This is a genomic window from Altererythrobacter chaiwopuensis (assembly GCF_054957755.1).
On sequence record NZ_JBTXJG010000001.1, the window covers coordinates 2,048,022 to 2,160,929 of the forward strand.

A 112,908-nucleotide genomic window follows, 5' to 3' on the forward strand; every position below is an offset into this window, starting at 1 on the left:
GCCTGGCACCGTCCTTGAGCTCACTGGAAAAGAAGCGATATTGCGCCCTGCCCCCACCCTTGGCGGCATAAAGCGCGAGGTCCGCTGCCTTGACCAGTTCTTCGGTATCGATCCCGTCATAAGGCGCCACCGCGATCCCCACCGAGGTGCCGATAATCGCACGCGAGCCGTTGAGCGAATAGGGCTGCGACACCATCTGGATGATGCGCTGCGCGAGTTCGCCCAGCTCGCCCCGGTCGTCCAAATCGGGCAGGATGATCTGGAATTCGTCACCGCCCAGCCGGCCGATTTCGACATCATCGTCGAACAACCGGCCAAGCCGTCCCGCGACCTGTTTCAGTAAATCGTCGCCCGCCGGATGGCCCAAGGTGTCATTAACCTGCTTGAAGCGATCAAGATCAAGCATGATCAGCGCACAGGAACGCTTGGAATTGCGATAGGCGGTCAGTATCTTGTCGAGCCGCTTATGCATCCGGTGGCGGTTGGCCAGGCCGGTCAGCGGATCATATTGCGCAAGCCGCGCTGCATCACGCTGGTTTTCGCGCACGGCAGAAATGTCCTTGGCGCTGCCGCGGTAGCCAGTGAATTCGCCATTCTTGTCAAAATGTGGCTTGCCGGCGATTTCCCACCACGGTTTACGGTCACTGGCGATCACCTTGACCGGAAGCTGGGAGATCGAATTGCGCGCGCCCAGCAAGAATGCGAATGGGCGTTCCGTACTTTCGGCTTCGCGATCCTGTTCCGACACGAACAGGTCGCTCAGTAGCGTCCCGATAAGCTCACCCGGCTCGCGGCCCAGCCGCGCCATGGCATTCGCCGAAAGATAAATCAGCCGCCCCTGCGCATCGCTGGCCCAGAACCAGCCGAGCCCCGCCTGTTCGAAACTGTCGAGCAGCTCGATCCTGCGCTTGACATCATCTTCGGCAATCGGGGCAAGATTGCCTTGCTTTTCGCGCAAATTAGGTCCGCTTTTGCGCGCGGCGTCAATCCGTGTAAGCAATCCCTTCATCGAGGTGGCCCCATAAATTCAACGTGTGCGATCCAAAGTCGCACGAAGTTGAAATACGGGAAAATACTTACCGAACAAATAACCACCACTTGCCAGCAATAGCGCTTGCTTCGCTGCCGTTGCTTTGGCCGGGCAACCAGTCCATCTGGCCGTTCGCTCAGACTGCTTGCCAAGCGGGTCCAACAGCGGCATCCTTGTATCAAATCAGTCATCTGCCGGACCAAGAGGGGCATCCATGGCCAAAGGCACCAAGCTAGAAAACGAAGCGGCGCAGCACACTTCCGCACTCGGGCCGCTGATCGGCGTTGCGCGCGAGGATTTTGTGGGCGCGGTGGCCCTGCTGCTGCGCGAAAGCGCATCTGATCCCAGGCGGCTAATGAAGCACGCCCAGTCGATGGGCGAGGACATGGTCAAGATCATGACCGGCAAGTCTGAATTGAAGCCCGATCCGAAGGATAAGCGCTTCATGGATCCGGCGTGGCAATACAATCCCTTCTTCCGCGCCGGCGCGCAATATTACCTCGCCGTCCAGAAGGGCATGCACAACTGGCTGCAGGAACTGGAGCTTGACGATCTTGAGCGCGACCGCGCCAATTTCATCTCCAACATCATCATCGACAGCCTGGCCCCCACCAACACGCTGGCAGGAAATCCAACCGCGCAGAAGCGCGTGATCGACAGTGGCGGCTTGTCGCTGATCAAGGGACTGCAGAACGCCTACAAGGACATCACCGAGAACAAGGGAATGGTCAGCCAGGTCGACAAGCGGCCGTTCAAGCTGGGCGAGAATATCGCGACGTCAAAAGGCTCCGTCGTGCTGCGCACCGAGATGATGGAACTGATCCATTACGCGCCGACAACCGATCAGGTCTACGAAGTGCCGCAGCTCACCATCCCGCCGCAGATCAACAAGATGTACATCAACGATCTCAGCCCCGAGAAATCGGTGGTGAAATACCAGCTCGACAACGGCATCCAGACCTTCGTCATCTCGTGGCGCAACCCGTCGAAGGAACAGGGCGTGTGGGGGATGGACGAATACATCGCCTCCTGCCTCGAAGCGATGGAAGCGGTCAGCAATATTACCGGCTCGAAGAAGGTCAATGTCTCGGCCGGGTGCTCGGGCGGGCAGACCGCCAGCGTGATGGCCTCGCGCCTAGCTGCCGAGAAGAGTGACCTGCTGGGCACGCTCACGCTGATGGTGTGCGTGCTCCATCCCAAGCAGCTCGATATCGAAGCCGGCTCGCTCATCTCCGAGAACGGGATGAAGCTGGCCCGCAAGCGCGCCGAAAAGGCCGGGATCATCAAGGCGGACGATCTCGCGCGCGGCTTTGCCTGGCTCAGGCCCAATGATCTGATCTGGAATTACGTGATCAACAATTACCTGCTCGGCGCCGATCCACCCGCGTTCGACGTGCTGTTCTGGAACGCAGACGCCACCAATCTTTCCGCCAGCCTGATGGGGGATTTCCTGACGCTGTTCGAAACGCTTGCATTCACCAAGCAGGGCGAGGTTGAAATGGCAGGGCACAAGATCGACCTGAGCAAGGTGACCTCCGACCTGTTCATCCTGGGCGGCGTGACCGACCATATCACCCCATGGAAGGCAACCTATCGCTCGACCCAGCTGTTCGGGTCGAAGGACATCACTTATGTCCTGTCGCAATCGGGCCATATGCAGGCGATCCTCAACCCGCCGGGAAACCCGAAGGCGAAATATTATGTCCAGAAGAAGAAGGGCAAACTGCCTGCAACGGCGGAGGAATGGCTCGAAGGCACCGAGGAAGTAGCCGGCAGCTGGTGGCCATTCTGGATGGAATGGGTGCAGAAACGCTCCGGCATGAAGAAGGCGGCACCAACGGAACTGGGGAATGATGACTACCGACCACTGGACCCGGCCCCCGGTCTCTACGTAGTGGAAGAAAGATAGTGAGACCCCGCACAAGGGGCCGCAGGACAGGACAACGCGGTTGACCGATAAACGCGAGGAGGTGCTTGACGAAGCCCTCGACGAAGCGATGCGCGATGCGCGCATCAGCATGGAAACCGTCGGCGGGCGCAAGCTGCGGGTGGCCACGTGGCGGCTTGACCAGCCCAGCGACCATCTGCCGATCCTGTTTTTCAACGGCATCGGGGCCAATATCGAAGCGGTGGCCCCGCTGGCCGAGGCATTGACCGATCGCGGGTTCATCATGTTCGACATGCCCGGCATCGGCGGGTCACCTCAACCGGTGGTGCCCTACAATGCCTGGACCATGGCGTGGACAACCACGCAATTGCTCGACAAATTGGGTGTCGGCCAGGTCGATGTGATGGGTGTCAGCTGGGGCGGCGCGATGGCGCAGCATTTCGCGATCCAGCATCCCGGTCGCACCCACCGGCTGATCCTGGCAGCCACCAGCGCGGGCATGCTAATGATCCCGGGCAATGTCTCCTCGCTCAGCAAGATGGCCGATCCGCGGCGCTATATCGATGCCGCCTTCATGGAAGAGCACTTCCAGACGCTGTATGGCGGCGCGCTGGGCAAGGCGCTCAACAAGATGGAGCATATCCACCGGCTCAAGCCGCCCTCGCCGCGTGGCTATTTCTACCAATTGCTCGCCATGCTTGGCTGGACCAGTGCGCCCGCGCTGCCCTTCATGCGCAAGAAAACGCTGATCATGATGGGCGATGAAGATCACATTGTGCCGCTGACCAATGGCTGGCTGCTGGAAAAGCTGATTCCCAATGGCGAATTGCTGGTGCTGCGAGGCGGCGGCCACTTGTTCCTGCTCAGCCACAGCGATGAGTGTATTGCGGCGATCCATCGCTTCCTGGATGAACCGGATGCGGAACCGGAGGCGGAAGCGGCCTGAGCCAAGGCTGGCCGCGCAAGGGGGAGAGGAATTCCATGCGGCACATCGCAGTAATCGGATCCGGACCGGCGGGTTATTATACCGCCGAGGCAGCGCAAAAGCGCTGGGGAGACGATGCGCGGATCGATGTGTTCGATATGCTGCCCGTGCCATATGGCCTGATCCGCACCGGGGTTGCGCCCGATCACCAGTCAATCAAGGGCGTCTCGCGCCGCTATGAAAAGGTCGCACTGAGCGAGAATGTCAGCTTTGTCGGCAATGTTAAAGTTGGCCAACACGTAACTATTCCCGAACTGCAGCAATTTTACGACGCGATCGTGATTGCTACCGGCGCACCGCATGACCGCAAACTGGGCATCGCGGGCGAGGAACTGGGCAATATCTTCGGCAGCGCCGCCTTTGTTGGTTGGTACAACGGCCATCCCGATTTCGCCGCGCTCGATCCCGATCTTTCGGGCAAGCACGCCGTAGTGATCGGCATGGGCAATGTCGCGCTTGATGTTGGGCGCATCCTGGCCAAGACCGAGGAAGAATTCGGCGGCGCGGACATAGTTGCCCATGCGCTCGACCGGCTGCGGAAAAGCAAGTTGCAGAAAATTGCCATCCTGGGCCGGCGCGGGCCGCACCAGATCATGATGACGCCCAAGGAACTGGGCGAACTTGCCGCGCTCGACCGCGCCAGCCCGCGGGTCGACAGGGTCGATCTGCCCGATGAAGCCGAAGATGCGCTGCTTGAGCCGGGCCTGCGCAAATCGGTGACGCATTTGCGCAGCTTTGCCGCAATCCCCGAGGCGATCCATGCCGAAAAACCGATCGAGATCGAGATCGATTTCTTCGCCAGCCCGGTCGCCTTCAAGGGCCATGACGGTCGCGTCACTCATATCAATGTGGAACGCACCACAGTCGAGGCCGGCCGTGCAAGCGGCACGGGCGAATTCTATGATGTGCCCGCCGATCTGGTGGTGAGCTGCATCGGTTATCACTCCGCGCACATCCCCGACGTGCCGTTTGACGAGCGCGCGGGCCGCTTTGCCAATGACGAGGGCCGCATCCTTCCCGGCATCTATTGCGTGGGCTGGGCGCGCCGAGGGCCATCGGGCACAATCGGCACCAATCGGCCCGATGGTTACGGCGTGGTCGACAAGATCGAGGAGGATATGGCCAGCGGTGCGCTGGGCCGCGCAGACAAGCGCGGGCGCGCGGGGTTTGACGAACTGGCGAGCGCGCGCGGGCTCGACATCGTGACCTTCCGTGACTGGAAGAAGATCGAGGAAGCCGAAGAGGGCGCCGCCCGCGCGGGCGCCCCGCGCGAGAAATTCGTCGACATTGCAGCGATGATCCGTGCGGCAAACTAAGCCGCCGGTAGCCACTCCCTCAATACGGCGTTGACCTCGTCGGGGATATCCTGCTGCACCCAGTGCGAGGCATCAGGAAAGCGGCGCAGGGTGAGCTCGGGCACATATTGCTCCATCCCATCGAGCACATGGATGTCGATCGCCACATCCTGCTCGCCCCAGATCACCAGCGTGGGCACATGCACCATGCCGTCACCGATTTGCAGGGCATCTCGCGTCTGGAACAGAGCGCGGTAATAATTGAGCATGGCGGTCAGAGCGCCAGGCCGGGCCGCGGCGGCGCGATAGGGTTCTGCCACTTCGCGGGTGAAGCGATCCTTGTTGACGGCGGAATCGCGAAAGATCCGCGCAATCGGGGCGGCATTGTCCCGGCCCAGCATGCGTTCGGGCAGCCCGGGTATCTGGAAGAAGAACATGTACCAGCTTTTGCGCAACTGGCGCCATTTCTTCAACTCGCGCCGCGCGCACATCGGATGCGGCACGTTCATGATCACCAGCCGCGAGAGCGGGCGCAGTTGCCTGATCGCGAAGTACCAGGCGATGATCGCTCCCCAGTCATGCGCCAGCAGCGTCACGTCTTTGGCCCCGCTGGCATCGATCAGCGCAGCAACATCGGCGGCCAGCGTCTCGAGCCGATAATCCTGCATGCGGGGCGGCCGCGTAGTGCCACCATAGCCGCGCATGTTGGGAGCCCATACGCGGTAGCCCAACTGCGCCAGCAGCGGCATCTGGTGGCGCCAGCTGTAATGCAGTTCCGGGAAGCCGTGCAGGCACAACGCCAGCCTGTCGCCCTGCCCGGCCTCCGCGACTTCGAATTTCAGCCCGTTGGCTTCGATCCAGTTGATCGAAATCCCGCTCCCGGGCGCAGGGGCCCAGCTCGCCTGTCTATCCATTCTGTGAACTTAGCATCGCACAATCGATTGTGCTATGTCGGTTGCAAATAGAAATGGGAGAGCTCCAATGGCGATGTTTGATCTTGTTATCCGCGGCGGTACTATCGTCGATGGCACCGGAGCGGAGCGCTTTACCGGCGATGTCGCGATCAAGGGTGGATTGATCGCGCAAGTCGGTCAGGTGACCGGGGATGCCGAGGAAGAAATCGATGCCAGCGGCCTGATCGTGACCCCCGGTTTTGTCGACATCCACACCCATTATGACGGCCAGGCGACCTGGGACCAGGAGATGGCCCCTTCAAGCTGGCACGGCGTTACTACCGTGGTTATGGGCAATTGCGGGGTCGGCTTCGCCCCTGCCAAGCCTGACAAGCATGATTGGCTGATCCAGTTGATGGAGGGGGTAGAGGATATTCCCGGCACTGCCCTTGCCGAAGGGATCACATGGGAATGGGAAACCTTCCCCGAATATCTCGACGCGTTGGAAAAGCTCCCGCGCGCGGTCGATGTGGGCACCCATGTGCCGCATGGCGCGGTGCGCGCCTATGTACTGGGTGAGCGCGAACAGCCTGGTGCCGTGCCCACCGAACAGGACATCGCACAGATGGCGCAGATCGTGGAGGACGGGGTGCGCGCCGGTGCACTTGGCTTTTCCACCAGCCGCACCGTGCTGCACAAGGACGTCAACGGCGTGCTGGTGCCCGGTACCACAGCCACTGCCGAAGAACTGGTGGAACTGGGCCGCGCTATGGGCCGTGCGGGCCATGGCGTGTTCGAAATGGCGAGCGATTTGCGCCGCGAATGGAACGAGTTCGATTGGATGGGCGATTTGAGCCGCGAAACCGGCCTGCCCGTCACCTTCGCCGCACTGCAATCGATCGCCAAGGAACAGCCGCTGGATGAACAGATCGCCAATATGCGCGCGCAAAATGACAACGGCGCCAATATCGTTGCCCAGATCGCCTTGCGTGGCAACGGCATCATAATGGCGTGGCAGGGCACTGTGCACCCCTTTGTGCTCCGCCCTAGCTGGCAGGCGATCAAGGAACTGCCTTGGGCGGAACAGAAGGCGAAGCTGCTCGATCCCGCCTTCAAGGCCAGGCTGCTGGCCGAACCTAACGATTATTCGGAGGTAGCAGAGGACACCAGGGAAGTGGTCTTCGCACTGACCAATGGCTGGGGCCTGATGTTCGAGATGGACGAGGATTTCGATTACGAACCGCCGCAGGATGCCACAGTGCAGGCGCGCGGCACCGCCGCCGGTATCGATCCGCAGGAATATGCCTATGACATGCTATGCCGGGATGGCGGCAAGGGCTTCATCTACTTCCCGATCCTCAACTATGCCGATGGCGATCTCGAGTTCCTCCTGCCGTTGCAGCATAGCGAAGATACGGTGAATTCGCTTTCCGATGGCGGGGCGCATTGCGGCACCATCTGCGATGCGGCCAGCCCCACCTTCATGCTCGAGCACTGGGTGCGCGATCGCAAGCGAGGCGCGCGCATCAGCCTGGAAAACGCGATCAAGCGGCAGTGCCGTGACACCGCGCGGCTTTACGGACTGGAGGATCGGGGCATCCTGGCCCCCGGCTATCTGGCAGATCTGAACATCATCGACATGGAGCGGCTCAAGCTGGGCAAGCCGTGGCTGGCGTTTGACTTGCCCGCAGGCGGCAAGCGTCTGCTGCAGAAGGCCGAAGGCTATGTCGCCACGATCAAGAACGGCACCGTTACTTTCCGGGACGGCAAATGGACCGGCGCGGCGCCCGGCGGGCTGATCCGCGGGCCGCAGCGGACGGAACTGGCCGAGGCGGCGGAATAATGAAAGCGATCCGCACGGGCAGCGCACCCTCCACCCTGGAAGCGCTCGAACTGGTCGAGCTGGAAGATGCCCTCGCCCCCGGCCCCGGCGAAATCACCGTTCGCATCCGGGCCAGCTCGCTCAACTATCATGACTATGCCGTGGTGATGGGCATGATCCCTGCCGCGCAGGGCCGTATCCCGATGTCGGACGGCGCGGGTGAAGTGACCGCAGTGGGCGAAGGTGTGAGCGAATTTGCCGTGGGCGACGCGGTGGTCAGCACCTTCTTTCCCAACTGGATAGACGGCGCGCCGCCGCAGACCGCCTTTACCCGCGTGCCGGGCGACGGGATTGATGGCTATGCGCGCCAGGCGATCACTGCCCCCACCCATTGGTTCACCCGTGTGCCGCAGGGCTACAACCATGCCGAGGCCGCTACGCTCACCTGCGCCGGGCTGACGGCATGGCGAGCGCTGTTCGTCGACAATACGATCAAGCCGGGCGATACCGTGCTGGTGCAGGGCAGCGGCGGTGTGTCGATCTTCGCGCTGCAATTCGCCAAAGCGGCCGGGGCGAATGTGATCGCGACCAGCTCATCGGGCGAGAAACTCGAACGGTTGCAGGCGCTTGGGGCGGATCACCTGATCAATTACAAGGAAGTCCAGGCCTGGGGCGCCAAGGCGCTAGAGATCACTGGCGGGCGCGGCGTGGATTGCGTGGTAGAGATCGGCGGTGCGGGCACGCTCGACCAGTCGATGGTGGCAACGCGCGTCGGTGGCCATGTCGCGCTGATCGGCGTGCTGACAGGCTTTGCAGGGCCGGTGCAGACCGCGCTGCTGATGGCGAAGAACCTGCGCGTGCAGGGGCTCACCGTGGGCAGCCGGGCGCAGCAGCTTGCCATGATCGCGGGGATCGAGGCCAACGGCATCAAGCCGGTGATCTCGGACCATTTCCCGCTCGAAAAGCTGGCCGATGCTTTCCGCCATCAGGCGGCGAATAAGCATTTCGGCAAGATCGCCGTCGATATCTGAGCGCCTGGGTCAGGGCTCGATCACGATTCCCTTGGCCGGATCGACCGTGCCGCCGACCATTGCGAGATAGGTCTGGCGCGCAGCCTCCAGTCCCTGATGGCGCTCGATCTCGACCGAGCCTTCCACGGCTTGCAGGAAGCTGTGCCAGGCGGCTGCCATGCGCTTGCCTGCTTCCTGCGGCCCCAGTTCCTTGAACAGCGCCACTGCATGATCGGGCGCGAAAAACAGCGTGGGTGTTGGCCCGGGCAGCCCCGAAGCCGAGCCCACCGGCCCGCGGCGATCGTCAATATGCGTCACGCCGACAAGGCAGGAATATTTGAGGTTTTCGCCGATATGCTGGTGGATTTGCGCCAGCAGCGCGCCATTTCCGGCAAAGTCGACCGAAACGCTTGGCACCTGCTCAAGCGAACCGACATCGCCATAGGCGACCACCTCGTCATAGAGCCCGGTGCCCTTGACGAACTCGACATTGCCTGCCGAGGTCAAGCCGACACGCCTGATCCCCGGCGAGTTCAGTTTCGCCACGCTGGCAAGGCCTAGCGCGGTCTTTGACGAAGCGCTGGTGAGGATCACCGCCTCGGCCCCGAACCAGTCATTGGCGCGCATGAAATATTCGATCAGGAAGCCGGTTTTGAACAGTGGGCCGAAGATCATCCGCTCGGCTTCGTGCGCAGGATCGTGCTCGGGGTCTGCCGCGAGCCGCGCATACTGGTTGTAGATCGGGCTCATCGGCTGGCGATAATGGGTCATGTCGGTGAAGCCGCTGGCCGAGACCTTGCCCGGGATCACATCGAGATGCGTCGCCATCGGCAGATAGCCATAGATCCGCTCGCCCACCGCGATATCGGGGCACTTGCTTTCGATCACCTTCGCATGGCCCCACATCGGCACAATGCCCCAGCCTTCGGGGGCTGGAAAGAAATTCCAGTAGCCGACCTGCTCGCCCACCACTGCATAGGTGACGTTGTTGGAAGTGACCGAGAAGCTCTCGATTGCCAGCCGCACCGCGCCATCGGCCAACTCGCCCTGCCCGATTTCGACCAGGCTGGCATTGCTCAGATCGTCGCGGCGGACATGGACTTGTTCTGCGGTCATCGGCTGGTCTCCTGTTTGGGCCTGCCTAGCCTAGTCCGGTTCGCTTTCCCAGCGGGTTGCGCGGATGCTGCCCCGCTGCTCCGTCACCGCCATCCAGGCCGACAGATAGGGGCATTGGGCAATCCCTGCCCTGCCCTGCGGGGTCAGCTGCACGCCGCGCAGCATCGGATAGAGGAACACGTCCGCCAGATCGAATGCGCCTGCGCTCCAGGCGCCGTCATGGGCGATCTCCGCGTCGCAGAATGCCAGCGCGCGCGAGATATTGGGCAAACTGCGCGCGATCTTCTGTTCGTCAAGCGGCAGCCCGGCATAGAGATGCATGATCCACGGCATCAGCAGGCCATGTTCGAACAAGGGGAAGAGGTAATTGTTGGCGATCGCAATCCAGCGGTCCATCACCGCGCGCGCGGCGGGATGGCGTGGCTGCAGCGCGCCGCCATTATGCGCATTGTCGATATATTGCGCGATGCTCACGCTCTCATAGAGCTCGAGCCCGTCCACCTCGACCACCGGCACCTTGCCGAAAGGGTGCCGGTTCGCTGGCGAATTGGCGGCTGTGGCGATGGTCTCGTGGCTCAGGCCCGCCTCTTCGGCGGTGATCTCGATAATCCGCGTATAGGTCGAAATGACCGTGCCGAAGATGCGGACTTCGGCCGCCACCCCGGACTAAACCCGCATTGGCATCAATACATAGAGCGCCGGGCTCTTCTCGTCCTTGCGGATCAGCGTCGGCGCGCCGGCATCGGCCAGGTGAAGCTCCACCGTGTCGCTGTCGATCTGGCTCAATATATCCTTGAGGTAATTGGCATTGAACCCGATCTCGAGGTCGCCCGAATTGTAATCCGCCGCCAGTTCTTCTGCCGCGGTGCCATTGTCGGGCGAAGTGACCGAAAGCGTGACCTTGTCGTTCTCAAGGCTCATTTTCACCGCGCGGGTCTTTTCCGTGGCGATGGTGGCCACGCGGTCAACACCCTCGTAGAAACTCTTGGGATCGAGCTTCAGCAGCTTGTCATTCCCGGTCGGGATGACCCGGCTGTAATCGGGGAAGGTCCCGTCGATCAGCTTGCTGGTCAGCACCACGCCGCCCTCACCGCCCAGGGTGAAGCGGATCTTGCTGGCCGAAAGGTCGATCTGGACATTGCCGTCCATCGATTCTTCCAGCAGCTTGCGCAGCTCGGCCACGGCTTTGCGCGGCACGATCACGTCAGGCATGCCCTCTGCGCCATCGGGGCGAGGCAGGGTAAAGCGCGCGAGCCGGTGGCCGTCAGTGGCGGCAGCCTTCAGCACCGGCGTGTCGTCATCCGTCACATGCAGGAAGATGCCATTGAGGTAATAGCGGGTTTCCTCGGTCGAGATCGCGAAACGGGTGCGGTCAATCAGCTCGGCAAGCTGCTTGGCGGGGATTTCGAAACTGGTTGGCAGTTCGCCCTCGACAATCACAGGGAAGTCGTCACGCGGCAAAGTGGGCAGCTTGAAGCGGCTGCGCCCGGCCTTGACATCCATCCGGTTGTCCGAGGTTTCGAAGCTGACCTGGCTGCCTTCAGGCAGCTTGCGCGCAATGTCGAACAGCAGGTGCGCGGAAACGGTGATCGCGCCCGGCGCCTCAACCGAGGCTGCGGCCATGTTCTCGACCACTTGCAGGTCAAGGTCGGTCGCCATCACCTTCAGCGTGCCGCCATCGCTCGCATCGAGCAAAACGTTGGACAGGATCGGGATGGTGTTGCGCCGCTCCACCACCGACTGAACGTGTGACAGGCAGCGCAGCAGCGTCGCGCGTTCGATTGTGGCCTTCATAGGTCCTTCTCAACCCCTTGATGCGCGCCCTAGGCCGGAATCGCCCCACAGCGCCGGAAAAATCTGGTTTGACCTTAGCGCAAGCGGCAAATGCGGCAAGTTCGCGGCTTTCGCTTGCCCGATTCCTTGGGGAAAAGACGCAAATTTCTTGCGAAAATTCCGCAAACCCTAGCTCAGCATCGCCATGCCGCCGTTCACATGCAGCGTTTGGCCCGTGATATAGCCTGCCTCGCGGCTCGCAAGGAAGGCCACTGCAGCGCCAATATCCTCGCCCTCGCCCATGCGGCCCATCGGGATACGGGCGTTAAGCGCCTCCTTCTGCGCATCGGGCAACTGAGCGGTCATGGCAGTGCGGATGAAGCCAGGCGCCACGCAATTGGCGGTGATCCCGCGGCTCGCCACTTCCTGCGCGAAGCTCTTGGTCATGCCCACGATGCCCGCCTTGGCCGCGGCATAGTTCATCTGGCCCGGATTGCCGGTCGCGCCCACCACGCTGGTGATCGAGATGATGCGGCCAAAGCGGTTCTTCATCATCGGGCGGGCAGCGGCGCGCATCAGCCGGAAGGTCGATTCAAGGTTGATGCGGATCACATCATCCCATTCCTCATCCTTCATCCGCAGCGCGAGGTTGTCACGCGTAATGCCGGCATTGTTGACCAGAATATCGATGCTGCCGAGCGTATCGACCGTGGCCGGAATCAACTCTTCGACCTGCACGGTGTCGGACAAATTGCAGGTGATCTCGACATGATCGCCATTGTCGTGCTCGTATTCATCGTTGAGCTGTTCGCGGAAGGCACGCAGCTTGCTTGCGTTCGAACCCGAAATTGCGAGGCGGGCGCCCTGGCGGGCCAGGGCACAGCAGATCGCCGAGCCGATGCCGCCACTGGCACCCGTAACCAACGCATTCTTTCCCTTGAGTGAAAACATCAGCCGAGCTCCTTCGCGAAATTCTCGATATCTTCCATCGTCACAAGGCTGGCGGTTGCCGCCTCCCTGTCGATCCGGCCAACCATCGGGCCGAGCACCTTGCCGCCCAGTTCGACAAACTGTTCGATCCCGCTCGCGCGCATCGCCAGCACGCTTTCGCGCCAGCGTACGCGGCCCGTGACTTGCTCTACCAGCAGGCGCTGCTCTTCGGCCGGATCGGTAATCTTCGCCGCCGTGACATTGGCATAGACGGGCAGGCTGAACGGCCCCGGCGGCGTCGCTTCGAGCGCTTCGGCCATCCGGTCCGCCGCAGGCTGCATCAATGAGCAATGAAACGGTGCCGAGACCGGCAGCAGGATTCCGCGCTTGATGCCGTGATCCTTGGTCAGTTCGATGGCGCGCTCGATGGCGCCCCTGTGCCCGCTGATCACCACCTGAGTCGGGTCATTGTCATTGGCAACTTCGCACACTTCACCCTGCGCGGCAGCTGCGGCCAGCGCACTCGCCTTGTCAATATCCGCACCGAGCAGTGCCGCCATCGCGCCCTGGCCCACCGGTACCGCCGCCTGCATCGCCTGGCCGCGCAGCTTGAGCAGCCGCGCAGTGTCGGCCAGCGAAAATGCCCCGACCGCGCACAGTGCCGAATGTTCACCCAGAGAGTGGCCCGCGACGCAGGCACCCTTTTCTGCCAGCGAAACGCTGAAGTCGCGCTCAAGCACCCGTAGCGTGGCGATGGCGTTGGCCATGATCGCAGGCTGGGCATTCTCGGTTAGCGTCAGCTGGTCTTCCGGCCCATCGCGCATGATCGCGGAAAGCTTCTGCGACAGCGCCTCGTCAACCTCTTCCAACACTTCGCGTGCGGCCGCGCTTGCCCCGGCCAGATCGGCTCCCATGCCGACCTTTTGGCTGCCCTGCCCCGGAAATATGAATGCCCGCATTGAATATCCTTGTTTTTAGTGGCCTGGCCACCTGCTCGAAATTTAATCCGCGCGGTTAGCCAGCCGTCGGCGGACTCGCAAGGCCGAAGGGCACGATCCGGTTAAACGCTGTGTGTCCGATCTCTGCGCGCCCGAGATAGGGGATGCCCGCCCGCGCGCACCAGAATTGCGCAATCTCCTCTGGCGACTGACCGAATTCAACATGGTTTTCCGGCACGTCAGTCACTGCGCCAAGCCGCAGTCCGGCAATCCGCGGCAAGGCGTTGACAATGTGGAAAAAAAGCCGGTCAACCGAATAGAGGTGCTCGCTCACTTCCTCCACCATGACCACATGCCCGTCGAGCCTGGGCATCAGCGGGGTGCCGATGAGCATCGCCAGAGTGATGAGGTTGAAGGCGACCGCCGGGGTCTGCCCGTCAAGGCTTGGCTCAAGCCCGCTGCCATCCCCCGAAAACCAGCGCAGCACCCGCCGCACTGCCTCTCTCCCGGTATCGCTGCGCGCGCTGACCGGCATCGAACCATGCACCTGTTGTCCGATCCCGTGGCGATAGAATGCCGCCAGCAGATAGCCCATGTCGGAAAAACCGACATAAGTCTTGGACCGCGCAGCCGCGTTCATGCGCGCCACTGCCGCCTCGGCAATGCGGTTTGAGCCATAGCCGCCCTTGGCAAACCAAACGGCATCATAGGCCGGATCATTGGCGAGTTCGACCAGCGCCTCAAGCCGCTCGAGATCGCTGCCCGCAAAATGCCCCGCGCTTGTGAAGCACTGCTCGTGGAAGTGAATCGAATGCTGCGGGAACTCATCTGCCACCAGAAGCTCGGCAGCTTCGGCGTGTTCGCGCGTGATCGGCGTGGCAGGGGCGCAGACGGCAATTCTGGTCATGGCGCCACTCTGCCCGCTTGTCTTGCCCCGCACAACTCAATACCGGTCCGGGCATGGCCGAATTCCCCACCTATGACGAGCTGCTGGCGCGCCCCTTCTTCTTCTGCGGGATCGGCGGATCGGGCATGCTGCCGCTGGCGCAGATCCTGGCCGGGCGTGGTGCGAGCGTAAGCGGATCGGACCGCAGCCGCGACCAGGGCCGCACGCCGGAAAAATTCGCTGCGCTCGAACGCCAGGGCTTCGCCCTGTTCCCGCAAGACGGCAGTGGCATCACCTCGAAAGAGCAGATCCTCGTCGCTTCCGCCGCGATCGAAGATACGGTGCCCGAAATGTTGCGCGCGAGAGAACTGGGTTGCCTGAAGCTGACCCGCGCGGAGCTCAATTCGATCCTGTTCAATACCAGCGGCGCGGGGATCGCGATTGCCGGGACCAGCGGCAAATCGACCGTCACCGGTATGCTGGGGTGGATCATGCAGGTCGCCGGGCGCGAACCCACGATCATGAACGGCGCAGTGATGAAGAATTTCGTCACGCCGGATCGCCCCATCGCCAGCGCAGTTGTTGGCGGGCGCAGCATCTATGTCAGCGAAGTCGATGAAAGCGACGGTTCGATCGCGCTCTATCGCCCGGCGGTGGGTGTGCTGACCAATGTCAGCCTCGACCACAAGACTATGGACGAGCTGCGCATTCTGTTCACTGAATATCTCGCCCGCAGCCGGATCGCTACGATCAATGCCGACGATGCCGAGGCGCTGGCGCTGCTACCGCATGCGAAGGAGGTGGTTACCTTCGGGATCGAGCAGGAGAAGGCGCAGATCGGTGTGGTGCCCGGCAGCATTGCCGATGGGCCTGTGCGGCAAGCAGCGGTAGTGGTGGACCGGCACGATGCCAGCGAGCATCCACTGGTGCTGCACATGCCGGGGCGGCACAATCTTTCCAACGCGCTAGCCGCGATTGCCGGGGCCGCCTGCGCCGGTGTACCAGTCAGCGTTGCAGTGGAGGCGCTGGCGAGCTTCGCGGGGCTGGCGCGAAGGTTCGACATTATCGGCACCAGTGCCAGCGGGATCACCGTGATCGACGATTTCGGGCACAATCCGGAGAAATGCGCCGCCACCCTGCGCACGCTCAAGGCGCATCCCGGGCGCGTGATCGCCTTCTTCCAGCCGCATGGCTATGGCCCGCTGCGCCAGATGGGCCGCGAACTGGCCGAAACCTTCGCGCGCGAGCTTGGGCCGGAAGACATCACCATCATGTGCGACCCGGTCTATTTCGGCGGCACGGTCGATCGCAGCGAAGGGACCGAACGGATCGTTGCCTTGATCGGGGAAGCGGGCGGAAATACCGAGCATATCCCTGCCCGCGAAGATTGCGGCGCGCGGATCGTGGAACTGGCGCAGCCGGGCGACCGGATCGTGGTGATGGGCGCGCGCGACGACACGCTTACCGAATTTGCGCGTTCGATCTTCGCCGCGCTAGGCTAAATCGCAGCAGGACCTGCGCTCTCGCGGGCCACGGCACGCTGATATGCTTCGCGCGCAGTCAACCGCTCGCGATAGGCCTTGAGGCTTTCAGGCACGCCTTCATCCAGCCCCACTCTTTGGGCCAGGATCAGCGCATAGCCGCAGCAGATATCGGCCACGGTAAAGCGATCGGCGCACAGATATTCGCGGCCCTTCAGCCGCTGTTCCAGCTTCACCAGCCGTTTCCAGAACCACTTGGCATAGGCTTCGCCCGCCTCGGCCCAGCCCTTCTCCTTCTCGAAGACCGCGAACCGCATATAGACCGTCTGCGGGAAAGTGATCGTGGCGTCGGCGTGGTAGGTGAAATCGCAATAGGCGGCGTAGTCCGGCTCGCCCGGCGCCACGACCAGCGGCGATGGACCGTCCTTGCTGGCAAGGTAATGCGCAATGGCGCAGCTTTCGGTCATGCGCGCATCCCCGTCGACCAGCAGCGGCACAGTGCCCAGCGGGTTGAGTTCGAGATATTCGGGCGCAAGATAGCGCGGCGGGAATGGCAGCAGCGTGAGGTCAATATCGACTCCGGCTTCCTCGGCAGCCCAAGTGGCGCGAAGCCCACGCGATCCGGCGCAAGTGTAGAGAACTGGCTTACTCATATTGCAGTCCTAATGCGCCTCACCGGCTCCTGCACTCACCATTTTGTGCAGGACCAGCGCGATGAATGCGCCCAGCACCAGCCCGAACAGCGCTGAAACCCCCGCATAGCTGGCCCAGCCCAGCACGCCCGACAGCGCACCCGTGAACCCTTCCACCGCGTGCTGCACGCCGTGCGCCCAATCGGCGGGCGCGTTGAGGCCGATTTCTTCCAACCCGTGCAGGACGATCCCGCCGCCGACCCACAGCATCGCGATCGTCCCGACTACCGAGAGCAGAGTCAACAATTTGGGCATGGCGTGGAGCAGAAACTTCCCGATCTTTTTCGCGAAGCCGTTCTCACGCTGAACCAGATGCAGGCCGACATCGTCCATCTTCACGATCAGCGCGACCGCGCCATAAACAAGCAGGGTGATGGCAATGCCAACCAGCGCCAGGGCCATGGCCCTGATCCAGAAACTGTCCGATATCGTCGCAATCTCGTTAAGTGAAATCGCCATGATCTCCGCCGACAGGATCAGATCGGTACGGATCGCCCCATTGATGCGATTCTTTTCGAACTCCGCCAGATCCTCGATCGGATCTTCCAGCGTCTCGCCGTGATGTCTGCCGCCAAGCTTCTCCATCACCTTTTCAGCGCCTTCATAACAAAGGTAGCCCCCGCCCAGCATCAGCAGGTAGATGATCGCCTGTGGCAGCAGCCAGCTCAGCAGCAGCGCGCCGGGCAGCAGGATCAGCAGCTTGTTCTTGAGGCTGCCCTTGGTGATGTTCCAGATAATCGGCAACTCGCGCGCAGGCGAAAGGCCTGTGACATAGCCCGGCGTCACCGCCGCATCGTCGATCACAACGCCCGCCGTCTTGGTGCCGGCCTTGCCTGCTGCCACGCTGACATCGTCAATCGATGCCGCCGCTGCCCGTGCGATGATCGATACGTCATCAAGCAGGGCCATCAAACCACCGGGCACCGCACACCTCCTGAAAGCTTCGCTGAAGCCGCACTGCCCGCAGCGCGCCGACTGCGCAAGGCTTGCATTCGCCGGCAAACCCGCTATGTGCGCGCATCCCCTGGGCCGGACTGCGGCTTGCGGGTGTTTGTGAAGAAAGCCGGAGGGGCGCCCGCGAACCGCGCGGAACGGCCAGCGATCGGCAGGAAGTGAAAGGAAGCGAGATGGCTCTCTATGAGCATATCTTTCTCGCGCGTCAGGACTTGAGCCAGGCTCAAGTCGATGCGCTGGCGGCTGCGGCGACCGAAATCGTCGAACAGAATGAAGGCAAGGTCACCAAAACCGAAACCTGGGGCCTCAAATCGCTCGCCTACAAGATCGAGCGCAATCGCAAGGCGCATTTCGTGATGCTCAACATTGACGCACCGGGTTCGGTCGTCGCCGAGCTTGAGCGTCAGACCCGTATCAACGAAGATGTGATCCGCTACATGACCGTCCGCGTGGACGAGCATGAAGAAGGCCCTTCGGTAATGATGCGCAAACAGGACCGCGAGCGCAAGCGCCGCACAGACCGTGAGGAGCGCGACTGATGGCCCGCCCGTTTTTCCGCCGCCGTAAATCCTGCCCCTTCGCTGCCAAGAACGCACCGAAGATCGATTTCAAGGACGTGCGCCTGCTGCAGGGCTTCATGTCCGAGCGTGGCAAGATCGTTCCGTCGCGCATCACCGCCGTTTCGGCCAAGAAGCAGCGCGAACTCGCCAAGGCGATCAAGCGCGCTCGCCACATCGGCCTGCTGCCCTACATCGTGAAGTAAGAGGAGAACGAACATGGATATCATCCTCCTCGAACGGATCGAGAAGCTGGGTTCTATCGGCGACGTTGTGACCGTGAAGGACGGTTTCGCCCGCAACTTCCTGCTTCCGCAGAAGAAGGCCCTGCGCGCCAACGAAGCCAACAAGAAGGTTTTCGAAGCGAATCGCGAGCGCCTGGAAAAGGAAAACGCCGAGAAGCGCGGCGAAGCCGAAAAGCTGGGTGCAAAGGTTGCCGGTGCAGAGATCGTGCTGATCCGCGCCTCTTCGAATGCCGGCCAGCTGTATGGTTCGGTAAACGTGCGCGACATCGTCGCCGGGCTCGAGGCACAGGGCCACAATGTTGACAAGAAGCAGGTCGTGATGGGCCACCCCATCAAGATGATCGGCATGCATGACGTCACCGTTGCGCTGCACCCGGAAGTGCATGTGACGGTGAAGGCCAATGTCGCGCGCTCGGACGACGAAGCCGAACTGCAGAGCAAGGGTATCGACGTTCTCGCCCAGATTTTCGAAGACGAACAGAAGGAAATCGAGGAACAGGCTGAAGCGAACCGCATCGCTCCGAACCTTGAGCCGGGCGAAATTCCGGCCGACATGCTCGAAGAAACGGTTGAGGAAGACGAAGCCTGATCCGGCGTTCTATTTTTCCGAACCAGCAAGGGGCGTGGCCGAGAGGCCGCGCCCTTTTTGTAACAGCCGCGCTATCGCGCTGCAGGACTGTCATTGAAAATCAGAACAAGAGGAGTAATCCCGCCGTATGAGCAATATCGAACATATCCTCCAGCAACTCAATGAACACTTTGACGCGGCGGTTGCCGCGCTGCGCGAGGATGTGATCGAATATGCGCGGTCAGGCGCTGTTCCGCCACAGCGCAAACGCGAAGACGGCAGCTATGCCTATCCCGAATTGCGGGTGCATTTTTCTGGCGATGGCGCGCCATCCGACCGCTCCCGTGCTTTTGGCCGGCTGGAGCAGCAGGGCACCTATGCGACAACGATCACGCGCCCGACACTGTTTGCCGGATATCTGCAGGAACAGCTTTCGCTGATCGAGGCGGATTACGATGTGCGTTTTGAAGTCGCCCGTTCGCGCCAGGAAATCCCCTTTCCATATGTGCTTGACGGCGAAGCAGGCGCTGCAATGGCCGGGATCGCACCACAGGAACTGGCCAAGCACTTTCCCTCAACCGATCTGGCGCTGATCGGCGACGAGCTGGCCGACGGGCACGAAGTGGCAGAGCCCGATTTTGCCATGCCGCTGTCGCTGTTTGACGGGCTGCGCACCGATTACTCGCTGGCAAGGCTCGCGCATTACACAGGAACCAACACGGAAGATTTCCAGCACTTCATCCTGTTCACCAACTATCACCGCTATGTCGATGAATTCGTTGACTGGGCCGGCCAGCAAATCGGCAGCGAAGGCTACACCACACTGACTGGAGCCGGCGGACTCAATATTCATGAGCGTACGGACAGCGCGCGCGACCAATTGTCAGACACCGCTTGGCGCAAGCACCAGATGCCGGCCTATCACCTGATCCGTGAAGATAAGCGCGGCATCACTTTGGTCAATATCGGGGTCGGTCCCTCCAACGCCAAGACGATCTGCGATCATCTCGCGGTGTTGCGCCCGCACAGCTGGCTGATGATCGGCCACTGCGGCGGCTTGCGCTCAAGCCAGAAGATCGGCGATTTCGTGCTCGCGCATGCCTATCTGCGTGACGACCATGTGCTCGACAGCGTGCTGCCGCCCGAAATCCCGATCCCGCCGATCGCCGAAGTGCAGCTTGCGCTCGCCGGCGCTGCTGAAGAAGTTTCGGGCGTTCAGGGCGCCAACCTCAAACAGCGCATGCGCACCGGAACCGTGGTCACCACCGATGACCGCAATTGGGAACTGCTCTATTCGCGCAGCGCCAAGCGCTTTTCGCAAAGCCGCGCGATCGCGATCGAGATGGAAAGCGCCACCATCGCCGCGCAGGGTTACCGTTTCCGCGTTCCTTATGGCACATTACTGTGCGTCAGCGACAAGCCGTTGCATGGCGAGATCAAGCTGCCGGGCCAGGCCAACAGCTTTTACGAAGAGGCCATCGCGGCGCATTTGCAAATGGGCATCAAGGCATGCGCGCGGCTGCGCAATGAAGGCGATCGGCTGCACAGCCGCAAGCTGCGCGCCTTCAATGAACCGCCGTTCCGGTGAGCGAGGGCCCAGGCTTTTCCCGCTCGATCGCGGGCCGGGTAGCCATCGTTACCGGCGCTGCGAGCGGCATGGGCCGCGCCACGGCAAAGCTGTTCGCCAGCGAAGGCGCAAAGGTGGCGGTTACCGATCTTGACCTGGCAGCATGCGAAGCGGTGGCGCGCGAATGCGGGCTGAACGCGCGGCCCTATGCGCTTGACGTGTCCGATGGTGAAGCGATCAAGCGCGTGGTGGCGCAGGTGGCGGAAGATTTCGGCGCGATCGACATCCTCGTCAACAACGCTGGTATCTCAAGCTTCTGTGCGCTTGATGACGAGGCTTACGAGGATGTCTGGCACCGTGCGTTGGCGGTTATGCTGACCGGGCAGCAGCGCATGGTGCGTGCCGCCCTGCCCTATCTGCGGCAGAGTGATGCCGCACGCATCGTCAACATCGCATCGACCGAGGGGCTGGGCGCAACGCCGGGCGACACGCCCTATGTCGCGGCAAAAACGGGGGTGATCGGCCTCACCCGCGGGCTTGCGGTCGACCTTGGCCCTGAAGGGATCACGGTCAATTGCATCTGCCCCGGCCCGATCCGCACCGCGATGACCGACAAGGTGCCCGATGAACACAAGGTAATCTTCGCCAAGCGCCGCACCGCGCTCAAACGCTACGGCGAACCTGAAGAGGTCGCGCATATCACGCTGTCGCTGGTACTACCCGCCGCAAGCTATATCACCGGCGCGGCGATCCCGGTCGATGGCGGGCTGATGGCCCGCAATGCGTGAGCGCACCGCGCCTATCGGCGCGCGCTAACCAAGGCGCAGCCGGGGGCGTGCCGGCCAAACCGGATTAGTGGATCAGGTTGCAGCAGCGGCAGCTATGCGCGCAACCCTGCGGCGAACCCACCATGGTTGCACCAGCTCGCCGCGCTGTACTGCCAGCCAAACGAGGTAGGCTCCCACGGTCGTGGCCATGACCATGGCGATTACCGATGCTTCGAGCCCGAAGGCCCCGCCGCTCAGCAGCTCGTTGCCGCGCAATTGCGCTTCGACCATGCCGTCAACATCGTTGCCCGAAACCGGCACGTCCCAGATGAACCCCTGAGTCACGTTCCAGCCGAAGTGGATACCGATCGCGAACCACAGCGAACGGGTTACCATGTAGGCTCCGCCCAGCAGGATGCCTGCCTCCAGCGCAATTGCCAGCGACGACAGCCACGTCGCATTGTCATTGCCAATATGGGCAAATCCGAACAGACCCGAAGTCACTGCCAGCGCAAACCAGCTGCCCCCGAAATCCTCAAGCCAGCGAAACAGGACACCGCGAAACATCAGTTCCTCAACGAAACCGGCAGCAAAACCGGCGACAAACAGGATCATTACGAAATCTTCGCCGCCGCCCCAGCCGATAATTCGATAGGACCCCAGCACCGCAGCAATCGCCACGATCGCCGAGAACAACACAAATGCAAGCAGCGTCCCTTGCGCCAGTTCGCGCGGAGCACGGTGCCACGGCAAGTCATCGTGCGGCGCTTCGCCCAGATGCCGAACGACAAGCTTGTAGATGATCAGCAGTACGGCAATGAGCGCAATGACCTTGAACGGACGGCTTGCGTCCGGGCTGGCGATGTCCGGCAATTGCTCAACCAGCCAGCCAAAACCCGAGGTTGTGCCGACAAGCACCAACAATGCGATCGCAAGTGCGACCAGCGGAAAATCGACGATTCTGCGCCAAAGCGGTCTTGTCATTCGAAAGCCTCCCGAAACGCGCAACCGATGGCGCCGATCGAATGGCTACGCAATCAAATTAGTTGTTGGTCCGCTCCCTTTTGAGCAATTCGCGCTTGATATCGGTGCCATAGGCATAGCCGCCCAACGACCCATCCGCCTGGATCACTCGGTGGCAGGGGATCAGCACCGCGATGTTGTTGGCTCCGTTGGCACCGCCCACGGCGCGGCTGGCGGCGGGCTTGCCCAGCGCCGCGGCGAGTTCGCCATAACTGCGCGTTTCGCCGGGCGGGATACGGCGCAGTTCCTGCCACACGCGCTGCTGGAATGCCGTGCCTTTGACGTCGAGCGGGATCCCGGCGCCGGAACCGGGCCGCTCGACCGCCTGCGTTACTGCAGCGAACAGCTCGCGGAATTCCTCGCTGCCATGCACCAGCCGGGCCTTGGGAAAACGGGCCTGCAGTTCCGCCTCGCCCTCGTTGAAGGCAAGGCAGCAGACGCCTTTCTCTGTTGCCGCGACCAGCATCGGCGCAATCGTGGTCTTTACCACCGCCCAGTTAATCACCCTGCCCTCGCCGCCATTCTTCCAGTCGCTTGGCGTCATGCCCATTTTGCCTTTCATCCCTTCGTAGAAGCGGCTCGATGCCTCGAACCCAGCGTCGTAAATCGCATCGGTCACGCGCTCTGCATTTCCCAGCTTGTCGCGGGCGCGCTCTTCGCGCAGCGCGCGAGCATAAGCGGCCGGAGAAAGCCCGGTTGCGCGCTTGAACACCCGCTGGAAATGGGTTGGTGAATAGCCGGTGATGGTAGCCAGCTCCTCCAGCGAAGCCGTTTCGCCTGCCTTGACCGCATCGATTGCCGCCAGAACCGCTGCTTCGTCGCGCGCCACATCATCGGGCAGGCAACGCTTGCATGCGCGCAGCCCGGCAGCGCGGGCTTCGGATCCGGTCGCAAAGAAACGCACATTGCCACGCGCCGGGTGCCGCGCCGCGCAGGACGGGCGGCAATAGATGCCCGTGCTCAGCACCCCGGTGACAAAGCGTCCGTCAAAACTGCGGTCGCGCCGCAACACCGCGGCCCAGGCTTCATCCTGATGGATTGTCTCACTGCTCATGTTGCCCTTGATAGGTTAAAGCACCGCTCACTGCATCCCGAAGCTTGCGGTCAAAGCATTTGGGCGTCAAACAGCGGTGCCATGGGCCGCTTGTTGACATTTCTTGCCTGCTTGTTCGCACTGTCCGTGCCGCATACGGCGCAGGCCGATCCGGCCGATATCGAAGCGGCGGCGCGCGGCGTGGTGCGCGTGGTGATCATCGGCACGGACGGGCGCGAAGTTTATCCGGTCAGCCACGGATCGGGTTTTGCCGTTTCGCCCACACAGATCATCACCAGCGCACATGTCATCCGCGAGGCGCTGCAGGATGATACCCTGCGCATCGGCGTGGTGCCCTCGCAGGGCGAAGAAGCAGCCTATGCCCGCCCGCTTTCGGTCAGCCCGCGCAACGATCTGGCACTGATAGAGATTACCGAGGGCAGCCTGCGCCTGCCGCCACTGACGCTTTCGGGCAACATTGCGGGAGACATGGGAGAGGTTTCTGCGGTTGGTTACCCGATGAATGTCGACCGTGCGCAGGGGCTTGATATCGGTGATATTTTCCGCGCCCAGCCGCCGGTGAAAAGCCGTGGATTCCTGTCGGGCGCACGCCCCAGCCGCCAGTTCGACACTATCCTGCATACAGCGCCGATCGGGCGCGGCAATTCGGGCGGGCCGCTGCTTGACGGATGCGGGCGCGTGCTGGGCGTCAACAGCTTCGGCGCGGATTCGGACGGTTCGGACGCCGAGTTCTACTTCGCCGTTTCGGTTCGCGAGATACTCCCTTTCCTGCGCAGCAACGAAGTTGATGTCAGCGTCAATGCGCTGCCCTGCCGCAGCATTGACGATCTTGAAGCCGCTGAGCGCACGCGGCTGGAACAGCAGCGCGCCGAAGCACGCGAACGGATTGATGCGCGCGAAATCGAACTGGCCCAGCGCCGCGACCGTGCCCAGTTCGAAGCTCAGTTGGAAGTGCAGCAAGAGCGTGAGAACGCCATGGCTTTGGCGCTGATCCTGCTGCTCGTGGCGATCGCTGCGGGCTATCTTGCTGAACAGGCCCGCAAACAGGAAGACCGCGAACGGCGCATGGCCATCGCCGGTGGAATTGCCTTCACGGCGCTGGTAGCTGCTGTGGCACTATGGGTTTCGCGCCCCGGCATCGACGAGATCGACAGGCGGGTTGAAGCGGTAATGAAGGCGAAGATAGGCGAGCAGACCGACCAACCCGTCTCGCAAGCGCGCGAAGGGACTATGCTGTGCACCTTCGTGCCCGAACGCAGCCGTGTCACCAGCGCGCGCACCGACGATGTCGAGTTCGACTGGGCGGCCGATGGCTGTGTCAACGCACGTACGCAATACGGCCTCAACAATGGCGAATGGACGCGCGTGCTGGTATCCGATGACGAGGAATTGGTGGCCATCAACCGTTACGATCCGGAAACGCGCACTTTTCTGAGCGAGCACTACCTACTGGGCCGCGATGCGATGGCCCTGGCCCGTGAAGCGCGCAGCGCCTATGATGCGCCCCAATGCGGCAGCACCAATGCTGCAACCACCCTGGGCGAACAACAGCAAAGCGTGATTGGCATGCTGCCGCCGCGCCCCAACGAGCGGCTGGTCTATAAGTGCGAGCCCAAAGCAAGGATCAGTTCATCGGGACAGGAATAGCCCAAGCGGAACCAAATGGCGGTTACAATCGTATTCGGCAACGAGGTGCAGGCTATGAACAGGCGCAATATAATGATCGCTGGTGCCGGACTGTTCGCGGGTCTGGCCACTCGCGCTCAATTCGCCAATGCCAAGCCCGCGCGCAAATTTGAGGTCGCTTACAGCGATGCCGAGTGGAAGCGCAGGCTCACTGCGCGACAATATTACATTCTTCGCGAACAGGGGACCGAGCGGCAGTTCACTAGCGCGCTGCTGAAGGAAAAGCGCCCTGGCCTTTATACCTGCGCGGGCTGCGCGCTGCCTGTCTATCGCTCCGCGGACAAGTTCGACAGCGGCACCGGCTGGCCGAGTTTCGTTCGCGCGATCAAGGGCAATGTCGGAACCAGCATCGACAGGAGCTGGTTCAGTGTGCGGACCGAAGTGCACTGCCGCCGCTGCGGGGGGCATCTGGGGCACGTGTTTGACGATGGACCTCCCCCCACCGGCAGGCGCCACTGCATCAATGGCGATGCGATGGAGTTTGTGCCCGCCAAGCGCATGCCCAAATCGTCATGAGGCTGATCCTCGCGATATTCGCCGCAGCGCTGTTGTCGGCATTCACGCAGGCGAAGGACACGCCGCTGCCAGCGCGTGCCGAAGCCTATTTCGCCATGGGCTGCTTCTGGTGCGCCGAGCATGACATGGAAGCGGTGCCGGGTGTAATCGAGGCGGTGTCAGGCTATACCGGCGGCACCACACGCAATCCAACTTATGCGCAGGTCAGCGCCGGGGGGACCGGTCACTTCGAGGCAGTGCGCGTCATCTACGATCCCCGCAAGGTCAAATATTCGCAGCTGCTCGACGAGTTCTGGAAGAATGTGGACCCATTCGATCCCGCTGGCCAATTCTGCGACAAAGGCGAATCGTATCGCGCCGCGATCTTCCCGGTGAATGCGGCGCAGCGTAAGCTCGCCGAAGCCTCGAAGGCCCGGGTGGAGCGGCGCTTGGGAAAGCCTGTAGCGGTACAGATTATCGCCAAGAGCGCTTTCTACAGGGCTGAAGGGTACCATCAGGACTACGCCAGGAAGAATCCGCTACGCTACAGATTCTACCGCCAGGGTTGCGGCCGCGACGCGAGGCTCAGGCAGGTCTGGGGCGACTAGGCCAAGCCGCACCATTGCAAAAGGCGTGAAAGCCGGGTTGCTTAATGCCGGACCCTTTGCTAGTCGCGCGCCAGCTTTGCCGGGGCGCCCCCTTACGTGCCCGGAACGGTTAAAGCGGTGCAACGTTATTTTCGCAGATCCTGAAGGACGTAAGACGCGTGGATATTTCCGCCGGTATACAGGCTAGCCTTGCTGGGCGTTACGCCTCGGCCCTGTTCGAGCTCGCGGCCGAGGGCGGCATTGTTACGTCCGTCGAATCGGACCTTGAGACGCTCGACGCAGCGCTCGCCGAATCGGCGGAACTGCGCGAAGTCGCCAGCAATCCCCAGTTGAGCCGCAAGGCACAAGGCGAAGCAATCGCCGCAGTTGCCGCTCACCTCGGCCTGTCGGATCTGACGGCAAATTTCCTCGGCGTGCTGGCCAGCAATCGCCGCCTTTCCGCGCTCGGCAACATGATCCGCGCCTTCAGGGCCATCGCTGCCGCGCAGCGCGGTGAAGTCTCCGCTGAAGTTGCCAGCGCGCATGCGCTCAGCGACGAGCAGCTTGCGCAGCTCAAGGACAGGCTCACTGCCAGCCAGGGCCGCACTGTAAAACTCAAGTCGAGCGTCGACCCGGATCTGCTGGGCGGCCTCGTTGTCACTATCGGATCGCAGCGCATCGACGGCTCGATCCGCACCCGTCTGAATACCCTCGCCAAGGCGATGAAGGGCTGAAAGCCCGTATGCCCGAAGATTCGATGAAAGGCTGAAAATGGAAATCCGCGCCGCAGAAATCTCCAAGGTCATCAAGGACCAGATCGCCAATTTCGGCACAGAGGCCGAAGTGAGCGAAGTCGGCTCCGTCCTTTCGGTGGGTGACGGCATCGCCCGCATCCACGGCCTCGACAAGGTTCAGGCCGGTGAAATGGTGGAATTTGCCAACGGCGTTCAGGGTATGGCGCTGAATCTCGAGGCCGACAATGTCGGCGTCGTGATCTTCGGCTCTGACGCCGAGATCAAGGAAGGCGATGTCGTCAAGCGTACCGGCACTATCGTTGACGTGCCGGTGGGTAAGGGCCTCTTGGGCCGCGTGGTCGATGCCTTGGGCAATCCGATTGACGGCAAGGGCCCGATCGTCGCTGAAAAGCGCAGCCGCGTCGAAGTGAAGGCGCCGGGCATCATCCCGCGCGAATCCGTTTCGGAGCCGGTGCAGACCGGCCTCAAGGCGATCGACGCACTCGTGCCCGTCGGCCGCGGCCAGCGCGAACTGATCATCGGTGACCGCCAGACCGGCAAGACCGCCGTCGCGATCGACACCTTCATCAACCAGAAGGGTGCCAACGCGTCGAACGACGAATCGAAGAAGCTCTACTGCATCTATGTCGCGGTGGGCCAGAAGCGCTCGACCGTGGCGCAGATCGTGCGCCAGCTCGAAGAAAACGGCGCGATGGAATATTCGATCGTCGTCGCTGCAACCGCTTCGGAACCGGCGCCGTTGCAGTATCTCGCGCCTTACACCGGCTGCGCGATGGGCGAATTCTTCCGCGACAACGGCATGCACGCCGTGATCGTGTATGACGACCTTTCGAAGCAGGCTGTGGCTTACCGCCAAATGTCGCTGCTGCTGCGCCGCCCGCCGGGCCGCGAAGCTTACCCCGGCGACGTGTTCTATCTCCACAGCCGCCTGCTCGAGCGTGCGGCAAAGATGAGCAAAGCCAATGGCGGCGGTTCGCTCACCGCGCTGCCGATCATTGAAACGCAGGCGGGCGACGTATCGGCCTATATTCCGACCAATGTGATCTCGATCACCGACGGCCAGATCTTCCTTGAGACGGACCTGTTCTATCAGGGCATCCGCCCGGCAATTAACGTTGGCCTGTCGGTCAGCCGTGTGGGCGGCGCCGCGCAGACCAAGGCGATGAAGAAGGTGTCCGGCTCGATCAAGCTCGAGCTGGCACAGTACCGCGAAATGGCGGCTTTCGCCCAGTTCGGTTCGGACCTCGATGCCGCCACGCAGAAGCTGCTCAACCGCGGTGCACGCCTTACCGAGCTGCTCAAGCAGCCGCAGTTTTCGCCGCTGCCCTTCGAAGAGCAGACCGTGTCGATCTATGCCGGTACCAATGGCTATCTCGATGCGATCGCGGTTGACCGGGTGACCGAGTATGAGGAGCAGATGCTGGCCTATATGCGGGCCGAGCACGCCGATATCCTCAAGGAAATCCGCGAAACCACCAAGTTCGAAGGCGAAACTGCGAACAAGACCAAAGCCGCGCTGCAAGCTTTCGCCAAGCAGTTCGCCTGAACCTGAGAGCACACTAGGAGAGCCAGCATGGCCTCGCTGAAAGAACTCAAAGGTCGGATCAACTCGGTCAAGTCGACCCAGAAGATCACCAAGGCCAAACAGATGGTCGCAGCCGCCAAGCTGCGCCGTGCGCAGGCGGCTGCCGAAGCGGCGCGCCCCTATGCCGAACGCCTGAGCGCGGTGATGGCTTCGTTGGCAGCAAAGGTCAGCGGGGACAGCGCGCCCAAGCTGCTGGCCGGCACCGGTAGCAACCAGCGCCACCTGCTGGTTGTGGTCAACACCGACAAGGGTCTGTGCGGCGGCCTCAACGCTAATATCGTGAAAGAGGCCAAGAAGCAGGCGCAGGCGTTGATCGCCGCGGGCAGGGACGTGCAGTTTTACCTCGTCGGCAAAAAGGGCCGCGCGCCAATCAAGCGCGACCATGCAGAGCGGATCGCCAAGTTTTTCGATACTTCCGGCGTGCGCACCCCCGGTTTCGAAGAGGCCGACGATATCGCCAAGGAACTGGTCGTCATGTTTGACAACGATCAGTTCGATGTTGCGCACCTGATCTACCCGACTTTCCAGTCGGCGCTGGCACAGGATCCGACGACCGTGCAATTGATCCCGGTTCCCTCGCCCGAAACCGTTGTCGCAGGTGATGCCGTGGTCGAATATGAGCCGGGCGAAGAGGAAATCCTGGAAGAGCTGCTGCCACGCTATGTGAAGACACAGCTGTTTGGGGCGCTGCTCGAACGCGAGGCTTCCGAACAGGGCGCCTCGATGACCGCAATGGATAACGCCACGCGCAACGCGGGCGACCTGATCAACAAGCTGACGATCCAGTACAACCGCAGTCGCCAGGCCGCGATTACTACCGAACTGATCGAAATCATTGCCGGCGCAGAAGCGCTTTAGAAACGGATAGTAATTGTGAAAAAGATTGCCCTTGCCCTCTTGCCCGTTCTCGCACTTGCCGCTTGCGGCGAAGAGCCAGCTCCTGCGCCGCAGCCGACCGAAACCGCCGTGGCAGAGCCGGAAGTGCCCGCCCTGCCCGCGCCCGACGAGGGCGTGTTTGCCGCAACCATCGCCAAGGCATGCCCTTCGGCCAAGCCGGTCAGCACTTCCGTGTGCAAGCGCGCGGGCTTCGGCTCCTCTGACGTTATTTGCAACTATGGCCTGGGTGAAGACGAATATCTTCGCCATTCGGCCACTCTGACCCCTGGCGACGGTGAATGGACCGTTGTCGACACTGAAACCGTTTGCGCCCAAGGCGCCTGATAAACTGCAAGGCAGGACACAGAAAATGGCAACCGCACCCGCATTGAACCAGACCACCAACGGCACGATCAGCCAGGTCATCGGCGCCGTCGTCGACGTGCAGTTCCCCGCCGAACTGCCCGCTATCTTGACCGCGCTTGAAACGAAGAACGGCGAAAATACGCTAGTTCTCGAAGTTGCGCAGCACCTTGGCGAAAACACGGTGCGCACCATCGCGATGGACGCGACCGAAGGTCTTACCCGCGGCCAGGAAGTGGTGAATACCGGCTCGCAGATCTCTGTACCTGTCGGCCCCAAGACACTGGGACGGATCATGAACGTTATCGGCCAGCCGATCGACGAGCGCGGCCCGATCGGTGCGGAAAAGACTGCCCCGATCCATGCCGAGGCTCCGCTGTTCGTCGACCAGTCAACCGAAGCGGCGATCCTGGTTACTGGCATCAAGGTGATCGACCTGCTCGCCCCCTATGCGCGCGGCGGCAAGATCGGCCTGTTCGGCGGCGCTGGCGTGGGCAAGACCGTGCTGATTCAGGAGCTGATCAACAACATCGCCAAGGGCCATGGCGGCGTCAGCGTGTTTGCGGGCGTGGGTGAACGCACCCGCGAGGGCAACGACCTCTATCACGAATTCCTTGACGCGGGCGTTATCGCCAAGGACGCGGATGGCAATGCCACCAGCGAAGGATCGAAGGTGGCGCTGGTGTTCGGCCAGATGAACGAGCCGCCGGGCGCGCGCGCACGAGTGGCGCTGTCGGGCCTGACCATGGCGGAATATTTCCGCGATGAGGAAGGCCAGGACGTGCTGTTCTTCGTGGACAACATCTTCCGCTTCACGCAGGCGGGTTCGGAAGTGTCGGCGCTGCTTGGCCGTATTCCTTCGGCGGTGGGCTATCAGCCCACACTGGCCACCGACATGGGCAATTTGCAGGAGCGCATTACCTCGACCACCAAGGGCTCCATCACCTCGGTGCAGGCGATCTACGTCCCCGCCGATGACCTTACCGACCCGGCCCCGGCAACCTCGTTCGCTCACTTGGACGCGACCACCACGCTGAGCCGTGCAATCTCCGAACTCGGCATCTATCCGGCGGTTGACCCGCTGGATTCGACCAGCCGCGTCCTCGAACCGCGGGTTGTGGGCCAGGAGCATTACGAAACCGCGCGTAAGGTTCAGGAAACGCTGCAGAAGTACAAGAGCCTGCAGGACATCATCGCCATTCTGGGCATGGACGAACTGAGCGAAGAGGACAAGCTGACCGTGGCCCGTGCCCGCAAGATCCAGCGTTTCCTTTCGCAGCCGTTCCACGTTGCCGAGGTGTTCACTAATATCCCGGGCGTGTTCGTGCAGCTGGAAGACACGATCAAGTCATTCAAGGCCGTGGTCGAAGGTGAATACGATCACCTGCCCGAAGCGGCCTTCTACATGGTTGGCGGCATCGACCAGGCGGTCGAAAAAGCCAAGAAATTGGCTGAGGACGCGTAAACGCAATGGCACTGCACTTCGAACTCGTAACGCCGGCACGGCTTGTCCGCAGCGAGGACGTCTACATGGTGGTCGTCCCCGGTGCGGAAGGCGAGTTCGGCGTATTGGAAGGCCACGCGCCCTTCATGTCGACTATCCGCGATGGCGCTGTGCAGGTCTACAGGTCCGACGGCGCGCAGCCCGAGCTGATCGAAGTGCGCGGCGGCTTTGCCGAAGTCGGCGACGCTGGCTTGACTGTACTGGCGGAGCACGTCGAAGGCTGATCGCTGCTTTGAAAACCCGAATGCAAAGGGGCGGCCACGGGTCGCCCTTTTCATTTGCGGAACCGATACAAGGTAGTAGGATTATCCGCATTGCAGCCCCAAGGCGGGCTCTGGTCGCTTTCCCGTGGAGAGGATTTTTGAAACTTGTTTCCAAACTTGCTTTGGCAGGTGCGCTTGCCATGACAACCGCAACCGCGTCAGCCGACAATCACATCGACGAGACGGGCATCCCCGGCGCCGAGCAGGATCCCTATATCTGGCTCGAGGAAGCGCGCGATCCCAAGGCGCTTGAATGGGTCGAGAACGAAAACACCCGCACACTGGAAGCTTTCACCGGTGATCCGCGCTTCGAGAAGCTGAAGGCCGAAGCGCTGGCGATCTTCGACAGCAATGACCGCATTCCTTTTGTCAGCTTTCGCCCCGATGGGCTCTATAATTTCTGGCAGGACAAGGCCAATCCCAAGGGGCTGCTGCGCCGCACCACACTGGAAAGCTACCGGACCGAAGAGCCGCAATGGGAAGTGGTGCTGGATGTGGACGCGCTGGCCAAGGCAGAAGGGCGCGAATGGGTATACCAGGGTTCGACCTGCCTGCCGCCCGATCAGCGCCACTGCATGATTGCACTATCCGATGGCGGCAAGGATGCCACCGTGCTGCGCGAATTCGACACCCACACCAAAAGCTTTGTGTCTGCCGATTCTGGGGGCGGGTTCGAATTGCCCGAAAGCCAGGGTAACATCCAGTGGGTTGACCGGGATACACTCCTCGTCACGCGTAACTTCAGCGACGAGCTGAAAACCGAAAGCGAATATCCCTATACCACTCGCGAATGGAAGCGCGGCACAAGCATCGATGAGGCACCGGAAATCTTCCGCGGCTCGCCGAAAGACGTGTGGTCGGGTGCCAGTCTGCTGCGCGATGGCAAGGCGGTGATCCATGGCATGACTGCCTTCCGCGCGGTGAGCTTCCATGAAACCGAACACTATTTCCAGAAGGACGGCGAATGGCTGCGACTCGACATTCCCCTCAAGGCATCGCCCTATGGCATTGTCGACGGGCACATCCTGTTCTCGACCGATGTCGATTGGGAAACGCAGGGTCAGGTATTCCCGGCGGACTCGCTGGTCGCGGTCAATCTGGAGGAATGGAAGGCTGATCCCAACGGCGCGAAAAAGACGCTGGTATGGGCACCGGGTGAACGCCAGACCAGGCAGGGCGGATCGATTACCCGCAACTCGCTGTTTGTCAGCATGCTCGACAATGTGGTGGGCAAGGTTGTGCGGTTCGATTTCGAGGATGGCCAATGGGTGCTCTCGCCGGTCGACCTGCCCGACAATGCGACGCTGGGAATTGCCGCTTCGTCGGATGAAACCGACCAGATCATGTTCACGGTAACCGATTTCCTCCATCCGACGACGTTATATTATGCTGATGGAGGCACCCCTGCACCCATCAAGACCTCGCCCTCCTATTTCGATCCCGCCGGCATGGAGGTAGAGCAGCACGAGGCCACATCGGCTGATGGCACGAAAATTCCCTATTTCATCGTCAAGCCCAAGGGCATGAAAATGGACGGCTCCACCGCCACGCTGCTGACCGGCTATGGCGGGTTCCAGGTGCCGCGCCTGCCCGGTTATCTCGGCTCTACCGGCAAGCTGTGGCTGGAAAATGGCGGCGCTTATGTGCTGGGCAATATGCGCGGCGGGGGCGAGTTCGGGCCGAACTGGCACCAGAGCGCGATCCGCGAGAACAAGCAGCGCACCTGGGATGACTTCATCGCCATTGCCGAGGACCTGGTGGCGAAGGGCTTCACCAGCCCTGAGCATCTTGGCATTCAGGGCGGTAGCCAGGGCGGGCTGCTGGTGGGCACGGCCTTTACCCAGCGGCCGGACCTGTTTGGCGCAGCAATCGTTCAGATCCCGCTATTCGACATGCTGCGCTATCACCTGATCGGGCGCGGCGCATCATGGATCGGCGAATATGGCGATCCGCGCATTCCCGAACAGCGCGCCTGGATCGAGGGCTATTCGCCCTATCAGAAGATCGTGGAGGACGTCGATTACCCCGCGCCGTTCCTGTGGGCCTCGACCGCGGATGACCGCACCCATCCTGCCCATGCACGCAAGGGCGCGGCCAAACTCAAGGCACTGGGCCAGCCATATTATTACTATGAGGAAACGACCGGCGGCCATTCGGGCGGAGTTGACAATGAGCAGCGCGCGCAGCTCCAGGCACTGCAATATGTCTACCTCATGCAGCGGCTGATGGATGAACCTGCGGCGAAGTAAGGCCCGCTCGTCGGCGCAGTATTAAGGGGGCGGGCCAAGGCGGCTCGCCCCTTTTGCGTCGTGCACCAACGATCCACCGCAACGCAGGCACGATTGGGATGGCTAATGCGCCCTAAACCAATGCTGATAGGCTGAAATTAACCCACGAAACCGATGATTTACGGGCAATAGGGGGGCCATAACGGAGAAGTACCATGCCCTATGCCCCGCACGAGACCGTAGCTGACGCAATCAGGCGCGCCGGCCTGCCCAAATCGCATGACATCAACTGGACTGAGGCGCGCAAGGCCGAGGTTGTTCGCGCGGTGCGTGACAAGCTGATAAGCTTTGACGAAGCGCGCTGGCGCTATCTGCTCAGTCACAGCGAATTTCGCCAGTGGGAACGGCAACTCGGCCCGCGCCATGGCGACGCCGCACAACCAAAAAAGCCTCCCGAAGCGCGCCAGCGCGACTGCCAGCCGCGTGAAAAGGCCTGAGTACCGGCGACCCTGGCCAGCCGCCCGCTTTTGCTCACCTAATCCTGGTTGGTGCGTGAAAGTCGGGCGGCTTGGTGCTTACCCATTTAACGAATTTCGCGATCTCGGGATGCGCGCGGATCGCCGCCAGATCATCCCCCATCCGGCCGAGCTGCGCATTGGTGAAGTTGGTGTGAATGGCCTGGTGGCAGATCGCGTGCACAGGCACCTTGATCCGGCCCTTCTTCGCCCTGGGCACCGGATGATGCCATTGGATCAAGGTTCCGAAGGGCCGATCGCACAGCCAACAAGCAAGCTGGTCATCACCGCACACAGGCGTCTCAATCCTTCTTCTGCTGTGCGGCTTTTTTCTTTTTCATCGTATCGTGGAATCGGTCTGCCCAGCCCGGTTTCACAATCTGCTCGCCGCGCACCATCCGCAAATCACCGTCGCCCACATCGCTGCTGACTGCGCTGCCCGCCGCAACAATCGCGTCCGCGCCGATCCGCACCGGCGCGATCAGCGCGCTGTTCGAACCGATAAAAGCGCGCGGCCCAATCTCGGTGCGGTATTTGAAATAACCGTCATAATTGCAGGTGATGGTACCCGCGCCGATATTGGCATATTCGCCCACCGTCGCATCGCCGAGATAGGTGAGGTGGTTTGCTTTCGCCCCCGCCCCCAGCGTCGCAGCCTTCATCTCGACGAAATTGCCCACCTTGCTGCCCTGCTCCATCACCGCGCCGGGCCTGAGGCGGGCAAAGGGCCCGACCGAGCAGCCTTCGCCCACACTGGCACCCTCGAGATGGCTGAAGGCGTGGATCGTCGCCCCGTCAGCAACGCTGACACCGGGGCCGAACACGACATTGGGCTCGATCGTTACATCGCGGCCAAGCTGCGTATCATGCGAGAAGAACACCGTTTCAGGCGCGCGCAGGCTTGCCCCATCGGCCATCGCAGCCTCGCGGCGCGCGGCCTGCCACTGCGCCTCGGCGGCGGCGAGTTCGGCGCGGCTGTTGATGCCGGTCACTTCGCCCGGATCATCGCAAATGACCACCGCGCAGGTTCGCCCGTCGGCAATCGCGATATTGACTACATCGGGCAGGTAATACTCGCCCTGCGCATTGTCATTGCCAACCCGCTCCAGCAGCGTGAACAGATCGGTACTGCGCGCCGCGAGCAGGCCCGAATTGCACAGGCTGCAATTGCGCTCCACCTCGCTCGCATCCTTGAATTCCACCATCTTCGAGATCGTGCTGGCCTGATCCGCGATCACGCGCCCGTAATGCCCCGCATCGGCAGGCTCGAAGCCCAGCACCACCACCGCCGGATCACCTTCGCCATGCAGCCGCGCCAGCATCATGCGCATGGTATCGGCGCGCACAAAGGGTACATCGCCATAAAGCACCAGCACATCGCCGCTGAAACCGGCCAGCGCGCCTTCGGCCTGCTGCACCGCATGCCCGGTGCCCAATTGCGGCTCCTGCTTCACCGTCAGCGCACGCCCCGCCATCGCCCCTTCGATCTGCTGCGCCTTGTCGCCCACCACCACCACAGTCTGCTTGGGGGTCAGCTCTCCCAGCGAAGCAAGCAGATGATCGAGCATGGGGCGCCCCGCGATCGGGTGCAGCACCTTGTGCAGGTCGCTCTTCATGCGGGTACCCTTGCCTGCGGCAAGAACGATTGCGGCTAAATCTCTCATCCGCGCTTCATGGCACCAAACGCTTGCGGTTTGAAGAACCATCCGCCACCGCAGCACCCATGGCTGATTTTCCCTTCCAGGGCGTGGGCTTCGATCTCGATGGCACGCTGCTCGATACCTTTCGCGATCTTGGCGCGGCAGTGAACCATGCGCTTGAGCTGGGCGGGTTGGATCCGGTGCCGGTCGGCTCGTCCAAGGACCTGATCGGCGGCGGTGCCAAGATCATGTTGGCCAGGGCTGTCGATGCGCAGGGCGGCATGCCAGAGGATGATTTCCGCGCGCTCTACAAGGCCATGCTGGCCTATTATGCCGACCACAATGCGGTCTACACTCGCCCCTATCCGCACGCGGAGCAGGTGCTGAGCGAGCTCGCCAGGCGCGGGGTGCAGATGGCAGTGGTGACCAACAAGTTTGAAGGATTTGCCACCAAGGTGCTGACCGAACTGGGCCTGGCGGATCATTTCGTGGCGATCATCGGCGGCGATTCGATGGGCCGCGGGCCAGATGGCAGCTATCTCGCCAAGCCGGCGCCCGATCCGGTCATCGAGGCACAGCGGCGCTGCGGCGCGGAAAGGTTCGTGTTTGTCGGCGATTCGACCTATGATGTGCGCGCCGCGCGCGGGGCAAATGTGCCAGTGATTGCGGCGGGATACGGCTATTGCGACCGCGCCCCGCACGAGCTGGGCGCCGATGCTGTAATCGATTCGCTCAGCGAGCTGATTCCCGCGCTGGAACGGCTCTGAATCGGGCAAATTGACCCTACGGCATAGCGCTTTGGCCATTGTGCGGTTGCAAGAATGGCACGAAACTGCCAACCCGCCGCACAGATTGACGCAAACGTAAGGCCAGGTACTGGCTGGAAGCAGGAGAAACCCCCATGAGCATCGATTTCAAGGACAAGGTTGCGATCGTCACCGGCGCTGGCGGCGGGCTGGGCCGTGAATACGCGCTGGAGCTGGCGCGCCGCGGCGCAAAGGTCGTGGTCAACGATCTCGGCGGCTCGCGCGATGGCACCGGCCATTCGGACATGGCGCTCAAAGTGGTCGAGGAAATCGAGGCCATGGGCGGCGAGGCCATGTCGAACGGCGGTTCGGTCACCGAATACGAGCAGATGGAAAAGATGGTTGCCGACGCCAAGCAGAAGTGGGGCGGCGTGCATGTGCTGATCAACAATGCCGGCGTGCTGCGCGACAAGACCTTCGCCAAGATGAGCCCCGAAGATTTCGAATTCGTGCTCAAGGTGCACCTGACCGGTTCGGCCTTCGTCACCAAGGCGTGCTGGGAAACCTTCCGCGAGCAGGCCTATGGCCGCATCCTGATGACCGCATCCTCAACCGGCCTGTTCGGCAATTTCGGCCAGGCCAATTACGGCGCGGCGAAGCTGGGCCTGGCTGGCCTGACCAAGACGCTGCAGCTTGAAGGCGCGAAATACAACATCAAGGTCAACTCGCTCTCGCCCGTCGCGGGTACGCGCATGACCGAAGACCTGTTTCCTGAAGAAGCCTTCAAACTGTTCGATCCGGTCAACGTGGTTCCGGCCGCGCTGTTCCTCGTCAGCGAAGACGCCCCGACCAATGCGATCGTGGGCGCTGGTGCGGGCGGCTATCACTCTTCGTGGGTGGTGATGAACGATGCCGTATGGCTGCCCGAAGGCCAGCGCACGGTCGAAGGTTTTGCCGAGAACTGGGAAAAGATCTCCTCCTTCACCAACCTCACCGCCCCGCAGAGCGGCAGCGAACAGAGCGCCAATATCCTGAAGGCAATGCAGAAGGTGACAGGCACCGGCCCGGCCAGCGCGCGTGGGTGATGGCTGCTGTATTGACACAGTAATACACTAGGCGTATCTCTCCCCCATCAACAGGGAGAGGTACGCCTCATGTATACAGAAGACGATCTGCGCCAGGCAGTCGCGAGCGGCGCGATCAGCGTTGCCGCGGCAGATGCATTGCGAAACTCGGTGCGCCAGATGCGCAATGCGCCCGCCACTGACGAAGAACATTTCCGCCTGATCAACAGCTTCAACGACATTTTCGTCACCATCGCCGCAGTGCTGCTGCTGGTGGCGATGGGCGGCATCGGCCAGGCGCTGATGCCGGTGGGCGACGGCCCGCCCCCGCTTGCAGGCCTGCTGATCGCGGGCGCAGCCTGGGGTATGGCCGAATATTTCACGCGGCAACGCCACATGGCGCTGCCCAGCATCGTTTTGCTGCTGGCCTTTGTCGGTGGTACTTTCGTAACCTTGCTGGGGCTGATCCTGCTGGTGTTCGGCGGCGATGATTTCGGCGCGAACAAGGTTTTGCCGGGATTGCTGATCTCTGGTGCAGCGCTGGTCACAGCTGGGGCCGCCTGGATGCACTGGCGCCGCTTCATGGTGCCGATCACCGTTGCAGCGGGCGCTGCCGCGCTGGCTGTGGCCGCCATCGGCCTGATAGTGACCGCCATCGGCCCTGCACTGGTCAACGAAACAATCCTGCTGCCGCTAGTCTTCGTTGCCGGGGTGGCAATTTTCCTCGTCGCCATGCGCTGGGACACGAGTGATCGCGAGCGCCAAACGCGGCGCAGCGACGTGGCCTTCTGGCTGCACCTGCTCGCCGCACCGATGATTGCGCACCCGCTGTTCCACTGGCTGGGTGTGACCGGCGGCGAAAATATCGGACTGGGCGCGGCAATTGGCGTGCTGGTGGTCTATGTCGCAATGGGCGTGGTTGCCCTGGCGATCGATCGCCGCGCACTGCTGGTCTCAGCGCTGGCCTATGTTCTAGCTGCGCTCACCTTCCTGTTCGACCGCTTCGGTGCGGTGGAACTCAACGTCGCGCTTACTGCGCTGGTGATCGGCTCGGCATTGCTGACGCTCTCGGCCTTCTGGACGCCGATCCGCCGCGCCGTGGTGCACCCGCTGCCGCAAGACTTGCAGGCGCGCCTGCCGGCAACTGCCGCTGCTGCCTGAGATCAGGTTTCGCAATCAACCGAAGGGGGCTCGCGCGGCGGCGCGGGCCCTTTTCATTTTTGCTAGCCCTCGACCGCTTTCATCAACCGCCGCTCTACCAGCGCCAATACGCCCGCAAGTTCGTGACCGCGCTTGAGGACATGGCCATGCTCGCCGAACAGCGTCCACATACCCTGCCGATTGCGCAATGCCGGTCGCTTCTCGAGCCGAGCCTGTGGATGTTCGGCAGTACGGCGGAAAGCGGCAAACACCGCTACATCGCGGGTAAAGTCCATCGCATAGTCGCGCCACTCACCGGCGGCGACCATGCGGCCGTAAAGGTCAAGGATACGCTGCAACTCGGCACGATCGAAGCCGATCTGGCCTGCCACACGAGGGGGAAAGGCAACGACCGAGCCGGGCTGGCCGGATCGCATACCCGAATTCATCAATCGTCAGTCCCGCTGCGTGACGATAAGGCCGGTGGAGATACAGCTTCCCTGATTGCCGCGATTTCCGCCTTTAGCATGGCGATCTCGCCTTCAAGCTTCTCCACGCAATCGCGGCCTAACTTGCCCGTTTCCGCGCACGGATCGTCACACGGCGTGCCATAGGGGATAAACTCACGCACCCATTCTTCTGCCGATACCAGGGTTGACCGCGCCTTTAGGCCGATCATCGTCGCCCCTTCAGGCACCTCGTCTGTCACCACCGCATTGGCGCCTATTCGCGCCCGTTCACCCACAGTGATCGGGCCGATAATCTGCGCACCCGAACCGATAATGACATTGTCGCAAATGGTGGGGTGGCGCTTACCGCCCTTGCCATTGGCCGGATTTGTGCCGCCCAGGGTGACGCATTGGTAAATCGTCACATTATCACCGATCTCCGCAGTTTCGCCGATCACCGTGAAGCCATGGTCGATAAAGAAATTTCGCCCGATCTGTGCGCCTGGATGGATGTCAATCGCCGTGAGGAAACGTGAGAAGTGGTTCACCAATCGTGCCAGGAAGAACAGCTTTGCCTCAAACAGCCAGTGCGCAATCCGGTGGAAGAACAGCGCCCAAACACCTGGATAAAAGAGGATTTCCCACCGCGATCGCGGTGCCGGATCGCGCGCGTGGACAGAGTCAAGATAGGCTTTGAGCCGGTCAAACATGGTCAAATACTCCCACCAAACGCGCTTCAAAGCAAGCGTGCCTGCTCCGGCCCCTGTACGGCCTCCAATGCATCACGCCACAGAGACATGGTGGCAGGTGATTTGCGTTCAAGGCTGAGGCGGTCGATTGCGGCAACAAGTCTCTCGATATCGGCAAAGCTGCGTTCGGCGCGGGGCACGAGATATTCGAGCGCGCCATCGGCCAGCGCGAGCCCGCGCTGCTGCGCAATCGCCTCGATCAGCCGGGCCACCATATCATCATCGGGAACGCCGATTTCGAGCTGCAGCGAACCGCCCAGCCGCGACCGCAGATCGGGCAGCGCAATTTCCCACGGCTGTTTGTTCGAGATAATCAGCAGCGGCTCATCGCTGGCCTGCGCGCGGTTCCAGCGGTGGAACAGCTCTGCCTCGTCCCTGCGCTCGGCATCGTCGATTACCGCTATACCCTGCCCTGCGGCCCATTGGCCCAGCAGCGATTTGCCGGAACGCGGCGGGCCGGTGAGAACGGCGCTGTTGAAGGGCCAGCCTGCGGGCTTGGCCAGCGCTTCATAGGCGGACTGGTTGGCATTTCCGATCATTACGCGGCTGGGCTTGCCGCTGCCGGGAAGCGTCAGGGGAAGTGCAATTTGGGACGGCACGGCCACATCCGCTCAACGGCTGATAGCAAGCGCGTCAGAGCCCTGCTGCACTGTGTAGCCGCGCGCGCGCAGCGCCGCAGCAAGTTGGCCAAGCGAGCCGGCATAGCTCACCGTCATTACCGAGGTTCCGCCAAAGGCAAGGCTGGTGGTGGCCGCCCCTCGCACACCGGGAACGCCGCGGACGGCTGCCAGCGTGGCATCGATCGATGCCGCATCGGGGCTTGCGAATTGCACGACATAGGCACTCACAACCGCAGTTGCCGGAGCCTCGCTTGGCCCGGCGGCGGGCCCTGTGCGCATTGCCTCCGCCTCCATCGCTGCCTCGCGAGCCTCGATAGCGCGGCCAATCTCGATCAGCCGGGCGATCGCGGGATCGACGATCATCGCTGTGTCATCGTCAAGTGTGGGATCCGGCCTCAGCACCCCGCGATCGAGCGCATCCTCGAACAGCCGGTCAAACCGCCGCACTGCCTGTCCCAGCATATCCGGCAATTCCGCGGGAGAATCGGCGCTCATGCGGAAACTGTCGAGATAGCGATTGTCGGGCCCATATCGTGCGGTGAAGGTGCCATTCACGGGCCCACCGGGATAGCTGTATTCGAGCATGGCGACCGGCATCAGTACATCGGCTGCACCGAACTGGTCCAGCACAACCCGCCACCACGCGCGGCTGCGGCGCATCGTTTGCCCATGGTTGAGCAGCAGCGAATCTCCCCCTGCCCCGGCCGGGCGGAGGTAATTGACCCGGCTTGTGCCCGGATTGAATTCGGCCCAGGCGCGCTGCCACGGGTTGCGCACTTCGTACATGGTGAATGTGCCCGCACTGGCGACCACCGGCAGCAGCAGCATGGGTGCCGAAGGCCGCCCGCCCTCTCCGCCGCCCAGATATTGCGCAGCGCGGGTGCGATCAAAGATCACCCCCAGCTTCGCCTGATAGCGACGGGGACCGATCAACTCGCGTTCGATCACCACTGCCGAAACCATCGCTTCTATATCGCGCTGCGGCAAGTCGGGGCCATTGATTTGCTTCCACGCCTTGCGCTGCGCCTCACTCCAGCCGCGCTCGCGCGCTTCCTCTGCACTGTCGGCGCTCACATCCACCTCGATCCCGCTGACTTCGATGTCGCTGCTGGCTGCAACCGGGGGAATGCCGCGGTCGCCCGCCACCTGCGCCACCAGGGCCGCAAAGCCCAGCGCCAGTGTGAGGAACAAGCCTAGTCCCAGCCCGGTACGCACAAAGTGGCGGCTGGAAAGCGTTGGCGTCAGGCGCAAAAGGGAAAGGAATGCGGTCATCGGGGAAAAGCTGACGCCTTTTGCCCAAAGGCGAGTGGAATTCCAAGCGCGAAAGGCTAAAGCGATGCACATTATGGCAATCAGCGACAAGCCGCCCGCAAATTACACCTATGAAGACGCCGGAGTCTCGATCGACGCGGGTAACCGCCTGGTCAAGGCGATCGGGCCGTTGGTCAAGGCAACCAGGCGCCCGGGCGCAGATGCCGAGATCGGCGGTTTCGGCGGGTTCTTCGATCCCAGGGCAGCCGGATACCGTGATCCATTGCTGGTCGCTGCCAATGATGGCGTGGGAACCAAGCTCAAGCTGGCGATCGATTCCGGCCGCCATGACACAGTCGGCATCGACCTTGTCGCCATGTGCGCCAATGATCTGATCGTGCAGGGCGCAGAACCGCTGTTCTTTCTCGACTATTTCGCCACCGGCAAGCTTGACAACGGCGTGGCCGAACGGGTCATCGCGGGGATCGCCGAGGGCTGCAAACAGGCGGGCTGCGCACTGATCGGCGGCGAGACGGCGGAAATGCCCGGCATGTACAGTGCGGGAGACTACGACCTGGCGGGTTTCTGCGTTGGTGCGGTCGAGCGGGGGGAGCAGCTGACGGGCGAGAAGGTGGCACCGGGCCACGTGCTGATCGGCCTTGCTTCCTCGGGCGTCCATTCGAACGGCTATTCGCTGGTTCGCCGCCTTGCCGCCGACAAGAGCTGGAAGCTTGACCGCCCCGCCCTGTTCGATGCGGACCGTTTGCTGATCGATGTGCTGATCGAGCCGACGAAAATCTATGTCTCCAGCTTGTTGCCGCTGATCCGCGAAGGGCTGGTGGACGCCCTGGCGCATATCACCGGCGGCGGATTGCTCGAGAATATCCCGCGCATCTTGCCCCAGGGCGCGCATGCCGTAGTCAATGCCGATAGCTGGGAGCAGCCGCGGCTGATGGCCTTCCTGCAGGCGCAGGGCAATATCGAGCCGGGCGAGATGGCGCGCACCTTCAATTGCGGCATGGGAATGGTGTTGGCGGTTGCACCGGACAAGGTCGAAGCAGTGCTCGAGCGGCTCGGCGCAGCGGGTGAGACCGCCTTCATGATTGGCGCGATCGAAGCAGGCGAGCGCGGCTGCACCGTGCGCGGCACTCAGGGCACGTGGAGCGCCAAGGCCGAATGGAGCGCAACGCATAATGCCTGAAACGGGGCCTGAAACGGGGCCTGTAAAGGCAAAAGTTGCGATTTTCATCTCCGGTAGCGGGACCAATATGGCCGCGCTGCTCGATGCCAGCCGCCTCGACGGCTGCCCCTACGAGATTGTGCTGGTCGCGAGCAACAATCCCCAAGCCGCCGGTCTGACCTTGGCCCGGGCCGAAGGGATCACCACTTTCGCGCTGAGCCACAAGGGCATGACGCGTGCCGAACATGACGCGGCGATGGAAGGCGCGGTGCGCGCAGCAGGCGCGCAATATATCGCACTGGCAGGCTATATGCGGATCCTGTCAGATGAGTTTGTCACTCGCTGGGAAGGGCGAATGCTCAACATCCACCCCTCCCTGCTGCCCAGATACAAGGGGCTGGACACCCATGCCCGCGCAATTGCCGCAGGTAACAGCCATGGCGGCGCGACAGTCCACCTCGTCACGCCCGAACTCGATTCGGGTGCGATCCTCGATCAGGTCAAAGTGGCGATCCTGCCCGATGACACGCCCGAAACCCTGGCCGAGCGGGTCAAGCTGGCCGAACACCAGCTCTATCCGCGCGCGCTGGCCGCCTATGTTTCGCGGGCCGGGGGTTAGGAGGCCTTGCCGATCCCCGGGATGAACGCCCCCACCCGCTTGCGATACTCGGCATATTCTTCGCCAAATACCGCCTGCAAGTCCCGTTCCTCGTAGGCAATGCCGATCATGATATAGATGGTGAAGCCCGTCGCCGCGAGCAGGTGGCCATAACTCATGTCCGGCGCTGCCCAGAAGGCGATGAAGAACCCGGTGTAGATCGGGTGACGCACCAGCTTGTAGAAAAACGGGGTACGCATTCGGGAAGGTGCGGCGGTCTTGCCGGTGAGATGGTGCCAGGCCTGCTGCAATCCGAACAGCTCGAAATGGTTGAGCAGCCAGGTCGATATGAACAGGATGGTCCAGCCCAGCCAGAACAACCCCCAGATCGCCATGCGGGCGGTGTCATTTCCAACCGACCAGATAAATCCTTCGATCGGATGCCAGAAACTGAAGATCATCGCCAGCACCAGTGCGGTCACGAGGCAATAGATGCTGCGTTCGGACGCAGCGGGTATCAGTTTTGTCAAGCCCGCCTTGAACCCCTTGCGTGCCATTACGGAATGCTGGATGCCAAACAGCGCGATCAGCCCGGTATCGATCAGCGCAGCGGTCAGGGGCGGTGCAGCCAGCCCCTTGTCGACATGCGTCGGCATGAATTCGAATCCGCCTACCCAGCCGACCAGATAAACAAAGCTTGCGAAAAACGCGGCGTAGCAGATCAGCGCCGCCGCCATGACAATCACTCGTCCCATAACTCCTCCCCGAGTGGAACCAGCGACCCTCGGATCAAGGTACCATTTGTACGCCCGCATTGCGAATCACCGGCTCGCGCAGCCGAATCAAAAAGGGCCGCCTCAAACGGAGCGGCCCCTTGAAAAGCTTGATACGGCCGGGTTTCAGCCGACGATTTCTTCGGGCTTGAAGAAGAACGCGATCTCGATCGCGGCGTTCTCGTCGCTGTCCGAACCGTGGACCGAATTGGCCTCGATCGATTCCGCATGAGTCTTGCGGATGGTGCCTTCGGCAGCATCGGCCGGATTGGTGGCGCCCATGATGTCACGGTTGCGCTTCACCGCGTCTTCGCCTTCGAGCACCTGCACCACCACCGGGCCGCTGATCATGAAATCGACCAGCTCGCCGAAGAAGGGGCGCTCCTTGTGCACCGCGTAGAAGCCTTCGGCCTGTTCGCGCGTCATGTGGATCCGCTTCGAGGCGACAACACGCAGGCCGGCTTCTTCCAGCATCCTGGTGATCGCGCCGGTCAGGTTGCGGCGCGTGGCATCGGGCTTGATGATCGAAAAGGTGCGGGTAACCGCCATTGTTCGTGTTCCTTGCGATTTGGGGGCTGTTCTGGAGTTGCGCGCGCCACTAGCGCCGTGCTGCAGCCACTGCAAGCCCTGTGCGCAACGAACGGGTCAACCGCCAGCCCGCCAGCGCCCGCCTTCATCCTGCTTGTGGATCTCGCGCGTCACGCCCTCGGCATCGTCAAGCTCGCGCCACAGCGCGCGCGCTGCCCCGGTTTCCGCTGCACCGAACAGCAGCAGCGCGCGGTCGAATTGCAGCGCTTCGGGGCGCCACTTCCCGTCGGCAAGCAGCACCATGCGGGCACCATTGGCTGCCTCAGCCCGGTCGGAAAGCAGGATCGGCTGGCGTTCGGCGTGCGCGCCATCGGCTTCGCCATTGGCGAGGAATTCTTCCGGCCCGGCGCGCCACAATTCACGCCCGATTACCGCGCGCTGGCCCGGATCCTCGCTCACCACCAACAGGCGCTGGCCCGCTTGTATCACCTTGCGTGCAAGCATCACCGCGACCCGTTCGACCGGATCGCGGCTGAGCTGGTAGAAATCGACGCGCGTTGTCACGCCCGCCTTGCCCCTGCGCACTTCAAGAGCAGGCGCACCGCGGCCTAACCCTTCAGCGCATTGCGGACAAAGCGGTCAAGCAAGCGCACGCCATATCCGGTTGCGCCCTTGTCCCAGGTGCGGCCCGGCTTGTCCGCCCACACCATGCCCGCAATATCGAGATGCGCCCAAGGGGTGCCATTCTCGATGAAACGCTTGAGAAATTGTGCCGCCGTGATCGAACCCGCTTCGCGCGGGCCGATGTTCTTCATGTCCGAAATCGGCGAATCGATCAGCTTGTCATAGGCCGCGCCCAGCGGCATCCGCCATAGCTTGTCGCCCACGCCCTTGCCCGCTTCAAGCAGGTCATCGGCCAGATCGTCATCATTGGCGAACATGCCGCCATGCTCATGGCCGAGCGAAATGATCATCGCACCTGTCAGGGTTGCAAGGTCGACGATCAGCGAGGGCGAGAATTCGCGCTGGGTCCAGGTCAGCGCATCGCACAGCACCAGCCGCCCTTCGGCATCGGTGTTGAGCACCTCAATCGTCTGACCGCTCATCGAGGTCACGATGTCGCCCGGGCGCTGCGCCTTGCCATCGGGCATGTTCTCGACCAGGCCGACCACGCCGATGATATTGGCCCTGGCCTTCCGTTTCGCGAGCGCCAGCATCGCGCCCGCGACTGCGCCTGCGCCGCCCATGTCCCACTTCATGTCCCACATGCCCGCACCGGGCTTAAGCGAAATCCCGCCGGTGTCGAAGGTTACCCCCTTGCCTACGAAGGCAACCGGCGGATCGCCCGCATTGCCGCCCAGCCACTTGATCGCCAGCAGGCGCGAAGGCTGTTCACTGCCCTGCCCCACGCCCAGCAGCGCGCCCATGCCGAGCTTTTCCATTGCCGCTTCGTCCAGCACCATCAGCTCTGCGCCGGTTCCGGCGAAGCGCTCTTCGCAGCGTTCGACGAAGCTGAGCGGATAAATCTTGTTGGCAGGCTCGGCCACCAGTTCGCGAGTGAACTCTACACCTTCGGCCACCGCCGCCGCATCGGCCCATGCCTGCTCCGCACCATCAGGCGCGGAAATCACGGTTACGGTCGCGAGCGTCCTCTTCTGTTCGTCCTTCATCCGCGTGCGGTATTCGTCATGCCGCCAGCCGCGCAGGCGCAGGCCCAGCAACACGGCCGCGGCACCTGCCGCATCGACCCCGCTGCCCGCGAAATCGAGCACCAGATCGGTCTCGCCCGAAGTAAGATACTTGGCAGCGAGCGCCGCACCGGCCTTTTCCAGCCCTTCTGCGCGCTTGTCAGCCGTGGCGTTGGCATCGCCCATCCCGGCCAGCGCCACGCGAACCACCTGCCCGTCACGTTCAACAAAGCTTTCAAAGAATTGCCCGGCATTGCCCTTGAATCGCGCTGCTGCGGCGCCATCGACAATCGGGCGTTCAAGCCGCGCAGGAAGATCGTCCTTGTTCGCCAGATAGGCTATCAGTCGGGCGTTGGCGGGCGCGGTGTCACTGAAATTAATCTGCATGAGTACTCCGAAAGGGATGATTGCTTGCACAGGCAAGGCGAGCGGAGCGCCGCACAGCGACCCGCCGGTTAATGGCGATTGCGATTAGGCGCGAGCGGTGCGATAGGCAAGACCATGTCCCCGCCGCCGCAGCAATGCCTGCACGCCTCCTTTTGCCGCTTGCCTGTGATCGGCGCCGCCTGTGCCGTTCTGGTACTTGCCGGTGCCTATCCGGCGATGGCGCAGGACGAACCGGCATCCGTCCTGGAAGGCACGCCCCCGCACGCCAGCATGGCGCCGGACCTTGCCGCCGGGGATGCGCCCGGTGATCAGGTGCCCCGCAGTGATGGGCGCACGGTAAAGTTCGAAGCCAACAATCTCGAATATGACAATGAGGCAGATGTCATAACTGCGAGCGGCGATGTGCTGCTTTCGAGCGAGGACCAGTCGGTCCGCGCCGATCAGGTGCGCTGGGACCGGCGCCAGGGCACGATCTATGCCGATGGCAATGTCCGCCTGGTCGATGCCGGCGGGAATCAGCTGTTCACTGAGTCGGTCGAGTTAACCGATCGCTTTGAGGCCGGGGCGATGGGCGAGTTGCTGGTTGCCCTGCGTGCCGGTGGCAGGTTGGCAGCGCGAGCGGGCGAGCGCGGCGAGGATGGCACCGTGGTGTTGCGTGATGCCACCTACGCAGCGTGCCCGGACATCACACCGGAAGGCTGCGGCAGATCGCCAAGCTGGCGTATCACCGCCAGACGGATCGTGTTCGATCCATCCGAAAGCCGGGTCAGTTTCAATGGTGCAGTGCTCGAATTGTTCGGCGCGCGTATCCTGCCGATGCCCGGGCTCGCATTCCGCACAGACGGGCGCGCCGTCTCCGGCTTCATTATGCCCGATCTGCGGGTCTCGCAATCAAACGGCGTTGAAGTCAGCGGCAGCTATTACTGGCGCCTGGCCGACAACATGGACCTGACATTAGGAACCTATGCCTACACCGAGGTCGCACCGATGGTTTCGGCCGAGTGGCGCCACCAGGTCGACCGCGGCGCCTATCAGATCACCGGCTTTGCCACGCACAGCCGCCGCATTTCCAGCTTTACCGGCGAGCCGGAAACCGAACGCGATCTGCGCGGCTATCTGTTCGCCAATGGCCGCTTCCAGTTCACACCCGAATGGAGCGTAACCGGATCCCTGCGGCGCGCCAGCGACCGCACTTTCCTGCGCCGGTATGACATCAGCCGCGATGACCGCCTGCGCTCGACCGTCAACATCGAACGGATTGACAGCCAATCCTATTTCTCCCTGGCTGGCTGGGCAACGCAGTCGCTTCGTCTTGAGGCGTCGCAGGGCCAGGTTCCGGTGGCGCTGCCGGTCATGGACTATCGCCGACGCCTGACCGATCCGATCGTGGGCGGCACAGTCGAATTCCAGGCCAACACGCTCAGTCTGACCCGCCGCGACGGGCAGGATACGCAGCGTGCCTTCGCATCGGCCCGCTGGGACATGCGGCAGCTGACCCCGTTGGGCCAGCTCGTGACCGTCACAGCCCTCGCCCGCGGTGACGTTTATCACAGCGACGAGAACTTCCTTACCCCAACAGAAGTCTATCGCGGCATTTCAGGCTGGCAGGGCCGTGCAGTCGCGGTTGGCGCGATCGACGTCGAATGGCCTTTTGTGGGCGAAGCATTTGGCGGCACGCAAGTGCTCAAGCCGCGGCTGCAACTGGTTGCCACGCCGCCGATCCGCAACATGGCGATCCCCAATGAAGATGCGCGCGCAATTGATCTGGAGGATTCGAACCTGTTTGCGCTTAATCGCTTCCCTGGATATGACCGGGTGGAAGATGGGGTGCGGCTGACCTACGGGCTAGACTGGGAGCTTCGGCGCCCCGGCTGGCGGATAAAGAGCACGGTCGGCCAATCCTATCGCTTCGACACAGCAGGAGCGATCCTGCCCGACGGCACCGGCTTGTCGGAGCGCAAGTCTGACTATGTCGGGCGAACCGAGGTGCGCTTCCGCGATTTCGTCAAGTTCACGCACAGGTTTCGCCTTGACAAGGACAAGCTGCAGATCCGCCGCAATGAATTCGATGCGACGGTGGGCGATGAACGCACCTATGTCGAAGTCGGCTATCTTCGCCTCGATCGCAATATCGAGGCATTCGAGGATTTGCAGGACCGCGAGGAATTGCGCGCGGCAGGTCGCCTCGCTTTTGCGAGGTATTGGTCAATTTTCGGCTCTGGCGTCATCAACCTGACTGATCGTGACGAAGACCCGCGCTTTTTAAGCGATGGCTTCGATCCAATCCGCACGCGGCTCGGCATCGCCTATCGCGACGAAACGCTTGAACTGGGCCTGACCTGGCGGCGCGACTTTGTGACCGCTGGCGACGCCCAACGCGGCGATACGTTCCAGCTGACCTTCGCCTTGCGCAACTTCGGGCTGCGCTGATGTGGCAATCGCCGCGTGCCTGCCGGGGGACCGTATTGCAATCCTGCGTTGGCACGCGGGGGCAAACCCGTTATCTGGTCCGCCACTTACCGGCACCCGATCGGCTCAGCCAGCGTTAAGCCGCGGCTTGCCAGTGGTGGAATGACAAATTTGGCGCTGACCAGCGCAGCAGATGGAATGAACGCGTGACACGCATAAAGCTCAATAATGTCCTTTTTTCGCTGGCGGCAGCCGGCATGATCGCCGCGCCTGCCGGGCTTGGCGCGCAGAATGCCCCGCCGATCGACGATCCGCTGGGGATCCCGGCGAACATCTCGATCATGGGAAAGGCCAATCCCAATGTCCGCACCGCTACCGCAATCGTCAACGGACAGGTCATCACCGGAACCGATGTTGAACAGCGCGTAGCGCTCGTGATTTCGGCGTCACGCAACGAGATCAGCGAAGGGGAAATGCAGCGGCTGCGCACGCAGGTGCTACGAAACCTGATCGACGAGACGCTGCAGATTCAGGCTGCCAGTTCGCAGGAGATAACAGTCTCTCAGGCCGAAGTTGACCAGCGATACAATGCCCTTGCCGCACAGAATTTCGGCCAGGAGCCGGGGGCGATGGATGAATATCTGCGCTCGATCGGATCGTCGCCCGCGTCGCTGAAGCGACAGATCGAAGGCGAGCTTGCGTGGCAGAACCTGCTCCGCCGCAATATCTCGCCATTCGTCAATGTCTCGGAAGAAGAGGTCAACGAACTGCTCAAGCGGATGGAGGATTCGCGCGGAACGGATGAATTCCGGCTTGGCGAGATCTTCCTTTCGGCTACCCCTGAGAACCGCGATGCTGTGCTCCAGAATGCCCAGCAGATCATGGAACAATTGCAGCAGGGCGGCAGCTTCGTTGCCTATGCGCGGCAATTTTCCGAAGCCTCTACCGCTGCTGTTGGCGGGGATCTGGGTTTCGTGCGGCTGGGCCAGCTGCCCAGCGAACTCGCCATTGCGGCACAGCAAATGCAGCCCGGCCAGCTATTTGGCCCGGTCGAGATTCCCGGCGGTTTTTCGATCCTGTACCTGATCGACAAGCGCCAGGTGCTGATGGCTGACCCGCGCGATGCCTTGCTCAGCCTGAAGCAGATCTCGATCAGTTTCGCTCCCGGCCTGACCGACGAAGAAGCCGTCGCACAGGTTGATGCCTTTGCTGCGGGAGTGCAGACGATGCGCGGCTGCGGCGATGCCGATGCAGCAGCGGCGGCCCTGGGCGCCAATGTCGTTACCAACGACCAGATTCGTGTGCGCGCGCTGCCCGAGCAGCTGCAGAATATCGTGCTCAACCTTCAGCTTGGCCAGTCCACCCCGCCGTTCGGATCAATCGAGGAAGGCGTGCGCGTGCTGATGCTGTGCGGACGCGACGATCCGCAGGTCGATAGCGGCCCCAGCTTTGACCAGTTGATGGGCCAGCTCGAAGATGAGCGCATCAACAAACGCGCACAGCGTTACCTGCGCGATCTGCGCAACGACGCCTTCATCGAATACAATTGAGCGCTCTGAAGCCCGCGCCGATCGCCGTTTCGCTGGGTGATCCGGCGGGCGTTGGGCCGGAACTGATCATTGCCGCCTGGGCGCTGCGGGCGAAATCGAAACTGGCCCCGTTTTTCGTGGTTGGCGGGGCAGATATACTCGCCGAAGCAGCGCAAAAGCGGGGCATCGATTGCCCGATAATCGAGATTTCCGAACCGACTGAAACCGCGGCAGCTTTTGCCCGCGGCCTGCCGGTAATCGGCGGCACTTCTACCGCTGGTGCGGCCGCGCGCTATACTCCAGGCCAACCTGACAGTGCGGGTGCGCGGATGGCGCTGGCATCGCTCGGCGAGGCTGCACAGCTCACTGTCAGCGGGCGAGCCAGTGCCATGGTGACCGCCCCGATTGCCAAGGCCGAACTGGCCAAAATTGGCTTCGCATTTCCCGGCCAGACAGAGTTTCTCGCCAACGCCTGCGGCGTACCGGAACGTGACGCAGTGATGATGCTGGCAGGGCCAAGCCTGCGAACGGTGCCGCTGACCGTGCATTGTGCGATTGCGGACGTGCCGGGCTTGCTGAGCATCGAGCTGATTTGCCACAAGGCGCGGATTACCGCCGCCGCATTGACGCGCAATTTCGCGATCGAGCGCCCCCGCCTGGCCATTGCCGGGCTCAATCCGCATGCCGGTGAAGGCGGGCGCATGGGGCACGAAGAGATCGACATTATCGCGCCCGCTATTGCAGTACTGCGGCAGGAAGGGATCGATGCCACCGGCCCTCATCCTGCCGATACGCTGTTCGCCCCGCACAAGCGCGCCAGCTATGATGTGGCGCTGGCGATGTATCATGACCAGGCGCTGGTCCCGCTGAAAGCGCTCGATTTCGATCAGGGCGTCAATGTCACGCTGGGCCTGCCGATCATCCGAACCTCGCCCGATCACGGCACCGCCTTCGACATCGCGGGCACAGGCTTGGCCGATCCCGGCGCCATGGTGGCGGCGATCCGCATGGCGGGCGAGATGGCAGCGCGGCGATCGGCGCATGGCTGACCTGCCTCCGCTACGCGAAGTCATAGCCAGGCACGGGCTCAGCGCATCCAGGGCGCTGGGGCAGAATTTCCTGTTCGATGCGCAATTGCTTGACCGGATCGCCGCGATTCCCGGCGATCTGCATGGCAAGGCGGTGCTGGAAGTCGGCCCCGGTCCGGGCGGCCTTACCCGCGCGTTGCTTAAGGCGGGGGCGCGAGTGACCGCGATCGAGATGGACCGGCGCTGCCTTCCCGCGCTGGCCGAACTGGGTGAAGCCTATCCCGGCCAGCTCAACGTAATCGAAGGCGATGCGTTGAAGTTCGACCATGGCGCGCTGATGCAGGGTGAACCTTTCGCAGTGGTCGCCAACCTTCCCTACAATGTTGGCACCGCACTATTCGTGAAGTGGCTGGGCGGAGAAGCATGGCCGCCGCAGTGGAGTTCACTCACGCTGATGTTCCAGCTCGAGGTTGCGCAGCGGATCGTGGCCCATCCCGGCAACGGCACCTATGGGCGTCTTGCCGTCCTGGCCCAATGGCGTAGTGACGCCAGGCTGGCGATGAAGGTGCATCGCAGCGCCTTCACACCCCCGCCCAAGGTGATGAGTGCAGTGGTGCATGTAACTCCGGGCGCGGCCCCTGCGGGCGTATCGGCGCGCACGCTCGAACGGGTTACAGAGGCCGCCTTCGGCCAGCGCCGCAAGATGCTGCGCCAAAGCCTGAAAGCTGTACCCGGCGCGCTCAATGCACTGGAAAGGCTGGGAATAGACCCGCAACGCCGCGCCGAAACACTTAGCGTTGAAGAGTTTGTCTCGCTCGCCGCCGAATTTGGTTAATTTCGACTAACCTAGCTTGCCAATCCTTCTTCATCGATGTCCTGCCATCACGCTGTTCAAATCAATGGAGAAAAGCGAGCGATGAGCCTGTACGAAGCAAGATTGCGGGCCGCTCAGACAGAGCGGCGGCGTAACGTCAGGTTCACCATCGACATTCCCGTGTGCTTTCGCACCATCGCAGGCGATCGCCCGTGCCACATGGCCAATATCTCTGACAGTGGGGCAAAGCTGGAAACCAGTGCTCCGCCGCGCGAAGGGGTGACGGGCTGGCTGGTGCTCGGCAATGAAGAGATATTCTGCAAGGTGATCTGGACGAGCGAGACGGCCTGCGGTGTCGAATTCGAACGCACGCTGGGGCAGGACCGGCTGATTGGCATAGCTGGCGAAAAAGTGAGCCAGGGAGGCCCAATCGCCAATGCCGGCAATATCCAGATGGGCCGCCGCCGCGGCGGGCGGCTGGTCGCAAGCGGCGGCTGAACCGGTATCTAACCCGCCTTCCTGACCTGTCGCCAGTGGTGCAGCAGCGGCTCGGTATAGCCCGAAGGTTGCTCCACACCCTTGAACACCAGATCGCAGGCGGCGCGGAAGGCAGGGCCGTCCTCATTGCCGACCAGCGGCGTGTAGAGCGGATCACCGGCGTTCTGGCCATCCACCTTGGCCGCCATGCGCCGCAGCGAATCCCTCACCTGGTCTTTGCTGACCACGCCGTGCAGCAGCCAGTTGGCCATATGCTGCGAGCTGATGCGCAAGGTCGCGCGGTCTTCCATCAGGCCGACATCGTTGATGTCAGGTACCTTTGAGCAACCCACGCCCTGGTCGATCCAGCGCACGACATAGCCCAGCAACCCTTGCGCATTGTTGTCCAGTTCCTCGCGCAGCTCATCTTCGGACCAGTTGGTGCCTTCGGCGAGCGGAATGGTGAGCAGATCGCCCAGCGGCGGAATTTCACCCAGCCCGGCCTGCTCGGCAAAGACATTGCACTGGTGGTAATGCAGCGCGTGGAGCGTTGCCGCAGTGGGTGAAGGCACCCAGGCGGTGTTCGCGCCCGCCTTGAGGTGGCCGATCTTCTCTACCATCATCTGCTTCATCAGATCGGGCGCGGGCCACATCCCCTTGCCGATCTGCGCGCGGCCTGAAAGCCCATGCCTGAGGCCGATCGCGACATTGCGTTTCTCATATGCGGCGAGCCATTTCGATGCCTTCATCTCCGCCTTGCGGACCATCGGCCCGGCCTGCATCGAGGTGTGGATCTCGTCCCCCGTACGGTCGAGGAAGCCGGTGTTGATGAACACCACACGGTCCTTCACCGCCGCTATACAGGCACCGAGATTGGCGCTGGTGCGCCGCTCCTCGTCCATCACGCCAACCTTGATCGTGTGACGGGGAAGCGCCAGCAGGTCCTCCACCGCGTCGAACAGATCATTGGTAAAGGCGCATTCCTCCGGCCCGTGCATCTTGGGCTTGACGATATAGATGCTGCCCGTTTTCGAGTTTCGATAGCGACCGTGGCCTTCGACATCGAGCGCGCCGATTGCGCTGGTGAAGACTGCGTCCATGATACCTTCCGGCACCTCGCCGCCATCAGCCAGCCTGATTGCCGGGTTCGTCATCAAATGGCCGACATTGCGCACGAAAAGCAGGCTGCGCCCGGGCAGGCTGTGGGAATTGCCCTCGCGATCGGTATAATGCACGTCTTCAGCGAGCTTGCGGGTGAGCGTGCGCCCACCTTTGTCGAAGCTTTCCTCCAGATCGCCGCGGATCACGCCGAGCCAGTTGGAATAGGCATTGAGCTTGTCTTCGGCATCGACCGCAGCGACCGAATCCTCGCAGTCGCAGATCGTGGTCAGCGCGGCTTCGCAGATGATGTCAGCAATGCCCGCCTTGTCGGTCTTGCCGACCGGATGATCGCGGTCGAACACCACTTCGATATGCAGGCCGTTGTTCCTGAACAGCAGCCCGCGTCCGGTCTTGCCGATATACTGGCTTTCGTCCTGCAGCTTGCCATCATGCTCGTCAGCAACATCGGTCCAGCTCTGGCCCACCAGCGGCAGCGCTTGATCCAGAAATTCACGCCCGCGCGCGATCACCGCAGCGCCGCGTTCCTCGTCATAACCACCTGGCCGCGCAGGCGGCGCATTGAGTGCGTCGGTGCCATAGAAGGCATCATACAGGCTGCCCCAGCGCGCATTGGCAGCATTGAGCAGGAAACGCGCATTGAGCATCGGCACCACCAGCTGCGGCCCGGCCATCGTCGCAATTTCGGGATCGACATTCTGCGTGCCGATAATGAAATCATCCGGTTCGGGCACAAGATAGCCAATCTCGCGCAGGAAGGCCTGGTATTCCTGGCTGTCGAGCCGCTTGCCGCGCCGTTCCCTGTGCCAGGCGTCGATCATGGCCTGCAGTTCGTCGCGCTTCGCCAGCAGCGCGCGGTTGCGCGGCGCGAAGGTGCCTAGAAGCGCAGCAAAGCCACTCCAGAAAGCCGCGACATCGCGCCCCAGCGGGCGCAAGACTTCACCTTCGATGAATTGGGCAAGCCTCGAATCGATCTCGATCCCGGCGCGGTTGACATATTCGCTCACAGATTCCTCGCACATTGGGCTCGCCGGCGCGCGGCAAGCGGGTTTTCAGCCAGTTTCCCGGGGAGGATTGGCGCGGGCTATGGCCAAAGCGCCCCGTCATTGCAACCGCTAACAGGAGTTTGCGCAGTGGCATCTTGGCCTTGGCCCGCCGCGCCGCTAGAGCGGTAACAGATGCAACAAACCTCAACCACCAGCGCCGCCGCCCTGGCCGAGCGGATCGATGGCACTGCCATGCTCGGGCAGGTGCAGGAATGGGGCGCGATCAACACCGGCACCGCCAATCTGGAAGGGCTGGCAAGGCAGGCCGAAGCGCTGGTGGATGCCTTTTCCGCATTGCCGGGCGAAATCGAGCTGGTCGATCCGGCGCCGGTTACCGCGATCGACAGCACGGGCCGCGAGTTCGCAAAGCCGCATGGGCGGCACATGGTGCTGCGGGTGCGCCCCCAGGCCAATCGCCGCCTGCTGTTCACTGGACACATGGACACCGTGTTCCCGGCAGATCACCCGTTCCAGCAGCAGCAATGGCTCGACGATGACACGCTAAACGGCCCCGGCGTGGCCGATATGAAGGGCGGGATCGCGGTAATCCTCCACGCGCTCATGGCGGTCGAGGCAACCGGCGCGATCGGCTCGCTCGGCTATGACGTGATGATCAATTCTGACGAGGAAACCGGCTCGCTGGCGAGCGCTGGTCTGATCGCCGAACTGGCGCAGGGGAAGCTAGCCGCGCTGACTTATGAACCCTCGGCCTTGCCTGACGGTACCCTGGCGCATGAGCGCGGCGGCACGGGGAATTATTCGATAAGCTTCACCGGCAAAAGTGCACATGCCGGGCGCAACCCGCATGAGGGCCGCAATGCGATCGTAGCGGCGGCGGATCTGATCTTGCGGCTGAAGGCGATGGAACATGCTGACCTGACCGTGAACCCGGCCAAGCTGGAAGGCGGCGCGGCGAACAATGTCGTGCCCGATAACGCGGTGCTGCGCTTCAATATACGCCCCAAATCGACCGCGGCGATGGAAGCGTTCGAGCGCAATCTCGCCGAAGTCCTGCACGCGATCGAGCGCAAGCACGAAGTTGGCGTCCACCGCCATGGCGGCGTGACCCGCCCGCCCAAGAGGGTTGACGCGCGCGCGCAAGCGCTGTTCGATCTGGTCAAGGCATGCGGCGCCGAGCTGGGCCAGGACATCCGCTGGCAATCTACCGGCGGCGTGTGCGACGGCAACAATATCGCCGCCTGCGGCGTGCCCGTGGTCGATACGATGGGCGTGCGCGGGGGCGCAATCCATTCGCCGCAGGAATTCCTGATCGTGCCCAGCCTGGCCGAACGTGCCGCACTTTCCGCTCTAGTCATCACCCGCATTGCCAATGGAGAACTCTATTGACCTTCCGCCTGCGCGCCGCGCGCGCTGACGATCTTGAACCGCTGTATGAAATGGCCAAGCTAACCGGCGGCGGCTTTACCAACCTGCCGCCCGATCGCTCTGCGCTGGCCGCCAAGCTGGCGCGCGCTAGCGAGGGCTTCGCCAATGACAGCGATGAATTGGCTGACGAGCAATTCGTCCTGGTGCTGGAAAATGCCGAGACGGGCACCATCCGAGGCACCTGCCAATTGATGACCAATGTGGGCCAGCGTTGGCCGTTCTATTCGTATCGTCTCAACACGCTGACCCAATATTCGCAGGAACTTGACCGCACGGTGCGCGCCGAACTGCTGAGCCTGGTGACCGATCTTGAAGGTTCGAGCGAAGTCGGCGGACTGTTCCTGCACCCAAATGAGCGCGCTGGTGGACTGGGCCTGCTGCTCGCACGCAGCCGCTATCTGTTCATCGCCACGCATCGCCGCCGCTTTGCCGACCGTGTGCTGGCCGAGCTGCGCGGGATCATCGACGAGCGCGGCGGATCGCCCTTCTGGAACGGGGTCGCGGGCCGCTTTTTCGGGATGAACTTCCAGGAAGCAGACTATTTCAATGCCATCAACGGCAACCAGTTCATTGCCGATCTGATGCCCAAGCACCCGGTCTATATCGCCATGCTTGACGACGATGCCCGCAGCGTGATCGGCGTGCCTCACCCTACCGGTCGCGCCGCAATGCGCATGCTTGAAAACGAGGGTTTCCGCTACGAGCAATATGTCGACATTTTCGATGGCGGGCCCACCATGACAGCGCGGACTGACGAAGTGAAAAGCGTCAAGGAAGCGCAAGCGCACCAGGTTTCCGACGTCAATCTGGATCAGGGCGAACGCGCGATCCTGGCCACTGGAAGGCTCAGCAGCTTTCGCGCTTGCTACGGCGCGCGCAAGATCAAGAAGGATGGCACGATTTCGATCGATTCCTCGGCTGCCGATGCACTTGATGTAAAGCGCGGCGACACGGTGTGGAGCGTGGTCCGATGATTGGAATTCGTCACTGCGAGCCGCAGGCGAAGCAATCCATGGCCAAAGTTAGCGACCTGACGCGACCTCACTTCATGGATTGCCGCGTCGCCCTCCAGGCTCCTCGCAATGACGATCAAAGGTATTTTTGAATGCGGCTCACTGAAATCAATTTTGACGGGATCGTGGGCCCTTCGCACAATTATGCGGGCCTCAGCCTGGGAAATATCGCCAGCGCCAGCCACAAGGGCGATTCCAGCTACCCGCGCGCCGCTGCCTTGCAGGGCATAGCCAAGATGCGCGGCAATCTGGCGCGATTGGGTGTGCAGGGCTTCCTGCTGCCCCTGCCCCGCCCCAATGACGGCCTGCTGCGCGCGCTGGCGGTGGACCAGAGCGCCGAACGCGCGCTGCTCGCCGCCGCCTGGTCAGCCTCCTCGATGTGGACCGCCAATGCCGCGACCGTCAGCCCCGCGCCCGACACCGCCGACGGCAAGTGCCACTTTACCCCGGCGAACCTCGTCACCATGGTCCACCGGGCACAGGAATGGCCCGACACCAAGCGGCAGCTCGATATCGCTTTCGGCAATCGCGAGTATTTCACCGTGCATGATGCGGTGCCGCCCAGTTTCGGCGACGAGGGCGCGGCCAACCACATGCGGCTTTGCGCCGGGCATGGCGAGGCAGGGGTCGAGGTGTTCGTCTATGGCGAACGCGGCGGCAGATTTCCCGCCCGCCAGCATATCGAGGCCAGCCGCGCAGTCGCCCGCCTGCATCGGCTTGATCCGGCACGCACCGTGTTTGTGGAACAGAACCCGGCAGCGATCGAGGCCGGCGCGTTCCACAATGACGTGGTCGCGGTGGCCAATGAGAATGTGATCTTCGCGCATGAACTCGCCTTTGCCGACCGGCAGGGCGCCTATGATGCGATGCGCAAAGCCTTTCCTGCGCTCCAGGTAGTCGAAGTGCCCGATAGCGCGGTGAGCCTGGCCGAAGCGATCAAGACATACCTGTTCAATGCGCAGCTCGTCACCCTGCCCGAAGGCGGGATGGCGCTGATCGTGCCTGAGGAATGCCGCGATTCGCCCATCGTCTGGCGCTGGTGCGAGGCGATGATGGCATCAAACGGCCCGATCCGGCAGGTGATACCGGTCGACGTGCGCCAGTCGATGGCCAATGGTGGTGGGCCCGCCTGCCTGCGGCTGCGTGTGGTGGCCGATCCGTCCGCGATCGATCCGCGCTTCCTGCTTGATGAGGCCAAAGCCGCCCGAATCGAGTCGGTTATCGCCGCGAACTGGCCTGAGCAGGTCGATCCGGCCGATCTCGGTAGCGAAACGCTGAAGAACAGTGTCACATCGGCACGTTTTGCCCTGCTCGAAGCGCTGGAACTCACCGAACTAGGTTAACGCACTGGACAGCGCACTGGTAATCCATAGGATAACCTTTTGTTAACCAGTCGCACCCTGTGCGGCGAAATGGCGAAAGGGCAAACATGCTGCGCAAGATCGGTCGGCTGTTCGTGATCAAGACGCGCTGGGAAGCGTATCTGATCATCTATGCCCTGGCCTTGGGCGCAATGACCCGCGGCGCGCACTACACAGTGCAATATCCCGGTGTCGGCGGCTATCTGCTGTTCGCAGCCACCGCAGGCGCGGTGTTCCTGGGCGGCGCAAAGATCCTCGACGCAATCCGCTATGAGCAGGAAAAGCGCGAGCGCGAGGCAAACTCCCAGGATTAATGGGCAGGTAGCCTGCGAAAACGCGCCCTTCGCGCCATTACCCGCATTCTCCTGACTTTGCGCCGATAACAAAGCAATCAGACTCGGCCCTATGCAACTGTGATATACGGTCCGCATTGGAGAGGAGAACGATCATGAAAATCGACTCAAACAAATTTGGCCTCGCGACATTGCTCGTCTTTGCTGTGTTCTGGGTTATCTGCAGCGCGTTTGTAGCGGCGATGCCGATGCCGATGATGCAGATGAGCGGGCACATGGTTCATGCCGATTTCGGACAAATGGCCTGGCAGTTGAACTGGGGTGGATTCTTCTATGGCCTGATAGCCTGGTCAGTCATTGCAGGCGTTGCGGCCTGGGCAATAGCAAGTGTTTACAATTGGCTGCTTGACTGAGGCGCGTATCGCGCTGCCGCCTGACGGCAAAATGGGTGGAGGGATTCTGTTGCTACGTTCCCTCCGGACGCCCGGTATCCGTTCTGTTGCCCGGTCGGTCCAACCGCGCTTTAGCTTTGTAAATTCAGGCCGTTAGGCCGTCAAATTACGCAGCAATAGCGAGTGCTTCGTTATCGTTGGCACTTGTGTGTTTTGAACAGTTTTACGGGGTACTCAGCCCGGGCAAAAACAACGTCTTTCAACACACGTCGATCCTGGTTCGGCCCCGTCATAAGCCCCGGAAATTGCCGGGTTTTGTGGTGGAGCCGCCGGGTACTGCCCCCGGGTCCGTTGTGCCTATTGCACGCCGCAATTTATCGCCATAGTCGGTTGCCCGACACGCCCTATATAGCGAGAAAATGCTGAACTTAAAGTGTATCGTCATTGCGAGGAGCCGCAGGCGACGCGGCAATCCAGAAAGTAGCCCACTGGATTGCTTCGCTCCGCTCGCAATGACGAAGGGAAATCTACTTCTTCAGCGCGTCCCTGATCTCGATCAGCAGGTCGATCTCGGATGGGCCAGCGGGTTCTTCGGCTGCGGGTTCTTCCTTCTTCTCGAAACGCTCCTTCACCTTGTTGGTATAACGCACCAGCAGGAAGATTATGAGCGCCAGGATCAGGAAGTTGATGATCGAGGTGACGAAGACGCCCCAAGCCAGCACATTGGCACCCGCTTCGCGTGCCGCCGCAAGGGTCATGCCCGCCTCCACTTCACCGCTCAGGACCAGATACTTGTCGCTGAAATCGACATTGCCGAACACCGCGCCGACAATCGGCATGATCACGTCTGACGTCATCGATGCCACGATCACCGCAAAGGCCCCGGCGATGATGACCGCCACGGCCAGTTCCAGCACATTGCCCTTGGCAATGAATTCCTTGAATTCCGACAGCATCCTGTCCTCCTCTGATCCCTTGGTGCTGGGCAATCTTGCACTGTGCCAGGTGCTTGCCAAGTCCGCAGCTCGCTCGATTTTCCACACATTGAAATTGATCGGGGGTGCTCTATATCTGCAATACAGGTATGTCAGGCCCACTCCCTTGGGCCTTTTCAGAGAGGGTTTTCGATGAATTTCACTTCATTTCGCCGCTTGGTGCTGGTTGCGGCCGCTTCGCTGGGGCTTGCGTCCTGCGGCATCAACTCGGTCCCTACCGCTGAAGAAAATGCCAAGGCCAAATGGGCCGATGTGGAGGCGCAGTTCCAGCGCCGCGCCAACCTCATCCCCAACCTTGCCGAAGTGGCGCAAGGCGCGGCTGAGAATGAGCGCGGTATCCTGACCGAAGTGACCGAAGCGCGTGCGCGCGCCACCAGCATCAATATCGATGCCAACGATCTGGGCGATGCCGAAAAAATGGCCGAGTTCCAGGCTGCTCAGGCACAGCTGGGCCAGGGTCTTGGTCGGCTTCTGGCGAGCTTTGAAGCCTATCCCACGATCCAGTCAAACCAGAATTTCCTTGCGCTGCAGAGCCAGCTCGAAGGCACGGAAAACCGCATTGCGGTGGCCATTCGCGACTATAATGAAGCGGTGCGCCAGTATAACACCACCATCCGCACCTTTCCCGACATCATCGGCGCGACGGTGATCCACGGGGCCGAGCCGCTGGTGCCATATGAGGCTGTGAGCGAAGGTGCTGAGGTCGCGCCCGAGCTTGACCTGACTTCGAACTAAGCGCCGGTGCTTCGCTCGATCATTGCTCTCGCCGCAACTCTAGCGGCGCTGATCGCGTCTCCCTTGGCAGCGCAGCCGGAATTTCCGGCGCTGTCGGGGCGCGTGGTCGACGCTGCTGATATCATTCCTGAGCAGGTCGAGGCCGAACTGGTCCAGAAGCTGGAAGCGCTCGAAGCACAATCGCAGCGCCAGCTTGTCGTCGCCACCGTGCCCGACCTGCAGGGCTATGACATTTCCGACTATGGCTATCAGCTTGGGCGCGCCTGGGGTATCGGCGATGCGGAGCGCAACGATGGCGCGCTGCTGATCGTTGCGCCCAATGAACGCAAGGTGCGGATCGAAGTGGGCTATGGCCTCGAAGGCTATCTCACCGATGCGCTGTCAGCGCTGATTATCCAGAACGCCGTCCTGCCGCGCTTTCGCGAGGGCGACATGCCCGGCGGGATCGTGGCAGGCGCTGATGCAATCATCCAGCAGCTGCAATTGCCCGAGGACGAGGCGCGCCAGATTGCCGCCGAAGCGGGCCAGGCGCGCGAGCGCGACAGCGGCTTCCCGGTTGGCGCTCTGATCTGGTTTGCGATCATTTTCTTCTTCTTCATCCTGCCGATGCTGCGCGGGCGGCGGCGCAAGCGGCGCTATCGCGGCGTGAGCGACACGGTGGGTGACATCATCCTGTGGGAAGTGGGCAGCGCGATCGTGCGCGGGGCGCTTTCCGATGGCGATGGCTGGGGCGGCGGCGGTGGCTTCGGCGGCGGCGGGGGCTTTTCCGGCGGCGGCGGCAGTTTCGGGGGCGGCGGCGCCTCGGGGGGATGGTAGATGGGGCGCTATCTGACACCAGAGCAACACAAGATCGTGTCTGACGCGGTTGGCGCGGCAGAGTTGACCACCAGCGGCGAAATCGTGACCGTCCTGGCCGACCGGTCGGACAGCTATGGTGATGTTGCCTTGCTGTGGGCCGCAGTCGCCAGCTTTACCGCTATGAGCCTGTTTGCACTCTTTCCCCTGCCCTTCATGGATCTGTGGGACAGTTTGATTGGCGGTTGGACACACGAATGGACCACAGGCGAGCTGGCCAGCATGACCATTGCACTTGGCCTCATCGCCTTTGCCGCGATGTGGGCGGTGCAATTATGGGATCCGCTCAAATTCGCGTTGATCCCCTCCCCGCTCAAAACCGCCCGCGCGCATGAGGCCGCGATCAGGCACTTCAAGGTCGGCGCAGAGCGGCGCACCCATGGCCGCACCGGCGTGCTGATCTATCTCTCCATGCGCGAACACCGCGCGGAGATCGTGGCAGATGAACCGATCGCGGCCAAAGTTCCTGCCGAGGTGTGGGGCGAGGCGATGGCCGACATGCTGAAGGATATTGGCCAGGGCTGCATCGCCGAAGGAATGGCTGCGGGCGTGCGCGATGTGGCCAGGGTTCTGGCCGAACATTTCCCGCGCAATGCCGATGACCGCAACGAGTTGCCTGACCGCCTGATCGAAGTCTAAACGCTCCACCCATGAGCGATCCTGACGCGAACAAGCCCGAAAACATCGAATGGCAGGGCAGATTCATCACCGCCAAGACCCGCGGGCGGTGGGAATATGTTGCCCGCGCGCGCGGCATCCGTGCCGCCGCGATCATCGCGATCGACGATGACGGCCATGTCATACTGGTGGAGCAATATCGCGTGCCGCTGGGCCGGATCTGCCTTGAAATTCCTGCCGGGTTGATCGGCGATGATGAAGGCAAGGCGGGCGAGGCGGCAGAAGATGCCGCAATGCGCGAGCTGGAGGAAGAAACCGGCTATCGCGCCGCCCGGATGGAAAATCTGGGTGAATTCTATTCCTCGCCCGGCATGGTGTCCGAAAGCTTCACCTTGCTGCGGGCGCATGGCCTGACCAAGGTCGGCGAAGGTGGCGGCACCGCCAGCGAGGATATCACCGTACACCGCGTAAAATTGCGCGAGCTGCCGCAATTCGTTGCGGATTGGCGCGCGAAGGGCCACGGTGTCGATGTGCGCATTGCCATGTTGATGATGGCAACTGGATTTATCGGAGAGGATTGAGACTTATGGCAGGAAGATGTGCGGGCAAGCTCGCTTTGGTAACGGGCGCAGCACAGGGGCTGGGTGCAGCGCATTCGCGGCGGCTGGCGGAAGAAGGCGCGCGCGTGCTGCTGACCGACATCAACTGGGCGGGCGCGCAGGAAACCGCCGATGCGATCAATGCCGACCTTGGCGCAGGCACCGCCTTTGCCATCCAGCATGACGTAACCGACCGCGCGCAGTGGGACGCCGCCGTCGATGCCGCACGCGAACACATTGGCGGGCTCAACGTGCTGGTCAACAACGCCGGAATCGGTGTGGGCGGCAATATCGAAACCTGCAAGTTCGAAGACTGGAAGCGCTGCTTTTCGGTCAATGTCGATTCGATCTTTCACGGCTGCCAGGCGGCCTTGCCATTGATGCGTGAGCACGCGCCAGGTTCGATCATCAACATCAGTTCGATCGCGGGTCTGATCGCCAGTGATACCATGCCGGCCTATAATTCCTCCAAGGCAGCAGTGTGGATGCTGTCGAAATCGATCGCGCTGCATTGTGCCAAGAACAACATGCAGATCCGTTGCAATTCGGTGCACCCGACCTTTGTCGACACGCCGATCCTTGATGGCACCGCGCGGCACCACAATCTCGACAAGGGTGTGCTGCTGGAAAAGCTGGCGCGGCAGATTCCGCTCAAATTCGTGGGCGAGCCCAATGATATCGCCAATGCTGTGGTTTATCTGGCCAGCGACGAAAGCCGCTTTATGACCGGGGCCGAAATCAAGCTCGATGGCGGTATTTCGGCGATGTAAGCGACTTGATGCGTCGCTGAAACGAAAGAGGGGCCAAGCTGGCCCCTCCCGGTTTTCCATAAGTCTGTCAAAGGCGCGGCTGCCCTGAAAACCGGGTCAGCTTAAAGTCGCCGCTCCTTCAATCTGCGATCAGCGCGATCGCCAGGTAGATCAGGATGAAGCTGCCGAAGCCGATCAGCGTGCCCAGGACAAAGCCGAGGCGGACGACCAGCGGGTCGATCCCGAAATAATTGCCGATCCCTGCGCAAACGCCGAAGATCTTGCCATCGGCCTTGTCGAGGTGGAAGCCGCCGTTCGGCGTGCTTACTACTGGCTTGCGGTCGAGCTTGCTCATGCGACAACTCCTGTCATCGGGGTGGCATAATCGATCAGCGTCGCCATGATGACGGTAGTGAAGGCGAACGACATGACAGCGGCGAAGATGCGATTGCCGATATCGGAACGGGTAAACATGGGGTTACTCCTTGGAATTTAAAGTGATGCCCGATTGATCAGGCAAGCAGACCGGCAGGGCTGGCGGGGATGATCGTGGCAGCCATCACGGCAGCCGAAATGACCAGTGAACAGATGGCGGCGAACAGTTTGTTCGAAGTGTCAGAATTGAAAAACATCGATTTTACTCCAGTTTGTAATGTTCCAGCGAACCATTTCGCTTGATGCCAGATACTTTGCAGGAGGCGTGCCAAATTCAAAAAATGGCGGAATTCTGCGATTTCGTGAGCTTCCCCTCATGAACCGCCCATTCATCAATCCGAAAGTTTGGTATTTTTCACCATATTTCAGGATCGGTGATTTCGGTAGAGCCAAGCGTGGCCAAACCGGCGCGAAATGCTAAGCGCCGGAATTGCCTATGACGCTTGACCGCATCGCCCTTTCCCACTTCCGCAATCACCGCCAGACCGATCTGCGCGGGACGCGCCAGCTCAACCTGCTGGTGGGCGAAAACGGCGCGGGCAAGACCAATATCCTCGAGGCGTTGTCGCTGCTGGCACCCGGGCGCGGATTGCGCCGCGCGCATCTGGCGGACCTGCCCGGCCCGGATGGCGGCGGCGCATTCCAGATTGGCGCCAGCCTGATCGAACAGGACCATGAAAGCGCGCGCATCGGCACATTCGTCGAGCATGAGCGGCCCGGCAGGCGGCTTGTCCGCGTCAATGGTGCAGAGGCAAGCGCGCAATCCTTAAGCGAATGGCTGGCGATCGGCTGGCTAACCCCGGCGATGGACGGGCTGTTCATGGACAGCGCGGGCGCAAGGCGGCGCTATCTCGACCGGCTGGCCCTGGCGGTTGATCCTGCGCACGCCCGCCATGCCTCGCGCTTCGAGGCCGCTCTGCGCGAGCGCAACAAGCTGATCGAGGAAAGCCGCGATGCCACCTGGCTCGACGCGATCGAAGCGCAGGTGGCAGAGCACGGCGCGGCGGTGGCGGCGGGGCGCATGGCGCTGGTCTCCACGCTGGCGGACGAGCTGACCGCCCTGCCCGATGCCCCCTTTGCCAAGCCGATCCTTACCTATCTTCCCGGCGGGCCGACCGGGCGCGAGGAATTGCGCACCGAGCTGGCCCGCCAGCGCAGCCGGGATCGCGCCGCCGGGCGCACGCTCACCGGCCCGCATCGCGACGAGCTGAACGTAGTCATGTCGGGTAGCGGCCAGCCTGCTGCATCCTGTTCAACCGGCGAACAAAAGGCGATGCTGATCGCGCTTACTCTTGCCCATGCCGCACTTGCGGCAGAGGGGCGCCCCGGTGTGCTGCTGTTGGATGAAGTCGCGGCGCATCTCGATCCGGTCCGCCGCGCGGCGCTGTTCCAGCGCCTCAGGCAAGGCCGTGCGCAAGTGTGGCTTACCGGCACCGAGCCTGCACCGTTTCAGGATATCCTGGAGGAAGCGGCAGTGTGGCGGGTAAGCGCGGGGACGGTAGCTCGGGTCTAGATACTCGTCATTGCGAGCGAAGCGAAGCAATCCAGTTTCTGCCGTTGCGACCTAGCGATTGTCTGGACAATGGATTGCCGCGTCGCCGCCAGCGCGGCTCCTCGCAATGACAAGTGAGCGAGCTCAATCCTCCGGCAGCGCCGCCTCGACCTGGTCCACCGTCGCTGCGACCAGTTCCTCCAGCCCCGCTTCGGTCGGGTGGATCCGGTCATCCTGGAACAGCGAGGGATCCTGATAGATCGCCTCGAGCCAGAAGGGGATCAGTGCCGCGCCATATTCGCGCGCCAGATCGGCATAAAGCGCGTCGAACTGCGCCTGATACTCAGGCCCGTAATTGGGCGGCGCGCGCATCCCCATGATCAATACCGGGATTTCCCGCGCCTTCAGCTCACCCAGCATTACGGCAAGATTGCTGCGTGTCTGATCGGGCGAAATGCCGCGCAGCAAATCGTTTCCGCCCAGTTCGAGGATGAAAAGATCGGGCTTTTCTTCCTGCGCGTCGAGCGTGAATTTGAGGCGCTGCAATCCGGCAGCGCTGGTATCGCCTGAAATTCCCGCATTGGCGACTTTCGCATTCACTCCGCGCGCGCGCAGCGCGGCTGCCAGCTTCGCGGGATAGCTGTTCTCCTTGCCCACGCCGTATCCGGCGAACAGGCTGTCACCAAAGGCGAGAATTGTCCGCTCGGGCCCCATTACGGGAACCGTCGCCACCTCTGCCGCATTGGTATCCGAACCAGCTTCCGCCACCGTATCGGCGGGCGCTTCCGATCCGCAGGCCGCAAGCATAAGTGCAAGAATGATCGACCAAACGTCTTTTGCCATCTGCAAGTCTCCTTGTGCGGCCCCCAGCCCTATGCGAATGCGAACCCGTGACAAGCCCCTCTCCTGCAATTTCCGCCCGTAACCTCACCCTCACGCTGGGCAGCAATGCTGCGCCGGTCGAGATCCTGCGCGGGATCGATCTTGATCTTGCGTCTGGCGAAGTGGTCGCGCTGCTCGGCGCGTCCGGTTCTGGCAAAAGCTCGCTGATGGCGGTGCTGTCAGGGCTAGAGCGTGCCAGCAGCGGCGCTTTGATGGTGGCTGGCGCCGATTTCACCGCCATGAACGAGGACGGGCTGGCACAGGCGCGGCGCGGCCGCATCGGCATCGTGCTGCAGGCTTTCCACCTGCTGCCCACCATGACTGCGGCAGAAAATGTCGCCACGCCGATGGAGCTGGCCGGTGTCTCTGACGCGCGCGAGCGGGCGGTTGCCGAACTCAAGGCGGTTGGCCTGGGCCACCGGCTCGATCATTACCCCACCCAGCTTTCGGGCGGCGAACAGCAGCGCGTGGCAATTGCCCGCGCAATCGCGCCGCGGCCCGAGCTGATCTTTGCCGACGAGCCGACCGGCAATCTCGATGCGTCAACCGGGCACGACATTATCGAACTGCTGCTCGCCCGCCGTGCAGAGACAGGCGCGACCTTGCTGATGATCACGCATGACCGCGCCTTGGCCGAACGCTGCGAACGGGTGGTGACCATGGCTGACGGGGTGATCGTGTCCGACTCCGCTTCCGCCTGCGCCGCCGCATGAGCACAGCTCTTTCCTGGGGCATGGCCTGGCGCATCGCCCGGCGCGATCTCAATGCGCGCTTCAAGGGGCTGCGCCTGCTGCTGGTGTGCATTTTCCTGGGCACGGCAGCCCTGGCCGCCATTGGCACGCTGACCTCCTCCATCGAGCGAGAACTGGCCAATCGCGGGCAGGAACTGCTCGGCGGCGATCTCGAGGTCGAAGTGTGGCAGCGCGACCTTTCCGATGAGGAGAAAGCGGCGCTGTCGGAATACGGCGCGATCTCCGGCGGCACGCGGATGCAGGCCATGGCGAGCACGCCCGCCGCCGCCGCACCGGTGGAACTGAAAGCCGTCGATGACAAATGGCCGCTTTTCGGCACGCTGACGCTCAAGGATGGCCGCAGCGTTGGCGCGCCTGCGGATGGCCAGGCCTGGCTTGGCCAGGGCGCGCTCGACCGGCTCGGTATCGAAGTGGGCGACAGCTTCCGCGTCGGTACGGCCGATCTGACAGCGGCAGGCGTGATCGCCAACGAGCCTGATCGCCTGTCCGAAGGCTTCCAGCTTGGCCCGACGGTGATCGTAGCCGATGATTTTCCCTACCGCGCCGGCCTGATCGCGCCCGGCACGCTCTATGAGAGCAAGTACCGGATAGCTTTCGATAGCGGTCAAGACCCCGATACCGTGCGCGGAGCGATTGAAGCGCGCTTCCCCAATTCCGGCTTCGACTTCCGTGATCGTGACCGCGCTTCGCCCGGTGCGGATCGCTTTGTCAGCAATATGAGCGATTTCCTGACTCTGGTGGGCCTGGCCGCGCTGGTGATTGCCGGGATCGGCATCGGCGGCGGGGTGGCGAGTTACCTAGACGCGCGGCGCAATTCGATTGCCACGCTCAAGGTGCTGGGCGCATCAGGCACGGATATCGTGCGAATTTACGGGATGCAGGTCGGCGCGGCGACGCTGGCGGGGAGCGCGGCGGGCATCGCCACCGGCGTCCTGGTCACTCCGCTACTGGGCCTGGCGCTGCAAGACCTGCTGCCGGTGGAAAGCGGCTTCGTGATCGAGCCTGCCCCGCTGCTGCTGGCCGGGGCTTACGGCCTGCTGGTTGCCTTCGCCTTTGCTGCCGCACCGCTGCTGCGCGCGCGCGCATTCCCGGCGATGGCGCTGATGCGGGCCCGTGTATCGCCCTTGGCGCGTGACTGGCGTGCGCTCGCCTGGACCGCGGCGGGGATTGCGGCGATCTGCGCGCTTGCCCTGCTCACAACCTCACAGCCCATGCTTTCGGGCGGGTTCCTGATCGGTGCGGGCGGCGCGCTGATTGCGCTGGCGCTGATCGGCTTGGCGATCCGCTTTGCCGCAAGGCGCGCCCCGCGCACAAACAACCCGCTGCTGCGCGCGGCGATTGCCAATTTGCACCGGCCCGGTGCGCCCACCGGCGCGCTGGTGACTGCGCTCGGCTTTGGCCTCGCCGCCTTTGTCCTGCTGGCCGCGATCCAAAGCGCGATCGACGGCAATATCGAAAGCCGCGTGCCGCGCGAGGCACCCGACTATTTCGTGCTCGACATCCCGCGTGACGGCGAAGGCGATTTCCGCGAGCTGGTGACTGAACTTGATCCCGCTGCCGAAATACGCACTGTGCCTACGCTGCGCGGATCGGTGCTCGCCTTTGGCACCAGCGGTGCCATGGTGCGCGTGGCGGATCTGGAGGAGATCCCCGATGGCGCATGGGCACTGCGCGGCGAACGTGGGCTGACCTATACCGACACACTGCCGCCGGGAAACTCGCTGGTCGAGGGGGAATGGTGGGACGAAGGCTATAGCGGCGAGCCACTGGTATCGGTGGACGCGGAATTCGCCCGTGCGATCGACCTGGAAATCGGCGATTACCTTACTATCGGCGTGCTCGGGATCGAGCGCGATGTGCGCGTGGCGAACCTGCGCGTGATCGACTGGGAAAGCATGGGGTTCAACTATGTGCTGGTGTTTTCCAGCAATGCGATTTCCGATGCGCCGCATAATCTGGCCGCGACCATCGATCTCGCTGATGACGGCCAATCAGGCGAGTTGCTGCGCCAGATGGTGGCGCGCTTCCCCTCAAGCTCGGTGATCGAGATCGGCCAGGTGCTGGTCGAGGCGCGCGCAATTCTGGAGCAGGTCGGCGCAGCAACGCTGGCGGCGGCCTCTGTGGCGGTGCTGGCGGGGTTGGCGGTGCTGATGGGCGCGATTGCGGCCGCGCGTGCCTCGCGCACCTATGACACGGTGGTGCTGCGCGTGCTGGGCGCAAGCCGGCGGCAGGTGCTGGGTATGCAGCTGGCTGAATACGGCTTGCTTGCGCTGCTGCTGGCAGTGGTGGCGCTTGCGCTTGGCTCTGCGCTCGCATGGTTCGTAATCACCCAGCTGTTCGAATTCGACTGGCTGCCGGATTGGGGGGCGGTGCTCACCGTGCTCGGCTTGGGCCTGCTGCTGGTGCTCGCCTTTGCGCTGGGCGGGTCGCTACCATTGCTGAATGCGAAACCCGCCCGCGCGCTGCGCGAACTTTAGAGGCAGCCGCCCGGCCCTATTCGAAGGTCCGTTCAAGATGCTCGGCCTGGGCGCCCGATACCCCGGCATGGATCACCGCGATCATCACCGATGCGACCACCGTAACGATCACGCCGACCAGCGCGAACAGGCCAAACATTCCGAACATCGAACCAATGGCAGAGGCGGGATCGACTGCCCCCTCGCCCAGGCTTTCGATCGTGCCATAGAACAGCGCAAAGGGTATCGCGAACAATACCAGCGAACCGGCAATCAGCACCAGTAATGCAAGCAGGATGTTCACAACGTTGGCACCCGTAAGCTGCCACGCACGGGCAATGGCAGTTACAGGATTTCGCACCCCGTCAACCGCAACCACTGGCGCCAGGATTGACAGCCGGGCGGCCAGGTACAGCAGCGCCGCAATCAGCGCGACGGCAGAGATTACCGCGCCCACCGGCCCCAGCAATGACAGCACCCCCGCGACAAGCCCCAATACGATCGCACCGATGAAATAGCCGATCGCGAGCAACACAAAGGCACCCATCAGGCTGATCCCGCTGACGAACCCGCCGGTCAAAGCCTCGCCGAAATTGGGGTTGAGCAGTGGGGAAGCGAGCCGGCTCATCGCAGCCGACTGTGCTGCGTAGAGGTAGAAATAGACGAGATATAAAAGGAACATCATGAACATCATGCCGATGCCCATCCCCATGCCCATTGCGCCCATGTCTTGCGCTCCGGCAGCCAATCCAAGCGCAGCCATCGATGTGCCGAATGCGCCGAATGCAATCATCATGAAAATGATCTGCATGGCAAAAAACGTCAGCCACATTCCGATCAGACCGCCCAGCCGCGATCCAGTGATTTCGGCTGTCTTCGAAAGTATTTGAGACACGCTGATCTGCATAATTCCCCCCTATATCAGTTATCTGGGGCAGTTCATCACAAGCTCGCCGATCTGGCAATAAAAAAGGGGCCGGTTCTCACCGGCCCCTTCGCAATTGGTTTTGAAGCGATTGACGTCAGAACTTGTAACGCACCACGCCGCCATAGGTGCGCGGCTGGCTGGGATAGCCAGACACCGTGCCGGCCTGCGCAACGCCATCAAACACCGCGATGATGTATTTGTCATTGAGCAGGTTGCGCGCCCAGGCACCGATTTCGAACCCGTTTTCAAGCGCCAGGGTCATCGAAGCGTTGACCAGGTTTACTTCGCGCTGGAAATTGTTCGGCCCGAAGGTTGGCAACCCATTGTTCATCCGCGTGTTGCTCTCATGCGAATAATCGATGCGGCTGACCAGCTTGGTGCCCGCAGCAAACTCATAGGTATGTGTTGCCGAGGTAGCGAGATTCCACGCTGGGATCCCGCCCGGACGCAGGCCCGACAGATCGCCCACCGGGCTCTCGGTAAAGCTGTCGAACAGCGGATCAAGATAGGTTGCGGCGAAGGTGAACACCAGGCTGTCTACCGGCTGGATACGGGTGTCGAGTTCGAAGCCCTTGACCGACTGTTTGCCCGCATTGTTGAGCTGGAAGCCAGTGCCGGTGAACAGGAAGCTCTGGAAACCCTTGAGCGTCTGGTCGAACAGCGCCAGGTTGATGCTCAGCCCCGTCCACTGGGCCTTTACACCCACTTCCCACACCTTGGCCTGTTCAGGCCCGGCAAAGCGCGAACCGGTGCCCAGGTTCGGCACCGCCAGCCCGGCATCGCGAATTGGCGAGGATGGCGCAAGGATGGTCGAACGTAGCGGTCCGGGGATGAAATCACCGAATACCGGGCGGCTATCGCGCGACAAATTGACCGAGCTCGCCTTGAAGCCGGTGGCATAGCTGACATAGGCGTTCACATTGCCGGATAATTCATAGGCCGCACGCAATGTGTAGCTGAAATCATCATCGCGGGTCTTGCCATCCTCAACCGCATTGGGGGTGTTGAGGAAGGGCGGCTGGAACTGGAACGGTATCAGGCCCAGCAACGGGTTCTGCGTCGGATCGGTCGCCAGTGCGGCGATCTGGGCGAAGGCCGCCGGATTGTTTTGTGCAAAGGCCGCGATCACCGCTGGATCGGTGCTACCGATCGCACCGGCGATGAAGGCATCGACCAGATTGATGTTGGCCAGTTCATCGAAGGCCTGGCCCGACAGGGCAAAATCCTTCTTGTCGTCAGTATAGTTGAAACCGGCAGTCAGCACGAGGCCATCAAGCGGCTCGAAATCCACCGTGCCGAAGATCGACCACGATGTATTGTCCATCGAATAGCTCTCTGCGGTAAGCGCCCCGGCAGAGAAAATGCTGTTCTGCGGCAGGCCCAGCGCCTGTTCCACCCCGTTGAACACCAGCGGATTACCCGCCAGCAGCGAGAAGAACGGCCGCGCCGCCGCGCCGGTGTTCAGTTCGCTTTCCTGGTTGATCTTTTCATCGAAATAGAAGCCGCCAAGCAGGAAGTTGATCGGGCCATCGAAATCCGATGCGATCCGCAGTTCCTGCGTAAAGGTATTCACTTCCTGATCGCGGATCTCGCTGACAATGTCGGCGCTGGTGAAATCGACATCCTGGTCAACGAAGTTTTGCAATTCGCGATAAGCTGTGATCGAGGTTACCGAAAGCGGGCCAGTCTGCCAGTCAACCTGGACCGAGCCGCCATAGTTGTCGACCTTGTTTTCCGGAACCTTGTTCAGGAAAACGTCATAGCTGAAGAAATCGGTGCTCAGCGCGCCGCCAACAGCGAAGATGGCTGGCGCGGTCGGGCCTGCGACCAGCGTGCTGACGGTGCAGCATGCCTCGTTGATGCGTGAATAATCGCCGATCGCGCGAATGCGCAGGTCAGCGGTCGGTTCGAACAGCAACTGGCCGCGCGCGGTCCAGCGGTCGCGATCAGAAAGTTCTTCATCGAGGTTGACGATCCGTGCGTAACCGTCGCGCTTGTTGTAGCTGCCGTCGAGCGAGAAGGCGAGTGTTTCGCTGAGCGGGCCGGTAATGTCGCCCTTCACGCGGATATCATTGCGATTGCCGTAGCCGGCCTCCAGGCTGCCGCCGAAGGTGAACTGCGGCTCGCGCGTGACGACCGAAATCACACCAGCCGAAGCGTTCTTGCCGAACAGCGTCGACTGCGGGCCGTTGAGCACTTCGATGCGCTGGACATTAGCCAGATCGTTGAGCGACGATGCCGAGCGCGAGCGGAATACACCGTCGATGAACACGCCAACCGAAGGCTCGATCCCGAAGTTGTTGTCACCATTGCCGAACCCGCGAATGATGAAGGTCGAAGATGACGAGTTCTGCAACTGGCTGACGCGCAGCGATGGCGCCACCGACTGCAGATCGAGCACGTCGCGGATCTGCGCCTGTTCGAGCGTCTCGCCCGATGTCACCGAAACCGAAATCGGGGTTTCCTGCAGCGTCTGTTCGCGCTTGGTTGCGGTAACGATGATAACATTGTCACTGGCGAATTCGCCTTGTTCGCTCCCGGCCTCGTCATCGCCCGCGTCCTGCGCATGGGCAGCCGCAGGCAAGGCAAGGCCGATTGCTGCAACGCTGCAAAGCAGCGCACGGCGGCGCAATCCGGCAGCACCGCCGGTCAATTGATAACGCATGAAATCTCCTCTCTCATATGACCGGCGAGGGGTGGGTATGAGAGAAGCTGCAACGCAGCCTTTCCCACCGGTCAATGTAATCGTTTTAGAGAGATCGCTGAAACAGCACAAGAATCATCCGTTCGCGGCGCAATCGGCAGTTGCGCGTGTTGCCATGGCGACACAGTGAGGCAATCTCACACCGCTTGTCGCGGGCGCACGCATCGGCTAGGGGCGCGCAGCATTGTGCGGCGCAACATGCCGCCACCTTCAATCCGTTCGAAAGTTCACTATGTCCCGTTCGCTTCGCAATATTGCGATCATCGCCCACGTTGACCATGGCAAGACCACGCTGGTCGACCAGTTGTTCCGCCAGTCAGGCACCTTCCGCGACAACCAGCGGGTGGAAGAACGCGCGATGGATTCGGGCGATCTCGAAAAGGAACGCGGGATCACCATCCTTGCCAAATGCACCAGCGTCGAATGGGAGCATGATGGCGAAAACAACCGCATCAACATCATCGACACGCCCGGCCACGCCGATTTCGGCGCCGAGGTTGAGCGCATCCTGTCCATGGTCGACGGCGTGATCCTGCTGGTCGATGCCGCCGAAGGCGCGATGCCGCAAACCAAGTTCGTCACCGGCAAGGCGCTGGCGCTGGGCCTCAGGCCGATCGTGGTGGTCAACAAGATCGATCGCCCCGATGGCCGCCCGCAGGAAGTGCTGGACGAAGTGTTCGACCTGTTCGTGTCGCTTGACGCCAATGACGATCAACTCGATTTCCCCGTGCTCTATGCCTCGGGCCGCGATGGCTATGCCAGCGACGATCAGGACGCGCGCAGCGGCACGCTGGCCCCGCTGTTTGAACGGATCGTCAACCATGTCTCGGCCCCGCAGCTGGACGAAAACGGCCCCTTCACCTTCCTCGCCACCCTGCTCGATCGTGACAATTTCATGGGCCGCGTGCTCACCGGCCGGGTGCAGTCCGGCAGGCTCAAGGTCAACGATCCGATCCATGCGCTCGACATAAACGGGAACGTGGTCGAAGCCGGGCGCGCAACCAAGCTGATGAGCTTTCGCGGGCTTGAGCGCGTGCCGGTGGAGAGCGCGCAGGCGGGTGACATCATCGCGCTGGCGGGGCTCGAAAAGGCCACCGTTGCCAACACCATTGCCGATCCTTCCGTGCGCGAACCAATTGCCGCGCAGCCAATCGATCCGCCCACGCTGGCGATGCGCTTTGCCGTCAATAACAGCCCGCTGGCCGGGCGCGAGGGCGACAAGGTGACCAGCCGGTTGATCCGCGACCGTTTGCTGCGCGAAGCCGAAACCAATGTGGCCATCCGCGTTACCGAGGCCGATGACAAGGACAGCTTCGAGGTGGCCGGGCGCGGCGAACTGCAATTGGGCGTGCTGATCGAAACCATGCGCCGCGAAGGCTTCGAGCTGGGTATTTCGCGCCCGCGCGTGCTGTTCCGCGAGGAAGACGGGCCCCAGGGAAAACAGCGCTTCGAGCCATACGAAACCGTGGTGATCGACGTTGATGACGAACACAGCGGCACCGTGGTCGAGAAGATGCAGCGCCGCAAGGCCGACCTTACCGAAATGCGCCCCTCGGGCGTGGGCAAGACCCGTATCACCTTCTCCGCCCCCAGCCGCGGGCTGATCGGCTATCACGGCGAATTCCTGTCTGACACGCGCGGCACCGGCATCATGAACCGGCTGTTCGAGAAATACGGCCCCTACAAAGGCCCGATCGAAGGGCGCAACAACGGCGTGCTGATCTCCAACGGCGATGGCGACACGGTCAGCTATGCGTTGAACATGCTGGAAGAACGCGGCGAGCTGTTCGTGGGTGCGCAGGTCAAGGTCTATGAAGGCATGATCATCGGCGAGAACGCCAAGCCTGACGATCTGGAAGTCAACCCGATGAAGGCCAAGCAGCTTTCCAACGTCCGCTCATCGGGCAAGGATGACGCGATCCGCCTGACCCCGCCCCGGCGGATGAGCCTGGAACAGGCGATCGCCTATATCGACGATGACGAGATGGTCGAGGTGACGCCCAAGAGCATCCGGCTGCGCAAGGCGATCCTTGATCCGCACGAACGCAAGAAGGCCCGCCGCAAGGGCTGAGGGTTAAACACCCAAGCCTGCTGGACAAATCCAGTTTCACAGGCCACCACTGTACGGGTGACGGTGGACGAATTCATTGCCAAATGGCTCGGGGTCAAGGGCGGGGCTGAACGGGCCAATTACGGCCAGTTCGTCAATGATTTCTGCCAGGCGCTCGACTTGCCGGTTCCCGGTGTCGCCGATGGTGGTGTTCTGGGTGACTATCAGTTCGATGGCCCCATCCCCGGCGGTGCGATTGGCGGCGGCGTCGGCTTTGCCGATCTTTACAAGCGCGGCCATTTCATCCTTGAGGCCAAGCAGTCGAAACTGCCCGAAGCCACCAAGAACCAGCCCGAACTGTTCGACGCAGCGGAGAACGCCCCGGCCTCCCCCTCAGGCGCCAAGTATGACAAGCTGATGCGCGGTGCGCTGGCGCAGGCAAAGCGCTATGCCGTCAACCTTCCCGGCGACCACCCATGGCCACCATTCCTGATCGTGTGCGACGTGGCGCGCGCGTTCGAGGTCTATTTCGACTATTCAGGCAATGGGCGCGGCTACGGGCATTTTCCCGATCAACACAGCTACCGATTTGAGATCCAGCGCTTTGCGGACGAAGAAACCCGCAACCTGTTCCGCGCGATCTGGACCGATCCGGCCAGCATTGATCCGCGCGCGCAGTCGGCAGAAGTTTCGCGCGGCATTGCGCGGCGGCTGGCCGACGTTTCCAAATGGCTCGAATCGACCCAGAAACAGAAAACCGCCGAGGCGACCGATAGCCAGCGCAGCCTTGCGATAGAGGAAACTGCGCTGTTCCTGATGCGGATTATCTTCTGCATGTTTGCCGAAGATGTCGGCCTGCTGCCCAAACGCAGCTTTACCGATTTCCTTGAAAAAGCTGTCGGCAACGAAGCCGCATTCGAACCGGAATTGCGCCAGCTATGGTCCGTAATGGGCCATGACGGAGGCGGTCGCTATGCTTCTGCCATCGGCGGGGATGTGCGCTATTTCAATGGCGGGCTGTTCGCCTCTTCACAAACTTACAAGCTGTCCAATTCCGATCGCGGCGAATTGTGGGAAGCGGCCAAGGCAGACTGGACCAAGGTGGAACCCGCCATCTTCGGCACACTGCTGGAACAGGCGCTGACCGCCAGCGAACGGGCCAAGCTGGGCGCGCACTACACCCCCCGCCCCTATGTCGAACGGCTGGTGCAGGCCACTATCATGGATGTGCTGGACGGTGAATGGGCCGCGCTGGATCAGAGCGATGCCCAAGCGGTTGCTGAATTTCATGACCGTATTTCCACCATCCGCGTGCTCGATCCCGCCTGCGGTACCGGCAATTTCCTTTATGTCGCGATGGAAAACCTGATGCGGCTGGAAAGCGACGTGATCGAAACGCTGCGCCAATTGGGGGAACACGCCGAACCGCGCGTGGGGCCGCAGCAATTCCTGGGGCTGGAGCTGAACCCGCGCGCGGCGGTTATTGCCGAACTGGTGCTGTGGATCGGCTGGCTGCGTTGGCGCATGAAGAACGATCCGGAAGCTGCGCCCACTCCGGTGCTCAAGCAATTCGGCAATATCAACTTCGGCGGCCATGCCGGGTATGATGCGGTGCTGCGGCATAAGCCGACGGGAGAGGCCGACACTGACAATCCGGTGATCCCCGATTGGCCGGAGGCGGATTTTATTGTCGGCAACCCGCCGTTTATTGGCGGCAAGGATATTCGCAGCCAGCTTGGCGGCGATTACGCCGAAGCTTTGTGGGCCGCCAATCCGCGCGTTCCCAAATCGGCCGATTTTGTGATGCAATGGTGGGACCGCGCGGCGCATACGCTGGTCGCCTCCGGCAGCCCGCTGATCCGCTTCGGCTTCGTCACCACCAATTCCATCACCCAGACATTTAGCCGCCGGGTGATCGAGGGGTATCTGGCCCAACCCCGCCCCGTCATTGCGAGCGAAGCGAAGCAATCCAGCGAGATAACTGGATCGCCGCGCGCCTCCGGCGCTCGCGATGACGAAGAGGCAGGCCTCTCGCTCATCCTCGCCATTCCCGATCATCCTTGGACCAAGGCAACCAAGGATGCCGCCGCCGTGCGCATCGCCATGACCGTGGCCGAGCGGGGAAGCCGCGATGGGCAATTGGTGGAGATTGTCCGCGAACAGGGGCTGACAACCGACAATCCCATGTTGGAGGAACAAGGCACGACGGGTCGGATCAATGCCGATCTGTCTGTGGGGGCGGACGTGACTTCTGTTAGCGCCCTTCTGGCGAATGAAGGACTCGCTTCCCCCGGCGTAAAGCTGCACGGCTCAGGCTTCATCGTCACCCCCAAGCAAGCCGAACATCTGGGCCTTGGTAAGCGCGAAGGGTTGGAACACTATATCCGGCCATACCGCAACGGGCGCGATTTGTTGCAGCGTTCGCGCGGGGTAATGGTGATCGACCTGTTCGGCCTTACAGAAACCGAAGTGCGCCAGCGCTACCCCGAAGTTTACCAGCATCTGATGGAAACCGTATTGGTCCAGCGGGTAGAACAGACAAAGAAATCACCAACCAAGGATGCACAAGCCTACGCTAAAACCTGGTGGCTGCATGGGAAGCCCAGACAGGAACTACGACCCGCACTTGCAGGGCTGCACCGCTACATCGCAACGGTAGAGACTGCCAAGCATCGGATATTTCAATTCCTCGATGCGGAAATCCTGCCCGACAATATGCTGATCGCGATCTGCAAGGACAATGCGTTTCATCTGGGTGTGCTTTCAAGCCTGGCCCACCTGCAATGGACCTATGCCAAATGCAGCCTTCTGGGTGTCGCCACATTTGCCCAAGGCCATCGCTACAACAAATCCCAAATCTTCGACCCCTTCCCCTTCCCCGATCCCACGCCGCAGCAGCGCTCCACAATCGCCGACCTCGCCGAAGAACTCGACGCCACCCGCAAGCAGGCGCTGGACGAAGTGACCGGCCTGACCATGACCGAAATCTACAATCTGCGCGACCGCTTGCGGCGCGGAGAAGAGATGGATCTGGTCGAAAAATCCCGCGCCCATGCCGCGCGCGCCGGGATCGTAGGCCGTATTCACGAACAATTGGATGCTGCAGTCGCCGCCGCCTATGGCTGGCCCGCCGATCTGCCGCCCGCAGAAATTGTCTCCCGCCTCGTCGCGCTCAACCATGCCCGCGCCGCAGAGGAAAAACAGGGCCACATCCGCTGGCTACGCCCCGATTACCAGATCCCCCGCTTCGCGCCTCAAAGCTCCTGACTTCCCCCGCCCCGTTTTCCTACTCCCCTGCGCCCGCGCTATATCAGCGCCCGCTCTTTCCCCGCGTCGATCCCCCTTCCCCCGCCGTGCAAGCGCTCGCCCGCAGGCCGCAGCTTTTCTTCATCAAGACCGTGTTCCATGTGTTCCATCTTGCCGGAAAGCGCCCTGACCCGTGGCCGCCACGTGGCCGCAGCCTGATCGCCGCGCCGTTTTCCCTCTGCGGGTGGTCAAGCCCGCCCCGGCCTGTTACCCGCTGCCAACATGCATAGCGGAACACTGATAACACTCGCCCTTTACTTCATCCTCATGCTCGGCATCGGCGTGTTCGCGTGGAAGCGCTCGACCGATACCAGCGAAGGCTATCTGCTGGCCGGGCGCAATCTGCCGCCCGCCGTGGCTGCGCTCAGCGCCGGGGCATCGGACATGTCGGGCTGGCTGCTGCTGGGCCTGCCCGGTGCGCTTTATGCCGGCGGGCTGGTCGAAGCCTGGATCGGCATCGGGCTGTTTGTTGGCGCGGTGGCGAACTGGATCGTGGTGGCCCCGCGGCTGCGCGCACAGACCGAAAGCCTGGGCAATGCGCTGACCATCCCCGAATTCCTCGCCAACCGCTTTCCTGACCGGGCGGTGGCGCTGCGGATCGCCTCTGCCGTGGTGGTGGTGGCCTTTTTCACGGTTTACACTGCCGCTGGGCTGGTGGGCGGCGGCAAGCTGTTCGAAACCGCCTTTGCCGGGATCCTGCCCAATGCGGGAATGAGCGATTACATGCTGGGCATCTGGATCACCGCCGGGGTGGTGCTGGCCTATACCATGGTGGGCGGCTTCCTGGCCGTGAGCCTGACCGATTTCGTGCAGGGCTGCATCATGGTGGTGGCGCTGGTGCTGATGCCGCTGGTGGTGATGTTCGGCGAAGGGGGCAGCGGCGGGGCCTCGCTGCTCGAGGTGCCGCAGGAGGGGTTCCTCAGCCTCACCCACGGGCTGACGCTGATGGGCTTCATCAGCGCGGTCACCTGGGGCCTGGGCTATTTCGGCCAGCCGCATATCATCGTGCGCTTCATGGCGGTGCGCAGCGTTGCGCAGATCGCCACCGCGCGCAATATCGGGCTCGCGTGGATGGGTGTGGCGCTGGTTGGTGCGCTGGGCGTGGGCATTGCCGGGCGCGCCTATGCCCATCGCAACGGGATCGTGCTGGATGACCCGGAGACGATCTTCATCGTCCTGTCGGACCTGCTGTTTCACCCGCTGATTACCGGCTTCCTGTTTGCCGCGCTGCTGGCCGCGATCATGAGCACGATCAGCTCGCAATTGCTGGTTTCCTCAAGCTCGCTGACCGAGGATTTCTACCGCCTTTTCCTGCGCAAGAACATCAGCGAGCGCGAAGCGGTGAATGTCGGGCGGATCTGCGTGGCACTGGTAGCGCTGGCGGCGATCGCGATTGCGTCTGACCCTGACAGCGAAGTGCTGGGCATGGTCGCCAATGCCTGGGCCGGTTTCGGCGCCGCCTTCGGCCCGCTGATCATACTTTCGCTGACCTGGGACCGGATGACGGGCACCGGCGCGCTGGCCGGGCTGGTCACCGGCGCGGCGGTGGTGGCGGGATGGATCGCGCTGGGCTGGAATTCCAGTTTCATTGGCGGCCAGGGATTGTATGAAATCGTGCCCGGCTTCATTGCTGCATGGCTGGCCATCGTGCTGGTCAGCAAGGCCGGTGAAGCACCTGCGCCGAGTGCGTGATCGAAAAGCTGTAGAGACTGGAGAGACCGCTATGACTGCCGCCCGCTTCACCATTGCCGCGCTTGCCTCGATGGCGCTCGCCACACCGCTGGCGGCTGACAACCACGCGGGCGACAAGGCCGAGGCGCGGCCAGTGCACGAACAGATCGGCCCCGGCGGGCGCCCGGTGGGCGCGCCGTGGTCACGCAGCCCGGTCCACGCGCAGCACGGCATGGCGGCAACCGCGCATCCGCTGGCAACGCAAATCGCGCTCGATATCCTCAAGAGCGGCGGCAATGCCGTGGATGCAGCGATCGCGGCCAATGCGGCGCTGGGCCTGATGGAGCCGACCGGTAATGGCATCGGCGGCGACCTGTTCGCGATCATCTACGATCCTGCAACCGAAAAGCTCTATGGCCTCAACGGTTCGGGCCGTTCTCCGCAAAACCAGACGCTTGATCAGCTCAAGGCCAAGCTGGGTGAGGCGGACAGCCTGCCGCCGCTTGGCGCTCTGCCGGTTACCATTCCGGGCACGGTCGATGGCTGGTTCGAAATGCACAACCGCTTTGGCCAGCTGCCGATGGCAGACGTACTTGCGCCCACCATCAAATACGCGCGCGAAGGGCACCCCATAGCTCCGGTGATCGGCGAGTATTTCGCACGCAATCTGCGCGCGTTCGAAGCCCGCGCCGACCAGTTCGATTTCACCAATGCCCAGGCCACATGGTTCGCCAATGGTGCACCCAAGGCGGGTGAGATCTTCAAGAATCCCGACCTTGCCAATACTTTGGAGCGGATCGCGCAAAACGGGCGCGACGAGTTCTACAGCGGCCAGAGCGCGCAGGTGATGGTCGATTACCTCCAGCGGCAGGGCAGCGCCTATACGCTGGAAGATTTCGCGGCCCACCGCAGCGAATGGGTCGAGCCCGCCTGCACCGCCTATCGCAAGGGTTACGAGCTGTGCGAACTGCCGCCCAATTCGCAAGGTTTCGCGGCGCTGCAGATGGTCAGCATTCTCAAGAACGTCGACCTCTCGCAATGGGAGCGCGGCAGCCCGGAAGTGATCCATTACATCACCGAGGCGAAGCGCCTCGCCTATGCCGATGTGGCAAAGTTTTATGCCGACCCAGGTTACGCGCCCTTCCCGATGGAGCTGCTGAGCGACGGATACGGCAAGGCGCGTCTCGCGCTGATCGATCCGGACAAGGCGACGCCCGAATTCACGCCGGGCGACCCAATGCCTGAGCCCAAGCTGGAGGGGCCCGGCGACACCACCTACCTTACTGTGGTGGACAAGGACGGGCTGATGGTCAGCCTGATCCAGTCCAACTATCGCGGCATGGGTAGCGGGCTGACCCCTGACGGCCTCGGCTTCATGTTCCAGGATCGCGGCGAGCTGTTCAGCCTCGATCCTGCGCATGCCAATGCCTATGCGCCGGGCAAGCGCCCGTTCCAGACGATCATCCCTGCCTTCGTGAAGAAGGATGGCAAGCCATACATGACGCTGGGGCTGATGGGCGGCGGGATGCAGCCACAGGGGCATGTGCAAGTACTGATCAATCTGGTGGATTACGGCATGAACCTGCAGGAGGCAGGCGATGCGGCACGGCTCAATCATGATGGCGGGCGCCAGCCGACCGAACCCGCCAGCGGCCCCGCGAAGGATCCGCTCGGCACGCTGTTTGTCGAACCGGGCATTCCGGCGTCGACCGTCACCAGACTGCGCGAGATGGGCCACAATGTCGAAGTGGTCGATAACGGGATCATGTTCGGCGGATACCAGGCGATCGCGCGCGATCCCGAAACCGGCGTGCTGACCGGGGCCACCGAAATGCGCAAGGACGGGCAGGCCAGCGGCTATTGAGGCTGTAACCTTTTGAAGCTCCACGGCGAACTGGGGGTAAAGAGCGGAGATAGACTCCGCTTAATACCGGAGTTTGTTGATGCTACGCTTTTTCGCCATCATTGCCGCCGTCGCCTCTTTCATGTTCGGTGCATTCAGTCTTGCAGCCAGCGACTCGCGTGAAGGATGGGTCGATTATTCCGCTCAGGGTTTTGCCAAGGCCCAGCAATCCGGCGATGCCATAGTGGTGGATGTCTATGCGACATGGTGCCCCACCTGCCGCGCGCAAGAACCGATCCTTGACGAATTGCGCAAGGACAAGCGCCTTTCCAATGTGACCTTCGTCAAGGTCAATTTCGACAAGGACAAGGATTTCCTGCGCGCGCACCGCATCCCGCGCCAGTCGACCATCCTGGTGTTCAAGGGTGAAAAGGAAGTGGCCCGTTCAATCGCGGAGACTGACCGCACCCGGCTGCGCAAGCTTGTGTTCGATGCGATCTGATGGCGTTCCTGGTGCATTCCGCCTGCTCGCCTGCCTGACATGATTTCAAGCGTGTTGCTCGCTTTCGTCGCCGGACTGGTGACGATCCTCAACCCCTGCGTCCTGCCGCTGGTGCCAATCCTGGTCGCTTCGGCACTGGGCAAGAGCAAGGCCGGGCCACTGGCGCTATCGGCCGGTCTGGTGACCAGCTTCACGCTGTTCGGCTTCAGCGTGATTGCGTTCGGTTACTCGATCGGCATCAACGAACAAGTGGTTCGGCTGGGCGCAGGGGCCCTGTTGGCGCTGGCTGGCGCGGTGCTGCTGATGCCAAGGATGCAGGCTGCGATCAGCGCTGCGGCTGCACCCGTTTCCAATTTCGGGCATCAGCACCTGCAGAAGATAAGCGGCGACGGCGCAGGCGGCCAATTCGTGGTCGGCTTGCTGCTGGGCGTGGTGTGGGCGCCATGTGTTGGCCCCACGCTGGGCGTCGCGATTGCGGCTGCAAGCCAGGGTGAAAACCTCGCTGCCAGCATGCTGATCTTCCTGGTGTTCGGCCTGGGCGTGGCGTCCTCGATCCTCGTCTTTGCCTATGGATCGCGCCGTGCCTTGAAAGAACGTGGCCAGGCAATGCAAACTATCGCCCGCTACGCCAAGCCGATCTTCGGTGCGGCGCTGCTGACGGTTGGATTGATGATCGTGACCGGATTGGACAAGATGATTGAAATCGCCCTGCTCGATCTGATGCCGCAATCGCTGATCGAATTCACAACCCGGTTCTAGCGCTACAAGGGACTCGCCAGCCAGCCCGCAATCGTCCATTCCCCCTTCTGACGGAAGGAGAAGTGGAGATGGCCAGAATTACCGGATTGGGCGGTGTGTTCTATGTCGTGAAAGACCCGGAAGTTACGCGCGAATGGTATCGCGACAAGCTGGGAATCGATGGGCCATACGGCCCGCAGCTCGCCTGGGCGGATGAGCCCAAGGAAAACCCCTACTCGCTGATCAGCCATTTCAAGGACGATACCTATCTCAAGCCCGGAACAGGCGGCTTCATGGTCAACCTCAGGGTCGACGATCTTGGCGGCTTCCTGAAGCTGCTCAAGAAGCGCGGTGTGAAGGTGCTTGACCACGTCGACGAGGGTTATGGCAAGTTCGCCTGGGTGCTCGATCCTGACGGGGTGAAGATCGAACTGTGGGAGCAGGTTGCGGAAGAATTGCCTGAATAACGCGCGTTTACCATTGATTAACCATGATTGCGGACAATTGCCGCCATGTGCGCACGCAAGCTTCTCCTTCTCCTGGCCACTGCGGCACTCGCCGCCTGCGGTGCGGTGCCTGAAAGCTCGCGCCGCGCACCGCAATCGGCGCCCCGCCCGCTCGCCGTCAACCCCGATACGCAAATGTGCCTGGCAGGGCTGAACGATACCGGTTCGCGTTTCTCCGCCCTGCCCGATCGCTTTGACGGCCCCGGCTGCGCCGTTACGGGCGCGGTGCAATTGTCCGCCGTGCGCGGCGATCGGTCGCAATTGGGCGTGAGCAATATCGGCGCGGTCCAGTGCCGCACGGCACAAGTGTTTGCCGAATGGGCACGGTTCGGGGTGGATCGGGCAGCCCGCCAGATTCTTGGCAGTCCGATCGCCCGGATCGAGACTATGGGCAGCTATACCTGCCGCAACGTTGCGGGGACTGAACGCCGATCGGCCCACGCCACGGCTGAGGCAATCGATGTCGCCGGCTTCGTGCTTGCAGATGGCCGCCGCATCAGCGTGCTGGGCGGATGGGCGGATGGGAGCCGCGAAGAACGCGAATTCCTGCGCGTGGTGCACGCCAGTGCGTGCAAGCGCTTCGGCACGGTCTTGGGGCCGCAGTACAATACTGCGCATCGCGATCACCTGCATCTGGAAATTGGCGGCGGCGGCTTCTGCCGCTGATCGCTGCTCAGGCGGCATCGTCCAGTCGCGCCTCAAGCATGAGCCGCACTGCTTCCGCCGCATGCGCCGCGCCCAGCTTTGACATCATGTTGGAGCGATGGATCTCGACCGTGCGCGGGCTGATATCGAGCTCGCGCGCGATGGTCTTGTTGCTGCTGCCGCGGGTCAGCCAGTCGAGCACTTCACGCTCGCGGGAAGAAAGGCCGGCGATCCGACTGCGCGCATCGATCATGCGCTGCTGCGCTTCGTTATAGATTTGCGCTTCCTTGGCGATCCGCGCCAGCGCCTTGGCAAAATACGCCGGTTCGATCGGCATGGTGAGATAATCGAGCGCACCCGCCTTGATCGCGGCGACAATCCGGCTTGCCTCAGCATATTCTGCCATCGCAACGACCGGCAGGCTCACCCCGATCTGCCCCAGCCTGGCGATCATCGCGGCAACACCTTTGCCCACCACATCGTCGCGTGCCAGGATGATGCCTCCGCGCGGCGGATGGGCGGCAAGGTCGTCGATATCACCATAGACCTCCGTATGGTGCCCGAGCGCGAAACCCAACTGCGCAAGTTCGGCCCGTGACCGGCTTGACGGATCGATGAAGTGAAGCGGTTGTGCGTTAGCCATGCAGGCCAAGCTGCCTGCTCTAAATGTCTGATTCACTGCAAGTTGTGGCCATTTCGGTGCAATTGAAATGGCTGGCGCCAATCGGCGCTCGGCAGCAGCATATCAAATTCGCTCCAGATCGGAGCCAATAGTAAGTGCTTATGCTCAAGCGATAACCCTGATCAGTGCAAATCCGGGCTTGATCGGCAGGTCGCGCCTATCGCCGGGGGTACCCGGACGAAGCGCTAGCAGTCCCCGATCCGCTCATGCCGCGCCTTCATCCGAATGGTGGATTCGCCCATGCCAGCCATGTTGCCATTCATTGTCATGTCAACTTCGGAACTGGTCGGAGTGCCCTGCCCTGTCATGGTCATTGTCATGGCGCCCTGCCCACTGTCCTTGCAGGTCATTTGCGCGTCGAACCGGCCGCCATCGACATCGAAGCGCTGGAAGTTGCAATCGCCCTCCTGCCCCTGCCTCGCCATTTCCTCGAAGCCATTATCGACGTCTTCCGGGCGCAGGCAATAGGTATGTGTCTGTCCCCCCATCATGTCACGCATCATCGAGACGGTGCCTTCAGGAGCGCCGGGAATATTCACTTCAAGGACGTCCATTGTTACCCGGTACTGGCCCGGCTTGGGCCTGACAGCATTGGCCTTAGCCCTTGCAGCAACATCTTCTATCGAGACGGATTCGTCACCGCCCGCTTTGCCTTCGTCCCCCGGACCGCCGCAAGCAGCGAGCACAGACGTTGCAGCCAAAACGAACAAGATCCGGTAGCGCATGTCATGTCTCTCCATCAACCAGGTGCCTACTCTAACAGACGCGGCATAGGGTGCCAACGCAGCGTTGCCATTCGCCCCCATGTGCTCCATATGTTCCGCATGGCAGAACTGGTGATCCGCAGAGGGTTGGACGAGCCCGACACAAGCGGCGACTTCACGCCGCACCGCCCCGCCCGCCCTGACAAGGCGGACGGCGGCCGCGCATTCAAGCTGGTGAGCGAATACGAACCGGCCGGCGATCAGCCAGCGGCGATCGCTGAACTGGTCCAGGCAGCGCAAGAGGGTGAGCAGACCCAGGTTCTGCTAGGCGTAACCGGATCGGGCAAGACCTTCACCATGGCCAAGGTGATCGAGCAGATGCAGCGCCCGGCGCTGGTGCTCGCGCCCAACAAGATCCTGGCGGCGCAGCTATATGGCGAGTTCAAGAGTTTCTTCCCCGAAAACGCGGTCGAGTATTTCGTATCCTATTACGATTACTACCAGCCCGAAGCCTATGTGCCGCGCAGTGATACCTATATCGAGAAGGAAAGCTCGGTAAACGAGGCGATCGACCGGATGCGCCATTCGGCCACGCGCGCGCTGCTGGAGCGGGACGATGTGGTGATCGTTGCCTCGGTTTCCTGCCTCTACGGCATCGGCTCGGTCGAGACCTATTCGGCGATGGTGTTCGACATCAAGCAAGGCAGCACGGTCGATCAGCGCGAGCTGATCCGCAAGCTGGTGGCGCTGCAATACAAGCGCAACGATACCGCCTTTGCGCGCGGCAGTTTTCGCGTGCGCGGCGACAGTCTGGAACTGTTTCCCAGCCACTATGAAGACATGGCGTGGCGGATCAGCTTCTTCGGTGACGAGATCGAGGAGATCAGCGAATTCGATCCGCTCACCGGCAAGAAGGGCGCCAGCCTGGAAAAGGTACGGGTCTATGCCAATTCGCACTATGTCACGCCCGGCCCGACGATGAAGCAGGCGACCGAGGCGATCCGGTTCGAGCTGGCCGAGCGGCTGAAAGAGCTGGAGGCGGAGGGCAAGCTGCTCGAACACCAGCGGCTCGAGCAGCGCACCAATTTCGACCTCGAGATGATCGCCGCCACCGGCAGCTGCGCAGGAATCGAGAATTACAGCCGCTTCCTAACCGGGCGGCTGCCGGGCGAGCCGCCGCCGACGCTGTTCGAATATCTGCCCGAAAATGCGCTGCTGTTTGTCGATGAAAGCCATCAGACTGTGCCGCAGATCGGGGCCATGTCCAAGGGCGATCATCGGCGCAAGATCACGCTGGCCGAATACGGTTTCCGCCTGCCCAGCTGCATCGACAATCGTCCTTTGAGATTCAACGAATGGGACGCGATGCGCCCGCAGACAATAGCGGTTTCAGCCACGCCCGGCGGTTGGGAAATGGAGCAGACCGGCGGGGTGTTCGCCGAACAGGTGATCCGCCCCACCGGGCTGATCGATCCGCCGGTCGAGATCCGCCCCGTCGAGGATCAGGTGCAGGATTGCATCGAACAGTGCCGCGCCACGGCGGCGCTTGGCTATCGCACGCTCGTCACCACGCTGACCAAGCGCATGGCCGAAGATCTGACCGAATTCATGCACGAGGCGGGCATCAGGGTGCGCTACATGCATTCGGACGTCGAAACGCTCGAGCGGATCGAGTTGATCCGCGACCTGCGCCTCGGCGTCTATGACGTGCTGGTGGGGATCAATCTGCTGCGCGAGGGGCTGGACATCCCCGAATGCGGGCTCGTCTGCATCCTCGACGCCGACAAGGAGGGCTTCCTGCGCAGTGAGACGTCGCTAATCCAGACCATCGGGCGCGCGGCGCGCAATGTCGACGGGCGGGTGATCCTCTATGCCGACCGGATCACCGGCAGCATGGAACGCGCCATGGCCGAAACCGACCGGCGACGCGAAAAGCAACACGCCTTCAACCAGGCACACGGGATCACGCCGGAAAGCATCAAGCGCTCCATCCACGATATCGTCGCCGATACCGCCAGCCGCGACGGGGTGCTGGTGGAGATCGATGCGGAAGACGGGCGCAACAATCTGGTGGGCCACAATTTGCGCGCCTATATCGAGGATCTGGAGAAGAAGATGCGCGAGGCCGCCGCCGATCTGGAGTTCGAGGAGGCGGGCCGCCTGCGCGATGAAATCCGGCGACTGGAGAATGAGGAACTGGGCTTGCCCGATGGCGAGAAGAAAGCGCCCATCGTCGGCAAAAGCACCGAAGGCCGCCCCGGCACACGCAAGATGCGTTACGGCAAGACTTCGCGGAAAATGCGGTGATATCAGCGTCGATTGATTTCACCGGGCAAGTCACATAGACCTTCGCGCATGATTTCACGCACCCTTGCTGCGGCGCTTGCCGCGCTATCGCTCACAGTCGTTTCTTCCGCCGCCCGGGCAGATGAAGAGACCAAGCCCAAACCTGCCGCAGCAGCGGTCGAATACCAGCCAAACTCCGCCAGCAAGAGCCTCAGCGGCGCCTTCGGCGGGCGAACCATGCGTTATACCGCCACGGTGGCCGAACAGGTGCTGAAGGATGACAAAGGCACACCCAAGGCGGCGATTGTCACCACATCCTACATCGCTGAACCCAAAGACCCGAACCGGCCCGTGACCTTCCTGTTCAACGGCGGGCCGGGCTCTGCCTCACTGTGGCTCCAGATGGGGGCATTCGGCCCGAAGCGCGTCGCGATCCCCTCTGACGCGCGCGACGATGGCGCGCCGCCCTACCCCATCCTCGATAATCCCGATTCGATCCTCGACGTCACCGATTTGGTGTTCATCGATCCCGTCGGCACGGGCTTCAGCCATACCATCGGCGAAACTGATCCGAAGGATTACTGGGGCGTCAGCCAGGATGCCGCCTCGGTCGCCAGGGTTATCCGCAAATGGCTGAGCGAAAACGATCGCTGGAACAGCCCAAAATTTCTTGGCGGAGAAAGCTACGGCACCACCCGCTCTGCCGCTGTCGTCAACGAACTGGAGGGTGGCTATAACGATGTCGCACTCAATGGCGTGATCCTGATCTCGACAATCCTCGATTTCGCCGCCGGTGCCGATACCGAAGGCAACGAGCTGGGCTATATCACCAACCTGCCCAGCTTTGCAGTGACGGCGCTCTATCACGGCAAGGCCGAAGGCACGTCGGCAGCCGCCTTTGCCGAGGAGGCGCGGCAGTTTGCCATCGGCCCCTATGCCGCCTTCCTGCTCAAGGGGCAGAAGGCGAGTGCCGAAGAACGCAGCGCGATTCGCAGCCAGCTGGCGCGATTGACCGGGCTTTCCGAACAATATCTCGAAAACACCGATTTACGCGTCACCCCCAACCGCTTCTACAAGGAACTGCTGCGCGACCGCGGCTTGACCGTCGGGCGGCTCGACAGCCGCTATACTGGCAAGGATTACGACAATGCCGGTGAAGGGCCTGACAATGATCCCAGCTTCTACGGTATTGACGGGGGCTATACCGCCGCCGCCAACAGCTTTCTGCGCGGCACTATCGGCTATCAGACTGATCGCGATTATATCACCATCGGCGGGGTGAACGACTGGGACTGGAAATTGAAGGGCGGACGCGACACCAATGCCTATCTCAATGTCGCACCTTATCTGGGCAGGGCGCTGCGCGAAAATTCACAGATGCGGGTGTTCGTGGCGCAGGGCTGGTACGATTTTGCAACGCCCTTTTTCGCCGCCGAATATTCGCTCAGCCGCACCGGCATGCCGCAGGACCGGATTACCTGGGAATATTATGATGCCGGCCACATGATGTATGTGCGCGACGAGGACCGGCAAAAGCTTTCTGATGACATTCGAACCTTTATCAAGGCGCGCTAGGCTGCGGACCACGGCCTGCCTTGTTCTGAGCGCGTCCGTGGGAATGCTGGCCGCCTGCAAGCCCCCGCCAACCGATGCCGATATCGCCGTCAGCGAACCCGCGGCACCCGGCGGTCCTTCCGAGCCGATCGATTCGCCCGATACCGAGGGCGCAATCTGGGCTGATAGCGCCGCCCCTGGCCGAATCATTTACGGGAAAGCGGGTGAGCCCTCGCTCATCTCTCTCGGCTGCATTGAAGCTCAGGGTGTCGCCACAATCAGGCTGACCCGCTATGCGCAGGCAGATGCCAACGCCAAGGCCTTTGCGGCCCTGATCGGCAACGGGCATATATCGCGCATCCCAATCGACGCGACCGAGGTGGATGGTGAATGGCTGTGGCAGGCAGAATTACCGGCCAGCGATCCAAACTGGGAAGTGCTCACCGGAAGGCGCGAAGTGGCCGTTACCATTCCCGGCGCAGGCCGCGTGGTTCTCAATCCAAGCCCGCGCCCCGGCGCTTTGATCGAGAGCTGTAGCGCCTCCGCTCCGGCAGCAACAATCAGCGAGGGCGCTGCGCCCGTTCAATAAGCATGTCAGCAGTCAACACCTGCGGCAGCTGCTCGGCCTGCGCGCCCGGCTCGTACCACAGATAGAGCGGCACGCCCGCGGCGCCCTGTGCGGTCAGGAAAGTGCTGATCGCTGCATCGCGGCGGGTCCAGTCCCCCACCATGGCGATCACGCCAGCCTTGTCGAACGCAGCTTTGGTCACCTGGCGCTCGATCGCCACGCTTTCATTGACCTTGCAGGTGACGCACCAGTCGGCTGTGAACCACACGAACACCGGCCTGCCGCTGGAGCGCGCCTCGGCCAACGCAGCCTCGCTGAACGGGCGCGGCTGGAGCAGCGATTCGGAGCTTTGGTTATTCTGCTCGGCAAAGCTGGCGGGCAGCGCAAACGCGCCAAAGATCAGGAAAGGCGCCGCGATCAGGCCGAAGGCGGGCCAGGCCATCTTGCCGCGCCGCTGCAGCCGCCCGACTGCGATCAGCGCCATGATCACCCCTGCGGTCATCACCAGCGCGAACATGGCAAAGCCCTGCCCGCCCAGCCGCGCGGTCAGCCATACCAGCGCGAGCGCCGTCAGCCCCATCGGCACCGCCATCGCCTTGCGGAAAGTGTCCATCCAGGCGCCGGGCCGCGGCAGTTTACGCCGCAGCGCCGGCACGAACCCGATCAACAGGAACGGCAACGCCAGCCCCAGCCCCAGCGCCGCGAACAGCACCAGCGCCTGCACCGGCGGCAGCAGCAGCGCCGCACCCAGCGCCACCGCCATGAACGGGCCGGTGCAAGGCGTCGCGACAAAGGCCGCGAGCAGCCCTGTGGCAAAGGCGCTGGCCGGCTCGCCCTGCCGCGTGAACGACAGCGAGGGCAGCTCGAACATACCCGCGAAATTGGCGGTGATCACGGCAGCCAGCACCAGCAGGAACACCACCACGCCCGGCTCCTGCAACTGGAACGCCCAGCCCACCTGCTCGCCCGCAGCGCGCAGCGCCAGCAACACTGCGCCCAGCGCCACTGTCGCCAGCATCACGCCCGCAGTATAGGCCGTGCCTTCGCGGCGCGCCTGCACCTCGCTTTCCCCAGCGCGCGCCAGGCTGATCGCCTTGAGGCTCAGGATCGGGAACACACAGGGCATGATGTTGAGCACCAGTCCGCCTGCCAGCGCGCCAAGCACCAGCAGCCAGATTGGCGGGGCCGCACTGCCCTGCCCCGTCGCCACCGGAGTGCCGCCTTGAGGCACCTCACCCGCCAGCGCTTCGATCTTCACGCCGTTGCCTCCGCCCAGCGACAATATGCCTTCGACACGTTGGGGCTGCGTTCCGCCCTTGAGCGGGATTTCGGCGACCAACAGGTCCCCCTTGCGGCGGAAGCTCTGCGGCGCGGCGTAATCGACCAACCGCTCGGTGCGGATAAACAGATGCGGATCGGAAAGCGCCATCGCCGCCGGGATCGGGATCGCCAGGCGCAGCTTGCCGCCGCCAAGCTCGAACTGGCCCTTGCGGTCGAGTGGCGGGGCGATCGCCGCGCGCCACTGCGCAAAACGGCGATCGACCACCGCCGCTGCGGGATCAACCGCCAGCATGGCGCTCATCCGGCCGCCCTCGGGCACGCAGATGGCATCGGTGCAGGCGAGCCATTGCCCGTTCACCGCTATCGGGATTGGTCCCGAGGCCGCGAAATCTTCCGGCACCGTCACCGGCACCAGAACTGCGTAATTGCCCTTGTAAACGTGGTTCATCAGCCCGCTGATGCGCAGCTGCTGCGGCACCGGATAGGTTGGCTCGCCCGCCTGCCATCCATCGGGCAGCTCCCATTCAAGCTGCATGCCCAGGCCGGCATCGCCCGGATTGGACCAATAGCCGTGCCATTCTTCGGACACGGGTTCGAAATGGATGGCGAGCGTCAGCGTTTGGCCCGCCATGGCTGCCCCATCGGCATGCAGGCTGGCGGCAAGGTTGTTATTCTGCGCGCGCAAGGGGCCAGCTACGGCAAGCGCGCCAAGCAGCGCCAGCAGCGCCAAGATCGCGCGGATCTTGTTCAACATCCTTGCTTCGTTCACGGCTGACCCTCTAGGGATGTCTCAAACTATTCGCAAACCTTTGGCTCAGGGTTACGGTTCCGATGAACGAAAAGCGCGATCTCCTGATAATCGGCGGCGGGCTGGTGGGCATGACCCTGGCGCTGGCGGCTGCCCGCAAGGGCTTTTCCAGCCATGTGGTCGATCGTGCGGATCCCGGGTCGCTCACCGCCGAGGGCTTCGACGGGCGCGCCTCGGCCATTTCGACCGCCAGCTGGAACCTGTTCACCAATATCGGTATCGCCGATAGGCTTGAGCCATACGGCTGCCCGATCGCCTCAATCGCGGTCAGCGACCAGATGAAACCCGGACGGATCGATTTCACCCCGGCGCCGCATGATGGCACGCTGGGGCGGATGTTCGCCAACCGGCAATTGCGCCTGGCGCTGTTCGAGGCGGCAGAGCAGGAGCCCCTGATCGCCTGGCATGCGCCGGTTGACGTGGTCACGCGCGAACGCGGCGAGTTCGGCGTTTCGGCAACGCTGGGTGACGGCACGGTGCTCGAAGCCGCGCTGATGGTGGGCGCTGAAGGCCGCGTCTCACCCAGCCGCGAGGAAGAGGGGCTCAAGATGGCGAAGTGGGATTATCACCACCGTGCGATCATCGTTGGCCTCACCCACTCCAGATCGCATGACAATGTCGCCTGGGAGATCTTCTATCCCGACGGCCCCTTCGCGCTGCTGCCCATGCTTGACGGGCCTGACGGCTCCCATCGCAGCGCGCTGGTGTGGACCGTCAGCGAAAATGACGCGGCGGGCGTGCTGAAGCTGTCGGACAGGGCGTTCCTGGCCGAAGTAATCAAGCGAATGGGCGATATCATGGGTGAGGTCACGCTCAACAGCCAGCGTTCCTCTTATCCGCTCAGCCTGCAGCACACCGCGCGGCTGACCGGCGAACGATTGGCGTTGGTCGGCGATTCGGCGCACGGAATGCACCCGATCGCCGGGCAGGGTCTCAACCTCGGCCTGCGCGATGTCGGCGCGCTGGTCGAAGTGCTGGAGGAAGCGCGACGGCTGGGGCTGGACCCGGGCGATGCGCAAGCACTGAAGCGTTATGAAAACTGGCGCGCGCTCGATTCGCTGATGGTGATGGGCGCAACCGACGGGCTGACCCGGCTGTTCGGCCTGCGCGGAAAGACTGCTTCGGCGATCCGCCGCCTCGGCATGGCCGGCGTGCAGCGCATGCCCATGCTCAAGCATTGGTTCATGGATGAAGCGCGCGGCGTGTCGGGCGATGCGCCCGCATTGCTGCGCGCCTGATCGGCCCTATTCGCCCGGCCCTTCCACCGGGCTGCGCTGTTCCACCGGATTGCCCGCGCCATCACGCAACCGGCCCGGATCGAGCACCGCGGCGGTTTCGATCGTTTCCAGCGCGTCCATTGCCGCAGCATAACGCTCGGCATCCGCAATCCAGGCCTCGGCCTTCGCTGCGCCCGGCATGTTCCGCACTTCGCCGATCGCCGAATTGATCCGTCCGCTTTCGAGGAACCGCTTGGCCCGAGTCAGCCGCCGTTCGGGCTGCGGCGATGGCGTGCTCTCGCGGCGGATCACGAACAGCTCGCCGAGCTCGCGGCGCAAATCGGTCCACGAGTTGATCCCTTCGCGTTCGCGCAATTGCGGCCCCAGCCCGTCAAGCCGCGCCTGCAACACGTCCAGCGTGATCGGATCGCGCGAAAAGGTGATGATGGTGCGCACTGCATTGGGCCAGCTATCGCCAAAGCGCAGCCGCAATTGATCCGCCAGATAGCCAAGCTCTGCCCCGCGCTCCACTGCACGGCGGGTAGCAAAAGCGATCAGCAGCCCTTCGGCCCGCGCGGCATTGCCGGCCGCCGCCTGGGCTTGCAGGTCCAGCCGCGCCAGCCGCTGTTCAGCCGCGGCCAGCCGTTGGTCCAGCCCGCCCTGCTGTTCTGCTACGCGCTCAACCGCCTCGGTTGCCTGAGCGGCCCGATTGGCAACCGCCGTCGGTGTGGGCTCGGGAGAGAGCCCCCCTTCGGCGTCTACGTCAGATTCGGTATTTCCGGCATCTTCAGCTACAGCCACCGCAGTTTGCTTGTCAGTTTCGCCAGCAGGCCAGAAGTAATAGCCAACCAGTGCAGCGCCCAGCAGAAAGGATGCCACTGCTGCACCCAGGATGGGCCGCATCGACGGGCCTTTGCGGCGACTGCCAAACCTTGATTCCATAACCGTCCGTTCTGCGACCTTGCTGCTTTTACCCAGCTCTTGACCCCTTGCCGACCATTATTGGCACATGTCCTGCGCCAAGGCCAGTAGCGCAGCTTCGTTCGGGGCCACTGCCGAGCGGGCGCTCAGCCACCCTTCACCCACCGGCTCAAGGATACGCGGCCCCAGCGCTGCCAGTGCGATCACGCCGCGATCCAGGCCCAGCCGGTCGCACTCCTCGGCAAAATGCCTGGCCGCAGCCGCAGAATGCAGCAGGACAAGCGCACCCTTATTCAATTCTCTCTCAAATTCCGGTTTAATATCGGTGTCTTGCACACGATATACGACACGAAGTGTAAGCTCCCTGCCGGCTGGCAGATTGAGTGCGACATGCTGTTCGCCCGCCAGCCGCAGCAGATGGCTAAAGCCCGGCTCAAGCGCATCAAGCAGCGATTGCAACCCGCCTGTGCCGATTGCCGCAACCTTGAAACCAGCGCCCTCTGCCGCCTTGGCGCTGGCCTTGCCCACCGCCAGAACCGGCAAATGGGCCAATGCCTGGAGCTTCTCTCCACCATGGCGGAACACATTCGCGCTCCCCACCAGCAGGGCATCGATCCCGGCCAGGTCGGGCAGCGTCCAGCCGCTCGGCGCAATCCGGGATAGCGGGTATCCGGCAATCGGCAGGCCGCAGGCAGCGCCAGCGGCAATGGTCGCGGAAAGCCCCGGCTCGGGCCGGATGGCAAATACCCGCATCAGCCGGCTTTAAGCCCGAAATACGGCACCATGCCGGGGGTCAGGCGCGCCAACAGATCGGCACCCATCCCTGATAGCCAATCATGCTCGCTCGCCGCGCCGCTGGCGCTCGCTTCGATCCGATCGGCACCGTCCGGGCTGAACAGAGCGCAGCGCAGGGTCAGTGCATCCCCTTCTGCCGTGGTCAGCACGGCGATCGGACTGTGGCAATTTCCACCCAGCGCCATGAGCAGAGCACGCTCGGCCAGCACAGCATGGTGACTGGGCGCGTGATCGATCGCCGCCAGCAGCGCCCGGGTCTGATCATCGTCCGCCCGGCATTCGATCCCGATCGCGCCCTGCGCCGGTGCGGGGAGCCAGATTTCCGGGTCAAGCCGTGCGCCAATCGCATTTTCGCCCAGCCGGTCGAGCCCGGCCGATGCCAGCAGCGTGCAATCCGCCTCGCCCCGCTCAAGCTTGGACAGCCGGGTTGCTACATTGCCGCGGAATGACACCACATTGCAGTCAGGCCGGGCATGGAGCAGCTGCGCCGCCCGGCGCGGCGCGCTGGTGCCCACCGTCGCGCCCCGGGGAATATCGGCAATGCTGGCGGCTCCGATCAGCCGGTCGGCCACATCGGCGCGCGGCAGCACCGCAGCAATGGCGAGCGTTGCGGGCCGCAGCGTCTCGACATCCTTCATCGAATGCACCGCCGCATCGATCCGGCCTTCGTGCAGCCAGTGATCAAGCTCCTTGGTCCACAATGCCTTGCCGCCGATTTCCGCCAGCGGCCGGTCGAGCACCTTGTCGCCGCTGGCCAGCACCGGAACCAGTTCGACCGCGTCCTCGGCCCAGCCATGCGCGGCGCACAGCCGCGAGCGTGCCTCGTGCGCCTGCACCATCGCCAGCGGCGAACTGCGCGTGCCAAGCCGGATTTTCGCTGTCGTTGAGCTCATAGCTGCGCTTGCTCTAGCCTCGCAAACCTCTAAGGGAAAGCGGCATGGGCCTCGTCTTGGGCATAGAATCCAGCTGCGACGAAACCGCAGTGGCGCTGGTGGATAGCGATCGCACCATCCGCGCCCAGCAGATCGCCTCGCAAGTGGCCGAGCACGCACCCTATGGCGGGGTAGTGCCGGAAATCGCAGCGCGCGCGCACGCTGAAAGGCTTGCCCCGATGCTGGAGGCTGTGATGCAGGAGGCTGGCGTGACGCTGGCCGATTGCGACGCGATCGCGGCAACCGCTGGCCCTGGCCTGATCGGCGGTGTGATGGTGGGGCTGGTCACCGCCAAGGCGCTGGCGATGGCTTCGGGCAAGCCGCTGCTGGCAATAAATCATCTCGAAGGGCATGCCCTGAGCCCGCGGCTGGCCGATCCGGCGCTGGAATTTCCCTATCTGTTGCTGCTGGTTTCGGGCGGGCACTGCCAGATATTGCTGGTCGAAGGCGTAGGGCGCTATCGCCGCCTCGCCACCACTATCGACGACGCGCTGGGCGAAGCCTTTGACAAGAGCGCCAAGATCCTGGGCCTTGGTTATCCCGGTGGCCCTGCGCTTGAAAAGCTGGCCTTGCAGGGCGATCCACAGGCGGTGCGGCTGCCGCGCCCGCTGCTTGGTTCCAAAGAACCGCATTTCTCCTTTGCCGGGCTCAAGAGCGCGGTTTTGCGCGCGCATGACAGCGGTGACCACGCCGATGCAGACATTGCTGCAAGCTTCCAGCAGGCAGCGATCGATTGCCTGGTTGACCGGCTTGAGCACGCCATTGAACGGATTGACACCGTTCCCAGCCTGGTGGTTGCCGGGGGCGTGGCCGCCAACCGATCGATCCGCACCGCTCTGGAAGAACTTGCCTCGCGCCGCGCAATGGGCTTCACCGCTCCACCTATGGCGCTGTGTACCGACAATGCTGCGATGATCGCCTGGGCCGGTTGCGAGCGGCTGCCGCTTGGCAGGTTCGATCCGCTCGATTTCGCCGCGCGGCCGCGCTGGCCGCTCGACCCTGAGGCTGCGCCTGCGCGCGGTGCGGGGGTCAAGGCATGACGCAGCATCGAACCCCGGTTGGTGTGCTGGGTGCGGGCGCGTGGGGCACCGCGTTGGCGCAGATGTTGGCCAGCGACGGGCGCGAAGTGCTGATCTGGGCGCTCGAGCCCGAGGTTGCGAGTGAGATCAATTCCGAACACCGCAACACACCCTATCTGCCATCAGCCAGCCTTCACCCAACGATTCGCGCAACCGGTAACCTCGCCGATTTCGCGGGGTTCGAGACCGTGCTGGCGGTCACCCCCGCGCAGCATCTGGGCAGCGTTCTGGCGCAGATGGCCACTGCGCCGCGCGACCTGGTGCTGTGCAGCAAGGGGATCGAGGCCGGAAGCGGCCGCTTGATGAACGATGTCGCCAGGGAAGCCCTGCCCGCGAGCGAGATCGCCGTGCTGTCAGGCCCCACCTTTGCACACGAAGTTGCCGCCGGTCTCCCGACCGCGGTCACGCTGGCCTGCAGCGGCGGCCGCGAACAATGGAATCGGCTCGCACCCGCCGTGGCCCGCCCCGCCTTCCGCCCCTATTATTCGGACGACGTGACCGGCGCGGAAATCGGCGGGTCGATCAAGAACGTGCTGGCGATTGCCTGCGGTGTGGTCGACGGGCTGGGCCTGGGCCAGAATGCGCGCGCAGCCCTGATCGCGCGCGGCTATGCCGAAATGCTGCGCTTCGGCGAGGCGTTGGGTGCGCAGCCGGAGACGCTTGCCGGGCTGTGCGGGTTGGGCGATCTGGTGCTGACCTGCAGCTCAACCTCAAGCCGCAACTTCTCGCTCGGCAAGGCGCTTGGCGAAGGCGGCGATGCGCAGGCGCTGATGGCGGACCGCCGCACCGTGGCCGAAGGCGCGTTTACCGCGCCGGTGCTGGAGCAGCTGGCGCGCGATCGAGCGATCGACATGCCGATCGTCAACGCGGTCAATACCCTGCTTGGCGGGGCAGCACCGGGCAAAGTGGTGAATGCCCTGCTGGCGCGCCCGCTCACCGCTGAATGGGGCGAGGACGCGTGAGCAGTTCGGCTTCGCCGCAAGAGCCCACCAGCAGCGATCAGGGTGACATTGCCGCGCTGGCCAAGGGTGGACGCACCAATTTTCTGGGGTTCCTGCTGCGACTGGCGGCGCGGCTGCCGTTCCTGTTCATCGCCGGGCGGCTTTACGGCGCCGATGCATTGGGCCGTTTTGCCAGCGCGCTGGTGGTGATCGAGCTTATCGCACTGGTCTGCTCGATGGGCGAGAAGCGCGGGCTGGCGCAGCGCCTGACAGAAGGCGAGGATGAACCGGTCAACCTGGTGTTTGACGGGATGCTGCTGGCGTTGCTGCTCTCCTGCGCCGCCGCGTTGGTGCTGTGGTTCTTTCCCGCCCCGATGTTTCCGAGCGGCAATTACACCGAGCTTGACCGGTTGCTGGTAATTGCCATTCCAGCCTATGCGCTGACCGAAATCCTGCTGGCCGCGCAGGCCTATCGCTATGACATCGCCGCCACGGTGCGCGCCCGCGCGGTGGTGGAGCCGTGGACGATCTCGATCATGGCTGGCGTGTTCTTCTACACCTCATTGAACGATAGCGGGCTGGCACTGGCCTATATCGCCTCGATCTTCGCCGGTTTACTCGCCGCAGCCTGGCCTTTCGTGCGTACCTATGGCCTGCCCCGCGGTTGGAGGCCGCATCCGGTAAAGATGGCCCGGATGAGCGCGCGCGCCTTCCCGCTGGCCTTGGCCGACGCGGTCGAATGGGGCACACGGCGGCTCGACATCTTCATCCTCGGCTTCTTCGCCGCGCCCGCCGCGGTGGGCATCTATTACGTTGCGCAGCAGGTCGCCAGCCTGCCGCAGAAGCTCAAGACCAGTTTTGAGCCGATCCTGGGCCCGGTGATCACGCGCAATCTGAAAGAAAAGAACTTCTCCGCAATCGCCTCGCAGGTGCGCCAGGTAGGCTTCTGGATCATCGCTGCACAGGCCGGCATCGCGCTGGCGCTGGGTATTCCCGGCGAAGCGGTGATGGGGCTGGTCGGCCCTAATTTCGTCGGCGGCACGGGGGCGCTCGCCTTCCTGCTGCTGGCCGAGGTCGTGGCCGCGAAAGCTGTCGTGTGCGAAGCCGCGCTGGTCTATGTCGCGCGCAAGCGCAACCTTGCGATTTCGCTCGGCACGATCGCGCTGCAGGGCGCGTTGACGGTGGGCGCGATGCTGCTGGTCGAACGGCTGGGCTATGGCGAACCGTACAAGGCGGCGGGCGCGGCGATTGCGCTGATGCTGGCGCTGGGCACTGCCAGCCTGGTCAAGGCCTGGCTGCTCGCGCGCATTCTGGGCTTTCCCGTCAGTAACTGGCGCTGGCCGCTGGTATGGGCGGTCGCCCCGGCCGTAATGGTGGGATATTTCGCCACGCTGCTACCTGAATGGGCCGAACTGATCATCGGCATTCCGCTGATCATGGGCACATATGGCTGGGTGATCTGGCACAAGGGCTTTGGCCCGGAAGACCGCGTGCTGTTTCGGCGCAATATCGGCGGCAAGGAAACCACGGCCTGATCTGCGCGCATTGCATGGTTGGCTTTGCCCTCCGCGCGCTGCTAATGGCCCCGCGAGTTAACCGGCCGAGGATGATAACCCGATGGAGCAGATGATCGCCGACTACTGGCCATGGATGCTGATTGCGCTGGTGATTGCAGTGGCGATCGGGTGGTTTGTGCTCCTCGCCAATCGCAAGACATCGGTCAAGTCCGACAAGCGCGACGTGCTGGACGAAGGGGCCGAGCGCGCCAGGCGCAACCAGGCGCTGATCGATGCTGCGCCGCGCACTGGCAACCCCGCGACTTCCACCCCGGCACCCGCACCCTCGCCCGCACCCTCGCCCGCTTCGGCCCCCGCCGGCGGCGACGACCTCACCCGGATCAAGGGACTCGGTCCGAAGATTGCAGCCATGCTCGGCGAATTGGGCGTAACGCGTTATGCCGATATCGCCGAGTGGGACGATACGGAGATTGACCGGATCGACGCACTGCTGGGCAAATTCCAGGGTCGTATCCGGCGTGACTCCTGGGTCGAACAGGCCAAATTGCTGAGTTCAGGTGATGAGTCCGGCTTCATCGGAAAGTTCGGCCAGAACGGATGAACTCCTGCCGGATGACCGGCAGCGGCCATGCGCGAAAAAGTCGCGCTTTCATGATCGGCTCCGCTTCTGTATCGCCCGATATAACCGCCAGTCCATGCTTGCCCCGGCATGACAAGGCTGCAATGGGTCAGGCAAGATAGTTACAGGAGATACTATGTCCGGGATGGTCCCGTTCAATTGGGAAGACCCCTTCGATCTCGAAAGCCAGCTGAGCGAAGACGAGCGGATGATCCGCGATGCGGCGCGCGGCTTTGCGCAGGGCGAATTGCAGCCGCGCGTGATCAAGGCCTTTGCCGAAGAGATCGACGCACCCGAGCTTTTCCCGCTGATGGGCCAGGCCGGCCTGCTGGGCGCAACCTTGCCAGAGGAATATGGCGGCGCGGGTGCCAGCTATGTCGCTTATGGCCTGATCGCGCGCGAGATCGAGCGGGTCGATAGCGGATATCGCTCGATGGCCTCCGTTCAGTCATCGCTCGTGATGTATCCGATCCATGCCTATGGCTCGGAGGAGCAGCGCCGCAAATATCTGCCCGGCCTCGCCTCGGGCGAGCTGATCGGCTGCTTCGGCCTGACCGAGCCCGATGCAGGCAGTGACCCTGGCGGGATGAAGACCGTCGCCCGCAAGGATGGTGACGGCTACGTGCTGAATGGCTCGAAAACCTGGATTTCCAACGCCCCCTTCGCCGATGTCTTCGTGGTCTGGGCCAAGAGCGAGGAACACGGCGGCGGCATTCGCGGCTTCGTGCTGGAAAAGGGCATGAAGGGGCTTTCCGCACCCAAGATCGAAGGCAAGATCTCGCTGCGAGCCAGCACCACCGGCATGATCGTGATGGACGATGTGAAACTGGGCGCCGATGCGCTGCTGCCCGATGTCCAGGGCCTGAAAGGGCCGTTCGGCTGCCTCAACCGCGCGCGCTATGGCATCAGCTGGGGGGCATTGGGCGCGGCCGAGTTCTGCCTGCATGCGGCGCGGCAATATGGGCTCGACCGCAAGCAGTTCGGCCGCCCGCTGGCGGCGACCCAGCTCTACCAGAAGAAGCTGGCCGATATGCTGACCGATATCGCGTTGGGGCTGCAGGGTTCGCTGCGCGTCGGGCGGTTGATGGACGAGGGCCGCTTTGCGCCCGACATGATCAGCGTCGTCAAGCGCAACAATGTCGGCAAGGCGCTTGAGATCGCGCGGATGGCGCGCGACATGCATGGCGGCAATGGCATCAGCGAGGAATACCAGGTGATCCGCCACATGGTGAACCTCGAGACGGTCAACACCTACGAAGGCACGCATGATGTCCACGCGCTGATCCTGGGGCGCGGGATTACCGGCATCGCGGCGTTTTGATGACGCGAATTCGTCATCGCGAGCGACCGCAGGGAGCGCGGCGATCCACGGCTCATCCGCGCCGTAAAATTCGGTCCATGGATTGCCGCGCCTGCTTCGCAGGCTCGCAATGACGAGGAAACGAGCGTCATGAAACTCTACGGATATTATCGCAGCTCGACGAGCTACCGCCTGCGCATCGCGCTGGAACTGAAGGGCATCGCCTACGAATATATCCCGGTGAACCTGCTCACCAGCGAGCAGAAGAGTATGGACTATACCCGCCGCAATCCCTTTGGCAGCGTGCCCATGCTGGAGGCTGACGGGCGAGACCGCGCGCAATCCATGGCGCAGCTCGAATGGCTCGATGAAGCCTATCCCGACAAGCCGCTGCTGCCCGCAGCGCTGGAAGATCGTTACACCGCACGCGAGCTGGCCTATGCCATTGCGACGGAAACCCACGCAGTGAACAATTCGCCGGTGCTGAAATATCTCAAGGAGCCGCTTGGCCATTCTCAGGACGAGATTGACACCTGGTATCGCCATTGGCTGGCGCGCACCTTTGTGCCGCTTGAAGCACGGCTGGCACAGCTGGGAACGGGCGACTTCCTGTTTGGTGCGCCGGGATTTTTCGAAGTCGTGCTGCTGCCGCAATTCTACAATGCCGAACGTTTCCGGTTCGATTTCAGCGACAAGCCGCATACCATGCGTATCGCACAGGCATGCCTTGCCTTGCCTGAATTCCAGCGCGCGCATCCCGATAACCAACCTGACAATCCAGAGAGAAGCTCATGAAACTCGCCACGCTCAACGACGGCACTCGCGACGGAATGCTCGTCGTCGTCTCGAAGGATCTCACACGCTATTGCGCCGCAGATAATATCGCACCAACACTGCAGGCCGCGCTCGACAATTGGACAGACATCGCACCCCAACTGGAAGTGCTGGCAACAGACGTCGAACATGAAGCGGTGCCGTGCGAACGCTTTCACGAACGTGAGGCGCATTCGCCGTTGCCGCGCGCCTATCAATGGGCGGATGGCTCTGCCTATATCAACCACGTCGAGCTGGTGCGCAAAGCGCGCGATGCCGAAGTGCCGGAAAGCTTCTATCACGATCCGCTGATGTATCAGGGCGGCAGCGACACCTTCCTTGCCCCGCGTGAGGATATCCCGCTGGGCGATATGGCCTGGGGCTGCGACATGGAAGGCGAAGTGGCAGTGATCACCGACGATGTGCCGATGGGCGTTTCGGCTGAGGACGCGGCCAGCCACATCAAGCTAGTGATGCTGGTCAATGATGTCTCGCTGCGCGGGCTGATTCCGGGCGAGCTGGCCAAGGGGTTCGGCTTCTTCCAGTCCAAACCCTCCAGCGCGTTCTCGCCGGTAGCTGTCACGCCTGACGAGTTGGGCGATGCATGGAAGGATTCGCTCGTCCACTTGCCGCTGATGGTCGATTATAACGGCGAGGCATTCGGCCGTGCGGAAGTGGGCGTAGATGCGACCTTCAACATGGCGCAGCTGGTCGCGCATGCGGCCAAAACGCGTAATCTGGGCGCTGGCGCGATCATCGGTTCAGGCACGATCAGCAACAAGGGTGCGGATGGCGGCCCGGGTAAACCGGTCAGCGAAGGCGGGCTTGGCTATAGCTGCATTGCGGAAATCCGCATGATCGAGACGATCTATGACGGCGCGCCCAAGACCGGGTTCATGAAGCCGGGTGACACTGTGCGGATCGAAATGCGCGACGCGCACAATCACTCGATCTTCGGTGCCATCGAGCAGAAGGTGGTGCAGCTCTAGAGACGCAAAAGCGCGGCGAGGTCAGCACAAAGGCCTACCCCGCCGCGCCTTTCGGGAATCCGGCTCCGCAGATTACATCCGGTGGAGGGCGCAGAGCTTGTTGCCGTCAGGATCGCGCAGATAGGCGAGATAAAGCGACATGCCGCCGCCTTCGCGCACGCCCGGCGGATCCTCGATTGCGGTGCCGCCATTGGCCACGCCCGCCGTGTGCCAGGCATCGGCCTGCTCCGGAGTCATGGCAAAGCCGATAGTGCAGCCATTGCCCGCCGTGGCTGGCTTGCCGTCAATCGGGGTGGTGACAAGGAACAACCCGCCATTGTGCATGTAAATCAGGCGGCCCTTGTCATCCTTGATGCCTTCCTTGCCGCCCATGGCCTTGAAGGTGGCATCGTAGAAGGTCTTGGACCGGTCGATGTCGTTCGAACCGACCATCATGTGACTGTACATTCGCAAAGTCTCCTCTTTGGGTTGCGATTCGCTACGTGTCCTGCCGGAGGGGTCCGGTCAAGCGAAAGGAACTCAATAGACGACGACCGAGCGGATCGACTTGCCTTCATGCATCAGGTCGAAGGCGGTGTTGATATCTTCGAGGCCCATCACATGGGTGATCATCGGGTCGATCTCGATCTTGCCGGTCATGTACATGTCGACGATCTTGGGCACGTCAGTGCGGCCCTTCGCACCCCCAAAGGCGGTGCCGCGCCAGTTGCGCCCTGTCACCAGCTGGAACGGACGGGTGGCGATTTCCTTGCCCGCCTCGGCCACGCCGATAATGATGCTGGTTCCCCAGCCGCGGTGGCAGGCCTCCAGCGCGGTGCGCATCACTTCGGTATTGCCGGTCGCATCGAAGGTATAATCCGCCCCGCCATCAGTCATCAGCACGATCTTCGCCACGATGTCCTCGCGGCTCATGCCCTTCGAATTGAGAAATTCGGTCATGCCGAACTTGCGGCCCCATTCCTCGCGATCCGGGTTGATATCGACACCGATAATCCTGTTCGCACCAGCTAGACGCGCGCCCTGGATCACGTTGAGGCCGATCCCGCCGAGGCCGAACACCACCACATTGTCGCCCACCTGCACCTTGGCGGTGTTGATCACAGCACCGACGCCCGTGGTCACGCCGCAGCCGATGTAGCAGCTGCTCTGGAACGGCGCATCCTTGCGGATCTTCGCCACCGCGATCTCGGGCAGCACGGTGAAGTTCGAAAAGGTCGAGCAGCCCATGTAGTGGAAGATCGTCTGCCCCTTGTAGCTGAAGCGCGATGTCCCATCGGGCATCAGCCCCTGGCCCTGCGTCGCGCGGATCGCGGTGCACAGATTGGTCTTGCCCGACAGGCACGACTTACACTGGCGGCATTCGGGCGTGTAGAGCGGGATCACGTGGTCATCCGGCTTCACCGAGCTCACGCCCGGCCCAACTTCACGCACGATCCCGGCGCCCTCATGGCCCAGGATGCTGGGGAAGATGCCTTCGGAATCGAACCCGTCGAGCGTATAGGCATCGGTATGGCAGATGCCGGTGGCCATGATCTCCACCAGCACTTCGCCCGCTTTCGGCCCCTCAAGTTCAACTTCGACAATTTCCAACGGCTTCTTGGCCTCAAAAGCCACAGCGGCACGGGTCTTCATTCGGGCTTCCTTCCCTCAGACGGCTTCGTGGATAGTTTTGGAGACCATGCAGGCGGTGACACCCTCGGCGCCATCCTCAAGCCCGTAACCCGACCATTTGACGCCGCCAAAGGGCGCATCCACCGCGCTCACCGTGCCGCCATTGATCGCGATCATGCCCGCTTCGATCTCGCTGGCCAGCCGCATCCGGCGCTTCGCATCCTGGGTCCAGGCATAGGCGGCAAGGCCATAAGGCAGCCGGTTGGCTTCCTCGATCATCGCTTCCTCGCCCTTCATCGGGTTGATCAGGGCGACCGGGCCGAACGGCTCCTCATTCATGATGGTCGCGTCGAGCGGCACTTCGCTCAGCACGGTGGGCTCATGGAAATAGCCCTGGTTGCCGATGCGGTTTCCGCCCGCGCCCAGCTTGGCTCCCTTTTCGATCGCGTCGGCCAGCTTGGCCTGAATGCCATCCGGGCCGCGCTGGCTCGCCATAGGGCCCATTACCGTGTCGCCGTCGAAGCCATTGCCGACCTTGACCGCCTTCGCCCGCTCGACAAAGCCGTCACGGAAGCGCTCGAACACGTCCTCTTCTACCAGGAAGCGCGTGGGGCTGACGCAGACCTGCCCGGCATTGCGGAACTTGTTGCCCGCCATGGTATCGAGCGCCTTGTCGATGTCGGCATCATTGAACACCAGCACCGGCCCATGCCCGCCCAGCTCCAGCGTGGCGCGCTGAAGGTTCTCCGCCGCCAGCTTGGCAAGATGCTTGCCCACCGCGGTCGAGCCGGTGAAGGTGAGTTTGCGGATAACCGGGCTCGCGAGCAGATGGCGGCTGATGTCGTCGGGCACACCGAACACGGCCTGGCATACGTCAGCGGGCACCCCGGCATCGCGCAAGGCCTGGACGATACCCAGCCCGCCCGCCGGCGTTTCCTCCGACGGCTTGACGATGACCGAACAGCCCGCCGCCAGCGGCCCGCCAACCTTGCGGATCACGTTGAGCGCAGGGAAATTCCACGCCGAAAAGCCCGCCACCGGGCCAACCGGCTCGTGCCTCACTTCGACCCGCTGACCGTCCGGACGAACCAGCGTTTTGCCATAGAGCCGCTTGCATTCACCGGCGTAGAATTCGAGCAGCATGGCGCAATAGATCGTCTCGCCCACCGCTTCCTTCAGCGGCTTGCCCTGTTCGCGGGTGATGGCCGCGCCGATATCCTTGGCCCGCTCGCGGATCAGCGCCGCGCCCTTGCGCAGCACCGCTTCGCGCTGGTCGGCAGAGGTCGCGCGCCATTGCTTGAAGCCGCGCGCGGCAGCCTCCAGCGCTGCGTCAAGATCGGCCGTGGTCGCCTTGGGCAGTGCGGCGATGACCTCGCCCGTCGCGGGATCGAGCACATCGATTGTTTCGCGACCGGAAGCGCCGATCGCCTCTTCACCGATCAGCAGATTGAGTGCGGGATATGCGGGAACGGTGCTGGACAAGATAACCTCCTTCGATTCTCGGCCCCTCCATATCATTCGTGCGCGCTAGGTCCATGCGCATCCTGAAGAACATGGCTGGCGGGCCGGATCGCGAGAAATTGCTTGTATCATCCGGTTGGCGCTCTCCATCCGCGGTTCAATTGCGCGTGCAGCTGTGCCGCGAAAACAGTGATGAACTTCGCACCAACCGCCATCTTGGCTTGTCTTTACCAAGTTCGTCGTCCCCGGATTTCAACCAACTGTCTGGTGAACAAGGTTTCTTAACGCTCACTCGGTATCTCTCCCTACCATCAAAGGGGGCGCGCATTGTTCGGGTTCGCAAAGCTTATCGGCCTGTGGCTGGTGCTTGCCGTTATCGGCATGGTGCCCGTTCATGCCGCGCATGCGGCCGAGCTGCGCCAGCTTGGCCCGCAGCTGTGCACCCTCGCCGGTTCTGCCGAGGCGACCCCGGCGCAGATCATGGCGCGGCGTGCCGAGTTCGATTGCGGGCCGGACAAGATGGCGAAAGCCACCTATACGCTTTGGATCGCGGCCGATATCGGCGCGGCGGATGAAGGCCTGGGTGATCCGGTGCTGCGCGTGCGCACCTCACGCCACGGTGCCTTCACGCTGACCCGCCAATTTGCCGATGGGCGGCTGATTACCACCGATCATTCGCTGGCCGACCAGACAGCGCGGTGGCGGGCACCCTATGCCGTCTCGCTGCCCTATATGGACGAGGCGGGGGTGCGCCCCACCGCCATCCTGCTCAAGATCGACAACCCCTTCGATCCGACCAACTGGTATGACATCGAGCTGGCCGAGCGGGCACACGATATCGCGCTCCATCACAGTGGCCGCATAAGCAGCGCGCTGGTGATGGGCCTGCTGTTCGCCCCGCTGCTGCTCAACGGCGTGTTCTTCCTCGCGCTGCGCGAAAGGTTCATCCTGTTCCACACGATGATGGTGACGGGCCTCATCGTCAATCACATCGCCTGGTCGGGGATCATCTTCGATCTGTTTCCGCAGGCGACGATGGTGCAGCGCTCGATCACCGTCTATCTTGCGCTTGGCTGGGTGGCCATGTCGGCCTGCCTGTTGATCGGCAGGCTGTGCAGCCGCGAACTGATGGGGGCGGCATGGCTGCGCGCGCTCCACATCGCCGGGTTCGGCTGCTGCGCGGTTACTTTCGCAATCATACTGGCATCGCCATGGCTGCCGTTTGTGGGCGCGCAGATCATCCATCTCGCTTTTGGCGCGATGGTGCTCACCGCCATTTCCGTGCTGGTGCGCAATGCGATCAAGGGCGACCGGATGGCGATGCTGCAACTGCTGGGGCTTTCGGGAGTGGGCCTGGTCGCGGTCAGCCGGGTGCTGCGCGCCAACGGCGTGATTGCCGATCTGCCGATCTTCGATCTCGGCTTCTATACCGCAGTGCTGATCGAGGCGTTCACCACCAGCGTGGTGGTGGCGCTGTGCGCCCTATCGCTGCGCCGCGAGCGTGACAGGATCGAGCAGGAACGCGACCAGGTGATGCAGCTGGCGCAGACCGACGAGTTGACCGGCATCCCCAATCGCCGCGCCTTCATCACCCGGTTTAACAGCATCTTCGCCAGGGCAGACCGCAGGCAGGGCGTGCACGCGCTGATGATCCTCGACATCGATCATTTCAAGCAGGTCAACGACAGTTTCGGCCATGCGCATGGCGACGTGATACTTCTGCAATTCGCGGGCAGGCTGCGCGATGCCTGCCGCGCCGAGGACCTTGTTGCACGCTTCGGTGGGGAGGAGTTCGTGCTGCTCGCGCGCTTCCAGGGCGAGGCGCGCGTCCGCGACTTTGCCGAGCGATTGTGCCACGAGAAGCTGCGCTGGGCCGAGGCGGGGCCAGGCGGCGAGGTGCACGAGATCAGTTGCAGCATCGGGGTGGCGATCCTGCCGCGGGCTGGCAGGGTCGATCTGGGAGACGCCTTTGCCACCGCGGACGAGGCGCTCTATCAAGCCAAGGACAACGGGCGGCGGCAGGTGTGGTTCGCCAGCAAGATCCCCGCCCCGCGCACACCCGCAAGCCGCCCCGAACAGCGCAAGGCCGCAGCTTGAGGGTGCGGGTTGAGGGTGCAGCTGCGGAAGCGAAGCTGAACGAACGGAGTGAGGACAATTCGGCATTCCCGACAGCGCCTCGGGCACCGACCCCGGATCGGGGTCCTGGGCAGGCATTGGCGAGCAAGGGGCGGTTCCGCTACATTAGCCAGGCTTGGCTGCCAGAGATCGGCATGTATTACTATAAGGCGCGGATCTAATCGCCCACGCTTGGCCGCTTCATGCAAACCGATCCGATTGGGTATGAGGACCAGTTCAACCTCTACGCCTATGTCGGAAATGATCCGGTGAATATGGTAGACGTCGATGGTAAGCAGAGTGTTCCCGGCACTACGGCTGTTATTTGTGGTGGCAATTCCGCATGCTGGGAGCAACACAATCAAGCAAGGGCCGACATAGGAGCGGCTGCAATTGATTTCCTTGTCGGTGATATAACCACGGCCGCGCGCGATCCTTCATTCAAGAATCTTGCAATTGCGGTAGTAACTACGGCTTTTAAGCCAGCCAAGTTCCTCAAAGTTGGAAGCGGTACATTCAGGATGGGCACCGTAGCCTCGACCAAACTCGCGGCCCGCGAACTTGAGAAAGTAAGCGTGAAGGCGTTGCAGAACCTAAGGAGCGGCAAGGGGACAGTACTCGGTGGACCAGGAGCCAAGAACGGAAGGGTAACGGATCAAGCTGACCGCCTGGCTAAGGATTACGGAGGAAAACCGGGCGAATGGCAGAAAGTAACTTCAGACACATTGGCAGAGGGTTCGGATGGAACTAAGGTGCAAATTCACGCCTTCCGCAACTCTAGAACTGGGGAGTTACAGGAAGCAAAATGGCATGTGGTCGATCAATAGGGCTAGGACTTAGTTTAAAGATGGATACTGATCCTAATCGGCTGATCGCTACGTTTTGGAACGTCGTGAGAGAATCTCCAAACGATGAGGCCACCTTGATTGATTGCGCTTGCACGCTTTCCTTTTTGCTGCAAAATCTCGGGTTTGATTTCGACAACAATTGTGTGGCCGATCTCACATTGATCTGTAGTGAAGCTGACGATATCGACCAGATGGTGAAACGGGGTTTTTGGTCCGAGGACCAATTTTTCAAAAGACACATAGTCATTTACCAAGAAGCTATTGCCGAAGCTAAAAAGCTGATTGAAAAAGATTACGCATTACGGTGACAGTGCACTTAATTGACTTCATCCGCTGCCCCAACTAGTCATTCATGATGGCACGCCTTGCTCGCTTCGTGCTCCCCGGCACTCCACATCACGTGACGCAGCGCGGCAATGGGCGGCAGCAGACCTTCTTCTCTCAGGATGACTACGCCGCCTATCGCGACCTGCTCGCCGAGCATTGCGCTTCGAACGATGTTGCGGTGTGGAGCTGGGTGTTGATGCCCAATCATGTCCACCTGATCCTTGTGCCCGAACATGTCGATGCGCTGCGCGCGGCGCTTTCCAAGGTACATCGTGGCTATGCCGGACGCATTCATTCACGCGAGAAACGCACCGGCCATTTCTGGCAGGGCCGATTTGGCTGTGTGGCGATGGACGAACCACATCTGCTCGCCGCCTTGCGCTATGTCGCGATGAACCCGGTGCGCGCGCGGCTGGCAAAACGGGCGCAGGACTGGCGCTGGTCAAGCGTGCATGCGCTGCTCGATCCGAAGAAGGGCGACGGGATCACCGATACCGCTCCAGTGTTGGAGCGCGTACCAGACTTCGAGGCGCTGCTTCGATCTGCTGAGGACGAGGATCTGACCAAGGCACTGCGCCAATCGGAGAGCACGGGGAGACCCTTGGGATCGAGCGATTTTCTTGAACGGGTCGAAGCCATGTTGGGCCGCGATCCCAGGCCCGGCAAGCGCGGGCCCAAAGGCAAGAAGTCACACACACCGAACGAATTTAATGCACTGTCACCGTAATTTTCAAGAGAATTTGGGTCATTAGATTAATCGGGGCCGGCTGTTTAATCAATAAGATTTTTAATTGAAGAGCTTTTCTGAATGTGTAAGGAGGCTTGGAATTACGGTGACAGTGCACTAAATTGACCTATCCTCATCACATCGCCATGCGAGGAATTCCATAGACCGCATACTTAATTGGGCCCACAACCCTGTCTTGCAGTGTCTAGCCGAGAGGCAGAACGCCTCGGATCAAGTCCGGCGCCGGGCTGGTTAGCAGCGGAATCTTTTGCTCCCGCAGTTCGAATGCTGCCTCTGAAGGCAGCGCAGAATTCCGGTGATTCGGCTAGTTTTTCGCTGGCTTCATCTGGTGCTCGCCGGGGAATGGCTAAGCTGCTGACATTGCGCTATATTGACGATTACACCATCGAGGCGCGCGATGGCCTCTTGATGCAGACTATCAGCCTCAGCGGGCTGCTGTTCGAGACCGCCGATAGCGATGAGCTCAATTACCGCGCCGAACTGCGCGATGCGATGCTGCGCGCGATCGGCAATTCGCGTTTTGCGATCTATCACCACCTCGTCCGCCGCCGGGCCTCCGCGCGAGCCAAATTTCCTACCCTGCCCCGATCTGTTAGTCCGGCGCCATGCAAGCCCTTGTCCCGCCCCTCATGAACCCCTGCCCCCCATTCCATCGCCTGCCGCTGCGCCAAGCGAAGTTTTTACTTCTTGACCGTGTTCCATGTGTTCCAAGCGTGCTCTGCGTGCGACGAACCGAGTGCATTCCGGCTTGCCGGAAAGCGCGTGCAGGATGCGGGCAACCGTAATTGCGCGGCGCTCTCCTATGCAGGAGCGCTATCCGCCGGGCACCTGGGGATCACCTGATATTGCGATCGCGGTTATAAATGTCAGGCAGGATCTCGATTTCGCCCGCATCGCCCGCCATTCGGGATTTGGTTGCGTCAAGGCAAGTTGATGACCTAGGCTGCCGATATCATGCAGGGCCGCGGCACAGATTATTCGTTCCAGGGTCGCAGCCTGCGCAAGATCTACCAGACGGGCGAGACGCAAGTACATGCTTTGCGCGGGGTCGATCTCGACATTCCAAAGGGCGAAATCGTGCTTCTGCTCGGTCCATCGGGGAGCGGCAAATCGACATTGCTGAACATCGTCGGCGGACTCGACCGGCCCACATCTGGGACGCTCCATTTTGGCGATACCGAACTTACCGCGCTCGATGATGCCGATCTGACCCGGTTCCGGCGCCAGTCAATCGGCTTCATTTTCCAGTTCTATAACCTCATCCCTAGCCTGACCGCCGAGGAAAATGTCCGCCTGGTGACCGATATCGCCGCAAATCCC

The 112,908-nt window shown here is 62.4% G+C and carries 108 protein-coding genes, 1 other RNA gene and 2 pseudogenes (2 of these 111 running past the window's edge); 71 read left to right on the plus strand and 40 right to left on the minus strand.

Features of this window, described 5'->3' with window-relative positions:
* A protein-coding gene (locus tag ACX2DJ_RS10080) for a putative bifunctional diguanylate cyclase/phosphodiesterase (protein WP_462572387.1) crosses the window boundary here: on the minus strand, nt 1-1,009 show its start. It extends 1,208 nt beyond the left edge of the window; the window shows 1,009 of its 2,217 coding nt (coding positions 1-1,009); it begins with the start codon at nt 1,007-1,009; its stop codon lies off the left edge, out of view.
* Nucleotides 1,010-1,244: 235 nt separating this feature from the next.
* On the opposite strand from ACX2DJ_RS10080, the gene ACX2DJ_RS10085 reads away from it, so the two are divergent.
* Genes ACX2DJ_RS10085 through ACX2DJ_RS10095 form a run of 3 tightly spaced genes read left to right on the plus strand, consistent with a single transcriptional unit; the run spans nt 1,245 to nt 5,219 of the window.
* Nucleotides 1,245-2,939 (plus strand): PHA/PHB synthase family protein, encoded by a 1,695-nt coding sequence (locus ACX2DJ_RS10085; RefSeq protein WP_462572388.1) that lies wholly within the window; start codon nt 1,245-1,247, stop codon nt 2,937-2,939.
* A gap of 40 nt (nt 2,940-2,979) precedes the next feature.
* The gene (locus ACX2DJ_RS10090) at nt 2,980-3,864 is read left to right on the plus strand and encodes an alpha/beta fold hydrolase (protein ID WP_462572390.1); all 885 of its coding nucleotides are present in this window, start codon (nt 2,980-2,982) and stop codon (nt 3,862-3,864) included.
* A 35-nt stretch (nt 3,865-3,899) separates the two neighbouring features.
* A complete protein-coding gene (locus ACX2DJ_RS10095) occupies nt 3,900-5,219 on the plus strand; it encodes an FAD-dependent oxidoreductase (RefSeq protein ID WP_462572391.1) in 1,320 nt (439 codons plus the stop codon).
* Here ACX2DJ_RS10095 and ACX2DJ_RS10100 read toward each other — a convergent pair.
* Nucleotides 5,216-6,112: an alpha/beta fold hydrolase gene (locus ACX2DJ_RS10100; protein ID WP_462572392.1), complete on the minus strand. Its 897-nt coding sequence runs from the start codon at nt 6,110-6,112 to the stop codon at nt 5,216-5,218. The genes ACX2DJ_RS10095 and ACX2DJ_RS10100 overlap by 4 nt on opposite strands.
* A 67-nt stretch (nt 6,113-6,179) precedes the next feature.
* On the opposite strand from ACX2DJ_RS10100, the gene ACX2DJ_RS10105 reads away from it, so the two are divergent.
* Both ACX2DJ_RS10105 and ACX2DJ_RS10110 read left to right on the plus strand, forming a co-directional pair.
* Nucleotides 6,180-7,934 carry an N-acyl-D-amino-acid deacylase family protein gene (locus tag ACX2DJ_RS10105; protein WP_462572393.1) on the plus strand — a complete coding sequence of 585 codons (1,755 nt, stop codon included), beginning with the start codon at nt 6,180-6,182 and terminating at the stop codon, nt 7,932-7,934.
* Nucleotides 7,934-8,944 (plus strand): zinc-dependent alcohol dehydrogenase family protein, encoded by a 1,011-nt coding sequence (locus ACX2DJ_RS10110; protein WP_462572394.1) that lies wholly within the window; start codon nt 7,934-7,936, stop codon nt 8,942-8,944. Before ACX2DJ_RS10105 ends, ACX2DJ_RS10110 begins: the two co-directional genes overlap by 1 nt.
* Nucleotides 8,945-8,953: 9 nt before the next feature.
* On the opposite strand, the gene ACX2DJ_RS10115 is transcribed toward ACX2DJ_RS10110, so the two are convergent.
* The 6 genes from ACX2DJ_RS10115 to ACX2DJ_RS10140 form a co-directional block, all read right to left on the minus strand.
* Complete coding sequence (locus ACX2DJ_RS10115) at nt 8,954-10,039, minus strand: DUF2855 family protein (RefSeq protein ID WP_462572395.1); 1,086 nt, start codon at nt 10,037-10,039, stop codon at nt 8,954-8,956.
* A 30-nt stretch (nt 10,040-10,069) separates the two neighbouring features.
* Nucleotides 10,070-10,699, minus strand: a complete 630-nt coding sequence (locus ACX2DJ_RS10120; RefSeq protein ID WP_462572396.1) for a glutathione S-transferase family protein — start codon at nt 10,697-10,699, stop codon at nt 10,070-10,072.
* 6 nt (nt 10,700-10,705) lie between these two features.
* Nucleotides 10,706-11,833 (minus strand): DNA polymerase III subunit beta, encoded by a 1,128-nt coding sequence (gene dnaN, locus ACX2DJ_RS10125; RefSeq protein WP_462572398.1) that lies wholly within the window; start codon nt 11,831-11,833, stop codon nt 10,706-10,708.
* Between the two features lie 168 nt (nt 11,834-12,001).
* Entirely contained in the window at nt 12,002-12,763 is a 762-nt protein-coding gene (gene fabG / locus ACX2DJ_RS10130; protein ID WP_462572399.1) for a 3-oxoacyl-ACP reductase FabG, read from the minus strand.
* Nucleotides 12,763-13,701: an ACP S-malonyltransferase gene (gene fabD, locus ACX2DJ_RS10135; RefSeq protein ID WP_462572400.1), complete on the minus strand. Its 939-nt coding sequence runs from the start codon at nt 13,699-13,701 to the stop codon at nt 12,763-12,765. Before fabD ends, fabG begins: the two co-directional genes overlap by 1 nt.
* Before the next feature lie 55 nt (nt 13,702-13,756).
* Nucleotides 13,757-14,587 (minus strand): LD-carboxypeptidase, encoded by an 831-nt coding sequence (locus ACX2DJ_RS10140; RefSeq protein WP_462572401.1) that lies wholly within the window; start codon nt 14,585-14,587, stop codon nt 13,757-13,759.
* Between the two features lie 53 nt (nt 14,588-14,640).
* On the opposite strand from ACX2DJ_RS10140, the gene ACX2DJ_RS10145 reads away from it, so the two are divergent.
* On the plus strand, nt 14,641-16,068 hold the full coding sequence (locus ACX2DJ_RS10145; protein ID WP_462572402.1) for a glutamate ligase domain-containing protein: 1,428 nt from the start codon (nt 14,641-14,643) through the stop codon (nt 16,066-16,068).
* On the opposite strand, the gene ACX2DJ_RS10150 is transcribed toward ACX2DJ_RS10145, so the two are convergent.
* Both ACX2DJ_RS10150 and ACX2DJ_RS10155 read right to left on the minus strand, forming a co-directional pair.
* Nucleotides 16,065-16,700: a glutathione S-transferase family protein gene (locus ACX2DJ_RS10150; protein WP_462572403.1), complete on the minus strand. Its 636-nt coding sequence runs from the start codon at nt 16,698-16,700 to the stop codon at nt 16,065-16,067. The genes ACX2DJ_RS10145 and ACX2DJ_RS10150 overlap by 4 nt on opposite strands.
* A 9-nt stretch (nt 16,701-16,709) precedes the next feature.
* Nucleotides 16,710-17,663, minus strand: a complete 954-nt coding sequence (locus ACX2DJ_RS10155; protein ID WP_462572404.1) for a DUF808 domain-containing protein — start codon at nt 17,661-17,663, stop codon at nt 16,710-16,712.
* Between the two features lie 203 nt (nt 17,664-17,866).
* Here ACX2DJ_RS10155 and rpsF point away from each other — a divergent pair, with 203 nt between their 5' ends.
* The 5 genes from rpsF to ACX2DJ_RS10180 all read left to right on the plus strand — a co-directional run bounded on the left by rpsF (nt 17,867) and on the right by ACX2DJ_RS10180 (nt 21,418).
* Nucleotides 17,867-18,232 (plus strand): 30S ribosomal protein S6, encoded by a 366-nt coding sequence (rpsF, locus tag ACX2DJ_RS10160; protein ID WP_462572405.1) that lies wholly within the window; start codon nt 17,867-17,869, stop codon nt 18,230-18,232.
* Nucleotides 18,232-18,456, plus strand: coding sequence for a 30S ribosomal protein S18 (gene rpsR / locus ACX2DJ_RS10165; RefSeq protein ID WP_462572406.1), 225 nt, complete (start codon nt 18,232-18,234; stop codon nt 18,454-18,456). Before rpsF ends, rpsR begins: the two co-directional genes overlap by 1 nt.
* A 13-nt stretch (nt 18,457-18,469) precedes the next feature.
* Nucleotides 18,470-19,084, plus strand: coding sequence for a 50S ribosomal protein L9 (rplI, locus tag ACX2DJ_RS10170; protein WP_462572407.1), 615 nt, complete (start codon nt 18,470-18,472; stop codon nt 19,082-19,084).
* A gap of 127 nt (nt 19,085-19,211) precedes the next feature.
* Nucleotides 19,212-20,651 carry an AMP nucleosidase gene (locus ACX2DJ_RS10175; RefSeq protein WP_462572408.1) on the plus strand — a complete coding sequence of 480 codons (1,440 nt, stop codon included), beginning with the start codon at nt 19,212-19,214 and terminating at the stop codon, nt 20,649-20,651.
* The gene (locus ACX2DJ_RS10180) at nt 20,648-21,418 is read left to right on the plus strand and encodes an SDR family NAD(P)-dependent oxidoreductase (protein ID WP_462572409.1); all 771 of its coding nucleotides are present in this window, start codon (nt 20,648-20,650) and stop codon (nt 21,416-21,418) included. Before ACX2DJ_RS10175 ends, ACX2DJ_RS10180 begins: the two co-directional genes overlap by 4 nt.
* A 72-nt stretch (nt 21,419-21,490) precedes the next feature.
* On the opposite strand, the gene ACX2DJ_RS10185 is transcribed toward ACX2DJ_RS10180, so the two are convergent.
* Nucleotides 21,491-22,381 (minus strand): CPBP family intramembrane glutamic endopeptidase, encoded by an 891-nt coding sequence (locus ACX2DJ_RS10185; RefSeq protein WP_462572410.1) that lies wholly within the window; start codon nt 22,379-22,381, stop codon nt 21,491-21,493.
* A 58-nt stretch (nt 22,382-22,439) separates the two neighbouring features.
* Nucleotides 22,440-23,474 carry a bifunctional transcriptional activator/DNA repair enzyme AdaA gene (locus tag ACX2DJ_RS10190; protein ID WP_462572411.1) on the minus strand — a complete coding sequence of 345 codons (1,035 nt, stop codon included), beginning with the start codon at nt 23,472-23,474 and terminating at the stop codon, nt 22,440-22,442.
* Nucleotides 23,475-23,555: 81 nt separating this feature from the next.
* Between ACX2DJ_RS10190 and ACX2DJ_RS10195 the strand changes: the two genes are divergently transcribed.
* From ACX2DJ_RS10195 to ACX2DJ_RS10245, 11 genes are all read left to right on the plus strand, one after another.
* Nucleotides 23,556-25,121: a trypsin-like peptidase domain-containing protein gene (locus ACX2DJ_RS10195; RefSeq protein ID WP_462572412.1), complete on the plus strand. Its 1,566-nt coding sequence runs from the start codon at nt 23,556-23,558 to the stop codon at nt 25,119-25,121.
* Between the two features lie 72 nt (nt 25,122-25,193).
* A complete protein-coding gene (gene msrB / locus ACX2DJ_RS10200; protein ID WP_462572414.1) occupies nt 25,194-25,676 on the plus strand; it encodes a peptide-methionine (R)-S-oxide reductase MsrB in 483 nt (160 codons plus the stop codon).
* Nucleotides 25,673-26,263, plus strand: coding sequence for a peptide-methionine (S)-S-oxide reductase MsrA (msrA, locus tag ACX2DJ_RS10205; protein ID WP_462572415.1), 591 nt, complete (start codon nt 25,673-25,675; stop codon nt 26,261-26,263). The genes msrB and msrA overlap by 4 nt, the downstream gene beginning before the upstream one ends.
* A gap of 158 nt (nt 26,264-26,421) precedes the next feature.
* Entirely contained in the window at nt 26,422-26,976 is a 555-nt protein-coding gene (locus ACX2DJ_RS10210) for a F0F1 ATP synthase subunit delta (RefSeq protein WP_462572416.1), read from the plus strand.
* A 37-nt stretch (nt 26,977-27,013) separates the two neighbouring features.
* Nucleotides 27,014-28,543 (plus strand): F0F1 ATP synthase subunit alpha, encoded by a 1,530-nt coding sequence (gene atpA / locus ACX2DJ_RS10215; RefSeq protein WP_462572417.1) that lies wholly within the window; start codon nt 27,014-27,016, stop codon nt 28,541-28,543.
* A 27-nt stretch (nt 28,544-28,570) separates the two neighbouring features.
* Nucleotides 28,571-29,440, plus strand: a complete 870-nt coding sequence (locus ACX2DJ_RS10220; protein WP_462572418.1) for a F0F1 ATP synthase subunit gamma — start codon at nt 28,571-28,573, stop codon at nt 29,438-29,440.
* 15 nt (nt 29,441-29,455) lie between these two features.
* On the plus strand, nt 29,456-29,803 hold the full coding sequence (locus tag ACX2DJ_RS10225) for a hypothetical protein (protein ID WP_462572420.1): 348 nt from the start codon (nt 29,456-29,458) through the stop codon (nt 29,801-29,803).
* Between the two features lie 25 nt (nt 29,804-29,828).
* Nucleotides 29,829-31,286: a F0F1 ATP synthase subunit beta gene (gene atpD, locus ACX2DJ_RS10230; protein ID WP_462572422.1), complete on the plus strand. Its 1,458-nt coding sequence runs from the start codon at nt 29,829-29,831 to the stop codon at nt 31,284-31,286.
* A 5-nt stretch (nt 31,287-31,291) separates the two neighbouring features.
* Nucleotides 31,292-31,549, plus strand: a complete 258-nt coding sequence (locus tag ACX2DJ_RS10235; protein ID WP_462572423.1) for an ATP synthase F1 subunit epsilon — start codon at nt 31,292-31,294, stop codon at nt 31,547-31,549.
* A 179-nt stretch (nt 31,550-31,728) separates the two neighbouring features.
* Nucleotides 31,729-33,837: a prolyl oligopeptidase family serine peptidase gene (locus ACX2DJ_RS10240; RefSeq protein ID WP_462572424.1), complete on the plus strand. Its 2,109-nt coding sequence runs from the start codon at nt 31,729-31,731 to the stop codon at nt 33,835-33,837.
* Nucleotides 33,838-34,031: 194 nt separating this feature from the next.
* On the plus strand, nt 34,032-34,313 hold the full coding sequence (locus ACX2DJ_RS10245) for a DUF1153 domain-containing protein (RefSeq protein WP_462572425.1): 282 nt from the start codon (nt 34,032-34,034) through the stop codon (nt 34,311-34,313).
* 34 nt (nt 34,314-34,347) lie between these two features.
* Here the strand turns inward: ACX2DJ_RS10245 and ACX2DJ_RS10250 are convergent, their stop codons facing one another.
* Together ACX2DJ_RS10250 and glmU are read right to left on the minus strand one after the other, a co-directional pair.
* Complete coding sequence (locus ACX2DJ_RS10250; protein WP_462572426.1) at nt 34,348-34,572, minus strand: HNH endonuclease; 225 nt, start codon at nt 34,570-34,572, stop codon at nt 34,348-34,350.
* Nucleotides 34,573-34,633: 61 nt separating this feature from the next.
* On the minus strand, nt 34,634-35,995 hold the full coding sequence (gene glmU, locus ACX2DJ_RS10255; protein WP_462572427.1) for a bifunctional UDP-N-acetylglucosamine diphosphorylase/glucosamine-1-phosphate N-acetyltransferase GlmU: 1,362 nt from the start codon (nt 35,993-35,995) through the stop codon (nt 34,634-34,636).
* A gap of 59 nt (nt 35,996-36,054) precedes the next feature.
* On the opposite strand from glmU, the gene ACX2DJ_RS10260 reads away from it, so the two are divergent.
* The 3 genes from ACX2DJ_RS10260 to ACX2DJ_RS10270 all read left to right on the plus strand — a co-directional run bounded on the left by ACX2DJ_RS10260 (nt 36,055) and on the right by ACX2DJ_RS10270 (nt 38,942).
* Entirely contained in the window at nt 36,055-36,738 is a 684-nt protein-coding gene (locus tag ACX2DJ_RS10260; RefSeq protein ID WP_462572428.1) for an HAD-IA family hydrolase, read from the plus strand.
* A gap of 134 nt (nt 36,739-36,872) precedes the next feature.
* Nucleotides 36,873-37,802, plus strand: a complete 930-nt coding sequence (locus ACX2DJ_RS10265) for an SDR family NAD(P)-dependent oxidoreductase (protein WP_462572429.1) — start codon at nt 36,873-36,875, stop codon at nt 37,800-37,802.
* 69 nt (nt 37,803-37,871) lie between these two features.
* Entirely contained in the window at nt 37,872-38,942 is a 1,071-nt protein-coding gene (locus ACX2DJ_RS10270) for a hypothetical protein (RefSeq protein ID WP_462572430.1), read from the plus strand.
* Between the two features lie 62 nt (nt 38,943-39,004).
* Here the strand turns inward: ACX2DJ_RS10270 and ACX2DJ_RS10275 are convergent, their stop codons facing one another.
* From ACX2DJ_RS10275 to ACX2DJ_RS10290, 4 genes are read right to left on the minus strand one after another with little or no spacing between them, the layout of a single operon-like run.
* Nucleotides 39,005-39,358, minus strand: a complete 354-nt coding sequence (locus tag ACX2DJ_RS10275) for a DUF2794 domain-containing protein (RefSeq protein WP_462572588.1) — start codon at nt 39,356-39,358, stop codon at nt 39,005-39,007.
* A gap of 11 nt (nt 39,359-39,369) precedes the next feature.
* On the minus strand, nt 39,370-40,080 hold the full coding sequence (gene epsC / locus ACX2DJ_RS10280) for a serine O-acetyltransferase EpsC (protein WP_462572431.1): 711 nt from the start codon (nt 40,078-40,080) through the stop codon (nt 39,370-39,372).
* 26 nt (nt 40,081-40,106) lie between these two features.
* Entirely contained in the window at nt 40,107-40,724 is a 618-nt protein-coding gene (locus tag ACX2DJ_RS10285; protein ID WP_462572432.1) for an HdaA/DnaA family protein, read from the minus strand.
* A gap of 6 nt (nt 40,725-40,730) precedes the next feature.
* Nucleotides 40,731-42,011, minus strand: coding sequence for a heavy-metal-associated domain-containing protein (locus ACX2DJ_RS10290; RefSeq protein ID WP_462572433.1), 1,281 nt, complete (start codon nt 42,009-42,011; stop codon nt 40,731-40,733).
* 73 nt (nt 42,012-42,084) lie between these two features.
* Here ACX2DJ_RS10290 and purM point away from each other — a divergent pair, with 73 nt between their 5' ends.
* A complete protein-coding gene (gene purM / locus ACX2DJ_RS10295; RefSeq protein WP_462572590.1) occupies nt 42,085-43,191 on the plus strand; it encodes a phosphoribosylformylglycinamidine cyclo-ligase in 1,107 nt (368 codons plus the stop codon).
* Nucleotides 43,184-43,789, plus strand: coding sequence for a phosphoribosylglycinamide formyltransferase (purN, locus tag ACX2DJ_RS10300; RefSeq protein ID WP_462572435.1), 606 nt, complete (start codon nt 43,184-43,186; stop codon nt 43,787-43,789). The genes purM and purN overlap by 8 nt, the downstream gene beginning before the upstream one ends.
* Here purN and mddA read toward each other — a convergent pair.
* The 4 genes from mddA to ACX2DJ_RS10320 all read right to left on the minus strand — a co-directional run bounded on the left by mddA (nt 43,786) and on the right by ACX2DJ_RS10320 (nt 47,144).
* Entirely contained in the window at nt 43,786-44,523 is a 738-nt protein-coding gene (gene mddA, locus ACX2DJ_RS10305) for a methanethiol S-methyltransferase (protein ID WP_462572436.1), read from the minus strand. The genes purN and mddA overlap by 4 nt on opposite strands.
* A gap of 144 nt (nt 44,524-44,667) precedes the next feature.
* The gene (gene ndk / locus ACX2DJ_RS10310) at nt 44,668-45,090 is read right to left on the minus strand and encodes a nucleoside-diphosphate kinase (RefSeq protein ID WP_462572438.1); all 423 of its coding nucleotides are present in this window, start codon (nt 45,088-45,090) and stop codon (nt 44,668-44,670) included.
* Between the two features lie 96 nt (nt 45,091-45,186).
* Nucleotides 45,187-45,633, minus strand: coding sequence for a DNA polymerase III subunit chi (locus tag ACX2DJ_RS10315; protein ID WP_462572440.1), 447 nt, complete (start codon nt 45,631-45,633; stop codon nt 45,187-45,189).
* 44 nt (nt 45,634-45,677) lie between these two features.
* On the minus strand, nt 45,678-47,144 hold the full coding sequence (locus ACX2DJ_RS10320) for a leucyl aminopeptidase (protein WP_462572441.1): 1,467 nt from the start codon (nt 47,142-47,144) through the stop codon (nt 45,678-45,680).
* 114 nt (nt 47,145-47,258) lie between these two features.
* Between ACX2DJ_RS10320 and ACX2DJ_RS10325 the strand changes: the two genes are divergently transcribed.
* The 5 genes from ACX2DJ_RS10325 (at nt 47,259) to ACX2DJ_RS10345 (ending at nt 53,422) form a co-directional block, all read left to right on the plus strand.
* Nucleotides 47,259-49,574: an LPS-assembly protein LptD gene (locus ACX2DJ_RS10325; protein ID WP_462572442.1), complete on the plus strand. Its 2,316-nt coding sequence runs from the start codon at nt 47,259-47,261 to the stop codon at nt 49,572-49,574.
* A 236-nt stretch (nt 49,575-49,810) separates the two neighbouring features.
* On the plus strand, nt 49,811-51,103 hold the full coding sequence (locus tag ACX2DJ_RS10330) for a peptidylprolyl isomerase (RefSeq protein WP_462572591.1): 1,293 nt from the start codon (nt 49,811-49,813) through the stop codon (nt 51,101-51,103).
* Nucleotides 51,100-52,131 carry a 4-hydroxythreonine-4-phosphate dehydrogenase PdxA gene (gene pdxA, locus ACX2DJ_RS10335; RefSeq protein ID WP_462572443.1) on the plus strand — a complete coding sequence of 344 codons (1,032 nt, stop codon included), beginning with the start codon at nt 51,100-51,102 and terminating at the stop codon, nt 52,129-52,131. Before ACX2DJ_RS10330 ends, pdxA begins: the two co-directional genes overlap by 4 nt.
* Complete coding sequence (gene rsmA / locus ACX2DJ_RS10340) at nt 52,124-52,945, plus strand: 16S rRNA (adenine(1518)-N(6)/adenine(1519)-N(6))-dimethyltransferase RsmA (protein ID WP_462572444.1); 822 nt, start codon at nt 52,124-52,126, stop codon at nt 52,943-52,945. Before pdxA ends, rsmA begins: the two co-directional genes overlap by 8 nt.
* 81 nt (nt 52,946-53,026) lie before the next feature.
* Nucleotides 53,027-53,422, plus strand: a complete 396-nt coding sequence (locus ACX2DJ_RS10345; protein ID WP_462572445.1) for a PilZ domain-containing protein — start codon at nt 53,027-53,029, stop codon at nt 53,420-53,422.
* An 8-nt stretch (nt 53,423-53,430) separates the two neighbouring features.
* On the opposite strand, the gene ACX2DJ_RS10350 is transcribed toward ACX2DJ_RS10345, so the two are convergent.
* Entirely contained in the window at nt 53,431-55,527 is a 2,097-nt protein-coding gene (locus ACX2DJ_RS10350; RefSeq protein ID WP_462572446.1) for a malate synthase G, read from the minus strand.
* A 171-nt stretch (nt 55,528-55,698) separates the two neighbouring features.
* Between ACX2DJ_RS10350 and ACX2DJ_RS10355 the strand changes: the two genes are divergently transcribed.
* The 5 genes from ACX2DJ_RS10355 (at nt 55,699) to ACX2DJ_RS10375 (ending at nt 60,032) form a co-directional block, all read left to right on the plus strand.
* Nucleotides 55,699-56,913 carry a hydrolase gene (locus ACX2DJ_RS10355; protein ID WP_462572448.1) on the plus strand — a complete coding sequence of 405 codons (1,215 nt, stop codon included), beginning with the start codon at nt 55,699-55,701 and terminating at the stop codon, nt 56,911-56,913.
* Nucleotides 56,910-57,926 carry an arginine N-succinyltransferase gene (locus tag ACX2DJ_RS10360; RefSeq protein ID WP_462572449.1) on the plus strand — a complete coding sequence of 339 codons (1,017 nt, stop codon included), beginning with the start codon at nt 56,910-56,912 and terminating at the stop codon, nt 57,924-57,926. The genes ACX2DJ_RS10355 and ACX2DJ_RS10360 overlap by 4 nt, the downstream gene beginning before the upstream one ends.
* A gap of 131 nt (nt 57,927-58,057) precedes the next feature.
* Nucleotides 58,058-59,308, plus strand: coding sequence for an N-succinylarginine dihydrolase (locus ACX2DJ_RS10365; RefSeq protein WP_462572450.1), 1,251 nt, complete (start codon nt 58,058-58,060; stop codon nt 59,306-59,308).
* A gap of 86 nt (nt 59,309-59,394) precedes the next feature.
* On the plus strand, nt 59,395-59,640 hold the full coding sequence (locus ACX2DJ_RS10370; RefSeq protein WP_462572451.1) for a hypothetical protein: 246 nt from the start codon (nt 59,395-59,397) through the stop codon (nt 59,638-59,640).
* A 134-nt stretch (nt 59,641-59,774) separates the two neighbouring features.
* Nucleotides 59,775-60,032, plus strand: a complete 258-nt coding sequence (locus ACX2DJ_RS10375) for a DUF5676 family membrane protein (RefSeq protein WP_462572452.1) — start codon at nt 59,775-59,777, stop codon at nt 60,030-60,032.
* A 72-nt stretch (nt 60,033-60,104) separates the two neighbouring features.
* Here the strand turns inward: ACX2DJ_RS10375 and ssrA are convergent.
* Nucleotides 60,105-60,448: a transfer-messenger RNA gene (gene ssrA, locus ACX2DJ_RS10380) on the minus strand.
* A 90-nt stretch (nt 60,449-60,538) separates the two neighbouring features.
* Complete coding sequence (mscL, locus tag ACX2DJ_RS10385; protein ID WP_462572453.1) at nt 60,539-60,967, minus strand: large conductance mechanosensitive channel protein MscL; 429 nt, start codon at nt 60,965-60,967, stop codon at nt 60,539-60,541.
* A 171-nt stretch (nt 60,968-61,138) separates the two neighbouring features.
* Here mscL and ACX2DJ_RS10390 point away from each other — a divergent pair, with 171 nt between their 5' ends.
* The 5 genes from ACX2DJ_RS10390 to ACX2DJ_RS10410 all read left to right on the plus strand — a co-directional run bounded on the left by ACX2DJ_RS10390 (nt 61,139) and on the right by ACX2DJ_RS10410 (nt 64,583).
* The gene (locus ACX2DJ_RS10390; RefSeq protein WP_462572454.1) at nt 61,139-61,741 is read left to right on the plus strand and encodes a LemA family protein; all 603 of its coding nucleotides are present in this window, start codon (nt 61,139-61,141) and stop codon (nt 61,739-61,741) included.
* 63 nt (nt 61,742-61,804) lie between these two features.
* Complete coding sequence (locus tag ACX2DJ_RS10395) at nt 61,805-62,557, plus strand: TPM domain-containing protein (protein WP_462572456.1); 753 nt, start codon at nt 61,805-61,807, stop codon at nt 62,555-62,557.
* The gene (locus ACX2DJ_RS10400) at nt 62,558-63,235 is read left to right on the plus strand and encodes a TPM domain-containing protein (RefSeq protein ID WP_462572457.1); all 678 of its coding nucleotides are present in this window, start codon (nt 62,558-62,560) and stop codon (nt 63,233-63,235) included.
* Between the two features lie 11 nt (nt 63,236-63,246).
* Nucleotides 63,247-63,795: an NUDIX hydrolase gene (locus ACX2DJ_RS10405; protein WP_462572458.1), complete on the plus strand. Its 549-nt coding sequence runs from the start codon at nt 63,247-63,249 to the stop codon at nt 63,793-63,795.
* 5 nt (nt 63,796-63,800) lie between these two features.
* Nucleotides 63,801-64,583 carry an SDR family oxidoreductase gene (locus ACX2DJ_RS10410; protein ID WP_462572459.1) on the plus strand — a complete coding sequence of 261 codons (783 nt, stop codon included), beginning with the start codon at nt 63,801-63,803 and terminating at the stop codon, nt 64,581-64,583.
* A gap of 118 nt (nt 64,584-64,701) precedes the next feature.
* Here the strand turns inward: ACX2DJ_RS10410 and ACX2DJ_RS10415 are convergent, their stop codons facing one another.
* Genes ACX2DJ_RS10415 through ACX2DJ_RS10425 form a run of 3 tightly spaced genes read right to left on the minus strand, consistent with a single transcriptional unit; the run spans nt 64,702 to nt 65,194 of the window.
* Nucleotides 64,702-64,917 (minus strand): PspC domain-containing protein, encoded by a 216-nt coding sequence (locus ACX2DJ_RS10415; RefSeq protein ID WP_462572460.1) that lies wholly within the window; start codon nt 64,915-64,917, stop codon nt 64,702-64,704.
* The gene (locus tag ACX2DJ_RS10420) at nt 64,914-65,036 is read right to left on the minus strand and encodes a hypothetical protein (RefSeq protein WP_462572461.1); all 123 of its coding nucleotides are present in this window, start codon (nt 65,034-65,036) and stop codon (nt 64,914-64,916) included. The genes ACX2DJ_RS10415 and ACX2DJ_RS10420 overlap by 4 nt, the downstream gene beginning before the upstream one ends.
* 38 nt (nt 65,037-65,074) lie before the next feature.
* Nucleotides 65,075-65,194, minus strand: coding sequence for a recombination protein F (locus ACX2DJ_RS10425; RefSeq protein WP_462572462.1), 120 nt, complete (start codon nt 65,192-65,194; stop codon nt 65,075-65,077).
* Between the two features lie 239 nt (nt 65,195-65,433).
* On the opposite strand from ACX2DJ_RS10425, the gene recF reads away from it, so the two are divergent.
* Nucleotides 65,434-66,510, plus strand: coding sequence for a DNA replication/repair protein RecF (gene recF / locus ACX2DJ_RS10430; RefSeq protein WP_462572463.1), 1,077 nt, complete (start codon nt 65,434-65,436; stop codon nt 66,508-66,510).
* 123 nt (nt 66,511-66,633) lie between these two features.
* Here recF and ACX2DJ_RS10435 read toward each other — a convergent pair whose 3' ends face one another.
* Nucleotides 66,634-67,332, minus strand: coding sequence for an arylesterase (locus ACX2DJ_RS10435; RefSeq protein WP_462572464.1), 699 nt, complete (start codon nt 67,330-67,332; stop codon nt 66,634-66,636).
* A 47-nt stretch (nt 67,333-67,379) separates the two neighbouring features.
* On the opposite strand from ACX2DJ_RS10435, the gene ACX2DJ_RS10440 reads away from it, so the two are divergent.
* Nucleotides 67,380-68,084, plus strand: a complete 705-nt coding sequence (locus tag ACX2DJ_RS10440; RefSeq protein ID WP_462572465.1) for an ABC transporter ATP-binding protein — start codon at nt 67,380-67,382, stop codon at nt 68,082-68,084.
* Entirely contained in the window at nt 68,081-70,600 is a 2,520-nt protein-coding gene (locus ACX2DJ_RS10445; protein ID WP_462572466.1) for an ABC transporter permease, read from the plus strand. The genes ACX2DJ_RS10440 and ACX2DJ_RS10445 overlap by 4 nt, the downstream gene beginning before the upstream one ends.
* A 16-nt stretch (nt 70,601-70,616) precedes the next feature.
* Here the strand turns inward: ACX2DJ_RS10445 and ACX2DJ_RS10450 are convergent, their stop codons facing one another.
* The gene (locus tag ACX2DJ_RS10450) at nt 70,617-71,486 is read right to left on the minus strand and encodes a hypothetical protein (protein ID WP_462572467.1); all 870 of its coding nucleotides are present in this window, start codon (nt 71,484-71,486) and stop codon (nt 70,617-70,619) included.
* A 115-nt stretch (nt 71,487-71,601) separates the two neighbouring features.
* The gene (locus ACX2DJ_RS10455) at nt 71,602-74,172 is read right to left on the minus strand and encodes a TonB-dependent receptor (RefSeq protein ID WP_462572468.1); all 2,571 of its coding nucleotides are present in this window, start codon (nt 74,170-74,172) and stop codon (nt 71,602-71,604) included.
* Nucleotides 74,173-74,443: 271 nt separating this feature from the next.
* Between ACX2DJ_RS10455 and typA the strand changes: the two genes are divergently transcribed.
* The 8 genes from typA to ACX2DJ_RS10495 all read left to right on the plus strand — a co-directional run bounded on the left by typA (nt 74,444) and on the right by ACX2DJ_RS10495 (nt 85,493).
* Nucleotides 74,444-76,282 (plus strand): translational GTPase TypA, encoded by a 1,839-nt coding sequence (gene typA, locus ACX2DJ_RS10460; protein WP_462572469.1) that lies wholly within the window; start codon nt 74,444-74,446, stop codon nt 76,280-76,282.
* 57 nt (nt 76,283-76,339) lie between these two features.
* Nucleotides 76,340-79,528, plus strand: a complete 3,189-nt coding sequence (locus ACX2DJ_RS10465; protein ID WP_462572470.1) for a class I SAM-dependent DNA methyltransferase — start codon at nt 76,340-76,342, stop codon at nt 79,526-79,528.
* Between the two features lie 261 nt (nt 79,529-79,789).
* Entirely contained in the window at nt 79,790-81,259 is a 1,470-nt protein-coding gene (gene putP, locus ACX2DJ_RS10470; protein ID WP_462572471.1) for a sodium/proline symporter PutP, read from the plus strand.
* Nucleotides 81,260-81,290: 31 nt separating this feature from the next.
* A complete protein-coding gene (ggt, locus tag ACX2DJ_RS10475; RefSeq protein ID WP_462572472.1) occupies nt 81,291-83,102 on the plus strand; it encodes a gamma-glutamyltransferase in 1,812 nt (603 codons plus the stop codon).
* Nucleotides 83,103-83,181: 79 nt separating this feature from the next.
* A complete protein-coding gene (locus ACX2DJ_RS10480) occupies nt 83,182-83,583 on the plus strand; it encodes a thioredoxin family protein (protein ID WP_462572474.1) in 402 nt (133 codons plus the stop codon).
* Nucleotides 83,584-83,622: 39 nt separating this feature from the next.
* Nucleotides 83,623-84,342 carry a cytochrome c biogenesis CcdA family protein gene (locus tag ACX2DJ_RS10485; RefSeq protein WP_462572475.1) on the plus strand — a complete coding sequence of 240 codons (720 nt, stop codon included), beginning with the start codon at nt 83,623-83,625 and terminating at the stop codon, nt 84,340-84,342.
* Between the two features lie 68 nt (nt 84,343-84,410).
* The gene (locus ACX2DJ_RS10490; protein WP_462572476.1) at nt 84,411-84,788 is read left to right on the plus strand and encodes a VOC family protein; all 378 of its coding nucleotides are present in this window, start codon (nt 84,411-84,413) and stop codon (nt 84,786-84,788) included.
* 45 nt (nt 84,789-84,833) lie between these two features.
* The gene (locus tag ACX2DJ_RS10495) at nt 84,834-85,493 is read left to right on the plus strand and encodes an extensin family protein (protein ID WP_462572592.1); all 660 of its coding nucleotides are present in this window, start codon (nt 84,834-84,836) and stop codon (nt 85,491-85,493) included.
* 7 nt (nt 85,494-85,500) lie between these two features.
* Here the strand turns inward: ACX2DJ_RS10495 and ACX2DJ_RS10500 are convergent, their stop codons facing one another.
* Nucleotides 85,501-86,115, minus strand: coding sequence for a response regulator transcription factor (locus ACX2DJ_RS10500; RefSeq protein WP_462572477.1), 615 nt, complete (start codon nt 86,113-86,115; stop codon nt 85,501-85,503).
* Between the two features lie 224 nt (nt 86,116-86,339).
* Nucleotides 86,340-86,879: a DUF3617 domain-containing protein gene (locus ACX2DJ_RS10505; RefSeq protein ID WP_462572478.1), complete on the minus strand. Its 540-nt coding sequence runs from the start codon at nt 86,877-86,879 to the stop codon at nt 86,340-86,342.
* Between the two features lie 99 nt (nt 86,880-86,978).
* On the opposite strand from ACX2DJ_RS10505, the gene uvrB reads away from it, so the two are divergent.
* The 3 genes from uvrB to ACX2DJ_RS10520 are packed head-to-tail and all read left to right on the plus strand — an operon-like array spanning nt 86,979 to nt 91,287.
* Nucleotides 86,979-89,165, plus strand: a complete 2,187-nt coding sequence (gene uvrB, locus ACX2DJ_RS10510; RefSeq protein ID WP_462572479.1) for an excinuclease ABC subunit UvrB — start codon at nt 86,979-86,981, stop codon at nt 89,163-89,165.
* A 48-nt stretch (nt 89,166-89,213) separates the two neighbouring features.
* Nucleotides 89,214-90,719: a S10 family peptidase gene (locus tag ACX2DJ_RS10515; RefSeq protein WP_462572480.1), complete on the plus strand. Its 1,506-nt coding sequence runs from the start codon at nt 89,214-89,216 to the stop codon at nt 90,717-90,719.
* Between the two features lie 37 nt (nt 90,720-90,756).
* Nucleotides 90,757-91,287 carry a hypothetical protein gene (locus ACX2DJ_RS10520; protein WP_462572482.1) on the plus strand — a complete coding sequence of 177 codons (531 nt, stop codon included), beginning with the start codon at nt 90,757-90,759 and terminating at the stop codon, nt 91,285-91,287.
* Here ACX2DJ_RS10520 and ACX2DJ_RS10525 read toward each other — a convergent pair.
* Nucleotides 91,259-93,301 (minus strand): protein-disulfide reductase DsbD family protein, encoded by a 2,043-nt coding sequence (locus ACX2DJ_RS10525; protein WP_462572593.1) that lies wholly within the window; start codon nt 93,299-93,301, stop codon nt 91,259-91,261. The two genes, ACX2DJ_RS10520 and ACX2DJ_RS10525, sit on opposite strands and share 29 nt — an antisense overlap.
* 77 nt (nt 93,302-93,378) lie before the next feature.
* Here ACX2DJ_RS10525 and ACX2DJ_RS10530 point away from each other — a divergent pair, with 77 nt between their 5' ends.
* Nucleotides 93,379-94,593: a UbiH/UbiF/VisC/COQ6 family ubiquinone biosynthesis hydroxylase gene (locus tag ACX2DJ_RS10530; protein ID WP_462572483.1), complete on the plus strand. Its 1,215-nt coding sequence runs from the start codon at nt 93,379-93,381 to the stop codon at nt 94,591-94,593.
* 6 nt (nt 94,594-94,599) lie between these two features.
* Here ACX2DJ_RS10530 and ACX2DJ_RS10535 read toward each other — a convergent pair whose 3' ends face one another.
* The 3 genes from ACX2DJ_RS10535 to hemC all read right to left on the minus strand — a co-directional run bounded on the left by ACX2DJ_RS10535 (nt 94,600) and on the right by hemC (nt 97,181).
* Entirely contained in the window at nt 94,600-95,475 is an 876-nt protein-coding gene (locus ACX2DJ_RS10535) for a hypothetical protein (protein WP_462572485.1), read from the minus strand.
* A gap of 96 nt (nt 95,476-95,571) precedes the next feature.
* Nucleotides 95,572-96,246, minus strand: a complete 675-nt coding sequence (locus tag ACX2DJ_RS10540) for a uroporphyrinogen-III synthase (RefSeq protein WP_462572486.1) — start codon at nt 96,244-96,246, stop codon at nt 95,572-95,574.
* Entirely contained in the window at nt 96,246-97,181 is a 936-nt protein-coding gene (hemC, locus tag ACX2DJ_RS10545) for a hydroxymethylbilane synthase (protein ID WP_462572487.1), read from the minus strand. Before hemC ends, ACX2DJ_RS10540 begins: the two co-directional genes overlap by 1 nt.
* Before the next feature lie 44 nt (nt 97,182-97,225).
* Between hemC and tsaD the strand changes: the two genes are divergently transcribed.
* The 7 genes from tsaD to ACX2DJ_RS10580 all read left to right on the plus strand — a co-directional run bounded on the left by tsaD (nt 97,226) and on the right by ACX2DJ_RS10580 (nt 104,478).
* Nucleotides 97,226-98,260 (plus strand): tRNA (adenosine(37)-N6)-threonylcarbamoyltransferase complex transferase subunit TsaD, encoded by a 1,035-nt coding sequence (tsaD, locus tag ACX2DJ_RS10550; protein WP_462572488.1) that lies wholly within the window; start codon nt 97,226-97,228, stop codon nt 98,258-98,260.
* Entirely contained in the window at nt 98,257-99,261 is a 1,005-nt protein-coding gene (locus tag ACX2DJ_RS10555; RefSeq protein ID WP_462572489.1) for an NAD(P)H-dependent glycerol-3-phosphate dehydrogenase, read from the plus strand. The genes tsaD and ACX2DJ_RS10555 overlap by 4 nt, the downstream gene beginning before the upstream one ends.
* Nucleotides 99,243-100,775 (plus strand): lipopolysaccharide biosynthesis protein, encoded by a 1,533-nt coding sequence (locus ACX2DJ_RS10560; RefSeq protein WP_462572490.1) that lies wholly within the window; start codon nt 99,243-99,245, stop codon nt 100,773-100,775. The genes ACX2DJ_RS10555 and ACX2DJ_RS10560 overlap by 19 nt, the downstream gene beginning before the upstream one ends.
* An 82-nt stretch (nt 100,776-100,857) precedes the next feature.
* Nucleotides 100,858-101,358 carry a helix-hairpin-helix domain-containing protein gene (locus tag ACX2DJ_RS10565; protein ID WP_462572491.1) on the plus strand — a complete coding sequence of 167 codons (501 nt, stop codon included), beginning with the start codon at nt 100,858-100,860 and terminating at the stop codon, nt 101,356-101,358.
* Between the two features lie 154 nt (nt 101,359-101,512).
* Nucleotides 101,513-102,697, plus strand: coding sequence for an acyl-CoA dehydrogenase (locus ACX2DJ_RS10570; RefSeq protein ID WP_462572492.1), 1,185 nt, complete (start codon nt 101,513-101,515; stop codon nt 102,695-102,697).
* Between the two features lie 129 nt (nt 102,698-102,826).
* Nucleotides 102,827-103,471, plus strand: a complete 645-nt coding sequence (maiA, locus tag ACX2DJ_RS10575) for a maleylacetoacetate isomerase (protein ID WP_462572493.1) — start codon at nt 102,827-102,829, stop codon at nt 103,469-103,471.
* Nucleotides 103,468-104,478 carry a fumarylacetoacetate hydrolase family protein gene (locus ACX2DJ_RS10580; protein ID WP_462572494.1) on the plus strand — a complete coding sequence of 337 codons (1,011 nt, stop codon included), beginning with the start codon at nt 103,468-103,470 and terminating at the stop codon, nt 104,476-104,478. The genes maiA and ACX2DJ_RS10580 overlap by 4 nt, the downstream gene beginning before the upstream one ends.
* 72 nt (nt 104,479-104,550) lie before the next feature.
* Here ACX2DJ_RS10580 and ACX2DJ_RS10585 read toward each other — a convergent pair whose 3' ends face one another.
* The 3 genes from ACX2DJ_RS10585 to ACX2DJ_RS10595 all read right to left on the minus strand — a co-directional run bounded on the left by ACX2DJ_RS10585 (nt 104,551) and on the right by ACX2DJ_RS10595 (nt 107,571).
* The gene (locus tag ACX2DJ_RS10585) at nt 104,551-104,925 is read right to left on the minus strand and encodes a VOC family protein (RefSeq protein ID WP_462572496.1); all 375 of its coding nucleotides are present in this window, start codon (nt 104,923-104,925) and stop codon (nt 104,551-104,553) included.
* 72 nt (nt 104,926-104,997) lie between these two features.
* Nucleotides 104,998-106,110 carry an S-(hydroxymethyl)glutathione dehydrogenase/class III alcohol dehydrogenase gene (locus ACX2DJ_RS10590; protein WP_462572497.1) on the minus strand — a complete coding sequence of 371 codons (1,113 nt, stop codon included), beginning with the start codon at nt 106,108-106,110 and terminating at the stop codon, nt 104,998-105,000.
* Between the two features lie 15 nt (nt 106,111-106,125).
* A complete protein-coding gene (locus ACX2DJ_RS10595) occupies nt 106,126-107,571 on the minus strand; it encodes an NAD-dependent succinate-semialdehyde dehydrogenase (RefSeq protein ID WP_462572498.1) in 1,446 nt (481 codons plus the stop codon).
* 306 nt (nt 107,572-107,877) lie between these two features.
* On the opposite strand from ACX2DJ_RS10595, the gene ACX2DJ_RS10600 reads away from it, so the two are divergent.
* The 7 genes and pseudogenes from ACX2DJ_RS10600 to ACX2DJ_RS10630 form a co-directional block, all read left to right on the plus strand.
* Nucleotides 107,878-109,647: a GGDEF domain-containing protein gene (locus ACX2DJ_RS10600; protein ID WP_462572499.1), complete on the plus strand. Its 1,770-nt coding sequence runs from the start codon at nt 107,878-107,880 to the stop codon at nt 109,645-109,647.
* Between the two features lie 212 nt (nt 109,648-109,859).
* Nucleotides 109,860-110,492 (plus strand): annotated as a pseudogene (locus ACX2DJ_RS10605) (RHS repeat-associated core domain-containing protein); the annotation flags it as partial.
* A 20-nt stretch (nt 110,493-110,512) separates the two neighbouring features.
* Complete coding sequence (locus ACX2DJ_RS10610; protein ID WP_462572500.1) at nt 110,513-110,821, plus strand: hypothetical protein; 309 nt, start codon at nt 110,513-110,515, stop codon at nt 110,819-110,821.
* Nucleotides 110,822-110,865: 44 nt separating this feature from the next.
* Nucleotides 110,866-111,567, plus strand: a complete 702-nt coding sequence (locus ACX2DJ_RS10615; RefSeq protein ID WP_462572501.1) for a transposase — start codon at nt 110,866-110,868, stop codon at nt 111,565-111,567.
* Between the two features lie 381 nt (nt 111,568-111,948).
* Nucleotides 111,949-112,164, plus strand: a pseudogene (locus ACX2DJ_RS10620) (hypothetical protein); the annotation flags it as partial.
* Nucleotides 112,165-112,390: 226 nt separating this feature from the next.
* Nucleotides 112,391-112,522 carry a hypothetical protein gene (locus tag ACX2DJ_RS10625; protein WP_462572502.1) on the plus strand — a complete coding sequence of 44 codons (132 nt, stop codon included), beginning with the start codon at nt 112,391-112,393 and terminating at the stop codon, nt 112,520-112,522.
* A 20-nt stretch (nt 112,523-112,542) separates the two neighbouring features.
* On the plus strand, nt 112,543-112,908 hold the 5' portion of the coding sequence (locus tag ACX2DJ_RS10630; protein WP_462572503.1) for an ABC transporter ATP-binding protein. The gene runs 354 nt beyond the window's last position; only the first 366 of its 720 coding nucleotides appear in the window; it begins with the start codon at nt 112,543-112,545; its stop codon lies off the right edge, out of view.

Bases quoted from the DNA above. Each gene is read 5' to 3' on its own strand.
- ACX2DJ_RS10085 (WP_462572388.1), top strand. From the start codon at position 1,245: ATGGCCAAAGGCACCAAGCTAGAAAACGAAGCGGCGCAGCACACTTCC.
- ACX2DJ_RS10095 (WP_462572391.1), top strand. From the start codon at position 3,900: ATGCGGCACATCGCAGTAATCGGATCCGGACCGGCGGGTTATTATACC.
- ACX2DJ_RS10100 (WP_462572392.1), bottom strand. From the start codon at position 6,112: ATGGATAGACAGGCGAGCTGGGCCCCTGCGCCCGGGAGCGGGATTTCG.
- ACX2DJ_RS10105 (WP_462572393.1), top strand. From the start codon at position 6,180: ATGGCGATGTTTGATCTTGTTATCCGCGGCGGTACTATCGTCGATGGC.
- ACX2DJ_RS10110 (WP_462572394.1), top strand. From the start codon at position 7,934: ATGAAAGCGATCCGCACGGGCAGCGCACCCTCCACCCTGGAAGCGCTC.
- ACX2DJ_RS10115 (WP_462572395.1), bottom strand. From the start codon at position 10,039: ATGACCGCAGAACAAGTCCATGTCCGCCGCGACGATCTGAGCAATGCC.
- dnaN (WP_462572398.1), bottom strand. From the start codon at position 11,833: ATGAAGGCCACAATCGAACGCGCGACGCTGCTGCGCTGCCTGTCACAC.
- fabG (WP_462572399.1), bottom strand. From the start codon at position 12,763: ATGTTTTCACTCAAGGGAAAGAATGCGTTGGTTACGGGTGCCAGTGGC.
- fabD (WP_462572400.1), bottom strand. From the start codon at position 13,701: ATGCGGGCATTCATATTTCCGGGGCAGGGCAGCCAAAAGGTCGGCATG.
- ACX2DJ_RS10140 (WP_462572401.1), bottom strand. From the start codon at position 14,587: ATGACCAGAATTGCCGTCTGCGCCCCTGCCACGCCGATCACGCGCGAA.
- ACX2DJ_RS10145 (WP_462572402.1), top strand. From the start codon at position 14,641: ATGGCCGAATTCCCCACCTATGACGAGCTGCTGGCGCGCCCCTTCTTC.
- ACX2DJ_RS10150 (WP_462572403.1), bottom strand. From the start codon at position 16,700: ATGAGTAAGCCAGTTCTCTACACTTGCGCCGGATCGCGTGGGCTTCGC.
- rpsF (WP_462572405.1), top strand. From the start codon at position 17,867: ATGGCTCTCTATGAGCATATCTTTCTCGCGCGTCAGGACTTGAGCCAG.
- rpsR (WP_462572406.1), top strand. From the start codon at position 18,232: ATGGCCCGCCCGTTTTTCCGCCGCCGTAAATCCTGCCCCTTCGCTGCC.
- rplI (WP_462572407.1), top strand. From the start codon at position 18,470: ATGGATATCATCCTCCTCGAACGGATCGAGAAGCTGGGTTCTATCGGC.
- ACX2DJ_RS10175 (WP_462572408.1), top strand. From the start codon at position 19,212: ATGAGCAATATCGAACATATCCTCCAGCAACTCAATGAACACTTTGAC.
- ACX2DJ_RS10185 (WP_462572410.1), bottom strand. From the start codon at position 22,381: ATGACAAGACCGCTTTGGCGCAGAATCGTCGATTTTCCGCTGGTCGCA.
- ACX2DJ_RS10190 (WP_462572411.1), bottom strand. From the start codon at position 23,474: ATGAGCAGTGAGACAATCCATCAGGATGAAGCCTGGGCCGCGGTGTTG.
- ACX2DJ_RS10195 (WP_462572412.1), top strand. From the start codon at position 23,556: ATGGGCCGCTTGTTGACATTTCTTGCCTGCTTGTTCGCACTGTCCGTG.
- msrB (WP_462572414.1), top strand. From the start codon at position 25,194: ATGATCGCTGGTGCCGGACTGTTCGCGGGTCTGGCCACTCGCGCTCAA.
- msrA (WP_462572415.1), top strand. From the start codon at position 25,673: ATGAGGCTGATCCTCGCGATATTCGCCGCAGCGCTGTTGTCGGCATTC.
- atpA (WP_462572417.1), top strand. From the start codon at position 27,014: ATGGAAATCCGCGCCGCAGAAATCTCCAAGGTCATCAAGGACCAGATC.
- ACX2DJ_RS10220 (WP_462572418.1), top strand. From the start codon at position 28,571: ATGGCCTCGCTGAAAGAACTCAAAGGTCGGATCAACTCGGTCAAGTCG.
- atpD (WP_462572422.1), top strand. From the start codon at position 29,829: ATGGCAACCGCACCCGCATTGAACCAGACCACCAACGGCACGATCAGC.
- ACX2DJ_RS10235 (WP_462572423.1), top strand. From the start codon at position 31,292: ATGGCACTGCACTTCGAACTCGTAACGCCGGCACGGCTTGTCCGCAGC.
- ACX2DJ_RS10240 (WP_462572424.1), top strand. From the start codon at position 31,729: ATGACAACCGCAACCGCGTCAGCCGACAATCACATCGACGAGACGGGC.
- ACX2DJ_RS10245 (WP_462572425.1), top strand. From the start codon at position 34,032: ATGCCCTATGCCCCGCACGAGACCGTAGCTGACGCAATCAGGCGCGCC.
- glmU (WP_462572427.1), bottom strand. From the start codon at position 35,995: ATGAGAGATTTAGCCGCAATCGTTCTTGCCGCAGGCAAGGGTACCCGC.
- ACX2DJ_RS10260 (WP_462572428.1), top strand. From the start codon at position 36,055: ATGGCTGATTTTCCCTTCCAGGGCGTGGGCTTCGATCTCGATGGCACG.
- ACX2DJ_RS10265 (WP_462572429.1), top strand. From the start codon at position 36,873: ATGAGCATCGATTTCAAGGACAAGGTTGCGATCGTCACCGGCGCTGGC.
- ACX2DJ_RS10270 (WP_462572430.1), top strand. From the start codon at position 37,872: ATGTATACAGAAGACGATCTGCGCCAGGCAGTCGCGAGCGGCGCGATC.
- ACX2DJ_RS10275 (WP_462572588.1), bottom strand. From the start codon at position 39,358: ATGCGATCCGGCCAGCCCGGCTCGGTCGTTGCCTTTCCCCCTCGTGTG.
- epsC (WP_462572431.1), bottom strand. From the start codon at position 40,080: ATGTTTGACCGGCTCAAAGCCTATCTTGACTCTGTCCACGCGCGCGAT.
- ACX2DJ_RS10290 (WP_462572433.1), bottom strand. From the start codon at position 42,011: ATGACCGCATTCCTTTCCCTTTTGCGCCTGACGCCAACGCTTTCCAGC.
- purM (WP_462572590.1), top strand. From the start codon at position 42,085: ATGGCAATCAGCGACAAGCCGCCCGCAAATTACACCTATGAAGACGCC.
- purN (WP_462572435.1), top strand. From the start codon at position 43,184: ATGCCTGAAACGGGGCCTGAAACGGGGCCTGTAAAGGCAAAAGTTGCG.
- mddA (WP_462572436.1), bottom strand. From the start codon at position 44,523: ATGGGACGAGTGATTGTCATGGCGGCGGCGCTGATCTGCTACGCCGCG.
- ndk (WP_462572438.1), bottom strand. From the start codon at position 45,090: ATGGCGGTTACCCGCACCTTTTCGATCATCAAGCCCGATGCCACGCGC.
- ACX2DJ_RS10320 (WP_462572441.1), bottom strand. From the start codon at position 47,144: ATGCAGATTAATTTCAGTGACACCGCGCCCGCCAACGCCCGACTGATA.
- ACX2DJ_RS10325 (WP_462572442.1), top strand. From the start codon at position 47,259: ATGTCCCCGCCGCCGCAGCAATGCCTGCACGCCTCCTTTTGCCGCTTG.
- ACX2DJ_RS10330 (WP_462572591.1), top strand. From the start codon at position 49,811: ATGATCGCCGCGCCTGCCGGGCTTGGCGCGCAGAATGCCCCGCCGATC.
- rsmA (WP_462572444.1), top strand. From the start codon at position 52,124: ATGGCTGACCTGCCTCCGCTACGCGAAGTCATAGCCAGGCACGGGCTC.
- ACX2DJ_RS10345 (WP_462572445.1), top strand. From the start codon at position 53,027: ATGAGCCTGTACGAAGCAAGATTGCGGGCCGCTCAGACAGAGCGGCGG.
- ACX2DJ_RS10355 (WP_462572448.1), top strand. From the start codon at position 55,699: ATGCAACAAACCTCAACCACCAGCGCCGCCGCCCTGGCCGAGCGGATC.
- ACX2DJ_RS10365 (WP_462572450.1), top strand. From the start codon at position 58,058: ATGCGGCTCACTGAAATCAATTTTGACGGGATCGTGGGCCCTTCGCAC.
- ACX2DJ_RS10370 (WP_462572451.1), top strand. From the start codon at position 59,395: ATGCTGCGCAAGATCGGTCGGCTGTTCGTGATCAAGACGCGCTGGGAA.
- ACX2DJ_RS10375 (WP_462572452.1), top strand. From the start codon at position 59,775: ATGAAAATCGACTCAAACAAATTTGGCCTCGCGACATTGCTCGTCTTT.
- mscL (WP_462572453.1), bottom strand. From the start codon at position 60,967: ATGCTGTCGGAATTCAAGGAATTCATTGCCAAGGGCAATGTGCTGGAA.
- ACX2DJ_RS10390 (WP_462572454.1), top strand. From the start codon at position 61,139: ATGAATTTCACTTCATTTCGCCGCTTGGTGCTGGTTGCGGCCGCTTCG.
- ACX2DJ_RS10400 (WP_462572457.1), top strand. From the start codon at position 62,558: ATGGGGCGCTATCTGACACCAGAGCAACACAAGATCGTGTCTGACGCG.
- ACX2DJ_RS10405 (WP_462572458.1), top strand. From the start codon at position 63,247: ATGAGCGATCCTGACGCGAACAAGCCCGAAAACATCGAATGGCAGGGC.
- ACX2DJ_RS10410 (WP_462572459.1), top strand. From the start codon at position 63,801: ATGGCAGGAAGATGTGCGGGCAAGCTCGCTTTGGTAACGGGCGCAGCA.
- ACX2DJ_RS10415 (WP_462572460.1), bottom strand. From the start codon at position 64,917: ATGAGCAAGCTCGACCGCAAGCCAGTAGTAAGCACGCCGAACGGCGGC.
- ACX2DJ_RS10420 (WP_462572461.1), bottom strand. From the start codon at position 65,036: ATGTTTACCCGTTCCGATATCGGCAATCGCATCTTCGCCGCTGTCATG.
- ACX2DJ_RS10425 (WP_462572462.1), bottom strand. From the start codon at position 65,194: ATGTTTTTCAATTCTGACACTTCGAACAAACTGTTCGCCGCCATCTGT.
- recF (WP_462572463.1), top strand. From the start codon at position 65,434: ATGACGCTTGACCGCATCGCCCTTTCCCACTTCCGCAATCACCGCCAG.
- ACX2DJ_RS10435 (WP_462572464.1), bottom strand. From the start codon at position 67,332: ATGGCAAAAGACGTTTGGTCGATCATTCTTGCACTTATGCTTGCGGCC.
- ACX2DJ_RS10445 (WP_462572466.1), top strand. From the start codon at position 68,081: ATGAGCACAGCTCTTTCCTGGGGCATGGCCTGGCGCATCGCCCGGCGC.
- ACX2DJ_RS10450 (WP_462572467.1), bottom strand. From the start codon at position 71,486: ATGCAGATCAGCGTGTCTCAAATACTTTCGAAGACAGCCGAAATCACT.
- ACX2DJ_RS10455 (WP_462572468.1), bottom strand. From the start codon at position 74,172: ATGCGTTATCAATTGACCGGCGGTGCTGCCGGATTGCGCCGCCGTGCG.
- typA (WP_462572469.1), top strand. From the start codon at position 74,444: ATGTCCCGTTCGCTTCGCAATATTGCGATCATCGCCCACGTTGACCAT.
- putP (WP_462572471.1), top strand. From the start codon at position 79,790: ATGCATAGCGGAACACTGATAACACTCGCCCTTTACTTCATCCTCATG.
- ggt (WP_462572472.1), top strand. From the start codon at position 81,291: ATGACTGCCGCCCGCTTCACCATTGCCGCGCTTGCCTCGATGGCGCTC.
- ACX2DJ_RS10480 (WP_462572474.1), top strand. From the start codon at position 83,182: ATGCTACGCTTTTTCGCCATCATTGCCGCCGTCGCCTCTTTCATGTTC.
- ACX2DJ_RS10485 (WP_462572475.1), top strand. From the start codon at position 83,623: ATGATTTCAAGCGTGTTGCTCGCTTTCGTCGCCGGACTGGTGACGATC.
- ACX2DJ_RS10490 (WP_462572476.1), top strand. From the start codon at position 84,411: ATGGCCAGAATTACCGGATTGGGCGGTGTGTTCTATGTCGTGAAAGAC.
- ACX2DJ_RS10495 (WP_462572592.1), top strand. From the start codon at position 84,834: ATGTGCGCACGCAAGCTTCTCCTTCTCCTGGCCACTGCGGCACTCGCC.
- ACX2DJ_RS10500 (WP_462572477.1), bottom strand. From the start codon at position 86,115: ATGGCTAACGCACAACCGCTTCACTTCATCGATCCGTCAAGCCGGTCA.
- ACX2DJ_RS10505 (WP_462572478.1), bottom strand. From the start codon at position 86,879: ATGCGCTACCGGATCTTGTTCGTTTTGGCTGCAACGTCTGTGCTCGCT.
- uvrB (WP_462572479.1), top strand. From the start codon at position 86,979: ATGGCAGAACTGGTGATCCGCAGAGGGTTGGACGAGCCCGACACAAGC.
- ACX2DJ_RS10515 (WP_462572480.1), top strand. From the start codon at position 89,214: ATGATTTCACGCACCCTTGCTGCGGCGCTTGCCGCGCTATCGCTCACA.
- ACX2DJ_RS10525 (WP_462572593.1), bottom strand. From the start codon at position 93,301: ATGTTGAACAAGATCCGCGCGATCTTGGCGCTGCTGGCGCTGCTTGGC.
- ACX2DJ_RS10530 (WP_462572483.1), top strand. From the start codon at position 93,379: ATGAACGAAAAGCGCGATCTCCTGATAATCGGCGGCGGGCTGGTGGGC.
- ACX2DJ_RS10535 (WP_462572485.1), bottom strand. From the start codon at position 95,475: ATGCGGCCCATCCTGGGTGCAGCAGTGGCATCCTTTCTGCTGGGCGCT.
- ACX2DJ_RS10540 (WP_462572486.1), bottom strand. From the start codon at position 96,246: ATGCGGGTATTTGCCATCCGGCCCGAGCCGGGGCTTTCCGCGACCATT.
- hemC (WP_462572487.1), bottom strand. From the start codon at position 97,181: ATGAGCTCAACGACAGCGAAAATCCGGCTTGGCACGCGCAGTTCGCCG.
- tsaD (WP_462572488.1), top strand. From the start codon at position 97,226: ATGGGCCTCGTCTTGGGCATAGAATCCAGCTGCGACGAAACCGCAGTG.
- ACX2DJ_RS10555 (WP_462572489.1), top strand. From the start codon at position 98,257: ATGACGCAGCATCGAACCCCGGTTGGTGTGCTGGGTGCGGGCGCGTGG.
- ACX2DJ_RS10560 (WP_462572490.1), top strand. From the start codon at position 99,243: ATGGGGCGAGGACGCGTGAGCAGTTCGGCTTCGCCGCAAGAGCCCACC.
- ACX2DJ_RS10565 (WP_462572491.1), top strand. From the start codon at position 100,858: ATGGAGCAGATGATCGCCGACTACTGGCCATGGATGCTGATTGCGCTG.
- ACX2DJ_RS10570 (WP_462572492.1), top strand. From the start codon at position 101,513: ATGTCCGGGATGGTCCCGTTCAATTGGGAAGACCCCTTCGATCTCGAA.
- maiA (WP_462572493.1), top strand. From the start codon at position 102,827: ATGAAACTCTACGGATATTATCGCAGCTCGACGAGCTACCGCCTGCGC.
- ACX2DJ_RS10580 (WP_462572494.1), top strand. From the start codon at position 103,468: ATGAAACTCGCCACGCTCAACGACGGCACTCGCGACGGAATGCTCGTC.
- ACX2DJ_RS10585 (WP_462572496.1), bottom strand. From the start codon at position 104,925: ATGTACAGTCACATGATGGTCGGTTCGAACGACATCGACCGGTCCAAG.
- ACX2DJ_RS10590 (WP_462572497.1), bottom strand. From the start codon at position 106,110: ATGAAGACCCGTGCCGCTGTGGCTTTTGAGGCCAAGAAGCCGTTGGAA.
- ACX2DJ_RS10610 (WP_462572500.1), top strand. From the start codon at position 110,513: ATGGATACTGATCCTAATCGGCTGATCGCTACGTTTTGGAACGTCGTG.
- ACX2DJ_RS10615 (WP_462572501.1), top strand. From the start codon at position 110,866: ATGATGGCACGCCTTGCTCGCTTCGTGCTCCCCGGCACTCCACATCAC.
- ACX2DJ_RS10625 (WP_462572502.1), top strand. From the start codon at position 112,391: ATGCAGGAGCGCTATCCGCCGGGCACCTGGGGATCACCTGATATTGCG.